We start from the raw sequence: 115,343 nt of genomic DNA, 5'->3' as shown, positions 1-115,343 counted from the left end.
CGGGACAATTTACGTCCCGATTAATCTCTGGTACAATTTATCGCTGAGAAGATGGATTATCAGGATGCGGGGTTTGTGCGTATATTGTGGAGGGACACCAATGGATAAGAAAACAGTGCGCGATATTGATGTACGCGGCAAACGAGTCTATGTCAGAGTCGATTTTAACGTGCCGCTTGAAGATGGAAAAATAACGAATGACACAAGAATCATTTCCTCTCTTCCAACGATCCGGTACCTGATTGACCAGGGGGCAAGAGTAATATTGGCCAGTCATCTGGGGCGTCCAAAAGGGGAATATAACCCGAAATACAGTTTGGATCCGGTGGCGGAACGTCTGTCGGAACTGTTGCATCGAAATGTGGAAAAAGCGGGTGATTCGGTAGGACCGCAGGTGAAAGAACGGATTTCACTGATGCAGGACGGTGATGTGCTGCTGCTGGAAAACGTGCGTTTCCATAAAGGAGAAGAAAAAAACGACCCGGAGCACATTAAACAGATAGCTGAACTGGCTGACGTCTACGTGAATGACGCGTTCGGGGCAGCCCATCGGGCGCATGCGTCGACAGCCGGGATTGCGCAATATTTGCCTGCCGTTGCCGGTTTTTTGATGGAAAAAGAGCTGACAATTATGGGAAAAGCGCTTTCTCATCCGGAACGCCCGTTTACTGCGATTATCGGAGGCGCAAAAGTCAGCGACAAAATGGAAGTGATTGAAAACCTCTTGAACAAGGTCGACTGTCTGATTATTGGCGGCGGCATGGCGAACACGTTCCTGGCCGGTCTTGGCAACGACATGGGGAAATCACTGATTGAACCTGACAAGTTGCAGGAGGCCAAATCGTTGGTCGATCATGCGGCACAAAAAGGAGTCAGACTCTTGTTGCCGGTCGATTTGGTTGTGGCGGATCGGTTCGCTGCCGATGCGGCGCACTCCGTGGTGGACGTGGGGGATGTTGCAAAAGACAGGATGGCGCTTGATATTGGTCCGAAAACAATCGCCCTCTGTCAGAAGGCAATCCTCGATTCCAAGATGGTCATTTGGAACGGACCGATGGGTGTGTTTGAATTTGACGCGTTTGCCAAAGGAACCAATGCCATTGCGGCGGTAGTCGCTGAGGTAAAGGGAACTACAATCGTTGGCGGCGGCGATTCCGTAGCAGCCGTTGAAAAAAGCGGACTGGCCAACCGGATGACTCATATCTCGACAGGCGGCGGCGCATCGCTCGAATTTTTGGAAGGCAAAATTTTACCCGGCGTCGCAGCGTTGAATGACAAATAAGGAGGAGTTGCTATGCCTTCCTTGCGTACTCCAATTATTGCCGCAAATTGGAAAATGCATAAGACAACAGCGGAAAGCAAACAGTTTGTAACAGAGGTAAGAGACCCGATTGGAAATATGGAAAACGTTACGATTGTTATCTGTCCGCCATTTACGGCGATTGAATCGCTATCCGGATGTTTGTCTGGCACGAATTTGTTGCTCGGCGCGCAAAATGTTCATTTTGCGGAAGAAGGTCCGTATACGGGTGAAATTTCCCCGGCTATGTTGACCGAATTGGGGGTACGGTTTGTAATTGTGGGTCACTCGGAGCGGCGGGCCTATTTTAACGAAACAGACGCAACCGTAAACCGCAAGGTGCAAGCTGCGCTGCATCACCGTCTCGTGCCGATTGTGTGTGTCGGCGAAGACTTGGCTGAACGAGAGGCGGGTCAGACGTTTTCCATTGTGGAAAGCCAAATCCGACTGGCGTTGGGCGGCTTGGACGCATCTGCGGCGGAACAAGCGGTGGTCGCTTATGAGCCGATTTGGGCAATTGGAACCGGGCGATCCGCCAGTGCGGCCAATGCAAACGAGGTCTGCCGCCATATTCGGCAGACGATCGCCTCTCTGTTTGGTGACACGACGGCAAATAAAATTCGCATACAATATGGCGGCTCTGTGAAACCGGAGACGATTCAAGACTACTTGCAGCAGCCCGATATCGACGGGGCGCTTGTTGGCGGAGCCAGTCTGGATCCGCAATCGTTTGTCGGGTTGATTCGGGCGGCCATACAGAAATAGGTACCCACCCCCAACGGGGGCAAGTCGTGTCTTGGCAGCAAGCTGCCGGATCGCGCTATGAAGGGCACAAGTACCCAAAGGGCACAAGTCGCGTCAGGTATCAAAGATACCGGATCGCGCTATGCACCCAAAGGGCACAAGTCGCGTCAGGTATCAAAGATACCGGATCGCGCTATGTCTCGCCTTGGCGGCACAGCCGCCAGGTCTCGCTAAGGAGGAAATCGGAGTGGCTAGACCAAAACCGGTAGCGTTAATTATTTTGGATGGATTCGGGTTGCGGGAAGAAACGGAAGGCAACGCGGTGGCGCTTGCCAGGAAGCCAAATTTTGACCGCTATTGGTCTACATTTCCGCATACGCAGTTGACTGCCTGCGGAGAGGCAGTGGGGCTGCCCGAAGGCCAGATGGGGAATTCGGAAGTCGGCCATTTGAACATCGGGGCAGGCCGCATCGTCTATCAGGATTTGACGAGAATCAGCAAGTCGATTCGTGAAGGGGAATTTTTCGATAATCCCACCTTTCTGGAAACGATGAAATATGTGAAGCAAAATGGAAAGAAGCTTCATTTGTACGGTCTGGTTTCGGATGGCGGGGTACACAGCCATATTCAGCATTTGTTCGCGCTGCTGGAATTGGCCAAAAAGGAAGAGGTGCCGCATGTTTATGTGCATGCGTTTCTCGATGGACGCGATGTAATGCCGCATACAGCGATAAACTACATACGGGATTTGCAGCATAAAATGGAACAGTTGGGCGTTGGTCAATTGGCTACCGTTCAGGGGCGCTATTATGCGATGGATCGGGACAAGCGCTGGGAGCGTACGGAAAAAGCATATCGCGCTATGGTGTACGGAGAAGGACCCAAATATCAGGACCCGCTCCTTGCTTTAAAAGAAAGCTATGACAAGTCGGTCACGGACGAGTTTGTCATGCCGACAGTCATCACAGATGCAAATGGACAGCCTGTCGGTCTGATTGAAGACCAGGATGCGGTCATTATGTTCAATTTCCGCCCGGATCGCGCCGTTCAGATTTCACAGGCGTTCACAAATGAAGATTTTCGCGGGTTTGACCGCGGCCCGAAATGCCCGAAAAATCTTCACTATGTTTGTCTGACGTTCTTTTCTGAGTCGGTAGATGGCTTTGTCGCCTATAAACCAACCACCCTCGACAACACGATGGGGGAAGTGGTGACACAGAACGGATTGCGGCAGCTGCGGATTGCTGAAACAGAAAAGTATCCGCATGTGACCTCGTTTTTCTCGGGGGGACGGGAAGAGAAGTTTGCTGGCGAAGAACGGATTTTGATTCCTTCTCCGAAAGTGGCGACATACGACCTGAAACCGGAAATGAGCGCGTATGAAGTGACCGATGCCGTTTTGAAAGAAATTGAGGCTGAGAAGTTTGATTTCATAGTGCTAAACTTTGCCAATCCGGATATGGTCGGTCATACGGGTGTGTTGGAAGCGGCCATTAAGGCGGTCGAGGCGGTCGATGAATGTTTGGGGAAAGTGGTCGATAAGGTGTTGGAAAAACAGGGGGCAGCTATGATTATCGCCGATCACGGCAATGCGGACATCATGATCGATGAGGCAACAGGAAAGCCGTGGACCGCCCACACTACCCAACCGGTTCCCTGCATCGTGACAAAATCGGGAATTAAGTTGCGTGACGGCGGCATTCTCGCCGACGTGTCACCGACCTTGCTGCAGTTGCTTGAACTTCAGCAGCCAAAAGAGATGACGGGGAAAAGCTTGATCGTTTGAGCGGGAAAATTGGTTGAGCCCCTATAGATACTGTATTCCTACGCTTTGAACCGATGGGGAACACCTAAGGTATGATGCACTGGGGCGGTGTTCCAAAATCGGTTCTAAAGCGCAGGAACACAGTATCTGGGACTTACGGGCGGCGTTGTGATGCGCACGAACGATCGATTGGTAAAGCTTCTGGCATCGTTCATACTAGGTTAAAGATTGAGGGAAATCGTTCGTAAGTAACAGACTACATAAAAAGGATGATGAAACGATGAGCATTATTTATGACGTTCGAGCAAGAGAAGTGTTGGATTCACGCGGGAATCCCACTGTGGAAGTGGAAGTCGAACTGGAAAGCGGCTCGGTAGGCCGGGCAATTGTACCGTCCGGTGCTTCAACAGGCGCTTATGAAGCGGTGGAACTGCGGGATGGCGACAAAACCCGTTATCTGGGTAAGGGAGTCCTGCAGGCCGTTGACAATGTAAATGATGTAATTGGCCCCGAAATTATTGGCATGGATGCGCTTGATCAAGTTGGCGTTGACCAGTGGATGATCCAACTGGATGGCACACCGAACAAAGGTAAGTTGGGTGCCAATGCGATTTTAGGCGTATCGATGGCGGTTGCTCATGCGGCAGCCGATTTTCTGGGATTGCCTTTGTATGTGTATCTCGGCGGATTTAATGCGCGTACGTTGCCTGTGCCGATGATGAACATTTTAAATGGCGGAGCGCATGCGGATAACAACGTCGATATTCAGGAGTTTATGGTGATGCCGGTGGGCGCGGAAAGTTTCCGGGAAGCGTTGCGGATGGGAGCGGAAATTTTCCATAACCTTAAGTCGGTATTGAAGGAAATGGGTTTACAGACCGCTGTGGGTGATGAAGGTGGATTTGCGCCGAATCTGAAGTCAAACGAGGAAGCGATTAAAGCGATCCTCCATGCGATTGAAAGAGCCGGTTACAAGCCAGGGGAACAGGTTTTCCTCGCGCTGGATGTCGCATCGACCGAAATGTTCAAAGATGGCAAATACCACTTGGAAGGGGAAGGCGTCACCAAAACGTCGGAGGAAATGATTGCTTGGTATGAAGAATTGATCAGCAAATATCCGATCATTTCAATCGAAGATGGCCTTTCGGAAGACGATTGGGACGGCTGGAGGAAAATGACCGCACAAATCGGTTCGAAAGTGCAGCTGGTAGGGGATGACCTGTTTGTCACCAACACGGAACGGCTTGCGAAAGGAATCGAATCGGCAGTCGGCAATTCGATCTTAGTGAAAGTGAACCAAATCGGTACGTTGACAGAAACATTTGAAGCAATTGAAATGGCAAAACGGGCCGGGTATACGGCAGTCATTTCACATCGTTCGGGGGAATCGGAAGATGTGACGATTGCAGATATTGCAGTCGCGACAAACGCCGGGCAAATCAAGACGGGTGCACCTTCCCGTACCGATCGGGTCGCCAAGTACAACCAGTTGCTGCGGATTGAAGACATGCTCGATTACACAAGCAAGTACGGTGGGCGCAATTCCTTCTATAATCTGAAAAAATAGCTTTCTGTCTTAAGTTGTCACCTGTGGATGGCCTATGCTATAATAATTCGGTATTATAGACGTCGGCGCTTTCATCCGGGAGGTGATCCTATTGCTTACATTCGCAAAAATTTTGCTGGTCATCTTCAGTGTGCTGCTGATTATTACCGTTCTGTTGCAATCCGGCCGGAATGCCGGTCTGTCAGGCGCCATTACAGGTGGTGCGGAACAGATGATGGGACGAAAGGCGCGCGGGTTGGACGCCGTACTGGCGAAAGTGACAGCTGGACTGGCTTTCGGTTTTATCGTTTTGGCGGTTTGGGTGGCATGGTTGGTGGCTCATTCATAAAAAATAGAAGTACCGCGATGTTGGCGGTACTTTTTCTTCTTTATGCAGCTGTTTGCAGGTTTCTGCAGCGGGGCGAATTTTTTCGTCGATAGGAATTTATAAATGTTATCCTATCGATATAAGGGCAAGAGGGTCCACCAATGTGCTTGCCACTTTGGTGGGTGGAACTTTGCTTCCGCCTGCGCCAAAGGCTTGGCGAAGCCGCTTTTTCTTGAATATGCTTCGGTAGAAGCCTTCTTTAATGAGTGAAACGGGGGAACAGGATGAATCTGAAAAGACCGCAAGCGTTCGAATTGGATGGTGGAAAAACGGGCGTCCTGCTGATTCACGGGTTTACCGGCACTCCATCCGAAATGCGTCCGTTGGGTGAATTTTTGGCGGAAAACGGTTTTTCGGTAAAAGCTCCTCTCTTGGCAGGACATGGCACATCGCCGGAAGATATGATAAAGACAGGCATGAAAGATTGGATTCAGTCGGCGGGGGATGCCTATTTCGAGTTCTCCCGTACATGTGAAACCGTCTATGTGGCAGGTCTTTCGATGGGAGGCCTGCTGGCGCTTCATCTTGCCGCAAGGGTACCTGTCAAAGGGGTGGTCTCGATGTGTGCGCCCATTTTCATATTTGACCGGCGTGCCAAATTGGCCCGATGGATCGCCCCTTTTAAAAAATTCAGTGCAGACAGCGCTTACCCGGATCATATTGAACCGTACATGGCCGGTTATACGAGAACCCCGATCCGCTGTGTACCGGAACTGCTTGGCTTGATTCGGAAGGTAAAGGGTGAGCTGCATGAAGTGCAGGCCTCTGCCCTTATTCTGCAGTCGGAGCAGGACAAAACGGTGAAGCCGGAGAGTGCAAAATATATTTATGAACATATTCGGTCGAAACAAAAAGAAATCCGGTGGTATCCAAACTCCGGCCACATCTTGCCGGTGGATCATGATAAAGAGCAGGTCTTTGCTGATATTTTGGCTTTTTTACAAAAATGATACAGACATACAGCGGTTAACTTATGAGAATGCGTAAATACTACTAGGAACAGGAGGTGGACGGGAATGGAACAAAAAATTGTCGATTTCATGAAAGAAAAATTATATAAACCGATGACCATAGGGGAGTTGAAAACAGCTCTTGCTGTAGCAGACGGGGAAGAATGGAACACATTTGTCGAAATCCTCAAACGGATGGAACAGGAAGGACAGATCGTGGAAACAAGAACCCACCGCTATGGACTTCCCGGTAAAATGAACTTAGTGGTCGGCCGTTTGCAAGGCAAGGCAAAAGGATTCGGCTTCGTGATCCCGACCGATCCGGAGGAACTGCCATACGGTGATATATATGTGGACGCAGGTGATATGAACGGAGCGATGCACGGTGATAAAGTGATCGTTCGGGTACATAAACGGAGGGGGTACAACGGACGGCGGGAAGGACAAATTATTCGTATTTTGGACCGAGTGAACAAGACGGTCGTCGGCACGTTAATCAGTCATCAACACTATGCGTTTGTAACGCCGGACGATCAGCGGTTGGGCATGGACGTTTTTATACCGGAAACCGATTTTAACGGGGCGGCCGACGGCATGAAAGTGGTTGTTGAGATTACGCATTATCCGGAAGGAATGAATTCGATTCAAGGGAAAGTGATTGAGGTGCTCGGCTATCCGCATGAACCGGGAGTCGATATTTTGGCCATCATTCGCAAACATGGTCTGCCTGAATCATTTCCCGATAAGGTGCTGGCAGAAGCGGAAGCGGTGCCGGAAGCAATATCCGAGAAGGATTTGCAGGGGCGCCGTGATTTGCGTGATCTCCGGATGGTGACAATTGATGGCGAGGATGCGAAAGATCTGGACGATGCCGTTTCGGTAGAACGCCTGCCGAACGGAAATATCCGATTAGGCGTTCATATAGCGGATGTCAGCTACTATGTGCGGGAACACACCGCTTTGGATCAGGAAGCATACAATCGGGGCACATCCGTATATTTGGTTGACCGCGTAATTCCGATGTTACCGCACCGTCTGTCGAACGGAATTTGTTCACTCAATCCGAAGGTGGATCGGCTTACGCTGACGTGTGATATGGAATGGTCACCGGAGCTCGAATTGGTGAGCCACTCGATTTATCCGAGCGTAATCAAAACGAACGAACGGATGACGTATACGAATGTCCGCAAGATTTTAACGGATAAAGATCCGGAGTTGAGAGAGCGGTACAAGGAACTTGTCGCCGATTTTGAATTGATGGAAGAGTTGGCAATGAATTTGCGGGCGCGACGGATGCGTCGGGGCGCGATCGATTTTGATTTTGTGGAAACAAAAGTAATTGTCGACCGGGAAGGAAAACCGGTTGAAATTAAAAAACGGGAACGTTCGGTAGCGGAGCAGATTATTGAGGAGTTCATGTTGGCAGCCAATGAAACGGTTTCTCAACATTTTCACTGGCTGAACATTCCTTTCGTGTATCGGATTCATGAAGAGCCGGATAGTGACCGAATAGCTGATTTTAACGATTTCATCTATAATTTTGGTCTGTCTTTGAAAGGCGTCGGCAATAAGGTCCATCCGAAAGCGATGCAGATGCTTTTGGAGGAGATTAAAGGTCAGCCGGAAGAACGCATTATTTCGACCGTTATGCTGCGCTCTATGAAGCAGGCCAAATATTCGCCGGAACCGCTTGGTCATTTCGGGCTGTCGGCCAAATTTTACAGTCACTTTACGTCCCCCATACGCCGTTATCCGGATCTGCTGATTCACCGGATCATCCGCGAAACGTTCGAAAATGGGGGTACGCTGCCGCAAGAACGAATTGATTATTATAACGCCCGGCTGGCGGAAATGACGCAGCATGCATCGGAACGGGAACGGTTGGCGGTGGATGCGGAACGGGAGACCGATCTTGTCAAGAAAGTGGAGTTTATGGAGGACAAAGTCGGGGAAGAGTTTGAGGGATATATCTCGGGCGTTACCGCTTTCGGAATGTTTGTTGAATTGGACAACTCGGTGGAGGGCCTCGTTCATGTATCGTATCTGGACGATGATTATTACTATTACAACGAGAAACAGTACGCGCTGGTGGGCGAACGCACCGGTCGCACGTTCCGTATCGGCGATAAGGTGAAAGTGCTCGTGGAGACGGTGAACAAAGAAGCGAGAACGATTGATTTTAAAATTCTGGAAGGCGGCGAATATCGAAGCATACGCGGCGGCAGAAGAGACAATCAGGCTGAAAAGGGCGGGCGAAGAAACGTTTCTTTTGCAGGACGGGACAGGAAATCGCAAGATCAAAAACCGAAACGCAGCCGACGTAAAACAGGTGTTTCTTCTGCTGCTAAAAAGAAGCAGGACGGGTTAAAATATGTGGCTAAAAAAGCAGCAAAATCAAAGAAAAATAAGTTGGTGAAACTATAATCATTTTTCGTTGATAAGGGCAGCTTGCCCTTTTTGCTTTTTGTCGCCAAAAAATTGTAAAAACCCCGTCCTTATGATAGTTTACTGGTAGGGAGATTTAGCTACAGGGGGTTTCAGCGAATGATGGCGCTTGGTGACAAGGTCCAGCGGCTGCGAGTCTGGCGAGGAATTACACAGACGGAGCTGGCAGACGGTTTGGTAACGCCCAGCATGATATCCCAAATTGAAGGGAACAAAGCGAATCCATCTACGGAGCTGCTTTTAAATATCATTCAACGGCTTGGTGTATCGGTGGAAACGTTTCTGAAAGATGTAGAGCTTGAGCTGGAAGGACGGGCTTTATACAGGTTTGCATTAGAGTTGGTGGAATACAGGCAGTATGGAGTCGCCTTAAAATTGTTCCGTGAGTTGGAGAACACGCCGGATTTTCCAAAAACGATCGAATTCTCTTATGAAATGGCAATTTGCTTGCAAAATACCGGGAAAACGCAGGAAGCGATCGATTTGCTGGACCGTGTTTTAACGCAAGCACAGGTATCTGCAGATAAGCCGTTTTTGGCAAAAGTCCTTTACCAAATGGCGGAAGCATATTTTCAACTAGATAATATCAATCTGGCCCGTTTTTATGCGGAAAAAGCGGATGCGGCCGTGTCAGGCGTTCCGGACTATAACGAGCTGCAGGCAAAAGTGAAAGGCATTCTGGGAAAAGCGGCTTCCGCAGCTAGTCTGCATGAACAGGCCCTTTCGTTTCACGAGACTGCTTATCGGTTGCTGATACCTGATTCTCCGGTGGAGGCGGCCGATTCGTTATTGCATACGGCGATTGAGCATACACATTTAGGGCAATACCAACATGCGGGGCAAACGTTTGACATGTTGTTTGATCTGTATAAAAAGCTGCCGTCCAATTCGGATCAATTACGGGCAAAGTTTCATTACGCCCGGTTGTTGCGTCTTATCCATCGGGAGGCAGAGGCCCATGAGTTGTTTCGGGAGTGTTTGAACGAATTTCAGTCTCCGACATTACGAAAATGGGTACCTTTGATTTACGGCGAAATGTCTCAATTGGAGATTGAGAGAGGACAATGGGAAGAATCGAAATTTTTTCAGCGGAAGGCGCTTGACAGTGCGGGCCACAGCGGTTCGATGCTGGCGAATTTGCATCAAATGTTTGGCGAATCGTACTACCAAAAAGGCCGCTGCGAAGATGCCATTGAGCATTTTGAAAAGAGTATTTCTTTATACGAAACAGACGGATTTTATGAGCAAGTTATTCAAATTCTTCCCAAACTGAGCAATTGTTACGATCAGATGGGGAATATCGAGCAGGCGCTCTCGACATTGGAACGGACAAAGGGCTATATGGAAACCATTTTGTAAGCTCGCTCAGTTGACTGCTGCCTGGCCTGGTTGGTATAGTAGAGGTCCATCGTGTTGCAAGAGGAGGTGCAGGAATGGCGAAACAGGCGGAAGGTCCAAAACCGTTGGCACAAAACAGGAAAGCATCGCATGATTACTTTATCGAGGATACGTATGAAGCGGGTATTGTGTTGACGGGGACCGAAATCAAATCGATTCGTCAGGGCAAAGCGAACCTGCAGGACAGTTTTGCACGCATCTCAAACGGTGAAGCGTGGTTGGTGAATATGCACATTTCCCCTTTCGAACAGGGGAATCGGTTTAACGTGGATCCGACGCGAAGCCGTAAACTGTTGCTGCACCGATCGGAAATTATGAAACTGCTGGGACAGACGAAAGAAAAAGGGTATTCGCTGATTCCGCTTCGTCTGTATATAAAAAACGGCTACTGCAAAGTGTTGATTGGCCTGGCGCGCGGCAAGAAAAATTTTGACAAACGGGAAGCAATTGCCAAACGGGACGCAGAGCGCGATATGCAGCGCGCATTGCGGGATCGCCAGAAGTATTAAAGGAAAGCTGTATATACAACCTTCCAGTTTGTACCGTCGCTATTTGAATCTTTTTATGGTAAACTAATGAGTGCTGCTGATTTGCGGATGCTTCGCCAATCGGGTATCGCAGATTTTGATATCACAGTTGGACTTGAGGGGCTTCCGCAATCACTTTTCTATATGGGGGCGTTTTTGGATTCGACGGGGATTGTTCGAGCATGAGCAGCGGGTCGTGGGGCTGCGGACACGTTAAAAACGCGGACTTAAAATTAAACGCAAACAAACAACCTAAACTCGCTCTCGCTGCTTAATTGCAGCTAGGCCGCCCTGTTCGCTATCTCCGGTGTAGGGGATAGGGCGTCATCGCAGCCGGATAGCCTGAATGCATCGGTCTGTGTGCTTCAGGCGAAACTTAGCCGACTAGCCAACCGTTAGCCTGTCCCTCGGCGAACGCGCGGCGAAACCCAAATAGAGCGGACTGCACCCGGAGAAACTTATGTAGCGAGGTCTTCGGACAGGGGTTCGATTCCCCTCGCCTCCACCAACCAAATCCACGAATAAGAAGCTAACTTCCAAAAAAAGGGAGTTGGCTTCTTTAGGTATTGCCACTAGCAACCCTAAAGGGAAGAGAGCATCTTTTGGATTGTATTGTAAAGGCTATGTTATCTTAAAATCGGCCATTTTCAGCACAACGGGGCAGTGATCGCTCCCCAATACGTTGGAATCAATTTGTGCGTCGACGATGAAGGGACGCAGTCTCGATGAAACGAGAAAATAATCGATTCGCCACCCGACGTTCCGCTCTCTCACCTTCGGCATATTCGACCACCAGGAGTAGGCATCGGTTCGTTCGGGATAAAGATATCTGAAGGAGTCCGTAAAACCGGAGTTCAGGAGCAGAGTCATCTTCTCCCGTTCTTCCTCAGTAAAGCCGGAATTACCGCGATTCCCCTTCGCATTCTTGAGGTCGATCTCCTGGTGGGCAACATTCAAATCACCGCAAATGATAACGGGCTTCTGATCGTCAAGCTGCAGAAGATAGCTTCGAAATCGATCTTCCCATTCCAATCTATATGCAAGTCTTGACAGATCACGCTTAGCGTTGGGGGTGTATACATTCACAAGGTAAAACGATTCAAACTCAAGAGTAATGATTCGCCCTTCGGGCTCTGTTTCCTCCTCCAGGCCATAACGTACCGAAAGCGGCTTAATCTTCGTAAATACGGCAGTTCCGGAATATCCCTTCTTCAGGGCGTAATTCCAGTACTGCCTATATTCCTCTCTAAGCTCCAGGCTAATTTGCCCTTCCTGCAGTTTCGTCTCTTGAAGGCAGAATATATCCGCCTTGATATGATTGAAATACTCGTGAAATCCTTTATTTACGCAGGATCTCAAACCGTTAACATTCCAAGATACCAGAATCATCGTCACGATCTCCTTATAGATCACAATATGTTGTATCCCAGTTTAGCATAAATTGCCATGACTCGACCGTACACTTCGCTCACAATAAACCCGGTGTCATCACCGAGGTTGCTTTGTACATATAAAGGCGCTGAAAAAGCAGATGGAGGGGGGGGGAATTGTTGACCAACAACAAATTTTTCGTGAGCCGAAGAATAAATTCGGTGTCCCTGAACTTTTTTAATATTACTGTTATCGGGTATAATCCCGCTTTAGACAAGTGAATCCCTTCTTTCAATGTAGTTATATGCGAGCTTCTTTTGCTGGCCACATGCTTTCATAATTATGATGGATAACCAAATGGCGATGTGCAAAATGCATTTCATGACATTCTGGTTCAACAAACGTGGATCATAAACGCAAGAAGCGTTGTGTTGCGAAAGGGCAGGGATCGCTTCACGGCGTTCCTGTGACAGTGAAAGAGAGCATTCATGTAGCGGGAACCCCGTCTACTTGGGGGATAGAAGGTAAAGATGATTTGCTCGAAGAAGACGACTTTCTGTGGAAAGATTAAAAAATGCGGGTGCTATCATTCTCGCTAAGACCAATGCCATGCAATTATTAATGGAGTGTGAAACCTTTAATCCCGTTTACGGGAGAACAAATAATCCATGGAATCTTCAGAGAACGTCGGGAGGAAGTTCTGGGGGAGAGGGAGCGGCTGTCGCTTCGATGTTTTCACCGCTCGGAATAGGTACGGACATTGGGGGAAGCATTCGTACGCCAGCTCATTTTTGCGGAGTTCACGGGTTAAAACCTACTTCCGGAGTTGTGCCGCAACATCCGCCGAAACAGATCACCCATGTGAGAAGAGAAGCAGGGGTGATGTCTTCAATCGGACCCTTAGCCAAAACGGTAGACGATTTAAAATTGGCATTTGAGGTTTTATCTGGCAAAGAAATGAGCCTTCAAACGATTGAGGGTTTGAAAATCGGTGTTTGGGTGACTGATCAAATTCTCCACCCCTCACCTTCCATCACAAGAGCGATAGAAGAAGCTGCTGAAGTATTGTCAGAGCGCGGAGCAAAATGGGTCCCGTATGAATTTCCGCTAATTAAAGAAAGCATGCAAAATTTTTACGGGATTATGTGTGCAGACGGAGGTAAGGGCGTCAAGGAAACGATCGGAGCATCCAAACTGGAATATCCGATCCAAAAATTGCTTAGTGCCAAAAGAATGGGAAAGGTTAAGAGAAAACTGGCGGTCTCCGTCCTAAAATTGTTAGGGCAACAAACGGTCGGCTCGGTGGTCCTTCCCTTCAGGCGCTTTTTCGTACAGTTTTGTTAAAAGTGGGAAGAAGTTCTTGAACGAGAACAAAAATGACATCGTTCAAAAAGCGGCGATGGATGCGGAAAAAGGTTCGTTAGGTCTTCCCATTGCGGTGCAAATCGTCTCGATACCTCATAAAGAAAACATTGTTTTGTCCATTATGGCTCAATTAGAAGAAAGCTCAAGAGAAAGGAGCGACTACCCTCCACAAAAGTGCGCTCTTGTGTGGGAATGAAATAAAAGACGCCTTTTTCTTATTAAATTAACGTGGTTCGTTAAATAACCGAATTTTTGACTCGTCTTGGGAAACCGAAGAATGGGCATCCAACGGTACTGTTATTATAACATTCCAGTTTACATAATGTTATGATTAAATTTTTCCAAAATAACGCGCTTACTACCAACCCAACCATCCCGGTAACGTTCGTGGATGATTCCGTCGATCTCGAAAAATATGTTCTTGTTGTTGAAAATTAGCCGATACGGCTTGGACACCACCGACATAATCTGTTAGTAATTCTAAGACGAGGGGGTGGGAACATGACTCGAACGCAAGTGAAAACACACCGATTCCGTATCGGCAAAAAAACATTCATAATCGTGAAAATTACCCAAATGGCAACGGCAAAAGTGAAGCGAGGAAACGCGTTGGCGAGCAACGCCGCTAATGTTCAAATTGTAAAGAAACGGAAACGGCACTAATATTTTCGCAATACCTCTCGTATTTACCCTTGCATTCTATTTTGAAAGGGGTGATATCTATGCGTAGACGTGTAAGAAGACGCAGCGTAACAGTTACGCAAAGAGCCACAGCACGAGCACCACAGGGAAATGCCATTGCAGTGGATGTTGCCAATGTATTTGGCAGAAAACGGAGACGCCGTTCCTGGTAAACAGACAGTCAACTCTCAAGAGACGACCGGAATGTTCTCGGTTGTCTCTTGCTTTTGTCACACATCGTGGATTGGTTAAACGAACGTATATAGATGAAAACCGCCAATCCAAAGGGAGCTTGGCGGTTTCAAGAAACACAACGTTTCGTATTCGATTAACAATGATTAAGGGATTAGCTGCAAACTTGAACTCTCCCGGGTTAAGCCCGTTTCCCCGTATAGTTCGTTTGAATGGCCAGAAGCCATGCCTGCGACAGGGGTAATATCTCGTTGAATCCCTCGGTTTCGATTGTTCATCTCATTGGACAAAAACCTAGACAACAGTTGCTCATACGCAGCTAATTGGTCGGATCTTAGGAAATTAATTTGGTCTTTTAGTTCTTGTATGAACTCCCTTTCAACTTCTTGGTGTCTTGTTTCTTCTGACCTTGTTTGTGATCTCCACTCCGTAATTTGACCACGGAATTCATCCCATTCCTTGACTAACTGGTCCATTCTTTGTTTCAAGTTATCTACTTCTTGAACATACGGGGAATAGAAATTTGGATACTCCGTATAAAACGGTGTTGTTCTATAAGGCCATTGCAACCAATAATACATAAAAACACACCCTTTCACATTGTTTAAATTCACTGACTAATGTATTGGGGTGGAGGATTTTTGGTTTATTGTCCCGACAAAAATGGGTAAAAGCGGATTTGGAGAGCCACGGGCAGATAAGGCGAATGTATCTTACAAACTACTTTCCGCCATCATATGCTAGTTAGACTGAACTATTAATAAAGGGGTCATTAAAATGCCACTGCCAAGAATTATAGGGAAATTACCGAAGCGAGATGCAATGCGAAAGCATCCAGTTCTCCGACGCCATCTGCCCGAAACCCATCGGTTGAAAAAGAGCGTTCTTGCACGAATGATGAAACGTTATCCCACCTTGTTTATCAAGCCGGACAAAGGAAGCCTGGGGAAAGGGATCGTAAGGTTGAAGCGTTACAAAAACCGGAAAATTAAAATTTCGTGGGACTTACGACACCGGAAAGTTAAGAAGAGTTCCGTCTGGAAGGAATTGCAAAAGATACTCAAGCCGAAAAGAACTTATTTGATTCAGCAGGGGCTCAAACTGGCCAAATACAAAAATCGGCCTGTCGATATCCGTGTGTACATGCAGAAACCGAAATCCAAATGGCATATTTCGGGTAAAGTGGTCCGAGTAGCGGCGGCAGGCAAGTTCGTTACCAATTACTCGCAAGGAGGACGACCGAAATCTCTTAAGACCGTTCTGCGTTCTATTTATAAAAATCGGCCCCGCAAAGTGAAGCGCACTATTCGTTCGATAGACAAAATTTCCACCACCGCAGCTAAGGTGCTAAATCGGAAATTTCCAAGAATCCGTCAATTGGGCATCGATATTGCGGTGGATACTGAGGGGCGCATATGGATTATCGAAGCTAATAAAAATCCTGGTTTCATGTTGTTTAAAAAACTGAAGGACAAAACCATGTATCGCCGGATCGTAAAAAGACGCAGGTACATCTATTCGAGATATCGGTAAGGAAGTAAATAAATAAGAGGCCTTTCGGCCTCATTTCTACATATCGCTCGGTTATGGCAGGCTTTATTCCTTGACATTGGCTCAACAGCAATACGGTCCACGATAGCCAGGGTCGACAACGATATTTCTTGTTGTCTGGCTGTAAATGTGACGGGGAACGTACACAATGTTTTGACGGTTGATGTTCACGATTGGATGAATATGCGGTACTATGCGGGGAGTGTAATAATCACGGACGACATACCGCGGTGGACAAATAATCGGACCACATTGTGGATAGTGCATCATAAACTCACCTCCGTTGATGTTTGCTACAGTTCATGCACGGGAGAACACTTTGGGAACAGGTGAATAACACGAGACTGTAAAATACAGGCTTGTTGAGTATGCTATCGTCTGCCTCAAATTCATCACCATTCTGCCGCGCTTACGACTCCATGCCGGATATATGGCAAGCAAGGAAGGCTCTAGTAATCATCATTCTGTGTTAAACCGGTCAGTTGGAGTGACTCTTCGTCTGATATTACGCGGTTATGTTCGGTGTGTATCCAGTTTCTCTCTTTGTGACGGGCTATTCCGATGATTGCAAGCGGAATCCAAGTCAGACTGAAAAAAGGAAGATATAAGACACTGCAAATCCGGTAAAAACCAATCCGTTCGATTAGAAGTGCCAAGAGGGGTATGCTCGTTTCCACAATCACGAACAGGTCACGAATTATTTTTGGAAAACTGCCCCAGATTGACCAGTAAAAGGGATGCATGTTTTGCAAAACAGATACGACAATTAATATCCCGGATGCTACAATCACAAACGGTTGTATCAAATACATACAAAGATCGATCATTGATTTATTCCGTGTTATTATACCTTGTTTGACCAGAGTGACGACATACCGAAAGAAACAGTCCGCATGGCCTTGCATCCACCGGAGGCGTTGACGCATTGAGGGCAGTAGGGAAATTGGTTTTTCGTCATAGATCTTTGCATCATGCACCCATATAGCACGTATGTTCTTTGAAAGCAGGCATTGCAGGGTAAATTCAAGATCTTCCGTCAGACTTGTGGCATTCCACCCAATCTCTTTCAGCAATCCGCTCTCTACACAAATACCTGTTCCCCCGAGAACACAACTCCATCCAAGATTATATCTGGCCAGTTGGAAAATTCGATTTGTTGTCCAATAGGAGAGGGCATAGCATCTTGTAATCCAAGAATCATCCGGGTTTTTTACATCCAGGCATGCCTGCAGCAACCGGTGACCGTTTTGTAAATAGGTGTTCATCATTTGAAGAAAATTTGATGAGACCAAATTGTCAGCATCTAAAATCACAAACGCATCCCAACGATGCGGTTCAGAAACCAGCAACCGATTGAACATCCAAGAAAGGGCGTATCCTTTGCCTTTTTTATGTGGATCTCGCCGTTGAACTGCATGTGCCCCTGCTTTGTTAGCAATAAAAGCGGTTTGATCCGTACAGTTATCGCAGATGACGAAAATGTCATATAGCTGTTTTGGATAATTCATTTTTTGGAGATTGTTTATCAGTTGCCCGATAACCCGTTCCTCGTTGTGGGCGGGAATAATAATCGCAAATCGCTTTCCAGGTTCACACGGAGAGGGGACATGGTAACGGCGAAATCCAAAAAGTCCCAGAGACAAATGGTACAAGACGACTATCAACAGCAAAATTTGAATCAAGTTGATCAAAAGACTGATGAGTGTCATAAAGCACCCTCCCGTTTAATTAACACCAAGACTACTTTTCCCAACTCTGAAGGTAGAAATGCCCATCCGTTAGAAGTTTTACAATTGATTTTTGAAATATACCGTTCTTCAAGTGTTTGATGATTTTTTGGGGCAAAAGGAAGGGACGTTAAACAGAAAGCGCGATACATAAAAAGGTTCAAGCCGTTTGTTGAACGGTTTGAACCTTTCTCAAGGTATGGATAAAGGGAAGCGCATCTTTGATGAAATAATTCACATCTACTCGACCAGCTTGGTTTTGCAAACAAACCCTTAATGTAGTTGGGCAAACCGGACATCCATTCTTGTACTTGACTCATAATGACAGACTGTTTCCGTTTCGGTTGAATATCAATCAATTCGACAAAGAACGTAATCAGTTGTTGCAATGCCATTTTCAGATCCATGTCACGGACTTCATCTGAAAAAAGGTAGAACAAGCCGCCAAGAGAGCGCTGGTCTTTTTTCCTGACTACGTTCCCATTCCATCAGCAAGTAACGTGTAAAAACAATGGTGGTATGGCTGATGAGCATGTCAAAGGAACGACCTTGAAACTCAGTACCCAGCTTTAAAAAGGATTTAGTGAACTTGAAGAATGTCTCGATGCTCCAGCGCATCCCGTAAATACGGACGATTTCATGATCGTTTAATTCCAAGTCAGTGCTAAGAATAACCAACCATTCCCGGCGTTTGTTGCGATTTTGAACAAATACGAGTTTTATGGGCAAACCACAAGCGGTTTTGACCATTAGCGATCCCAAGATTTTTGCTTTCTTGTTTCTGGGCAATTTCGTGTATAGCTCCTGCAGTGTCATGCGGTTGTCACCCATTATATATCGTTGCTTCATGTCTTTGACCATACCAATGACATGCAAACCCTTGGACATCAATTCCCGGAGTAACGGGGCTTGCGTAAACCAACTGTCCATCAAGACAAAGTCGGCCGAGAAACCGGGAGCCAGAGCATGCTCTAGTAGAGCTATAACAGCGTCGGGTTTACGAGTCAGGGCTTCCATCCGCCGCTTATAACCGTGCGAACTCTTAAAGAAACCTTCCATGATCTCACAAAAGCGGTTTGCCAGCTTGGGGGAACTAAGCATCACAAAATCGATGGGAGCAAAGCTGAAGCCATCCGACCAGCCTGGAGTCCGCATGTTATATCCCCGCACGAAGCGGCCTGTCGTATGATCATGGACTCGTGCCAGCAGTTCAGCTTTCTTACTTCGGTTACGGCTAATTACCGAATCGTCGATGATGAACGCTTTAATACGGGAAGCTGAAGTGAGCGATTCAAAGAACTGTATAATTTTCAGGCTAAGTGAATGCAGAAACCTCCGCCAATTAAAGCGGGAATGATTCAAGAAGCGATAGACGACATCTTTACCTGGTAATGAAGAGCCGCGTTCTCCTTCAAGAAGGCGAAACCAGTTTCGGCCCTGAAATACCCATGAAAAGATGAGTTGAAAGACAGCTAGACCAGACATGCCAAAGGATTTTTGGATTCCCGCCTTACGAAGTAGATGACCAATGGCAAGAGTGGAAAACAAACTGGAAGATACGTTCTTTATCCTTTTCAGACAGAGGATTGTGGTGTAACATGGAGATACAACACCTTTCTTTGTTTGGAATGGTTGCGGGGTACTTAAAGAGATCGGAGTGTGTAGTCGTAACCAAAGACATTCCTTTCCTCATATAGTATAAAAAACTATATTATAGGAAAAATCATGTTCTACCCAATTTTCTTTTATCTGCGGACAGTGCCAACGGTTTATCCAGTACCTACTTACACGTTCTATCCGAACTCCATACAATACCACCGGCATTCATGAAATCCAACAGGAGGACTGGATGAGACAGGTAGCACCTTTCAAACATGGACCCGAACGAATCGAAGAACGACATCCACATGTTAAACATATAGATTGGGCTTCCATGTTTCCAACTGAAGTGATTTTACATGGTCCTCCTCGTAAGGAAGTAGCCCTGACTTTTGACGATGGACCGGATGATGTCTGGACGCCTCGAATTCTGGATGTCTTGGCCCTACATGATGTAATTCGTGAAATCATGTCACTTGATTATAAGATTATCTTTTGGAACGTTGATAGTCTGGATGGGGCAGGTCTCACTGCTCCACAAGTAACAGCCAATATATTGGCCCACGCTGGGCCCGGATCAATCGTGTTGCTGCACAGTGCCGGTGGTCGTGGGGAAAGCCTGGAGGACACAGTGGAGGCATTGCCTTATGTCATTCGTACTCTTCGCGAAGAAGGGTATAAGTTAGTCACTGTTTCAGATTTACTCAATATACCGTCTTATAAATCAGGACAAATTGAAATGAGGCAATCACAAAGCCAACTTTCGATGAGGGAGTTGGCTTTGCTCTTTTAACATTGTAATAAAAAAATTAAAATTGTCACAGTTTTCGTTTTATTGTGAAATCGTATCAGGGAATGACAGGCCATCTAAGAGAGGAAAATCCTTTTCAAAACCATGACGAAATGTTTCATGCCTTTATTGAATCCATTCAGCCTCTGTGTAGGGCGGGAAAGCTTACAGCTGTACTTTTTCAATATCCGCCGTGGTTTGACTGTACGAAGAGAAATGTGAATATTCTGCGGTACACGAGGCACAAAATGAAGGACATACCGGTTGCCCTTGAATTTCGAAACCAGAGTTGGTTTACTCCTACCATGCAGGAAAAAACGTTAACCTTTATGGAAAAAGAAGGTTGGATACACTGTATTTGCGATGAACCTCAGGCTGGAAGGTTCTGTACCGACTGTCTTGCGGTCTACCAATCAGAAACTTGTATTGGTTCGATTTCATGGCCGCAATGCAAGCGTATGGAACAATCACGGAAATCCCGATTGGCGGGATGTTAGATATTTGTATCGTTATAGCAAGGAAGAGCTGATAGAGTGGAAAGAGAAGCTTGAATATCTTCAAGATATGGCAGAAGACGTTTGTGTGTTGTTCAATAACAATTCAGGCGGGGATGCTGCCGCTAATGCAAAAGAAATGCTGCAACTGCTGGGAATTGAATACGACGGATTGGCTCCTCGGCAATTGGATTTGTTTTAAAGCAGAATGACCATCAACCCCATTACTTGGAGATTCGTAAAGGGGCGGGCAATAGTATTGAAAAAAGCAGACAACGATTCTATGAAAATTATTGAATCTATTGAGCGGGCTGATCAAAACGTCGTACGAGCCTTAAATGAACTTCTAGAAAAAATATGATTCTGTAACATGTGCCATTTCAGATAGTATGGAGAGATTTAATGCAATGACATCTTTTTGGGGTGAAAACATGACAATGTCTGCCATGAATAAAGGTGTTCTTGGAGCGGTAATAGACGGCGCTTGTAGAGGAGATTCGAAAGCTAAAATTCCCCGTATTTTCCAAGGGGATTGTACCGAATGTTGGCTCTATATCAGACTATGGCCATGTCACAGTTGCCATTCAGTGTGCCGGTGTCCCTGTTCACCCGGGTGACATAATTGTAATCGATGGGAATGGAATCGTGGTAGTACCAAGACAAGACGCGTCAAACGTCTTGGAAAAAACGAAACATCTGCTGAAAACGGAGCATGTTCTGCAAGAGAAAATAAGAGCAGGAGCAACAATTGGCCAGTTAATCAACATCGATGAAGTTTTTTAAATCATGTCGATTTATCCAATCGCATCTCCCTATATCACAAACTCTGGGGTGAGAGGATCGCTTCAGAGGGGGGGTCAGGCAATATTATTCAAGAAATGTTCAATCAAACAAAAAAGAATAAATCGTACAATTATGAAGTAATCAATATTTCAAATTTTTTAAGGGGTGAGTAAATGAGTACCTATGTTTTGGTGCATGGATCGTTTACCGGAGAATGGTGTTGGGAGAAAATAGTCCCTTTGTTACAGGATTCCGGACACCGCGTAGTAACCTTCGATCTGCCCGGGCACGGTAAGGATCAGGCCTCACCTTCTAAAGTCACATTGAAAGATTACACGGGTCGTGTGTGTAGTGTTCTGGATAACGAACCTGAAAAGGTGATTTTGGTAGGGCATAGCTTTGGGGGAATTGTCATCACGCAAGCAGCAGAATATCGTTCTGAAAAGATTCAGTTGCTAGTCTATTTAACTGCGAGCATGCCAGAAAATGGACAAAATTTAATTCAATTAGGCGAAAAATACAAACTTTCCCCTTTACCGCTCATCATGAGTGAAGATAAGACCTATGCACAGCTTGATAGTTCTGCGGCTAAGGATCTGTTTTACGGTGAATGTTCTGAAAAAGATGCATCAGAATCTATAGAAAAACTTTGCCCCGAACCGTTATTCCCCTATATCACACCGGTTCACATAACGAATGATAATTTTGGGAGAATTCCTCGTGTTTATATTGCAACTCTTAAAGATAAGGCGCTCCCTATTGAGGCGCAAAGAGCAATGTACACGAACACCCCTTGTCGTCGAGTTATTACTATGGATACAGATCATTCCCCATTTTTTTCGCAACCCGAAGTATTGGTATCACATTTGAAAAACTTGGCTATGTGAACGGAAAAATTGATGAAGTGAAAGCACCAGGAGAGCGAAGGATCTGCAATCCGGGCGCTCTTTTGTTGTGTAACAAAAGCTTACATATAATATTTTGTTTTTCGTTTTTTTGATTAAAATACATTTATAGTAAAAATTACGTTAAGTAAGTTCACGTTACTTATTGGTCTTTTACGAAAGAGGACACACTGTACAGTTTCCGTATGACGATTTTGGGGAGCAAAATTTGTATTTCAGATATAACAAAAAACACTCCATTCTTTATTTTCCGATAGAACGGTTGATTTCGAACAGTCGTAGTTTTAAAAAAATTTTAAAACATCAGAAGGAATTTTTGTGTCAAATGTGGAATACCAGATACCAAATTCCAAATACCAATTGGATGAGAGGAGGGGATACCGTGCAATTCACAAAAATTGAACAACCCCAGTTATTTAAGCAGCATGCTTATGAAGAAATTAAGAACGCCATTATTAACCATGTGATTCCGCAAGGGGAAATCCTCTCGGAACGCAACCTGTCTGAAAGTTTGGGAATTAGCCGTACTCCATTAAGGGAAGCGATCCACATGCTGGAACTGGAAGGATGGGTGAAGTCTATACCAAGGAAAGGGGTGTTTGTGTCTCATATCTCGCAAAAAGATGTGGAAGAAGTGTTGCAACTACGCAGCGCCAATGAGTCTCTCGTAATGGAACTATTAATTCCGAAAATTACGGACAAAGAAGATCAAACGCTAGAAGAAATTTTCATGCATCAATTAAATCATCAGCATGATAATAAGTCTTTTATCTCGATTGACAAAGATTTTCATATGTATCTTGCGGAATTATCAGGAAATGATCGCTTGATTCAGCTGATGCATAATTTAAGTGATTTAATGCGGTGGTTTGGAATTAGGGCGATTCATACAACAGACCGAATCCAGGAGACCCTGCAAGAACATAGGGCGATCATCGCAGGAGTAAAGAAAAGAGACGTTAATCTTGCCAAAATCGCAGTTGCCAAACATATTGAACAAACGCGAGCCGCCGTGTTGACCGCATTGCAAGCCAGTCAGGAGTGACATTTATGAAAATGTATTCAATTTCAATCCAGGAAGCAAATGGAGGAACCACACCCAAAAACATTTCCATCGAAAAAGTGCTGGTTGTTGGATATGGAGGGCGAAACGTTGAAAAAGTTCACGAACATATTCATGAACTGTCTTTAATTGGTGTAGATCCGCCTTCCACTATCCCCGCGTTATACCCACAGCCATTGAGTGGGCTGACCACAGAATCGACCATTATAGTACAAGGAACGGAGACGTCCGGAGAGGTGGAGTACGTTCTTTTCCATGACGGAGAGGAATGGTTGGTGACGGTCGGAAGTGATCACACGGATCGCCATCTGGAAACGGAAGACATTCAAAAGTCAAAGGAGGCATGTCCGAAACCGTTTGTTACACAATTTTGGAGGTTAGTGGATGTACAAGATCATTGGGATCAATTGATTTTGCGTTCATGGATGACCGATAAAAACGGGACGCGCTTGTATCAAGAACATAATTTGACCGCTTTACTGCCTGTATCTGACCTATTAGGGAAATTGAAAGAATTTGGATATGAGGATTTAAAAAACACGATTATTTTTTCAGGCACTGTACCCACTTTAGGAGGGTTTGTGTATGGAAACCAATTTATCTATGAAATGAGAGACCCCGTTCTCAATCGCACGTTAAATGGCGAATATTCAGTAGTAGTTGGAGGGTAATCCATGAAACTGGCACTTGTTCAAATGGATGTTCAAATTGGGGAACCGGAAAAGAATTATCAAAAGGCCCAACATTTCTTGAAAGAAGCAATGGCACAAAATCCCGACATGATTATCTTTCCGGAAATGTGGAATACAGGCTACGCGTTGGAACAAGCGGATGAAGTTGCGGACATTGATGGAAAGCGAACCAGAGAATTGTTTTCTGAATTTGCGAAACAGCATCATGTAACGATCGTGGGCGGAAGTGTGTTGTATAAAGATTCCCAATCCGGCGATGTTACCAATACCATGCTGGTTTTTGATGAAAAAGGAAATGAAGTCATCCGGTATGACAAACTTCATCTGTTTCGTCTGATGGATGAGCATCTGTACTTGAAAGCTGGAAATGCTTTCGGGTTGTTCGATTACAAAGGAACCACCGTAGGAACGATGATTTGTTATGATTTGCGGTTCCCGTTCCTTTTCCGAAAATTGGTGGGTTCCGGTGCAAAATTGTTAATTAATACCGCTCAATGGCCCTCGGCCCGTGTTGATCATTGGAGAACGCTTGTAATTTCACGAGCGATTGAAAACCAGTCCTATATGATCGCCGTAAACCGTTGTGGAACAAGCCGAGACACCGCATTCCCCGGAAATTCGATGGTGGTGGATCCGTGGGGCGAAGTGTTGCTGGAAGGGGACAGCAACGAACAAATTTACTTCGTTGACATTGACCTGGCTAAAGTCGATGCGATTCGGAAACGGATTCCAGTTTTTGATGATCAACGGTTTGACCTTTATTAATTAAAAATATAAATAGGAGATGAAAACATGATGAAAAAGTCAATGGCAAGTTTTGCTCTCAGCAGTGTACTAGTTGCGGGTTTGGTTGCTGGATGTTCCTCTGGCCAAAAAGCGGAACCTGCAGCAAATAGCGGGGATTCTTCTAAAAAAATCAGCATAAAATTAGCGCACACCGGGTCGGAAACTCACCAATATAACATTGGAGCCGAAGCGTTTAAAAAAGCACTGGAAGAAAAAAGCAAAGGAACTATGGAAGTGAAAATTTACGCGAATGCCAAGCTGGGTTCAGAAAAGGATGCGGTTGAAGGTATTCAGAATGGCACGGTTGATATGACGGTAGTTTCGGCTGACAGCTCAATGGCAAATGTGGTGCCTGAAATGAACGTATTTGGGATTCCGTTCCTCTTTAAGAATAAAGAACACGTTTACAGTGTGTTGGATGGCGAAATTGGGAAGTCGTTGTTGAAAAAAGCTGATGAAAAGAACATGAAAGGACTGGGTTTTTGGGAAGTTGGTTTCCGTCATATGACGACCAAGAATAAAGAAATTTTGAAACCGGAAGATGTAAAAGGGCTGAAAATGCGTGTGCAGCCAGCCCCGGTTTGGCAGGAATTTATGAAATCACTTGGTGCAAATCCCACCCCTGTAAACTTTAATGAGTTGTACAGCGCATTGGAACAAGGCGTGGTAGACGGGCAGGAAAATCCGATTGCAACTATCATGTCAATGAAATTCTATGAAGTTCAAAAGCAACTCGCATTAACCAGTCACACTTATTCACCTGCTGTGGTTCTTGCAAGTAACAAGTTCTATAAATCGTTAACAGATCAACAGAAAAAATGGCTCGATGAAGCAGTGCAAGAAGCAACCGTATCTCAGCGTAAAACGCTTGCAGACGCCGAAACCAAATCGCTTGACGAACTGAAAAGTAAAGGGGTCAATATCACCCAACCTGACAGAGAGGCATTTGCGGCAGCAACCAAAGATGTAGCAAAATCTGTAGCTGATAAAGTTCCGCAAGACTTACTGGACAAAATCAAAGCGGCTGCAAAATAAATGAAAATAGGGCTACCCAGGTAGCCCTTATTTTAAAGAAGGGAGTGGGATCACTGCTATGAAACTACTTCGTTATTGGTTGGAAGTGATCATTGGCAGTTGTTTGGCAGTTGTTGTAATTGCAACGTTTTTGCAGGTCCTTTTCCGGTTTGTACTTAAGGTTCCTGCTCCATGGACCGAAGAAATTACACGTTTCGCGTTTGCCTATATGGTGTTTTTCGGAACTGCGCTGGGGGTAAAACATCATCGTCACTTGAGTGTGGATATCATTGATCACCTATCGAAAAAAATACGCTCCGTGGTCGTCACGATCGGTTATTTGATCAGTATTCTGTTCGTTGCGGTTTTTACCTACTACAGTTGGGTGCACACGACGAATTCTACAATGCAAACGACACCTACCTTAGAAGTCTCCTTGATGTATATGTATATCGTAATGCCAATTTCAGGTGTGCTCATGCTGTTCTACTTAATCAAAGGAATGCTCGATGAACTAAAAGGAAAACAGGAAGGAGGAACACAGGTATGATATGGCTGGTTGTTTTGCTGTTTGTCTTGTTCTTCCTTCGCATACCTATTGCTTTTGCACTAGGTATTACGTCATTGGTAGGGTTACTGTTAAGCGATACAGATTTGGTTGTGATTGCACAAAAATCCTTTTCAGGTATTGACTCGTTTACTCTGGTTGCAATTCCGCTTTTTGTGCTCGCCGGAGAAATTATGACGGTAGGTGGAATTTCAAAACGTTTGGTGAACTTTGCTGAATTGTTGGTTGGGCACTTGCCCGCTGGACTTGCATTAGTGGCAGTATTGGCTTGTACATTTTTCTCTGCGATTTCCGGCTCCGCCATTGCTGACGCTGCTGCGATAGGAGGAATCCTGATACCGGCAATGATTGCGCAAGGGTATGACCGGCGTTTCGCTTCCACGCTTGTGGCATCAGCTTCGACGATTGGTCCTGTAATTCCCCCGTCGATTCCGATGATCTTGTATGGAGTGATGGCTAGCGTTTCAATAGGTGACCTGTTTTTAGCAGGTGTGACACCAGGGATTTTGATGGCAGTTGGACTGATGGCGTATGTGTATTATGTTGGCAAGAAACAAAACATTCGCGGCCGTGAGAAGATGGCGTCTCGAAAAGAAATCATGGTGGGATTAAAAGACGCCTTTCTCGCCCTTCTACTGCCTGTCATTATCATTGGCGGTTTTCGTTCTGGGATCTTTACGGCAACCGAATCGGGTGTGATAGCTGTTGTTTATGCTCTTATAATCGGTGTATTCGTGTATAAGGAGTTAACGATCAAGATGTTGCCAAAGGTATTGCTCGAATCAGCAGTAAGCTCCGCAACCATCCTGTTCGTAATCGCAAATGCAACGTTATTTACATGGTTACTCTCATATCATGATATTCCTGATCAACTGGGGGATTTAGTTACCAGTATCTCTAGTGCGCCCTGGGTCACACTGTTGCTTATAAACGTTGTGCTTCTGATTGCGGGAACTTTCATTGATACGATTTCAGCATTGACCATTTTTACACCATTATTTTTGCCGGTTGCAACTACTGCCGGGGTTGATCCGGTGCATTTGGGGATTATCATCACCGTAAACTTAACAATCGGTATGATTACGCCGCCGCTTGGAGTATGTCTCTTCGTTACTTCAGCTATCGCCAAAGTGAATTTGGCGCAGATGGTTCGTCCTCTGCTTCCACAGTTGCTAATATTATTGGTGATTCTGGTTCTCGTGACGTATTGGCCGAATCTGTCACTGTTTTTACCACACTTGGTTGGTGGAAAATAAGACTCTCAAAGCCTCACTGTGTGGGGGCTTTATCTTAAAGGGGGAAAAATTGTGAAACACTTATCCGCCCAAGAAATCCGACAAAAAATTCGGGATGGAGAATGGACAAAACCGACGGCAGGATTGGCCCAAAATAACGCCCAAGCAAATCTGGTAATTCTGCCAAAAGAATTAGCGTACGATTTTCTGTTGTTTTGCCAACGTAATCCAAAGCCGTGTCCCTTGTTGGAAGTCACAGACGTGGGATCGCCAATCCCATATCTGACCGCACCGGATGCAGATCTCAGAACGGATCTTCCCAAGTATCGAATCTATGAATATGGGGAACTGATTGCGGAAGTAACCGATATTACCCAATATTGGCGGGATGACTTGGTTTCATTTTTGATCGGTTGCAGCTTTACATTTGAACAGGCGCTTCTCACGAACAATCTACCGGTACGTCACATTCAGGAAGGCAAAAATGTACCGATGTACAAAACGAATATTTCGTGCCAAAACGCTGGCGTTTTTCACGGTAATCTAGTTGTCAGCATGCGTCCGTTTCAACCCCGGGACGCGATTCGGGCCGCTCAAATCACATCCCGTTTTCCTTCTGTTCACGGAGCGCCTGTTCATATGGGGAACCCTAAGCTAATCGGCATTGATAACCTTGATGAAGTAGATTTTGGTGAAGCAGTGACCCTAAAAGAAAATGAAATCCCGGTGTTTTGGGCATGTGGAGTAACGCCGCAAGCAGTGGCAATGCAAAGCAAACCACCGTTTATGATTACACACGCACCTGGACATATGTTCATTACTGATCAAAAAGACGAGTCATACTCCATTCTTTAGATGATTGTTGGTAAATGGGGGGCGTACCGTAAAGCGTTTGCACTTCTTCGTAAAAATGGTTCCTGTGTTCTGACGGGAGCCTTTTCTTTTGGCTTGATTGTCCGTCAGGACATCACCACTCTGTAAGCGGGCGTATATTTGAAATTCACCCGGAGAAAATACGGGAAACTCGGTAACTGGAGGAATATCAGGTGACAACAAAAGACATTCTGATCGTTGGTTCGTTCGAACAGTTTGTTCAAAATCCGCTGGCACTGCTCGTGAACGCAAGAGAGCGTGGAGACGTCGTCAAACTAATTTCTCCCGACATGGAATTTCCCTATTTACTTTCCAATCCGGATCACATCCGTGAAGTACTGATTGAGAAAAAAGAAAGTTTTATTAAGTCAAAAAATCTGCAAGTTTTGAAAGTAATCGTCGGTGAAGGAATTCTTACAAGCGAAGGAGAACGCCATCGACAAGATCGGCAAATCATGCAGCCGTATTTCAATATCCCGGCATATTAGCATGTATGCACCGACGATGGTGAAAATGGCTGAAACAAGATCCGATACCTGGCAGGATGGGGAAACACGCAATATCACCACCGAGATGATGGAAGTCACGTGGACATCATTACCGATACGATATTTGGCATGACGGTGCACGATGCGGAAGGAGAAGCTGACCTCCGTAACTTGCTGGATTCCCTGCCCCGGATGATTACAGAGAAAGCACGGATGGAAGGGCATGAACCGACAGAGGTTACCGATACGCGTGACCGGGCGGTGAAAGATTCTATCGAAAAGCTCGATCAATTGATGTATAGCATCATTGAAAACCGTCGCCAGAACCCACAGGAGAACAAGCAGGATGTGCTGTCCATCCTGTTGCGTCGGTATGCCGGACAAGCATCTGCGCGACCAAGTGATGACGATTTTCCTGGCCGGTCATGAAACGACAGCCAATACGTTGGCTTGGACGTGGTACCTGCTGTCTCAACATCCGGAAGTTGAAAGGAAATTTCATGAAGAGTTAGAAAGTGTGCTGCACGGTGCCGATCCGACGCCCGATTCGCTGAATGATTTGAAATATACGTATTGCATCGTGCAGGAAGCGATGCGCCTTTACCCAGCGGCCTGGTCAATTGGACGGATTGCGATTGAAGATGTAGAAATCGGAGGGCATACGTTCAAAAAGGCGAGTCCATCATGATGAGCCAGTATGGTCACCTTGTATCCGAAAATCTGATGATGCAAATTCAAAAACGTTAAACCTTAGGTGTCCGCCCTTTTTGCTTATGGGACAAACGCCCAGTGTAAATAGAAGCATACAATAGGGAAAAGTCACAAGGGAGGATGGGATTCCGCTGCTCGTGCTTGACGTGTGGGAACATGCTTATTATGTAAAGTATGCGAACGACAGAAAATCATATATAGATGCCTGGTGGAACGTCGTGAACTGGGATGATGTACGGCAGCGATACGAAAAAGCCCATACGATTGCTTGGGCTGCTTTTTAGTGAAAGGGTGGAGAAGCTCGCAAAAACGATTGATTGGCCAAAAAATGAGGAGGTAGAGCGGGAAAAAAAGCCGCTCTTATTTTTTTGCCTGTTTTCCGACGATTTAGTATCTACCATAACGTTTGACTGTACGGTTTTAAAAATCATAAAATGATAATAACTTCGACCAAGAAAGGATGTACCCCGATGGGAAGTTGTATCGCATAGGCGAGTTGGCAAACGTTGCAAATGTCTCGAAACGAACAATCGATTATTACACGCAACTGGGGTTGCTCACGTATGAAAGGACCGAATCGAATTATCGATTCTACTCGGAGGAAGCGCTGCAGCGATTAAAACTGATCGAGCTGTACAAAAAAGAAAAGCTGTCGTTGGAAGAAATTCGCGCGAGATTGCAGGTGTTTGACGAGCAAAAGGTTTCGGCAACAGACGTGTCCCACAAAATGCACGAGATTTTCGAACAGCTGCATTTGGTCGAGGATCGTCTGCTGGAATTAAAACCGCTGTTGTCAAAATTAAATGAACAGCAGCTAAAGGTTCTCACCAAAACGATGTCGCTCCAATGCGCTACTCTGATTCACACATTAAGTATTCTTTTGGGAGATAACCCATTCAAATAAATTGGGAGGTGGAGTCCCCCATTCAGGGACGACTTATTGGATAATCCGGGTGAAACAGCATTTAACTTACTGGCAGTGCTTTTCCTTGTTTTTCTAAACGGTTTTTTCGTGGCGGCGGAATTTGCGATGGTCAAAATCCGTTCCAGCAGATTGGCTCAATTGGTCGAGGAAGGCAATAAAAAGGCGAAAGTGGCGCAGACCATTACCAACAATCTGGACGCCTATCTTTCTGCCACACAATTTGGCATTACGCTCGCTTCGCTGGGCCTCGGCTGGATTGGAGAATCCGCAATCGCCCACTTGATTGAAAAACCGCTTGCCACTTTGGGAGTTCCCGCATTTGCGGTTCATACAATCGCTTTTGTCATCGCATTCGCGACCATTACGATTCTTCATATTGTTCTGGGTGAGCTCGCCCCGAAATCATTGGCGATTCAAAGGGCGGAAGGAACCGTGTTACACGTTGCAAGACCGATGATTCTTTTTTATAAGGTGATGTATCCGTTTATATGGATCTTAAACGGAACGGCAAACCGGGTCCTCAAGTGGGTCGGGATCCAACCCGCAAAAGAAGGGGAACTTGCCCATACGGAAGAAGAAATCCGAATTCTGATGAACCAAAGTCACCAAAGCGGGTTGATCGACAACACGGAAATGGCCCTGTTCGACAACGTATTTGAATTTTCCGACCGAATCGCAAGAGAAATCATGGTTCCCCGCGTGGATATGATCACAATTGACATCGACGATTCGCACGAAGAGATTATTCAAAAAATCGATCGGGAGCGTCACACCCGTTATCCGGTTTCGCAAGGGGACAAAGACCACATTATCGGATACGTTCACGTGAAGGATCTGTATTTGCAAATGAACCGTCATCATCAGTTCACGATCCAAAGCATTTTGCGACGTGTGATCATGGTGTCGGAAGCGGCTGAGATTAGCGCGGTGTTGAAACAGATGCAGAAAAACGGAACCCAAATCGCTGTAGTCATGGACGAATATGGCGGAACGGCCGGTTTGATTACCACAGAAGACATTATGGAAGAGCTTGTCGGAGAAATCCGGGACGAATTTGACGGCGAGGAGCTACCTGCCGTGCAGAAAACGAAAGACGGTTATTCGGTTGAAGGCCGCGTGCTGCTTGAAGAAATTAACGATTTGCTCGGTACCGATATTGATGACGTGGATGTGGACACGATCGGAGGATGGATGTACTCCATGGTTGCCAAACAACCCGAAAAAGGAGACTCCGCCCGGAAAAGCGGATTCCTCTTCACCATCGAAAAAATGGACGACACGCGGATCGAGCGAATCAGTATTCAACGATTGCCGGAATTGGGACTTGAATCGGTTCCCAACCTTGAGAGAGTTCATTAAAGTCGTGATTTAAACAAATGTTTGGAGGAGGCTGCACGATGTTTTTCCATCCGATGGATTTTCTGATTTTGATTGCGTTTGGACTTTCGATTTGGGCGCAGTTCAAGGTAAAAGGGAATTTTAGCAAATGGTCGGAAGTGCGGGCATCGTCCGGCATGACGGGCGCTCAAGCCGCTCGTACCCTGCTTGACCGTCAAGGTTTGTACGACGTGCCGGTGGAAGTGGTGCCGGGGGCGTTGTCTGACCACTATGATCCGATTTCCCGTACGGTGCGCTTGTCAGAAGACGTGTATTACGGATCGTCGATTGCCTCCTTATCCGTGGCTTGCCACGAAATCGGACACGCGATCCAGCACAAAGTGCATTACCCGATGCTTGTGCTTCGACACAGAATGTTCCCGGTTGTCAACTTTGCGTCCGGAATTGCACCGTTTCTTTTGATGGGCGGATTCTTGCTGCACGCGCTGAATTTAATCGGTCTCGGAATTATTCTGTTCTCGGCAGCGGTTGCGTTCCAAGTGGTGACGCTTCCGGTCGAATTCAACGCAAGTGCTCGTGCGAAAGCGTTGATGATTTCAGAAGGGTTCATCCGCAACGAGGAAGAGCGGGGAGTGAATCAAGTGCTTGGTGCCGCGGCGCTTACTTACGTGGCAGCAGCGTTGATCTCTGTGCTGGAATTGCTGAAATACGTGCTGATTTTCTTCAATCAGTCGAGAACGGAAGAAGACTAACAGGTTTTCCGAATCACACCCGACGGCCAACGTCGGGTTCTCTTCTTAATTGGTCTTGTTGCCGATCCAGTCAAACATCCGCTTCACTGCCGTTTCATGAATCGAGGGTGGGAAAAGATGTCCGTAACCCTGATAGCTATGCAGTTCCACATTGCTCCCAAGTTTTTTCAACTTATTGTACATGTGCAGCCCATGACTGAAATCGACTTGCCGATCTTCTGTCCCATGCATGATCAGGACGGGGCATTGAATTCGTTCTGCCATCAGCAGCGGGGAACGAATCTGGTAAACGCCAGGCATTTTAGCAGGGGAGCCTCCAATTACACGTTTCAACATTCTCCGCAAATCAATCCGCTCTTCATAAGTTTGCGCCAAATCCGATACTCCGCTCCAGAGGATTAATCGGTGTACTTCAGGAATCTCCACGGCAGTAAGCGTAGCGTTGATAGCTCCGCGCGAAAAGCCCATCACCGAAATTCGTTCCGGATTGACGAAGGGAAGACTTTGCAGGAGCCGATAAGCGGCAAGAACATCTTCCTTATCGTCCCCGCCAAATTCATCGCGTCCTTTCCCCCCTTCATTTCCCCGGTAGGAGGGAGCAAAGATAACATGTCCAAAATTGGCGAATTGTTGTATCCAATGAATCTTAACACTTCCGAACTTTCCAATGCCTCCCCGACAGTAAATGAGAGCAGGCAGCTTGAACGATCGAATATCTTTTTTTTCTCGATTGATGGAAGTCGCGATTTCCGTTATAGGAAGATCCGGGTAACCATAAAACTGCCCGATCCAATTTTTTAATACTGAGGCAGGGAGCTCAAACCCATTCGGCAGACTTAGGTACCCTTTCACCTTCAATCCGTTGGACAGGTATGTCACATGATAAATCATACAATCCTTCTTCCGGCTAAGAAGTTTTAAGAAAAAGATAACACAGCATCACGATAGGTCAAAATCCCGGATTCAGTTGTATTGACTAAACTGAAATTTCTGGTTATTATGAGTATACTTAAGTTGAATATTAGGAAACTTTAGTTGAAAAACCTGTCTAGGAGAGTTGAGCATAGGTATGGATGAGAAAAAAATATCGGAAAGAATCAGGCTATTAAGAACTCACTTGAAACTTACCCAACAAGATTTAGCGGATAAATGCGGATATACAAAAGGTATGATATCAAAGATTGAAAACGGACGTATCTCGCTGCCAATCGCAACGTTGTCAAAAATCGCCAACGCTTTAAATGTTAAATTGTCCTGGTTTTTTGAGGAAGAAGGCGAAGATTCGGAACTCATTATAACCAAAAAAGAAGAACGAACTCCTATCGTGTCGAACGTAACCGAGTTTGGTTACTTTTATTATGGATTAGCCAATCGTAAATCATTGGCTAAAATAGAAACGTTTATGGTTATCGTTCCAGAAGTAACGGAGGGAAAGCAACCCTTCTCTCACCAGGAAGAAGAATTCGCCTTTGTGGTAGAGGGAGCCATTGATTTGTATTATGACGGGAAACTGTATCCCTTGGAAGAAGGGGACAGCGCCTATTATTTTGGTGATAAACCTCATATGTTTCTATCTAGAAATAATCAGGAATCAAAAGTTCTGGTTATTATTGTTTCCAATTAAATTGGGCACTTTTGAACCAAATGTCAAATTTACTCCTCAGTGATAGTTTCGCAGAAAGCACATCCAGTAACTCCTTCGAAACCCTTCTTAGAGTCATAAAACGCTTACCTTGTTAACTTCGATTCTATCGTATTTTTTATCTTTGAAATTCAAGAAAATTAAGTATGCATAACAAACAAGATGTCTGAATTATCAAAAAGGAGATGAGATTTACAAGTGAAAAAGGTAAGAATTGGGGCGGGATCAGGATATGCGGGGGACCGTTGGGAACCGGCAATTGAGTTGGTGGAAAAAGGAGATATACAATACTTGGTTTTTGAAGCGCTAGCAGAAAGGACCATCGCGAGAGAGCATCTCGACCGGTTAAGCAATCCTGACAAAGGGTACAATCCTTGGTTGGAAGCACGAATGCGTTCAGTTTTACCGATTGCGAAGCAAAAGGGTGTAAAAATCATCACGAATATGGGAGCCGCGAACCCGGAATCTGCAGCGAAAGTAGTTGCGGAAATCGCTGAAGAATTGAACATAAACAACTTACGAATAGCAGTCGTGATTGGGGACAATGTATCCGATATCGTAAGCGATTTTGAAGATGCCGATATTATCGAAACCGGTCAAAAGCTCTCTACTATCCAAGATAAGATTATATCCGCTAACGCGTACCTGGGTGCAGAGGTAATATCCAATGCCTTGTCCACGGGGGCTGATGTGGTGATTACGGGTAGAACAGCAGACCCTTCATTGTTTCTAGGGGCGATGATTCATGCTTTGGACTGGAATTATAATGATTACCAATTAATCGGTCAAGGATCTGTAATTGGTCATTTAATGGAATGTGCGGGACAAATTACCGGTGGCTATTTTGCTGATCCCGGATATAAGGATGTACCGAATTTGGAGAAATTGGGATTCCCTATCTGTGAAGTGTTTGAAGACGGCTCCGCATTTATCACAAAGGTAGCAGGATCAGGTGGATGTATTACCCCGGCAACTTGTAAAGAACAAATGTTATACGAGATTCACGACCCCTCGAGTTATATAACACCGGATTGTATCGTCGATTTTACGGATGTTGAGTTTATCGAAGTCGAAAAAGATCGTATTCAAGTCATTGGTGGTAAAGGCAAACCCAGGACTTCTACCTACAAGGTAAGCGTAGGTTACAAGAATGGTTATATAGGCGAAGGACAGATGAGCTATGCGGGACCAGGTGCGCTTGAACGGGCAAAGTTAGCGGCACAGGTGGTTGTAGATAGGCTTAAAATCAGGAACGTTGCTTATAAGGATCTCCGGGTAGACTTTATTGGTGTACAGTCTTTGCATGGTGAGTCAAGTAATCCGTTTATAGAGCCTTATGAGGTGCGCCTGCGAGTAGCCGGTCTAACGGATAGCGTTGAAGATGCGAAACTGATTGGCGCCGAAGTCGAAACATTACTTACGAATGGTCCGTACGGGGGAGCCGGAGATTTTAAAAACGTTCGGGAAATTATAGGGGTTCTATCTATCCTTTTGCCACGTGAGCTAGTTAAAACGAGTATTGTTGTGAAGGAGATGATCACAGCATGAAAGTCCGGGAAATCGCTCACTGTCGTGCAGGGGACAAAGGAAATATATCCAATGTGTCGGTGATAGCTTACAAAGAGGAAGACTACGACTTTCTTAAAGAGCATTTAGACGTGGATGTGGTAAGGAAGGCATACGGTGACATTATCCAGGGGAAGGTGGAACGCTATGAGTTACCCAAAATATCCGCACTCAATTTTGTTCTGTTTGACGCGCTTGGGGGAGGTGTTACTACTGCGTTAAACCTGGATATCCACGGAAAAAGCTTAAGTTCCATAATGCTTAACATTGATTTGGTCGATCGATGAAGACAGGCGGATATTGCGGGGACTTTTTGCTTAGGGGGGATTTCATTGTCAAAAACAATTCGTATTGGATCCGGTTCGGCATGGTGGGGGGATCGAATCGAACCGGCGGTTTGGAACGTGGAGAGGGGGAATATCAACTATTTAGTATTTGAGACGATGGCGGAGGCAACCGTTTCCGCCGCCCAAGTAAGACTTCGACGGGACCCTTCTTATTTGGGATACGATACAAACTTGGATGCCCGGTTCAGGGCGGTCTTGCCAACTTGTAAAGAGAAAGGAATCAAAATCATAAGCAACCAGGGGTGGGTAAATCCGGTTGCCGCTTGCCAACGGGTAATCCAATTGGCAAAAGAAATGGGATTATCCAATCTGAAAGTTGCTGCAATTGAAGGCGGAATTGTGACAGATCGGATTCTGGATATTGGAAATACGATTTTGGAGAGCGGAAAGCCTGTAAGTTCGATTTCCGATCCAATTGTTTCAGCCGAAGCTTATCTGGGCGCCGAACCGATTGTAAAAGCATTGCAGTCCGGAGCGGATATAGTGATTACATCGCGGGTAGCCGACCCATCTTTATTTCTGGCGCCCATGATATATGAATTTAATTGGAAGTATGACGATTGGGCGACACTGGGAATGGGGACAGGGATTGGACATCTGATGGAATGTGGCGCTCAAGTAACTGGAGGGTATTTTGCGGACCCAGGTTACAAAGATGTTGAGGAGATTTGGAATCTAGCCTTCCCGATTGTCGAAATCAGCGAAGATGGTACAGCCATCCTGTCCAAAGTGGATGGGACCGGCGGAGAAGTGAGCTTGAGGACATGCAAAGAACAACTTCTGTATGAGGTACATGATCCCGAAAACTATATCACTCCCGATGTCGTGGTTGATTTTACAACAGTTTCATTGCAAGAGATTAAAAAAGATCACGTTATGATTACGAATATTTCCGGTAAGCCCCGAACTCCGTTTTATAAAGTATCAATCGGTTGTGCAGAAGGGTTTATTGGTGAGGATATGTTCTTCTTTGCAGGTCCCGGGTGTTTGAATAAGGCCAAACTGGCAAAGGAAATCTTATTGCGAAGATTTGAAAGAGTGCAGCTTAAGGCGGAAGAGCTACGGATCGATTTTTTGGGAGTGAATGCCATTCATGGGCCTTTATCTCCTGAACCCGAGCATGAACCATACGAGGTTGCGGTTCGCGTTGCAGCCAGAACAAAAACCAAAGAAGAAGCGCTCAAAGTAGGACTGGAAGTTGATAGTATGGCCGTATGCGGTTTGGCGTCAACAGGGAAACGAGTGCCGCACCACGATCGGGTTCGTGAAGTAATAGGAATCTGGTCGACATTAATACCCAGAACGGAAATCCAACCTGTTATTCACATCCGGGAGGTGTAAAAATTGCAGGTACCTCTTCGAAAATTGGCACATTCCCGTACAGGCGATAAGGGGAATGTGGCAAATATTTCAGTTATCGCTTATAAGCCGGAGTATTACCCCGTAATTAAAGAACAAGTCACCGCATCAGTGGTCAAACAAAAATATGAAAAGATTTTAACTGGAGAAGTCATTCGATATGAAATAGATAACTCAACTTTCGCAGCTTAAAAAACTCGATTCACCCTTTACGTTACAGGGATCTCCAACTTAATATTTGCCTGCTTGACAGCAAAAAAACACCCTTCCCGTTTGGTACAATGGAAGTGTCCAGCTTACCATTCCAAACAGAAAGGTGTGTAACTTTATGGTACACCACAACTCTCTGTCCGAAAAGCATGAAGAACGTTTTTCGGCGATTTTCGTAACTTTACAAATCGGCCATTTACTTCGTAAGGCCGGTATTCGTAAATCTTTCGGAATGTCAGCTTTAGACGTATTTCAACTCATTTTCACTCTCGTATTCCAGGGGCGTAATTGGTTTCGTTTACTCGACAGCGATCACCGTTCCTCCTTGCCGGGCAAGGATGTTGTCTATCGCTTTTTGAATCATTCTCGCTTTGCATGGCGGAAGTTTTTACAAAGCCTAAGTCTGAAAATTGTCCAACACTTCGAATCGCTTATTTCTGCCTCTCGGGTTCGTGTATTCATCATTGACGACTCCATCCTACGCCGTGACCGCAGCAAGAAAGCAGAACTGCTGGCACGGGTTCATGACCATACGACGGGACGCTTTGTGCGTGGTTACAACATGCTGACACTCGGGTGGTCTGATGGGTTTAGCTTTGCACCCATCGATTTCACAATGCTTAGCTCCGCCAAATTGACCAACCGTTTCTGTGAAATGAAAGATCGTTTGATCAAGCGTTCGCATGGCTATAAGCGACGTTTGGAAGCGTTCTCCCGGAAACCAGATGCTGTAGTGGACTTGTTGAGGCGGGCTTTAAAAGCTGGATTCACAGCCGATTTTGTCCTTATGGACAGTTGGTTTACCCAAGCCCCGTTGCTCCGTGAACTCATGTCCAAAGGATTGCATGTTATTGGGATGATTAAGGACATGAAGCAAAGATACGTGCTGGACGGCAAACAATTGACATTAAAGGAATTGTATGCCACCCTGGCTAAATCCAAAAAATCGGAAATTCTCGGCTCGGTGATTGTTCAAACGGCTTGCGGTCTGCCGATCAAGTTGGTGTTTGTGCAAAACCGGAACCGACGTCGGGAGTGGCTCGTAATTCTCAGTACGGACTTGGAGTTGGACGAATCCGAGATTGTTCGCATTTATGGAATGCGCTGAAGTATTGAAACTTTCTTCAAATTTACCAAGTCGCATCTGAAGCTGGGAACAGAGTTCCAGGGCCGTTCGTTTGAGATGCTGATTAGCCATACAACCATCGTATTTACACGCTATTTGGTCTTGGAATGGGAGCGTCGCCAACAAAACGATGCACGTTCCTTAGGCGGTCTGTTTTTTCTCTATTCCGATGAAATCCGAAAGCTGGATCTCAAGACGGCTTTACAACAATTGATTGCCTTCTTTCTTGATCTCATAGGGGCTAAACGGAAACGGGAACAGTCTACCGTTTTGAGTCAAGTACAGCAATGGATTTCAGGTTTGCCCAATTATATCAAGGGTTTATTCGCAAAACTTAGCTGCGAAAGTTGAGTATTTAACATCTTACAATGAAAAAGGATTAAAAACTTTCCCCAAAACAGGTTGCACAGTGCTTTTCCGTATCCCGGGAAGCATTGTGCACTTTTTAATCTCCTCGTATAGAATCATCCAGATCAAGTTCATTAGATCATGCAATATGAAATTCGCCCATTTAACCACATGCTAGAGTACACGTTTTGCGGATTGAAGCAAGTCAAGACAGGGTCAATTTTTGCCCCGACCTAAGCTGGTATATAATAAAAGGAAGAAGGTGTAGAAAACCTGTAGAAACTGGGGGGGTTGTGATAAACCACCTTTGGAGGTTGAGGGAAGATGACCGTAAACATTGGACAAGCAGCGCCCGACTTTGAACTGACAGCCAGCGATGGACAGACAGTCAAGTTGTCCCAATTTAAAGGGAAAAACGTAGTGATTTATTTCTATCCGAAAGATATGACACCCGGTTGTACAACAGAAGCGTGTGATTTTCGCGATCATTATAAAAGCTTTGCTGAGGCGGATACGGTTGTGCTCGGGATAAGCCCTGATCCTGTCACTCGCCATCAAAAGTTTATCGAAAAATATGAGCTGCCATTTATCCTGCTGTCGGACGAGAATCATACGGTTGCAGAAATATATGGGGTATGGAAGCTTAAGAAGAACTATGGGAAAGAGTATATGGGAATTGAAAGATCAACGTTTGTGATTGACAGGAAAGGAAATCTGGTTCGTGAGTGGCGGAACGTTCGGGTGAAGAACCATGTGGATGAAGTATTGGATTATGTCAATGAGCATCTGGGCGACTGATGGTGGAATCAGTCGTCGGTGGGAATGCTTCACCTAATGTTGAGCGGAAAGCGGACAGAGTTCTCCCGATTTTGTACAATAGGGGTACGTTGCCAGACATTAACCGGGAGGAGAAACGACCGATGAATGTTTGTCTGATTGCACAACATTACATAACGGTGTGAAAATGCCCTGGCTGGGACTTGGTGTGTGGATGGCCGAGGATGGTGAGGAAGTGGAGAACGCGGTTCGTACAGCGATTGAAGTAGGGTATCGCAGCATTGATACGGCTACTGTCTACAAACTCTATTTGATCCACTGGGCCGTGCCGGACAAGTACAAAGAGACATGGCGAGCATTGGAGAAGCTCTAGCGGGATGGGTATGTACGGGCAATCGGGGTGAGTAACTTTCAAGTGCATCATTTGCAGGATATCCTGGATCATTTTGAAATAAAGCCAATGGTCAACCAGGTGTAGCGGCATCCCCTGTTAACGCAAAAGGAAATTCTTGATTTTTGCAAGCAGCAGGACATTCAAATGGAAGCGTGGTCACCGCTGATGCGCAAGGGAGAACTGCTTGGCAATCCGGTCTTAGTGGAACTGGGCCAGAAATACGGTAAAACGCCGGCGCAGATTGCGATTCGCTGGAATTTGCAGCATGGGGTCGTAACCATTCCCAAATCGGTGCGTGCAGCCCGTATCCGGGAGAATGCGGACGTTTTCGATTTTTCGCTGACCCAGGAAGAGATGCAACAGATCGATGCGCGGAACCAAAACAAGAGAAGTTTTGAATACGATCCTGACAACGTAAATTTCCAAACTATCGCTTGGGTCCGGAAGCCAACTTTTCAATGAGGGAAGTTGGTTTCTTTCGTCAAACATTCAGCAGGAAATTGAGGAATGGAAATGGAAGGGTGCACATAGTACTTTTCTGAAGGGGGTTGTTGAATTTGGAATATCGTCGGCTGGGGAATAGCGGTTTGCAAGTGTCGATTCTGGGACTGGGTACAAACGCGTTTGGATCGCGCGCAGATAAGGAAACCTCGATTCGCATTATCCATCAGGCGCTGGATCAGGGAGTTAACTTTATCGATACAGCGAACATTTACAGTGGATCTGAGTCTGAACGAATTATTGGAGAGGCCTTGACAGGTCGGAGGCATGAGGTCGTGCTTGCGACAAAAGCGGGGTTGGTTCAGAACGATGGCCCCAACGGGAAGGGGTCTTCCCGTTATCACATCATGCAGGAAATTGAAGGAAGTCTGAAACGGTTGAAAACCGATTATATCGACTTGTACCAAATTCATTCCTTTGATCCGAATACCCTGTTGGAAGAGACGTTGCGGACACTGGATGATCTTGTTCGGTCGGGAAAGGTTCGCTATATCGGCGCGTCCAATTACGCAGCATGGGAGTTGATGAAGGCGCTCGCGACGAGCGATCGGTTGAACCTGTCCCGCTATGTTTCAATCCAGCCCTGTTACTCGCTGGCTGATCGAACGATCGAACAGGAATTGGTTCCTTTGTGTCTTGACCAGGGGATCGGCGTGATTCCTTATTTTCCGCTTGCGGGAGGCATCCTGACCGGGAAGTACGCAGCTGGCAGCGCTTCACCAGCCGGTTCGCGCGCCGACAAAGATCCCAATTTTGCAAAACGGCTTGATGCGGAGCGAATCCAATTGGGAGAGCAGGTTTCAAAAATCGCCCGGGAGCTTGATGTATCTCCTTCCGCTCTTTCGCTCGCCTGGCTGATGGAGCAGCCCGTCGTATCCACCATCATCGTAGGCGCAACCCGTGTGGAGCAGTTAGAAGATAACCTGCGCAGCACCTCTGTAAAACTTGCCGATCAAACCATACAGGAGCTGGATCGCATCAGTATGCCGTTCCGTTATGGAGAACCGTTTGCCGTGTATAGGTTGTCGTGATAGATTGTCGCAATATCTCTGGAAGGCGTCCGAAAGGGTGCCTTTTTCTTTTTAGCCCCATATTTTCCTTGATCATCCGCCGTAGGAAAAATTGTTTCACTTCTACGACGGTGTAGCTTTTTTGCGACAGTTTGCGACAGGACATCCCTCCTTTAGCGTTTCTTCATAAGGTTATGAACTGAAAATTATACTAGAAATGCATGTTGGCACGAGTTTTGCTTATAAAAAAGGGCAGCGACAGCTGAATTTAAGAAAGGGGGACTTCTGAATGAGAGCGGTTACATAACGGTTGTTCAATTCTTGAACTTGGATTGAAATTGGGTTATTTGATCCTATTCTTCAAAAAATGAAAAACAATAGGAGGAATGGGCATGTTCAAAACAGCCGACGGAGAAGAGATTTTCGTAATAGACGGTCATATTGCGCTATGGGACGGAAGCCCGGAAAATCAGTTGAACATCCATGGCGCCCAATTTATCAATTGTTTCTATGACTATCATAAGAACCTTAGTCCAGCTGAAAATCTGTGGCCAAAGGATAAGTTTGAAAAATACGATGCGGATACTCTAGTAAATGACCTATTCGTGAAGGGCTATGTAGACATGGCGATTTTTCAGCCTGTCTTCCTGACAGATTTTTATAAAAATGGTTTCGGTGATATTGAAAAGAACGCCGAACTTGCGAAAAAATACCCGGGAAGATTTATTGGCAACGGGACTTTTGATCCGCGTGACGGGGAGCGGGGGCTTGAGTATCTTGAATATTTGGCAGTAAACCACGGTGTTAAGGGGGTGAAATTATATACAGCCGAATGGAGGGGTTCTTCGAAAGGCTATAAACTCACGGATCCTTGGGCGCAGCGGTACCTTGAAAAGTGCGAACAACTGGGAATTGTTAATATTCATGTGCATAAGGGTCCCACCATTACTCCGCTGAATCGGGATGCTTTTGATGTTGCTGATATTGATGATGCGGCCAGCAGCTTCCCGGGTCTGAATTTTATCGTGGAACATTGCGGTCTGCCCCGGTTAGAGGATTTCTGTTGGATCGCCACGCAAGAATCCAATGTGTATGCTGGCTTGGCCGTAGCAATCCCATTCATTCATACCCGTCCTCGTTATTTCGCAGAAATCATCAGTGAACTGTTGTACTGGGTTGGTGAGGACCGAATCTTGTTCGGGAGTGACTATGCACTTTGGGAACCGAAATGGCTGATTGAGAAATTTATGGCATTTGAACTGCCGGAAGATATCCAACAAGAAACAGGGGCTAATTTAACCCTTTCTGTAAAAAGGAAAATTTTGGGCGAGAATGCCGCCCGTTTATATGGTATCGATATTGAAGCCCAGAAGGCCAAAATACGGAGTGACAAGGTCGCAATACGTGGATAATCGGGTTGATGGGAGGGTCGGAGATGCAACAACGGGAAGAAGTATTTGCAAAATTAGCCGAAGTTTATGATCCAGAACTGGATCAATCGCTTACAGAGTTGGGTTTTATTAACCAAGTGGCAATTAACGGTTCGGACGTCACGGTGTCATTTCGTCTTCCCACATATTGGTGTTCTCCAAACTTTGCTTTCATCATGGCAGAGGATATTCGTGATCGAATATCGGAACTTCCATGGGTCAAAAAGGTGGCGGTTTGTCTGGAAGATCATTGTGCTTCGGCCGAAATCAATGAGGGGGTTTCCAACGGCAAAACGTTCGTTGAAACATTCCCTGATATGTCATCCGGGCAACTGGATGAGCTGCGAAAAACATTTCGTGTCAAGGCATTCGTATCCCGTCAAGAAAGGTTATTGCGACATCTTATCCGCTTAGGATTCACTCATTCGTCAATCCTGGATTTGACTATTCGAGATTTGTTGGAGCTTCCAAATCTCGAATCGGAGGGAATCATGCTGACAAAGCAATACTTATCCATTCGCCAAGCACTGGGGTATGACAACGAACCAAAGAAGATTGCTTTTATTCAGTCTGATGGCAAAAAGCTGGATCTGGAAAGTTTTCCTGGGTACTTGGCAAATATTCGGCGAACCCGTTTAAGTATGGAATTTAATGGGCATTATTGCCGAGGGTTGTTTGAAACGCGGTATAGCATGGAACCACTATCCGAATTGGAGGTATGTAAATAATGAAGGCCGCACGTTTGCATAAATATAATGAACCTTTACGCATTGAACAAGTTCCGGATCCTGTTATTACCGACTCAAGCGATGTTATTGTAAAAATTGGGGGGGCTGGAGTTTGTCATACCGACCTGCATCTGATCGAAGGGGTTTGGGCGGAAACCCTTGGTACAGAACTTCCCTACATCATCGGTCACGAAAACGCCGGTTGGGTCCATGCAGTAGGTTCTGCCGTCACTAATTTTAAGGTGGGCGACCCTGTCATTGTGCACCCTGTGATGAGTTGTGGAAAATGTTTGAACTGTCGTGCCGGAGAGGATATGCACTGCCCGAATCTTAAATTTCCCGGTCTGACCGTTGATGGCGGATATGCCGAGTATTTAAAGACCTCTGAACGAGCTTTGATTCCATTGCCAAATGATGTGAATCCCGCTGATGTGGCACCATTTGCCGACGCTGGAATCACTGCGTACAGAGCTGTACGGAGAGCTGCCCCTTTAGCCAAGCCGGGCACCAAAGTTCTCATGATTGGGATGGGGGGGCTTGGGCATATTGGCGTTCAGGTCATGCGAGAACTGGGGAATTCGGATATTATTGCCTTTGACAGGAATAAGGATCGCCTAAATATGGCATTGGATCTTGGGGCAGTTCATGCAGTGGAAGCGAACGATAGGGCTGTTTCGCAAGTACTGAGTCTTACAGCTGAGCAGGGAGCGGATATTATCATTGACTTCGTGGGTACTGACCAGACTCATGCGGAGAGTCTGCAAATGTTGCGAAAAGGGGGGACCTATTTCGTGGTTGGTTATGGGGGGACCGTGAAAGTTCCTTCACTTAACCTTATTAACAATGAAATAAGCATTGTCGGCAGTTTAGTTGGAAACTACAATGATCTGTATCAGTTAATGGAACTCCATGCTCGCGGCAAGGTAATACTCCACTCAGCCAAGTATGCACTGGACGAGGCAAATGATATACTGAAGTTGCTTCATGATGGGAAGATCAACGGAAGGGCAGTTTTGGTTCCCTGAAATATACCTGCAGGAAGAGCGCCGGGGGATATCTCGGCGCTTCTTTTTCGTATATAAAGAGTGCAATATTATTGATATTGATTTTAAGATAAAAAATATTATATAATCGGAATACGTATAATTTTCTGTTATTTTTGCCTGCCGAAAAATCATTTATTCGGAAGAAACTTTAAAAATAAAAGCTGATTGTGGGTTGGCCGCATCTTGAAACGATTCATGTGTTAGCAAACCGAAGTCTAAAAAGTATTTACGGGGTAATTTCCGGGAGGTGGCTCTGTAAAATATGAAGAATCCGTTTCTTGCTTTAGATGCATGGTCTTCTCCTCATTCTGTAAGATCGAAATTGGAGTCAGCCTGGGAAAGTTTTATAATCAGACAGCGTCTGGACCTTGATGTCCGACCTTTGGTGGTTGAATCATGGCAACGTTGTCATTCACTGGGGATTCATCCTCTCCAGTCAAAGCCGCCAATTCTTTTCTCCGAAGAATATATTCAAGACTATTTGTCAGATAACCGGCTGTTCTTTGATCTGAATCCTATAGTACGCGAACTGAAAGACCTGGCAAATGATTCCGGTCATTTGGTGGTATTAACCGATGAAAACGGCACTATTTTAACAATTGACGGAGATATTTCCTTAAGAAGAAAAGCAGAGAATATGGATTTCGTTATTGGAGCATCCTGGGCTGAGAGTAATGCGGGTACCAACGGTATAGGTATTTCACTTGTAAACCGTTCGCCCGTGCAGGTTTTTGCAGCCGAGCACTTTTGCCAAGAGGTCCATAGTTGGACCTGTTCGGCATCTCCGATTCGAGACCCGGCCACTCAGCAAATTTTAGGGGTTCTCGATCTTACGGGACCGTGGCAGACCGCCCATCCACACACTCTCTCCGTGGTCGTGTCGGCTGTGAGGGCGATAGAAGAACGGCTTCGCCACACATTAGAGGTCGAACGGACAAAAGTTCTGGAATATTATTTGAGTGGAATTTCTCGCAGTCCAAATACACTTATGGTTGCACTGGATCGTGGGGGTACAGTGATCAAAGCGGTTCCTAAAATGTATGAATATGGCTGGATCGATTCAAACAATCGCCTGGTAGGCTGTCCTGGTGTTTCATCAACAATGGCAGAAATGAATTGGGAAGTCGAAGGAAAGAACGGAAAGTGGGACTTTGTACTCCGTACCTGTTTCCATGAAGATCATCCTATTGGCGCTATTGTCCAAGCCGTTCCGCCCAATAGCGGCAGTCGGTCTTACGCAGAGCTCTCAACCAAGTATTCATTTGGCAATATGATCGGCCGTTCATCGAAATTTTTGGCCGCACTGTCGGAAGCACGATCGGCTGCCAGAAGTGAGTTGCCGGTTTTGATTGAGGGAGAGAGTGGAACGGGAAAAGAATTATTGGCTCAGTCAATTCACGCTGCAAGTTGCCGGGAGACAGGACCTTTTGTGGCAGTAAATTGTGGTGCTATACCAAAGGAACTTGCTGCCAGTGAATTTTTTGGTTATGAGGGTGGCACGTTTACGGGAGCAAGAAAAGATGGAAGAGAAGGCAAATTCGAACTGGCTGACGGAGGAACTATATTCCTCGATGAAATAGGTGAATTGCCGCTTGATTTACAGACTCTTATGCTGCGGGTTCTTGAGGAGAAGGAAGTTGTCCGCTTGGGCGGGAAAAAGCCAATCCGGGTAAACGTACGAATTATTGCCGCCACGAATCGGGACCTTTTCGCTGATATTGAAAATGGTAAGTTTCGCCGGGACCTGTACTACCGATTAAATATACTATCGCTGCGGGTTCCCCCTCTACGGGAAAGACAGGGAGATATTCCTCTTCTGTTGAAACATTTCTTGCAAAAAGTATGCCATGAGATGGGGCGATCACCGATTCAGGTGGATGAGGAAGCATTGAGGGTTTTGGAAGATTACCCGTGGCCGGGCAACGTTCGGGAACTGCGGAATATTGCCTATCGAATAGCCGCCAAATTGACAGGAAATCTCGTGCGTGCGGTCGATTTGCCGGAAGAAATACATGGGGGCAGGAGGAATCGGATTGAAGTGAGACAGAATTTCTTGACCACAAGGACTGCATTCAGGAACCAGGAAACACAACTCATCCTTGCGGTGCTCAATGAATTAAATGGAAACGTATCAGAGACGGCACGTAAGTTGGGTATTCATCGGAGCACGATTTATCGAAAACTCGGTCGTAATCTCCAATCTTAAAATTTATTAAGGAGAAAGGCTATGATTCCGAAAAAAGTCAAATGGGGTGTACTGCGTACGGACAATAGCGTCAGTGAAGAACAACTATCCTTTTTTGGTTGTTCACCCAATGCGGAATTGTACGCTATCGCTGGAAGTAAGGAAAAAATACAAAGTGTTTCAAACCGGTTGCACGTTCAAAGGTATTATGAAGGGTAAAAGGTTCTGTTAGGACGAGAGTTGAAACCGAGATAAAAGCGTACGATGAATGGGATGCCGGATGCTGTGTAGCGGCAATTTTGGGAAGAAGAGTAGACACAAAGAATTCCCCTTCTTGGTGAAACTTAAATCACCAAGAAGGGGAATTTATTGCGTCTTCATGTTGTATCCTGTTCGGGTTGTATACATCTTGATATAATAGAAGAATGACACGAACATCTACATTATCGCGACCCGTTCTTTTGCTGTTTATAGGATATGCTGTCAATTATTTTGGTACCGGCATGACGATGCCGTTTCTGATTGTGTACCTGCATGAGATTCGGAATCTCTCGCTTGCTGCGGCCGGCAGTATGCTGAGTATTTCCAGTGCTGTCGGCCTTCTTGCAGCACCATTGGCAGGTTGGGCGGTAGACCGGCTCGGCTCGTTTCGTATATTGTTGTTCTCGCTCGGTATAGTCACGGTTGGGACAATTTCCTATATGCTTGTCTATAATTTTTGGTCGGCGCTAGTCTCCGCGATTCTTTCCGGCATCGGCGGGTCATCCATGTGGAATGCGCTGTCAGCGCAGTTGGGAACTATTACGGGTAAAATGAATCGCTCCCGATTTTTTGGCATCGCCTATGCGGTGCAAAATCTTGGTCTGGGGATCGGATCGGGTCTTGCCGGGTTGATTGTACATACGGATGATCCTTCATCGTTCATCCGGTTGTTTCTCATTGATGCGTTGACATATCTAGCGTTTATACCCATTTTATTGATGGCAAGAGGGGCATCAGGCAGAACGGCGAATCAAGAGGCGGGCTCCATTCGTCAGGAAGAGGCGCGTGGATATCGTGAGATCCTTAAGGATCGAGCCCTTCTGGCAGCGACCGCGCTTAACATGCTGCTCGTAATTTTTGGCTTTAGTCAATTGAACTCATCCTTTTCTGCTTGGGTGGCCGATCAATCGGGGGCGGGTGCGGATATCACCGGTTTTGCGTTTCTTGCAAATTGTGTGGGAATCGCGCTCGTTCAGGTGCCCGTCCTTCGTTTGACGGCGAATTGGCGGCGAACCCGGTCAGCCGCTATGGCAGCAATCGGATTTATGATTTGTTGGGGGTTAACGGCAGTGGCCGGACTTCAACAGGGTCCGTGGTCGGCGGTTTTATTTATCACAGCCCTTACAGTTTTTGGAATTGGAGAGACATTTCTGTCTCCCAGCCTGGCGCCGATGGTAAACGATCTTGCGCCGGAATCTTTGCGCGGTCGTTACAACGCGACGTTTAACCTGTCGTGGCAAGTAGGGATGATTGCAGGCCCCGCCTTGGCGGGCCTCTCTCTCCAATATGGTTCCGGCAGTCGGTTGTTTCTTCTGTTGGCAATGATTTGCGGTCTGTGCGCGATTGTTGCCATCGGCATGGAGCGCATTGTGCCGCAGGCGGCGAATCGCGGTGACATCGAGTAGGAGAGAAGGTCATTGTCAATATGGCATTTGGAATCAACAGACAGGAACTGAACGAATGGAAACGGAGAGTGAAGCAGGGAGAAATTGCTTTTCTGACGCATTATTGGCTTGATCCCCGTTTCCCCAATTGCAAAACGATTACCAAAGCAGGGTGCTTGGATGTGGAGCGGTTGGTGGAATGGGGTACTCAATACGGACTTAAGCGGGAGTGGATCGATAACCGATCGGGGTACCCGCACTTTGATCTGTTGGGGGAGAGGCAGCTTATGATTTTGAAGAAAGAGAATTTGTGGGAGCAGATTGTACGGTTCCAATTGTTGGATTCATGAGATGAGGGCAGGACGTCCCGTTGTCAAAGTTCGACATCTTTCGGCGTAATTTGCTAACGTCGTAAGATTTTGGTAGTATTTAGTTAAATGATTATAAAATCTTTAAACTTAACGATTTTGTTGGTAGTAGGATTGTGAAGGAGGCGTCCTGATGGGGAAGAAGATTCTCATCGTGGATGATGAACCTTATAACCTGAAGATTTTGAATATGTTTCTCTCCTCACTATCCTTTGAGATATTTGAAGCGGTTTCGGGAAAGGAAGCGCTGCGGATCGTTCAATCCCATACCCCTGATTTAATTTTGATCGATGTGATGATGCCTGGGATCTCAGGTATTGAACTGTGTCAAATGTTGAGTAACCGCCCCGGTTTCACTGCACCTATCATTTTCTTGTCAGCCAGAGTCCAACAGGAAGATATTCAAATTGGGCTAAAGGCCGGCGCCGTTGAGTACCTCACTAAACCCATCGATTTAGATCTTCTTCATAAGACAATCAATTTTTATCTCAAAAAAATTTAGTTAAAAGGTGATCGAAAATATGCGGAATCAAACCGTCCATAGCCAAAGAAGCATCAAAAGAGTGTTTACCATGACACGCATTATCAATTCTGTATTTGATCTGAATGAAATTCTGCAGGTGCTGGTGGATGCGATAGCCAGTGAGATTGCGGGCGCTGATCTGGTGGGCTTTTTCAAGAAAGAAGAAGATGGGGTATTCTATGGTACGATTGGAAATTCGGCAAAAGTTAACATACAAGAACTGTACATAGATCCTGAAAAGGATGAGTTTGTTCGGGATATAATCAGGGAGCAGAGGCTCAGCTATATTCCGGATACCACCGTGGACCGTCGGCCGGATCAAAGAAAAATCGAAATTATGCAGATTAAGTCTATCCTGGGGTTGCCTGTGATTGTAGATGATAAAGTTTATGGTCTGGTGTTCGTTCATGATTTCGGAAAGAAAATGAATTTAACACAGGAACAGATTGATATCGTAGAAGCGTTTGTTAACATGTCCAGTGTTGCGATTCGCAATATTTTGATGTTTGAAAGAACCCAATCCCTTCTGAGCAAACAGCAGCTTCTGCTGGAAGCGTCAAATGCGATGTCAAAGTCGCTTTCGATCAATGATGTGCTGCATGCGTGTACCCGTTATGTTGGACAGGCTCTTCGCTCCAACGATATTGCGATCCATCTGTTCAACGAGAAAAACGGCACGTTTAAACCTTACCACATAGCGAAAAACGGAAATGTTACGGAAGATGAATGGAGAGAAAAGCACCGGACCAGTGTCAGTATTCACGTGGATGATGATCTTTTGTTTCGGGAAATCGCCATTACAAAAAAAGCAATCTCGATTGATGATGTTTTCTCCGACCCCCGACCGAATCATCAAGCGTGTGAATTGTTTGGGATCAAAAGTTTACTGATTATTCCGTTAGTAGCAAAGGGGAAAGTGTTTGGTGCGATCGCGGCGCCCTCTTTTCACAAACGTTCCTATCAGGAAGACGAGATTGAACTGTGTCAATCCCTTTGTGACATGACGGGAACGGCGCTGTCTAACGCGATGTATGCAGAAGGGTTGGACCAATTAGTTAAGGAACAAACGGCAGAATTGCAGCAGGCCAACCTGAAGTTGGAAGAGTATGTAAAGGAGCTGCAGCATCTTGACCGCTTAAAAAGCGACTTTATTTCGTCTTTGTCACATGAACTGCGTACACCATTTACGGCGATAAAAGGGGCTATTGATATTCTCAATCGGGGAATTTTTGGCGAGTTAAATGAACAGCAAATGGAATTGACGGAAATGGCCGACAAAGCACTGGAAAGATTGCTTGGACAAGTTACTGAACTGCTGGACTTCTCCAAGATAGAAAATGGCACTTTTGAACTGGGTTTGGAAAAAGCCAATTTTATCGAAATTATAAACGATTCTGTACAACTGATTGAACCGTTGACGAAGAAAAAAAATCAAAAGCTTTTCACGCAATTCGATTCTGATATCGAAGTGTGCGTGGATAAACAACGGATGCAGCAAGTGCTGATTAACTTGCTGTCAAATGCAAGCAAATTTACGCCGCCTGACGGAGAAATCTTGATCAAAAGCTACATCGAACGAGATCAATTGTTTATCGAGATCAAGGATACAGGCATCGGGATACCCAAAGACAAACAGAAACATATATTTACCAAGTTTTATCAGGTGAATAATGTCGTGCCGGGCACGGGTCTCGGGTTGTCAATCACAAAACAACTGGTGGAACTGCACGGGGGAACCATTCGATTTGAAAGCGAGCCAGGAAAAGGAACAGTGTTTATCATTCAAATACCAACCGACGGAGGACTGGAAAATGAGATCGATTGAAGCAGGATTGCGATTTCTGGCACAAAACGGTTTGCGGTATGTGTTTGGAATTCCGGCGGGTTCCATTAATGCACTTTATGATGCGTTGATCGATATACCGGAAATGGAGCCGATTATCGCAAAACATGAAACAGGGGCCGGGTATATGGCATGCGCTTATACGCGAGTTACCGGAGCACCTTCGGTCTGTGTGGGATCAAGTGGTCCCGGTGCCACCAATCTCGTAACGGCAGCCGCCAATGCCTGGAAGGAAAAGCTGCCTGTGTTGTTTATAACCGGTTCCGTGCCGACTAAAAAAATCGGTAAAGGTGCCGGGCAGGAACTGGTTGCCGAGCCGATTTTCGCTTCGATTACGAAAATGAGCACGATCGTATTCGATCCCCAAAAATTACCGGATATACTGGCACAAGCTTATGAGACAGCGATTAGCGGGGTGCCAGGACCGGTCCATCTGGCAATTCCGATCGATGTACAAATGACGGATATCGGGGAACCGATTTTGCCAACCGTTACGAAGCCTGTGCGGATAAAGCCAGAGCCGGAGGCAATGGAACAACTGCTGCAGATCGTTACAGAAACGGGAAGCCAAGGCGCCTTGTTGTTGGGGCATGGCGCAAAATCTGCGAGTAGTCTGATTGTCCGTTTGGCTGAAACGACTGGCTGGAAGGTTGCCACAACGCCGCGCGGAAAGGGGGCTTTCCCGGAAAATCACCCTCTGTCGCTTGGTGTTTACGGGATGTCGGGAAATGCGGAGGCGATTGAATTCTTAAATGACACGAAACATGATCTGCTGATGGTGATCGGTTCGAGTTTGGGGGAATCAGAGACTGCCAATTGGGAACCCAAACTGGTTGCAGGTAAAAGGCTGGTTCATGTGGATATTGATAAAAAAGAATTTGGCAAAAACTTTGAACCTGATTTGGCTGTTCATGGAGACGCCGAAATCGTAATCGAACAACTGTTGCGTGAAATTGAAAACGAAACAGGGTCAAAAGAAAATCAATCCATGATGTATGGTCTGCCGGAGAATCTTCGCTATGAAAAACCGTTTGACGAAGATCACGCAGGTTGGAATACGGAACTTGCGATTCGCCAGCTCAGTGCCTGCGCCCCCGGCGATACCAGGTTTTATGTGGATATTGGCGAGATGATGACATACTCCATCCAGTACTTAAAGATCGTGGACGATCAACAATTTGATTTGGATATTAGTCTTGGCGGAATGGGCTCAGGAATTTCCGGCGTAATAGGAGCAAAGTTGGCCGATCCTGCCCGTCCGACCGTTTGCATCAGCGGTGACGGCTGTTTCTTTATGCATGGCATGGAAATCATGACAGCAAAAGAATACAAACTGCCGATCGTATTTGTGATTATTAACAATGCTCGCTTGGGCATGGTGTACCACGGTCACAACCTGCAGTACAAACGCTGTCCAGACCGTTTTTCGCAAGAGCGCGTCTCGATTGCCGATGCAATGGAAGCGCTTGGTGTACGAACAGTGAAGGTCCATTCACTGGCTGATTTGCAACCGCAACATCTGGAAGAATGGCTAGCGGCGGAAGGGCCGGTAGTAGTGGAAGTGATAGTAGAAGGAAATGAAATCCCGCCAATGGGAGAACGGGTGAAATTTTTGCAGGGGGCTACTTATTGATCGACTGATCTGTTCTAAAACAGAGAAAACCGCCGAAGTGGGCGGTTTTTTTCGTCGATAGGAATCTATATATCTTGATCTGCTTACTTGTTTTGCATCTGCAGTATCGGTTTTTGCTGAGTTGGTTCGAGAGATGCCGCGAAATATTCGACTGCGCCGGTGTCACTGAAACGTTCCAGTTCGTTGTACGCCGGAATGCCATGTGCAATCACATCGAGTCCTTCTTCTTCCTGCGAGGCGGTGACACGGATGCCGATCGACTTCTTGATGAGGATGCCCAATCCGTAAGCGGTCACGAATCCCCAGACGCAGGCGACCAAAACCCCTGCTATTTGAACCATGAGAAGTTTGCTGCTGCCTGTAAAAAACAAGCCTTGCTGCGTATCGAACAGCCCAACCGCAATCGTTCCGAAGGCGCCGTTGAAACCGTGTACTGCGACCGCGCCAACCGGATCGTCCACTTTCATTTTATCAACCCAGCCAGTTGCCAGAATCACCAGTACACCTGCGATGAAACCGATTAAAATGGCTGATTTTGGACCGACATAGGCGCAACCGGCAGTAATCGCAACCAGACCAGCCAACGAACCGTTGATGGCCATGCTCGGATCTGCCACTTTAAAGCGAGCCATCGTGTATAATACGGCAGACGCACCACCTGATGCCGCTGCCAAAAATGTGTTCAGCGCAATGTGGGACAGATTGCTGTCCAGCGCGTTTAATGTACTTCCTGCATTAAATCCGAACCAGCCGAACCAGAGGATGAAAGCGCCAGCCGATGCAAGCGGAATGTTGCTGGGGGCAAACACGTTTACGCTGCCATCTTTGTTAAAACGGTTCTTGCGCGGACCGAGTACCATGGCCAGCGCGAAAGCGGCGAATCCTCCCATCGCGTGAATCGCTGCCGAACCTGCAAAATCTTTCATGCCAAGCTGCTGCAGCCAACCGCCGCCCCAGATCCAGTGGCCGGAGATCGGATAGAGAATTCCGCAGACCACCATAACGGTTACAATATAGGCGGAAAATTTCATCCGCTCTGCTACGGCACCCGATATGATGGAAGCAACCGCCATAGCGAATGCAATTTGGAACAGAACGAAAGCGGAGATGGGAAGCTGGTTGGGGGTGACTCCCGTGCTGGTGGCGCTGAAATCAATTCCCAGCACACCAGACCAATCTCCGCCGAACATGAACGCAAACCCGACCAGATAAAAAGCTAATGCGCCAAATGTCAGATCGACGAAAATTTTCATTGTTACGTTGACGGCGTTTTTGGTGCGAACAAGTCCGGCTTCTAAAAGACTGAAGCCACCTTCCATAAACACGATCATCGCGGCAGCCAATACAACCCATACCGTATTTAAACCAATGACGACGTTGTCCATTGATGTTCCACCCCTATTGTTGATTTCCCTCTCTTCCGTTAAGTATACTGGTTGCGTCACTATTGTCAACCTTTTATGTTAGAAAACATTACATATAAAGTTGACAAAATTACGGACAATGTCTCCCGAAGGGCAGTGTCCGTAATCGAATCGGTCAGCGATTTAATTCGTCAATCGTTTCGTCCATGCTTCCGGTCCGAATATTGTAGGCTTCTTCAACGGGATAGACGAAAATTTTACCGTCTCCCATTTCGCCTGTCTGGGCTGCTTTGATAATAGCTTCGACCGCCGGTTTGACGTTTTCGTTTGAAACCACCATTTCCATCTTTAGTTTCGGGTGGAGAGTGATCGAATAGGCGTGACCGCGGTAGACGCCGCTGGTGTTTTTTTGCTGACCCCGTCCCTGTGCTTGCAAAACGGTAAATGCGGTGATGCCGACTTCGCGCAGTCCCGCAATGACCTCTTGCAATTTTTCAGGACGAATGATGGCTTCGATTTTTTTCATGGGCGATTCCTCCGGTTTCAAGCAACAAATGTAAGGATGCTGCTCCTATTTAACTTCAAAGTAGGGGCTTACCTGTTCGGATGTCAACCGGCTGCCCACCAGGAATTCACCGAATTCACCGTAACGGGCGCTGACTTCATCAAAGCGCATCTCATAAACGATTCGTTTAAATTGAATCGGGTCGTCGGAGAACAACGTAACTCCCCATTCCCAATCATCCAGACCTGTCGAACCGGATACGATTTGGGTGACTTTCCCCGCGTATTGGCGACCGGTTAAGCCGTGCGCCCGCATCAACTCGCGGCGCTGTTCAAGCGGCAGTGAATACCAGTTGTCGTTTCCTTCCCGCTTTTTGTTCATGGGATAGAAACAGATGTTGTTCGTTTGGGGAAGTTTGGGGTAAAGTCGGTTCCGAATAGCGGGATCCTGGTACGGATCGAACCCTTCGCGCGGCAGATAGTTGCCAAGCTCCACGACCGACAGGTAGGAATAGCCGGAAAACATGGATTCGGCAATTTTTGTTTTGTTGAGCGCTGTTTCGACTTTTCCAAGATCCTCTAACGCAGGCCGAAGATTGAGAAACAACAGGTCTGCCTTGTGGCCGACGATTGTATAAAGGGCGGTGCTGCCTTCGTTTTGGTCTTCGATTTGCTTCCATTCCGCCAGCAGACTGGACAGTTCATCGAGGGCCGCCTGCCGTTCCTCTTTTGAACGTGCCCGCCAGGAGCTCCAATCAATTGTACGGAAATCGTGCAGCATATACCAACCGTCTAATGCGTGCAATACTTGACTCATATGTATCCACTCCTTGTTCCATATAGAAACAAGTATAGCATACGGAAAACAGGCTTCAAGGAGGACAGGAGGTCATTCACAGGATGTTCATTTGCCTCTGGCAGCTTGCTTAAGGTATAAAGGAAGTAAGTTATAATATGTCTAAAAATGACGAAGTGGTGAACAGAATGGCATTTAATGATACATTTTTACGGGCTTGCCGACGCCAGCCGGTCGATTATACGCCGGTATGGTACATGCGGCAAGCGGGGCGCTATCAACCGGAATACCGCAAAATCCGGGAGAAGTACAGTTTGATGGAGATTTGTGAAATTCCGGAAGTCTGTGCGGAAGTGACGCTTTTGCCGATTCAACAGTTGAACGTGGATGCGGCCATTCTTTTTTCTGACATTATGATCCCTGTCAAAGCGATGGGTGTTGATGTGGATATAAAAGGCGGTTATGGGCCTGTCATTGCCAACCCGATTCAACACACATCAGATGTAGAGAAGCTGCGCGACATTGACCCGGAGGGGGATCTGCCGAAGACGTTGGAAACGATCCGCATCCTTCGCCGTGAGTTGAATGTGCCGTTAATCGGCTTTGCGGGAGCACCTTTCACGCTGGCAAGCTATATGATTGAGGGCGGTCCCTCAAAAAATTACCACAAAACAAAACAGATGATGTATGCGGCGCCTGACGTATGGAACGCACTGATGGACAAGTTGGGGCGGATGATTGTTACATATATGAAAGGACAAGTGGCGGCCGGCGCCCAAGCGATCCAGGTGTTCGACAGCTGGATCGGAAGCTTGTCGCCGATCGATTACAGGCAGTATGTATGGCCGACGATGCGGCGGATTTTTGAGGAACTGCGGGGAATTGGCGCACCGGTTATCTATTTCGGAATCAATACGGGTGAACTGTTGTCCGTATGGAAGGAACTGCCGATTGACGTGATCGGTGTCGACTGGCGGGTGCCGCTTGATGCGGCAAGAAATCGGGTAGGGTTCGATTTTGCCCTGCAGGGAAATCTGGATCCTGCCGTTTTGATGGCTCCGCAGCAGGTAGTGGAACAGAAAGCGAAAGAAGTTCTCGATTTGGGCATGCAGCAGGCGGGCTATATTTTTAATCTGGGGCACGGGGTGTTCCCGGAAGTGAAAGTGGAGACGCTGCAGCGATTGACAGAATTCGTGCACAGTTACAGTTCATCGGTTCGGTAAACATCCGGACCGATTGGTTTGAGGAGGATTGGAAATGAGCAACCAGATTGGAGTCCTTGCCATGGCTTATGGGACTCCTGAAAGTTTGGAGCAGGTGGAAGCCTATTACACCCATATCCGGCGCGGTCATAAGCCTACTCCGGAGCTGCTGAACGACCTGACGGAACGATACAGGCGAATCGGCGGGGTATCGCCGTTGAACGAAATTACAAAAAAGCAAACAGAAGGTTTGGAGCGGCTGCTCAACGAGTCGAGAGACGGTGTCACGTACCGCGTTTATACCGGCATGAAGCACAACAATCCGTTTATTGAAGATACGGTAAAACAAATGGCGGATGACGGAATTCAGAAAGCGGTTGGCATCGTGCTGGCGCCGCATTATTCGTCGATGAGCGTGGGAACTTACATTTCGGCTGCTGAAAAAGGAGCAGCGGAACATGGGACGCCCGCCTTTACGTTTGTCCGGGAATGGCACCTGCATCCGCTGTTCCTGAACGGTTTGGAAAAACGGCTGTTAGCGGCGTTAAAACAGTTTTCCGATGCGGAAAGGGAAAACCTGCATGTTCTGTTTACGGCTCATAGTCTGCCAGAGCGGATTTTACAGCTAAACGATCCGTATCCAAACCAATTGACAGCCACAGCATCTGCGCTGGCGGAGCGGATTGAGCAGAAACGGTGGAGTTTTGCCTGGCAGAGTGCGGGACGGACGGCAGATCCGTGGTTAGGTCCCGATGTGCTCGATGTTTTGCGGGAACTGAAGGAGCAAGGCGTACGCAATGTGATCATTTCGGCAATTGGTTTTGTCGCCGATCACTTGGAGGTTCTGTACGATATTGACATTGAATGTCAAGGGCTTGCCAAAGAGCTGGGGATCAAACTGCTGCGCACGGCGATGTTTAATGCGGATGCGGATTTTCTGCAGACATTGGCATCTGTTGTCAGGGAGCAAGCAAAGAAAGAAGGATTGTTATGACGGAGTCATCCGCTGAAAAATTGGCGATTGTGATTGGCGGAGGGATCACCGGTTTAAGCGCAGCCTACTATTTGAAAAAGGAAGCGTGCGAGAAAAATCTGCCGCTGCGTGTTTTGGTCGTAGAAAGCGAAAGTCAATTGGGAGGCAAGGTACAGACCGATTTGTTTGACGGTTTTGTGATGGAGAAGGGGCCTGATTCCTTCCTGGCCCGCAAACCGGCCGCTTTAAACCTGTGTCTGGAGTTGGGACTGCAGAGCGAGCTGGTTGGCACCAATCCGGCGGCGAGAAAAACGTATATTTTGAAAAACGGCAAATTGCACCGCATTCCGGCCGGATTGAATATCGGAATTCCTACCCAGTTTGTTCCCTTTGCCACAACCGGGTTGTTATCGGTTAGCGCCAAAATCCGTGCTGCCATGGATCTGTTCATGCCTCGTTCGGAGCAGGAGGGCGATCAGTCGCTGGGCGGTTTTTTGGCTCGCCGGTTGGGCAATGAAGTGGTGGATTCAATGGCGGAACCTCTGTTGGCCGGTATTTATGCGGGAGATTCCCGCCAGTTAAGTTTACGGGCGACATTCCCTCAGTTCGAGTCGCTTGAAAAACAACACGGCAGTTTGATCCGAGGCATGTTGGCCCAAGCGAAACAGGCGAAAGCGCAGTCGGCGGCAAGAACGGAGCCTCAACATGCGGCAGGAAACGAACCATCCGACGTAACTGGAGGGGCAACTGCTGGCGGGGCGGTTGCCCGGTCGGAAACGGGAAGCGCTCCTGCTGCCGCAAGCGGACAGGTTACAAGCGCAACCGCTGTGAAAAAGGCGATCCCGAATACGGTTTTTCTTTCCCTCCGGGGTGGTTTATCCCAGTTGATCGAAACCCTGGCGGATGCTGTCGGAAAGGAATCGATTCTGACAAACGCGGCGGTACGATCTGTGGCGCCGTTGGTGGGGCAAGAAGGGGACGCGGAGTCGCCGCGGTATCAGGTCGTGATGCAGGATGGCGCCGTTTATGAAGCGCATACAGTGATTGTGACGACTCCCGCATATACGAGTGCAAAATTGCTGTCTGCTTCTTTTTCGGCAGCAAAAATCCTTGAAAAAATCCCTTACTCCACAGTTGCAACCGTGGTCCTGACTTATCACAAGGAGCAGATTTCATTTCCGTTGGACGGCACCGGTTTTGTTGTTCCGAAAAAGGAAGGACGGGATATTACGGCCTGCACTTGGGTTTCTTCGAAGTGGCTGCATACGGCACCGGCAGATAAAGTGTTGATTCGCTGCTACGTGGGTCGTGCCGGAGAAGAAGCGATTGTGGAGGAACCGGATGAGTTGATCGTGCAAAAAGTCCGGAAAGATTTGCGGGACACGATGGGGATATCTGCTGAACCTATCTTTACAAGAATCACCCGCTGGCGGAAGTCGATGCCGCAGTATACAGTAGGGCATTTGGAACGGATTGAGGAATTCGAGAAACAGGCGGGCAAACAATTTCCCGGCTTGTTGTTCGCGGGTGCGGGTTTTACGGGGCTGGGCCTGCCTGACTGTATCCAGCAAGGCAAACAGGCGGCGGAGAACGCGAGTCGATTTTTGCAGGATTGATAAAGCAGATCCATCACACAGAGTGGAAAACCTCAGAAGATCAACCGGAAGACCTTTCAAACTGAAGGGTCTTTTTGTTTTCAGGGTTTTTTAAATGAGAAATCAGGGTTTTCCCCGACTCATTTTTTGGCTGTTCCTTTGTAGAATAAATGCAACAAACTGTCGCAACAATGATTTTGTAATATATGGAGGCGTCGACGATGGGGAGCCAACAAGGGGATGTGGAGGCAAGTCTTAGTACGATCAGACGTCTGACGGACACTGATTTTGCTGCCCTTGCATGGACGGATGAGAAAAACCAGACAGTTCACTGGCGTCATGCGTCAGGAAACCGAAACGACCGGTTCAAGCGGATCGTGATGCGCCCAAATAAAGGGGTCGCCGGCAGCGTCATTCGCTCCGGTCGGCCGCTGATACTGAAATCCTTTACTCCAAAAAGCGGCGACGATCCGCAAGACTATTCCATTTTGCTGGCAGAAAATTTAAAATCGGCCATCATCGTTCCGCTCACCATCAATGAACGTGTAAAAGGGGTATTGCTGGTGGGGTGCAGGCATTTGCGCACGTTTGATGAACAATCAATAGAACTGGTCATAGATTTTGCGGAACAGATGGGGGCGATGATTCAGTACAGTATCGATCATGCACCAACATAATGAATGGCAACGGTTGATGCAGGGAGGCAGGCAGGATGAACACAGAATATCAGTCGCCAAAATTCAGTTTGGTCAAAAAAATTGTGCTTGGTATTGTTGCGTTGGCTTTTGTGACATATGTTACTTCCGCTTTTTTTATTTTTGTCTTGAAAGATTGGATTGCGCCAAGCGTCCCGGATTGGTTGTACGTATCAGGCACGCTCTTGCTTGGTATTATTTGGTCGGGAATTTTAGGGTATTTTGCTGCGAAATGGATTACCAAACCGTTAATTTCTTTGGAGGGCGCCGCGCGCCTGGCTGCCAGAGGGGATCTTCGGCATACGATACAGGTTTCCTCCTCTGATGATGAACTGCGTTCTTTGGGGATCGCATTTAATTCGATGCTGGACAGTTTGCGGAAGATGGTCTCTAACGTAGATCTGAATTTTAAACAGACGCATGATTATGTGAACGAATTGTCAGGAGCGTCGGAACATGCCGCAAAAAACGTGGAAATGATTGCCCTGACAATGGAGGAGATTGCGACCGGTGCCGAAAAACAGTTCGAGTTGACAGACAAAACGGCAGAATTGACGCAACAGGCCGGCCGTTTGTCGGAGCAGGTGAGCGATCAAGTCCGGCAATCGAAAGTTCTCTGTGCGGATTTGGAAAACACATTGAATCAAGGCGCGCAGATTATTGGCGATCTGGTAAAGGGTCTGCAAAACGTGGCGCAATTTAACCGGGAATCGACCGAATTGGTCGTTCGTTTGGAGAACAATGCGAAGGAAATCGGAAACATCATTGGCGTGGTAGGAGATATTTCCGTGCAAACCAACTTATTGGCCTTGAATGCGTCGATTGAGGCGGCCCGGGCAGGCGAACATGGACGGGGATTTACTGTTGTCGCAGAGGAAGTGCGCAAGTTGTCAGATCAAACGGGAGAGGCAGTCGAACAGATTGGACTGCTGATTCGCTCGATGCAAAATGAGGTTCAGGAAGTGGTGGCCCGGATTTCGCAACAAAATCACCTGGTTGCTGACGAAGCGGCCAAAGGGGAAGAAACGACCGGAGCGATCCGGGAGATGACGAATTCCGTGCATCAGGTCGTTGATTCGGTAGATCAAATTGACAGATTGATGAACCAACAGGTCCGTGCACTGCAATCGGTCATGGAGGAAGCAAAGCACGTTTCATCGATCGCTCGCAAAACCGCAACGGGCTCGCAATCGGTATTGGCTTCCGTTCAGGAACAGACCGCTTTTTTAGAGGAGACCGCCTCGTCAGCCAACGTATTGCGGCAATCGGCATCGGATCTGGAAAGAATTCTTACCTCTTTTGAAATCTAATTTCAGGGAATTCTCTTTCCATGTTAAGGGAACTCCCTGATACCCGGGTAAAATCTAGAAATCTATACTTTGTGGTAGAAGGTTTTATAAGACAGCGGAAGGGAGGCGAATCGATTGGCAAATCCAAATCCGCACGTAACGGATTCAGAAACCGTTGCCCACAAAAAGAAAGAAGAGGAACCGGTACTGACGGGAACATTAGTTTTGGTGTTAATCCTGGGGTTCTTGATTGTGGCCAGTTGGGTAGGGGTTTTTGGACTGTACGTAAGCAGACTTTGATAGGAGTCAGCAGAAAGGAGGTATAGCAGTACATGCATATTCATCGTTTTGAAAAGATTTGGTTAATAATTGGCGGAGCAATAGTAGTGATATTTATTGTATCATTGTTCATCAGCACGTTTGCCATGGGGATGCAACCTCCCAGCATTAGGGAAACGATCGATCCGAAGGTGGTGGATCAAACTCCGCCTTTTGATAAACCGGGTCTGAAACAGATTGGCGATAAACGGTACGAAGCGGATATGACCGCCTTTGTTTTCGGTTATGGACCTGCACAGATGGAAGTTCCGGCCGGTTCGACGGTTACTTTCCGCGTTACGAGCAAAGATGTGGTGCATGGTTTTGAAATCCCCGGAACTGACGTTAACTTGATGGCCGTTCCCGGACTTGTCAACGAGGCAACCCAAACATTCAACAAACCGGGAGAATATCTGATTTTGTGCAATGAATACTGCGGCGCGGGACATCAATTGATGTCTGCCAAGCTGATTGTAAAATAGGCGGGAGGGACGCGTTACATGGCAACTGAAACAAGAGTGGACCGCAAGACATCCAAACTGAGTCTCGCGTACATCCTGGTCGCCTTTACGGCTTTTGGTTTGGCGGCGATTTGCGGCGTGTTGCAGGGGATGGATCGCGGTGGAGCGGTTACAATGCCGACGTGGCTAGGCTATTATCAAATTTTGACGGCACACGGTGTTTTGATGGGCTTGGTTTTTACTACTTTCTTTATTGTCGGTTTTCTATTTGCCGGAATTGCAAGAACAACTGGCGGTTCCTTGACTCCAGCCGGAGCCCGCATGGGGTGGATTGGATACTGGTTGATGGTGATAGGAACGGCAATGGATGTCGTTACCATTTTGACCAACAACGCAACGGTCTTGTATACGTTTTACGCGCCGATGAAAGCGTCACCATATTTTTATATCGGGGCCACCTTGCTCATTGTCGGCAGTTGGGTAGCCGGCTGGGGAATGTTCCATTGTTTTCAGACATGGCGTAAAAATAATCCGGGTCAGCGCACCCCGCTGATTGCCTTCACGGCGGTCGCTACGATGGTGCTTTGGCAATTGGCTACACTCGGTGTAGCGGCTGAAGCTTTGCTGCAGTTGATTCCCTGGTCGTTCGGTTGGGTGGATAAAATAAATGTCGTGCTCAGTCGTACCCTGTTCTGGTTCTTTGGCCATCCGCTCGTGTACTTCTGGTTGTTACCTGCGTATATATGCTGGTACACCATTATGCCGAAGATTGTCGGCGGCAAAGTATTCAGTGACGCGATCACCCGTATGGTATTTGTCTTGTTTGTTTTGATCTCTACGCCGATCGGTTTTCACCATCAATTGATGGAACCGGGTATTTCGGAAAAGTGGAAATTTCTCCATGTGGGGCTCACCATGGCAATTGCACTCCCATCGATGATCACCGCCTTCATGCTGTTCGCTACGTTTGAAAGTGTCGGGCGGGCGAAAGGGGCAAGCGGACTGTTCGGCTGGTTCAAAAAGTTGCCTTGGGGAGACGCGCGTTTCTTCTCGCTGTTTCTGGCGATGCTGTGGTTTATTCCGGCCGGAATAGGGGGCATCATCAATGCAAGCAACCAGTTGAACGCCGTTGTGCATAACACCGTTTGGGTAACCGGACACTTTCACTTAACGGTGGGAACGGCAGTAGCGATGACGTTTTTTGCAATCAGTTATTGGCTGATTCCCCATCTGACGGGACGCAAGCTGACGAAAACAGCCAATGATATTGGTAAACTGCAAGGAGTTTTATGGTCGATCGGAATGATATTCATGTCCGGTTCGATGCATATACTAGGGCTTTTGGGCGGACCGCGCCGGACAGCAGGCACCACTTACGGGGACGATCCCACAGCGTTAAGTTGGATGCCGCTGCATAAGCTGACAATGATTGGTGGAATTATCCTGTTCATTGCAGCGGTGATTCAAGTATCTCTCGTGTTCTACCTGGCATTTAAGGCGCCGAAAGGGGAAGAAGAGTTCCCTGTCGGTGAAGTGGCGGAAGAAGCACAGGAAACGCCGCGAATCCTGGAACGTTGGAAGATATGGGTAACACTGGCGGTTGTCCTGATTCTAATCGGTTATGGAATTCCGATTACGGACATGATTCAAAATCCGCCGCCCGGAGTGGAAGGCATCCGTACCTGGTAACGCTTGACGCATCTGCCATTTTCACAAAAGATTTGATAAAGAGCCGACTCGAATTACTGAGCGGCTCTTTTTTTGTGATACAATGGTTGGCAAGCTTGATGGAAAAAAGGAACGTTCTGAAATGTAGGCGTAGCGGGAAAGCGGAGGGATTTGTCAGTGAATACAGGAATTTTGATGGTTGGCGATATTTTGCTCATATTGCTGTTTGCGCTGCTTGGCCAGGGAGAACATCGAACTTTTTCGGGTGTGGCGGGTGTTTTTATTACCGCATGGCCGTTTTTGGCTGGTTGGTTGGCCGTTGGAGTGGCAGCGGGGCTGTATCAAGCAAAGCATTACCGAAGTTACTCGGCCATGTTGAAGCGTACCTTAATTGTTTGGGTGCTCGGAATTCCGTTTGGCATGCTGCTGCGGATTCTTTTCCAACATACTGAATTTAAACCGCCGTTTTTGGTCGTCGCCATGATTGTGAATTTTATCTTTCTGTTCGGTTGGCGTTTCCTGTTCGTTTCGATAAACAAACGGAGAAATGTCTAGGGCAGGCGATTCCTGCCAAAATCACAAATCACAACACAAAATCACAAATTGCTTGACAGTTAAGCCGGTTTCATGCAAACTGGACTAAAGTTATTAAAATAACATATTGCTTCTATCCAGAGTGGTGGAGGGATCTGGCCCGGCGAAACCACAGCAACCGGTGTTTCAACACACGGTGCTAAATCCAGCAGGACAAGTTTCTGGAAGATAGGAGAGCGGAAACTAAACGGTAAGCCCTCTCGTTATGAGCGGGCTTTTTTCACACTGTCGGGAAGTATAACCTGGAGAGTGCGACAGTATAAGGGCAACTACGGCTTCCGCTCAAGCCTTTGGCTTGGTGAAAGCCAAGTTTTCTTTACTTTAGGGGGATCAGCATGAGCGCAAACTTTTCGGCAACGGATGCAGGCGGGCATTTGAGCGGCCTTCCGATTTTTGATCAACTGCAAAAGAAGATTCTAATACTTGATGGCGCGATGGGAACGATGATTCAACAGGCCGATTTAACGGCCGAAGACTTTGGCGGCGAAGAATACGAGGGCTGCAACGAATATTTGAACTTGACGCGGCCGGATGTGATTCAATCGATCCATGAGCAGTATTTGCAGGCAGGATCGGATATTATCGAAACGAATACGTTTGGTTCCACGCCACTGGTGCTTGCTGAATACAATTTGCAGCATCTGGCGGACGAAATCAACCACGCGGCTGTCAAGTTGGCGAAGGAAGCGGCAAAAAAATATTCGACTCCCGAATGGCCCCGTTTTGTGGCGGGGGCAATGGGGCCGACGACGAAAACGCTGTCTGTCACAGGCGGTACGACATTCGACGAGTTGGTCGAAAATTATTACCGGCAGTCAAAAGCGTTGATTGAGGCAGGCGTTGATCTGCTGCTACTGGAGACGATCCAGGATACGTTGAATGTAAAAGCGGCCAGTATTGGCGTTAAAAAAGTGTTTGCCGAACTTGGCAAACAACTGCCGATCATGTTGTCCGGCACGATTGAGCCGATGGGCACCACGTTAGCGGGTCAGAATATCGAATCGTTTTATATTTCGTTGGAACATCTGAAGCCGATTACGATTGGCTTGAACTGCGCAACAGGCCCGGAATTTATGCGCGATCATCTGCGAACGCTGTCCGAATTGGCGCTATGCGGGGTCAGTTGTTATCCGAATGCGGGACTGCCGGACGAAAACGGCCACTATCACGAATCACCGCAAGGGTTGGCCCAAAAAATGGCCGGTTTCGCGGAGCAGGGCTGGTTAAACGTAGCAGGCGGATGCTGCGGTACGACCCCGGAGCATATCCGAGCCCTGGCCGAAGCGTTGAAGGACATCAAGCCGCGGCAGTCAGCCAAACGGCATTTGCCGGCTGTATCGGGAATCGAGACGGTTTATTTGGAAGCGGACAATCGTCCGCTGATGGTCGGAGAGCGAACAAACGTGATCGGATCCAAGAAATTTCGCACCTTGATTTCCGACGGGTTATATGAAGACGCCTCCGAGGTGGCGCGAGCGCAGGTAAAGGGAGGCGCACATATAATCGACATCTGTCTGGCCGATCCGGATCGCGATGAATACGGTGACATGGAGAAATTTCTTCATTTTGTTACTAAAAAGGTTAAAGTTCCGTTGATGATCGACTCGACCGATGCAAAGGTGATTGAGCTCGGCCTGAAATATTCACAAGGAAAAGCAATCATTAACTCGATCAATTTGGAGGATGGGGAAAAGCGGTTTGCGGAAGTCGCCCCGCTGATCACTCAATATGGGGCTGCCGTGGTGGTAGGCACAATTGACGAAACCGGCATGGCGGTCACCCGACAGCGGAAACTGGAAGTGGCGAAACGATCTTACGATTTGCTCGTCAATCAGTATGGTGTGAATCCGCAAGATATTATTTTTGATCCGCTGGTCTTCCCGGTAGGAACAGGCGATGAGCAGTATATCGGATCGGCGCTTGAAACCGTAGAGGGGATTCGCCTGATTAAAGAGGCGCTGCCACAGTGTGCCACGATTCTCGGTATTTCCAATGTGTCATTCGGGTTGCCGCCGGCGGGCCGGGAAGTATTAAATGCGGTATTTCTCTACCACTGCACAAAAGCAGGCCTTGACTACGCAATCGTAAATACGGAGAAACTGGAGCGGTTCGCCTCGATTCCAGAAACGGAGCGGCGCATGGCGGAAGAGCTGCTGTTTCAGACGAACGATCAGACGCTGGCCGATTTTACCGCATTTTATCGGGAAAAGAAGACGACAAAGGTGAAGCAGACGTCCAATCTGACCTTGGAAGAACGGCTGGCGAACTATGTGGTGGAGGGCAGCAAAGAAGGTCTGATTCCAGATCTGGAACAGGCGCTGGCAAAATACCCGCCGCTCGATATTATTAATGGTCCGCTGATGAACGGAATGGAAGAAGTTGGCCGCCTGTTTAATGACAACGAACTGATCGTGGCCGAGGTGCTGCAGAGCGCTGAAGTCATGAAAGCGGCCGTCGCTTATTTGGAACCGTTTATGGAAAAAACGGAGTCAGCCGTCAAAGGCAAGATTCTGCTGGCCACGGTTAAAGGGGACGTGCACGACATCGGTAAAAATCTGGTCGAAATCATCATGTCCAACAACGGGTATCAGGTCGTGAATCTGGGCATTAAAGTTCCACCGGAACAGTTGATTACTGCCTGCCGTGAACAAAAACCGGATATGATTGGGTTGTCCGGTCTTTTGGTAAAATCGGCGCAGCAGATGGTAGTGACCGCTCAGGACTTGCGCGCGTCCGGGATTGATGTGCCCATGTTGGTGGGAGGTGCCGCTTTGACCCGTAAATTTACCCATACGCGGATTGCACCGGAATATGAGGGGCCAGTCGTCTACGCGAAAGATGCCATGGACGGGCTTGATCTGGCAAACCGGTTGAGTGACGAACGACTGCGGCCAAAGCTTATGGAGGAATTGACTCTAATCAGAGAGTCGTATGCGGCGGAGCAGGGTGCTGCGACGGGAACGACCGTCCAGCCGGAAGTATCGGCAGAAGCGGGTCGTTCGACTGTGGATCGCAATGCTCCCGTCTTTCTGCCGCCCGATTTGGAACGGCATGTGCTGCGGGAGTATCCGGTTTCCTTCCTGCAGCCGTACCTGAATCTGCGGATGTTGTTGGGAAAACACCTGGGTGTGAAAGGGAATGTAGAGAAACTGTTGGCGGAGTCCGATCCGAAAACGACCGAATTGATGGCGGTCATAGAGCAGCTTTTGAAGGAAGCGAAAGAATCAGGAATCATCCAGACGAACGGAATGTACCGGTTTTTCCCGGCGCAGTCGTCAGGCAACGACGTCCTGATTTACGATCCGCAGGACCATTCGAAAATTATCGAGACATTCGCGTTTCCTCGCCAGCAGCAGGCGCCCTACCTGTGCCTGGCCGATTTTCTGAGGCCGGTGGAAAGCGGTGTAATGGATTATGTAGGGTTCCTGGTGGTGACTGCCGGTCGTGGTGTGCGTGAAATTGCAAATAAGTGGAAAGAAGCGGGGGATTATTTGCGGTCGCATGCGATTCAGGCACTGGCGCTTGAACTCGCGGAGGCGTTTGCCGAACGGATTCACCACATCATGCGGGATGTTTGGGGATTCCCCGATCCGGCCGAAATGACGATGCAGGAACGATTTGGTGCGAGGTATCAAGGTATCCGTGTATCGTTTGGGTATCCTGCTTGCCCCAATCTGGATGACCAGGCGCAATTGTTCCGTTTGATGAAACCGGAGGATATTGGAGTACAATTAACGGACGGGTTCATGATGGACCCGGAAGCCTCAGTGTCAGCCATGGTATTTGCCCATCCGGAAGCCCGTTATTTTAACGTCTAGGAAAGCAAATTGTGGTACGTTTCGAAACCGGACCGTCAAGGTCTGGTTTTTTTTGTTTGTTTTGGTACAATAGAGCCATGTCATACCGTCCGGATTGATTTCCGAATATTTGCATATGACGGACAGTTTCCGCGCTGGGGGAGTGAAACAAATGACTCAGAAACCATTTAAAGATACGATTGCAGTGCGTCCGGGGGAAGAATTGAATATAGCGGCGGTAGAACCCTTTTTGCGTGAGCGGATTCCCGAGATGCCGGAAGGTCCGATTACAGTCGAACAGTTTCCGTCCGGTCACTCGAATTTGACTTATCTGATCAAATGCGGCGATTGGGAAGCGGTGCTGCGCCGTCCGCCGTTTGGACCGGTGGCTCCAAAAGCGCATGACATGGAGCGGGAAAGCCGCATTTTATCAATGGTTCACCCTGTGTTTCCGTTGGCTCCGAAACCGTACGTGTTCACAGACGATACGTCAATACTGGGAGCGCCGTTTTTTGTAATGGAGCGGAGAAAAGGGCTTGTGTTGGACCGCGAATGGCCGGCAGGGGTTGAACATACACCGGAGTTGTGCCGACAGATTTCGGAATCGGTCGTCGATACGCTAGTCGATTTGCATGCGATTGATTATAATGAGGCAGGACTTGAATCGCTTGGACATCCGGAAGGATTTATGGAGCGGCAGGTTCGCGGCTGGATCGGACGTTACGAACGGGCGAAAACGGATGAAATTGCGGTGGTGGAATCAACAGCGAAATGGATGTTGGATCATATACCCGTGTCTCCGGCTGCCACCATTGTCCATAACGATTTTAAAATGAACAATATGATATTTGCTGCGGACGATCCCGCCAAAGTGGTGGCGGTGCTGGACTGGGAGATGACCACTATCGGCGATCCTTTGTCCGATGTGGCGATTACAGTCAGTTATTGGGACCAAGCGGAAGATTCGGAGAACCTGCGCAGCGGGTTTGCATCGGTGACCGCATTGCCCGGCTTTATTTCCCGTGAAGAGTTTGTTGAAATGTATGCCAGAAAAAGCGGACGTGACCTTAGCCGGATCGATTTTTATCTGACGTATGCGTACTTTAAGGTGGCGGTCATCTGCCAACAGATTTATTTCCGCTGGAAGAACGGCCAGACGAAAGACCAGCGTTTTGAGCGGCTCGGCCGGACAGCGACGAATCTGATGCATCACGCTTATGAAATTGCGACAAAAGGTTTCTAGGCAGGAGATATGCGGAAGATCCATGTAGTGCTTCGAAAAGAAGAAATCGATGAACAAAAAATCAGCCGCTGCACAGCGGTCGCGATTCGAAAATCGGCCGGGGCGCGCGCGGTTTATACAGCGTCGCTGTTAAACGGCAAAGCGGTGGCGGATCGTCTGTTGAGGCAGCCGGGAGAAGAAACGTTTGTGTTGGGAAACCATCCGGCCCAGGCATCGGACGTTCTGCGTGCCACTCGGGTCGGCCATTTCATCGCCAGAGAGGGAATGGGGGAGTCGACTGTGTTTGCGTCGCAAAAAGGGATTTTGCCAGTAATTCCTCAGTTGGTGAACGGGCAGTGGGTTCATCGATAAACACAGTGAAACGCCAGAGGATGCAAGGTCAGAAGATGAAACGTCCGAAGTAAATTGAAGGGGAACGGTTCTATACCGCTCCCCTGCTCCTGTTTTCTTTACCCGATCAATGTGACGCCCAACACGACGGCAATCAGCACCAGGTTATATTCGAAACCGTTACTTGTGGCCCACAGACCGTTTTGACCATGCACTTTCACAATGGCCACCAGCATGGGTACGATCAGCAGAACAGCGGCAATTGGCAACCAGTAGCCTGCGGCAAACAAGAGACCGCCGATCAGTTCTCCTAATCCGGCCAAGACAACCATCGGCACACCTGGTTTAATGCCGATCGATTCCATCCAGCCGGCAGTTCCTTTAATGCCATATCCGCCAAACCACCCAAACAGTTTTTGCGTTCCGTGCGCTGCGAACAACAGACCTACCACCAAACGAATAATCAAGAGACCTGCTTGCATATGGAGCCTCCTCTTTTTAATAAAAAATGAATAAGATTAATGATTTTAATATACTATATGAAGCAGAGAGCCTTCTGTATTCCGGCTTACATACCAGAAACCAAAAAAACAATTTCTCTCGTGAACGAAAACAGGTATGATGAAAAAAACAATTTGTTGGAGTGGAGAACAGATGAAGTACACAACCGTATTGTTCGATGTAGATGGTGTAATGTTGGGAGAGGATACGTATTTTAACGCGACATCGCAAACTGTTCATGAATTGATTGTAACGGAGCGCTTTCTTGGACAATCCCCGAGCGAGCCAAATCCGGACAAGCAAAGAGTGGCTGAAATCCGCCGCCACGTGTTGGGGGATCGGGATGAAGTGCTCGATTTTCTGAAAGGCCGGGGCGTGAACAGCAACTGGGATATGGTCTATTTGTTGACAGTACACACCCTGCTGAGAAACTTAAAAGAGGCGACAGATAAAGAATGGGCGCGGGAGTTGTGCAGACGTGGGGTTACGCTGGCTGATTTTGCCGAGATTAAACGAAACGTTGCGATTACGCCTTCGTTTGAATATTTTACGGCAGACTTTCCGGCGGGCTTGGAAAAACACCAGTTTCTGCAATATTTGAACCAGTTTGCAAAAGAATGGGTGGGTGCGGACACCCAATATTTTGGCAGAAGCAGTCAATTGTGGGAGGAAACCCGGCAGATTTTTCAGGAGTTTTATTTGGGGGATGGCAAACAGAAACCGGGCTACCTGGATCGGGAGGAACCGATCGTGCCAGGGGAAGAATTGCAGGCTCTGCTGAAATGGTTAGCGGAAAAAGGGGTTGTGCTCGGCATCGGAACGGGGCGGCCGACCACCGAAACATTGATCCCTTTGGGCGCGCTTGGCGTATTGAACTACATATCGAAGGAACGGATTGCGACCGCTTCCACCGTCCTGGAGGCGGAGGAGGAGGTACCTGCTGCCGCGCCGCTGGCTAAACCGCATCCGTTCTCGTATTTGCGTGCATTGCGCGGTGCAGGTCCTTCGCATGCGGAACTGTTGCAAGAGAAGCTGCCTTTAGAACGGCCGGATGTGCTGGTGGTAGGGGATTCGTTGGCCGATCTGTTGGCCGCCCGTGCGCTAGGTGTTTCCTTTGCGGCTACGTTGACCGGACATGAAGGGGAGCGGGCAAGAAGTATGTTTGAGGCGCACGGCGCGGATCATATTTTGAAAGATGTACGGGAAGTAGCTTCTTTATTCGAGTAATGATGGGGAGGGGGGCGCCATGAGGCTTGCATTTCTGTCTGACATTCATGGCAACGCGGTGGCTCTCGATGCCGTGCTGCAGGATATACAAGCGAAACAGGCGGATCGGGTTGCGGTACTTGGCGATATTGCGTACCGGGGACCGGAGCCGAAACGGTCGATTGAATTGGTGCGTGGTTTGAACGCGGATGTCATTAAAGGAAATGCGGATGAATGGACGGTTCGCGGGATTCAGGCGGGAGAAGTGCCGGAACGTATGCGGGAGATGATGAACCGGGAGCGTGACTGGATTGTCTCCCGGCTGGACCGGGAAGATTTGGAGTATTTGAGTGGGTTGCCGCAGGAATTGGTTTTTAATCTGACCGATTCCGTTCGTGTGCATGCGTTTCATGCAACTCCTGACAGTTTGTTCGACGTGGTGCGGCCGGACGAACCGACACATGTACTGCAGGAAAAACTGATGCGGCTGCCAGAGACCGATTTGTATGTCTACGCGCACATCCACCTGCCATATGTTCGCTACATCGGCGGCAAATGTCTCGTAAACATTGGCAGTGTAGGTCTGCCGTTTGACGGGCTGCCGTGCGCCTCTTACGCAATTGTCGAGGCGGACAAAGACCGGTTTTCGGTGACGATTGAACGGGTTGCCTACGATACCGGGCAGGTGGTGGAACAGTATCGGAAAGGCGATTATCCGAACCTGACTACAATGGAAAAGGTGATTCGGCAGGCGATCAGTCCGTTTGCCGGATGAAAATACCCCCGTCCCGCAGACGCCGAAATAGGACAGCCTCAGGAACGGGGGTCATTATGGCGACAAGACTGTGAAAAGCTGCTCTTGTTAGGGAGAGGCGATGCCGTCAGACGCTTCTGTCTGGCGGAATGGCGGGAGCGGGCCCAAATATTGATAGAGATGACACTCGATGCGGCCATTGTACAATTTTCGTTTCTTATCCGCCCTTTTTTCAAAAAAGCGTTCAAAACCCGGATAAGAAGTCAGGATAAAAAACGACCATGTCTCATGCAAACTGGCAACATATCCCAGATCCCCGTACAAATCCTCGACTTCCCGCCTATTGCCGATTCGCTCCCCATAGGGTGGGTTGGTTACCAGACATCCGTAAGGCTGATCAATTTGAAATTGCTCGGCGGGCTTTTTCTCAAAGCGGATGGCGTCGCGCAATCCTGCTTCCCCAGCATGAAAACGCGCGGCGGAAACCGCATTTTGGTCGATGTCGGATCCATATATCTCTAACGGTTCCTGCCAGCGGGCAAGGTCGTTTGCTTCCGCCCTTGCTTCCTGCCAGATGGATGCCGGGATCACAGGCCATTTTTCAGCGGCAAAAGAGCGGCGAAGCCCCGGCGCAATATTTCGCCCGATCATGGCGGCTTCAATCGGGATCGTGCCGGAACCGCAACAGGGATCTGCCAAAACGCGGCCCGACCGCCAACGGCTTAACTGAATGATGCCGGCAGCCAAAGTCTCTTTAATAGGAGCTTCGACGGAGAGTGTCCGGTAGCCGCGTTTATGCAACCCCTCACCGCTCGTATCGATTGTTAGAGTGGCCCGATCATTTCGCAGCGCGACCTCAATCGGGTAGACAGGGCCTGTTTCGGGAAACTGCTCAATGCCGTATGTTTGCTTCATCCGTTCCACGATTGCTTTCTTGACTATCGACTGGCAGGCCGGAACACTTGACAGTTTTGATTTGACGGAACGTCCTTCCACCGGGAACGCCGCATCTTTTGGAAGCCAATCGGACCACGGCAGCGCTTTTGTGCCTTCAAACAGTTCATCAAAGGTGGCAGCCGGAAATTCGCCCATTTGAATCAATACGCGATCGGCGGAGCGCAACCATAAATTCGCTCTGGCAATCGAGGGAAGGTCTCCTTCAAATGAGATTTTTCCGTTTTCAACCGTAATTTGTTCGCAGCCCAACGATTTGACCTCCCGGGAAACTACGGATTCCAGTCCCATTGGGGTGGTTGCGGTCAGTTTGAATGGTTTCATTTGTTCATCCTCTTCTACGGATTTTATACCGACTATTGTAACCAAAACGACAAAAACCCACAAATTGTTAGGAATTTATGACTGCGCCACCTGAAAATGTGACGAAACGGTGAAAACTGGTACAAACTGGTTGCCATAATTTCTACAATTAGTGATGAAAAACTACTTTTGTTGTCGTAGAATAAAGGTAGTCTGACAAAATCATGGAGGGGAGAGAAAGTTTTACAAGGAAGGGTCAAATCTGCAATGTGAGTAAAAAATCAATTTCCAAACAGGAGGGAGATTCGTGCCTACGAACTGGATGCCGGAGTCCATTACCCAATTAGCAAAACAAACGGACTCTCTTTTCTTAGTAATGCTCGCCACGACAGTTGTTGCATTTGTTCTGGTGGAGTTTTTGCTAATCTTTTTCTTGCTGAAGTACAGAAGAACGAAAAAGAACCAGCAAGGTCTGGCTGTACACGGCAATACTCGGTTGGAGATTATCTGGACATTGGTTCCTGCGATAATCTTGGTGGGATTTGGGATTTATAGTACCCAATTGACTTATAACATCCAAACGGCATCTGCGAACGATGCATATGAAATTCAAGTCACTGGACGCAAATGGTCTTGGGAGTTTACATATCCGAACGGTGCTTCCACGATCAATGAACTGCATGTGCCGCAAGGTAAAAACGTTGTCCTGAAAATCACATCTGCCGATGTCATCCATAGTTTCTGGCTTCCAGATGCGCGTATTAAGCAGGATGCGGTGCCGGGACGTTTGACCGAAATCCATTTAACGAATACACAGCTCGAACCGGGCAAAACGTATCGTGTGATCTGCGCGGAATATTGCGGAGCGGACCATACCAACATGTTGGCCAAGTTGCAAAGCGATACGCCTGCCGATTTTGAAAAGTTCCTGGCGGATGCGAAGAAAGCGTCTGAAGAAGGACCGCAAGCGGGGCAGAAGTTGGCCACACAGTTTGGCTGTTTGGGATGTCACGCAATCGACGGTTCGACCAAAGTGGGTCCGTCTTGGAAAGGGTTATACGGCAAAGACCAAAAACTTACGAACGGTTCTACTGTAAAAGTGGATGATAAGTTTATTGAACAGGTTATTAACAATCCGTCTTCAGCCGTTCCTGAAGGATTCCAGCCGACCATGCCGCCTTTCGCAGGCAAACTGGATGATAAACAGATGAAATCGATCATTGAGTACATGAAAACCCTGAAATAATTATTCGCTTGAGAGGAGTGAGAAAGCTCATGTCTACTGCTGCAGTTGAAACACCGCGGCGCCGGTCTTTTTACCGTGATTGGATCTTGACAGTCGACCATAAAAAAATTGGCATCATGTATGCGGTTACCGGTTTGTTCTTCTTGATTTTCGGCGGACTGGCCGCTCTCGCGATTCGTACTCAATTGGCAATGCCAAACGATGCGATATTGAAACCTGATTCGTTCAACCAATTCTTCACCATGCATGGCACGATCATGATCTTCCTGTTTGTCATCCCGGTATTAACGGGGGCGTTCGGTAACTATTTGGTGCCGATCATGATCGGTGCGGCCGATATGGCCTTCCCGCGCATGAACGCACTGAGCTACTGGCTCTATCTGTTGGGCGGCCTTGTATTGATGGTCAGCCCGCTGTTGGGAAACATGCCGGATGTGGGCTGGACCGCCTATCCTCCTTATAGTATCGAGACGAAAGGGGCCGGGCTGGATCTTTGGGTCTCAGCTGTGCATATTTTAGGAATCTCATCGATTCTGGCTGCTATCAACTTTATTGTTACGATTTTTAACATGCGGGCTCCCGGTATGACATTTAACCGTATGCCGTTGTTCGTATGGGCGTCTTTGGCTACTTCGTTCATTCAGTTGTTTGGTACGCCCGCGCTGGCAGGCGCAGTGACGACGTTGCTGTTTGACCGTCACATGGGAACCATATTTTACAACGTGGCTGCCGGTGGCGACCCGATGCTTTACCAGCACTTGTTCTGGTTCTATTCGCACCCTGCCGTTTATGTAATGATCATCCCGGCAATGGGGATCGTTTCGGAGATCATCCCGGTGTTTTCTCGCAAACCGGTGTTCGGATATCATGCAATTGCTTATTCTTCGCTGGCAATTGGACTGTTGGGATTCCTTGTGTGGGCTCACCATATGTTTGCTGCCGGAATGCAGGTATCTGAAGGGGTTCCGTTCATGGTTACATCGCTTATTATTGCAGTTCCAACGGCGATTAAAATCTTTAACTGGGTTTCTACCATGTGGCGGGGTTCGATCGAGTTCACTACCCCTATGCTGTTTGTATCGCTTGGATTCATTTTCCTGTTTACGATCGGCGGTATGACCGGTTTGATTCTGGCGTTGGTGCCGATTGACCTGCATTTGCATGACACGTACTGGGTTGTTGGACACTTCCACTACGTTCTGTTCGGCGGATCGATGATGGCTATTATTGCCGGTTTGTTCTATTGGTACCCGAAAGCAACAGGTCGCATGTACAATGAAAAATTGGGCAAATGGACGTTCTGGCTGTACTTTATCGGAACGAACCTGACGTTCTTCCCCATGCACATTGTCGGATACCTCGGTATGCAGCGCCGTGTGTACGCATACAACCACACGCCCAGTCTGCTGGGATTGAACCAGTTGGAAACATTGGGGTCCTTTATGGTTGGTTTTGCCACAATTCTTGTTTTCTACAACTTGGCCGTGTCTCTTTGGAAAGGAGCAAAAGCACCTGCCAATCCATGGGGAGCTCAAACTCTGGAGTGGACCGTTTCGTCTCCGCCGCCGGAACATAACTTCCTTGAATTGCCGGTGGTAACATCGATTCCTTACGAGTTCGGCGTATCGAAAAAAGAGTGGAAAGCAATGAATGATGAGAACGCTGTAAACGTATAAAGTGACGTCATGCTTACCTTAGTACCTTATCCCGCAGGACCGGACGGTTCTGACAAATAAAACAGGAGGGAAAGCGAATGGAACAACAAATGTATATCGCTCCGTCGACCAATCATGCCATGGAACCAGGACCTTTCTCCGAAGTGAACCGAACCGGTACCTGGCGTGATTATGTGACAGTTACCAAGCTCGGCATTACAATGGGGAATATGATTGCCGTTGTTGGCGGATTTTGGTTGGGCTGGAGAGCCTTTCTGCATGCAAATCCAGATGAAACGTTTCAGGTTTTGAAGATGGTTATGACCTTGATCGGAACGGCTCTGGTGATTATGGCGGGAACCAGCTTGAACAATTACATTGACCGCGATCTTGACCAGCAGATGGAACGGACGCGGCAGCGTCCAACTGCAACGGGTATCCTTACGCCTAAAAAAGTTCTTGTGTTTGGGTTCTTCTTAGCCATTATCGGAACCGCAATCCTTGTCGCTTTCGCCAATGTACTGAGTGCCTTGCTGGGCTTGATTGGGCTCTTTGTGTATGTAGTCGTGTACACGATGTGGTTAAAGCGTACTTCATCCCTCAGTACGGTAATTGGGGGCATCTCCGGCGCTATTCCGCCGCTTATGGGATATGCGGCTGCTTCGAACGGTTTGGACGCAACCGCCTGGGTGATTTTCTTCTTTATGTTTCTGTGGCAGCCGCCTCACTTCTTGGCATTGGCAATTCGCCGAGTCGAAGATTATCGGGCTGGCGGCATCCCGTTGCTGCCCGTACTGTACGGTTTCGAGGTAACCAAGCGCCATTCGCTTCGCTATGTGGCGGCGATGGTACCTGTCTCCCTGCTGCTTTACGGATTGGGAGCAGTAGGTCTCAGCTATCTGATTGTTGCCATGATTCTCGGAGTTGGTTACTTGTTTATTTCGGTTCAAGGGTTCTTTGCCAAAGATGACATTAAATGGGCAAGGCAAAGCTTTGTATATTCGTTGATTTATCTGACAACTCTGTTTGTCATGATGATTGTGAGCGCAAACTGACAGTGATCCATTTGAAAGGAGTGACATGCATTGGCAACTCATCATCATCCCATTCCGCTTCCGGAACCGGGACCTGGTGCGAAAGATAACGGACAGCTCGCAGCGTGGTTAGGACTAACTTCTTTTACGTTCATGATGGGTACGTTTGTTGCAGCGAACGTATATCTCCGTGGATGGAACCCGCAGGTGTTCGGGGTACAACTTCCCGATGAAATCAAAAATTTGTCATACATCAGCACATTGGTGTTGATTGTCACTACCGTAGTATTAATGATTGCCGGAATTTTGTTCCGAAACAGCAGCTATAAAAAGTTTTTAGGAACCATGGGGTTTGGTGCCCTTCTCTATACGGCATACCTGATTTTGCAGATTGAACTGTGTGTGAAATACTTTCAAGCAGGTGCGGCAATCACAACTATAAATGCGACGATTACGATTTTCCAGATCATTACGGCACTTGTCAGTCTGGGATTTATTGCGGCGGTAGGTTGGTACGGTGATTCGCAGAATGGAAAAGCACTTCGCCGATTGGTTCCAGGCGCTATGGCTGTTTGGACGTATGCGGTTATTACAGGCATCGTTGTTTTGATTATTACCGATGTGGTATCGGTTGGTCAGTTTGCAGATTGGTGCGGAACCCGTCTGCAGCAGCTGGTCAAGTAACAGGAGGGATAATCGATGTATTTGATCCTGTTTGCGTTAGGAATGTTTGCATTCACCGGTTTGTTGTTTTTGGCTTTCTGGTTCTCGGCTCGAATGACAACCAAAAAGTAATATCCCCAAAAAATCGGGCCTGTTTCTCGCGGCATGCGAGGAAGGGCGCCGATTTTTTAATTCCACTTTAAACTACTTTTAACGAAATTGGCGTTTTCGCAAATAGACAAAAGCGGCGATTGTAATGGCAAGAAAGTAGGCACCATAGATAATAAATGACATCCATTTGTTGTGGCCGAAACTGCTTCCCGCAAGGTTAAAGACCAGGTTGGAAGGAAGCTTGCCTAAAAGGGAAGCGGCAAAAAATGTCCACCAGGAAACCAGGCTGACGCCGGAAAGGATGTTGACCGCTTGGGTGGGGATAACCGGAACTAAACGGACAAACAGGATGCTGGCGAATGCATTGTTTTCAAAGTATTGCTCATACTCTTTGATCTTGGGGTATTTTGCAAGAGAATTTTGCGCCCATTGGCGAAATCCATAACGGGCCATTGTAAACATGACGAGGGAACCGAGCATCGCTCCTGTTAACGTGATAAACGTGCCGGCCCAGGCACCGAATACGTCTCCTACTACACTCGCGATGACGATAAACGGAACCACCGGAAAAAAAACGGTGATTGCAACAAGCAATATGGCAACTAATACCGCAATTGCCCCGCCAGCGCGAATCATTGACATAAGTAAATCTTTCTGCCAGTAGCCCACGGCTATAATGGCTATGCATAGCAAAACGGTTATCCATTTTCGATTCAAGGTCAAAACCCCTTTTTCATGCCTAGTGTGGTATGCTGCTTTTATTGTAAAATAAAGGTTCCCATTAGAGGGGAACCTTCGTTCGTCGATAGGATTATATGATTTTGTCCTATCGACATAAGGGCAACTAGGCTTCCGCCTACACCAAGGGATTGGCGAAAGCCAAGTTTTCTTTAAATCTTTAATGGCTTCTGCAGCTGCCGCATTTCCCGCTGCAGCCAGCACCTGACGGTCCTGCTTCATAAATTTCGGTAGAAACGTCGGATGACAATGTATTGATAATCGTGCGCGCTACGCCTTGCATAAGATCGTTCAGATCCGCCTGACTGTTTTGATATTCTCCAATCAAAGGAATCTGTTCGATCTTTTGCAGCACCTCGTCATACTCCTGTTTTGCTTTGATCGATGCCGGGTGATCGTAACCGAGGCGAAGCGATGTCTGGGAATACGCGTTGCGCTTGGCTCTGGCAACAAACAGAAGAGCCTGCGCATCGGCATGGCGATTTATTTTAGTTTCCGCCTGTTGATAGCGGTTGAAAGTTTCGGTAGATTGAATAAGAGCCGCAAGCTGTTCTGCTTTTTGCAAAATTAGAGTGCGGTGGTCGACAGGACTGGCGAGTGAAATATCCTTCACAACAGGCACCTCCTTTATGAAAAAATCCTGCCATTTTGAACAGGATATAGAATCATTATAACCGAAAAACAGCCATAAAGATATTTGGTTTGTCAGGTTGTTTTGGAAAAAATGCACACATGAGAGGAAGAGTTCGATGGTCGATGTGATTCAGGCAGTCGGTTGGGTGGGAGTTCGCGGTTTTCATGCCACCTATGAATTTGTAAGACCTTTTGAACAGTTGGAAAAACTGGCTTTGCAAGATCCGTTTTACGGTGGTGTACAGGCGATCCCCATCTGGGACAAAGGGCAGAGCATGACAGCCTGTTTGGATTTGAAATTGGCGGTTGATATTCAAGCCCCCTCCGAATACGAATTCTTTGTGCAGACCGCGCTGTTGGCCGATCAGATGGAAGGCATTTATGTTCAGCTTGGCATGCCGCAGTGGAGAAACAAGTTGACAGGTGAGACCTGGTATTTGCCGTACACCGATCTGAATGCCGCAATGGAGACATTCCGCGATTGGTTTGTAGTGAACATTTTGCAGACCACTACCTGGTTCGGACACACCAGTCCAGCGCCGAAAACGCAGCAAGAAGCGGACATGCTGGCGCAAGCGGCGATCCGGTACATGACAGAATACCGGAAAGGCAAAGCGCAAACGATCCAGTATTGATTTTTTTGTGGATATGATAAAATAATAACGTTTTGAAAAGGGGGCGGTAGCGTGGCAAAAGACCTGCAGACAGTCGTCCAACAATTCCGCAGTTATACAAGGCGAATGAAAGATTATTCGGAAGCGATCGCAGTGCTAGGCTGGGATTTGCGAACGGGAGCACCCAAAAAGGGACAGGGGCAGCGGTCGGAAGTGATTGGCAGCTTGTCAACTGAGTTGTTTAAAATGGGCGTATCGGCCGAAATGAAAGAATTTATCGACAGCTTGTCAGAAACAGGCGCCTATGAGCAACTGGATGAGGTGACGCGCGCTCTGGTCAGGGAGTGTAAAAAAGAATACGAACGGAGCCATTCGATTCCGTCCGACCTGTATCAGGAATATGTAGTGCTCACTTCAAAATCGGAAACGGCTTGGGAAGAGGCCCGTCATAACAACGATTTTGCCAATTTTCAAACGTATCTCGAAAAGATTGTCGATTACACCAAGCGATTCATTGAAATCTGGGGATATCAGGAGCACCCCTACAACACCCTGCTTGATCAATATGAACCGGGTATTACAGTCGCCATCCTGGACCCTTTATTTGCCGATCTGCGTGCACAGTCGGTGGCGCTTTTGCAGGCGATTCAGGAGAGAGGGAGGAAGACGGACACTTCGTTTTTCGGGCAACGGTTCCCGATCGACGACCAGCGGCGGTTCAGCGAACACGTACTGAAAAAAATCGGCTATGATTTTGAAGCGGGCCGGTTGGACGTAAGCGCACATCCGTTTGCCACGGGACTCAATCCGGGAGATGTGCGAATTACGACCCGTTTTCAGGAAGACGACTTCCGATTTGCCATTTTTAGTACGATTCATGAGGGCGGACACGCCATTTATGAACAGAACATCGGAAAGGAACTGGTCGGGACGATTCTGTCGGAAGGGGCTTCGATGGGCATTCATGAATCGCAATCCCGTTTCATGGAAAATATGATTGGGCGCAGTTTCGGATTCTGGACCTATTTTTATGACGATTTGCGCAACATGTTCCCGGCGCAGTTTGCAGATGTTTCGATTGATCAATTCTACCGTGCCGTCAATCAGGTAGAGCCTTCTCTGATCCGGACGGAGGCGGATGAACTGACTTACAATCTGCATATTATGGTCCGCTATGAATTGGAAAAAGCGCTAATCGGAGGCGATTTGCAGGTTGCCGATCTGCCTGGCGCCTGGAACGATAAAATGAAAGAGTATTTGGGAGTCGTTCCGCAAACAGATTCGGACGGAGTGCTGCAAGATGTGCATTGGTCGTTTGGCGCATTCGGCTACTTCCCGTCGTATTCGCTTGGAAACATATATGCTGCCCAGTTTGAAGCCGCATTGCGGAGGGATATGCCCGATTACAAAGAGGCGATTCAACGGGGCGAGTTTTCCGCTGTAAAATCGTGGTTGAACGATAAAATTCATAAGTACGGCAGGCTGCTCGAACCGAAGGATATTTTGGCGTCCGTCACCGGGGAATCAATTGACGCACGGTATCTGGTCAACTATTTACAGTCGAAATACACAGAGGTATACGATTTGTAACAACAGAGGATGGGGAGAAATCATGCAGGTCATCAATGTACAAAACTTATCATGGGTAAGAGAAGACAAGCAAATTTTGCAGGATATTAACTGGCAGGTGCGTGCGGGCGAGCATTGGGCCATCATTGGACTGAACGGTTCCGGGAAAACATCGCTGCTTAAAATGATCACCGGGTACGAATGGCCGACCAAAGGGCAAATCGAAGTGATCGGCAACAAGTACGGGGAATGCGAACTGCGCGAAGTGCGCAAACAGATTGGCTGGCTGAGCGCGGCGCTGCGCGACGAGATGCATCGGACAGAAACGGCGGTGAACGTGGTAGTCAGCGGCAAGTACGCTTCAATAGGATTATGGGAAAAAGTCGACCCGGCTGTCCGAGACAAAGCATACGGTTTGCTTTCGCAGCTCGGCTGTGACTATTTGGCGGAAAAACGCTTCGGGACTCTTTCGCAAGGGGAAAAACAGAAGGTGCTCTACGCGAGGGCGCTGCTGTCCGAACCGAAGCTGCTGATTTTGGACGAACCCTGCTACGGGTTGGATATCAAAGCGAGAGAGCAAATGCTTGGCGAGATTCAAAAAATGGGCAGCCTGTCATCCGCTCCGACGATGCTGTATGTAACGCATCATATCGAAGAAATCCAGCCCGTTTTCACGCATGCGCTGTTGTTAAAAGACGGTCAGATTGTCGCGGCAGGACCCAAACAAGACATTCTGACAGGAGAAAACGTAGGCCGTACGTTTGATCTCTCGGTCTCTGTCAACTGGGAAGAGGAGCGTCCATGGATTCGGATTTCCAGATAGTTGGCGCGAAGTCAGCTTTTAAAGGATAACCGACACAAGAACGTGTCAGTTTTTTCTTTGTTTCCATAAGGCAACTAGGGAAAAAACCGGCTGCCTTTACTTACTTCTGTCTTTCAATTTTGCAGTCAAAATTTTGATTGTTGATAGTACAAGAAAGATCCCGCTTTGAACCAAAAGGAAAAGCAGAGGGACAATCATAGATAGAGTGGAGGCGGTTGCTGGCTTAAAACAATAATAGGTTTCAGGACCCAAATAGTTTAAGGCTAATAAATAGGAAACCAATATTGCAAGAACATTTGCCGCTAATAGCGGAGGCAGGTAGCTTAGAAGCAGCGGCGGAGTTATCAATACAAAGATATACAAGTATGCCCATTGGAAGTGGTAGTCCATATATTCACATACGAAAACAGATGGCGAATACAAAACGATCACAATAAAATCCAAAACGTTTCGTAGTTTGGAATACGTATCTCTCCTCTCAGACACTCTTCTGTAGAATATTTTATCGGAATCTGGAGGGAGGTAATGATTAAGCGAGACATAATAGGGACAGAACATTTAAAGGGCAGATTAGTCTAACAAAACTTGACTTTAGCCAACAACCTGCAATAGTACAGACCACCAAACATTAGCACAATTATCCAAGGAGACATACCGTCATATGAAAAATTTTTTAATAGCGCGTGGTAAGAATCATGGACTTATTCTTATACTTGGGGGAGTTGGATTCAATTGAGTCCTTTTTATTTCAGTAAAAATTTCAATTCCCAGCAAAAGGATTCACGGATCATTTGGAATGACATTTCTGATTGTTTTGGACCGGATCGAAACGTGACGCTGAATCTTTATTAAATTGGCTAATCCCGACACCGTTCTTTTTATTGCTCACCGAATACAACAAGATGGAAGCTTGTCTCCTCTCAATGATCAGCCGCTTATTGAGGCCGCTTTAACGAATCGTGTGGTACCTATGATGTCGATTACGAATTTTTCGCCAACCGATCCTGGTTCGCATCTTGCACATGCCATTCTTGCCGGTCCGGAATTGCAAGATAGGCTGTTGACCAATATTATCAATACGATGAGAAGCAAAGGGTATCGTGGTTTAAATGTCGATTTCGAAAATGTGTTCCCGGCAGATCGTGAGCTGTACAATCAATTCCTTCGACGGGCTGTAGCGCGGTTGCATGAAAACGGATTTTTTGTATCGTCTGCATTGGCTCCCCAAACAAGCGCGGAACAAAGGGGATTGCTCTATGAGGCGCACGATTGTGCGGCACATGGACAGATTGTTAATTTTTTGTGGTTCTCATGACATATGAATGGGGCTACCGGTTAGGGCCTCCTCAGGCGATATCGCCGCTTAACCAAATCAGGAGGGGCCTTGATTATGCAGTGACCGTCATTCTCCCGCAACAAAATACTTATGGGCTTCCAGTTATACGCAAGAGATTTGGCTGCTTCCGTACGTTCGGGGCCAGGAGGCGGAGACATTCAGTATGCAGGAAGCGATCCGACGGGCTGTTCAATATAATGTGGAGATCCAGTATGACCCAGTTGTTCAGTCCCCGTTTTTTCGGTACACGGATCGACAGGGCCGCAGGCACGAGGTGTGGAGTTGTTTGGATTGACAGCGGACTCAGGTATATAGTCTTAGACGATTCCCCTTGAATAAGAACGGGTGATATTTACCCATCCTTGAATTTATGATTTCATAGACAACAAAATAACTTCTACGCAACTCCCACGCTCCTCGCTTACGCTTCCTGTCAAATGAAGTGCTTTTTCGTTCCCGGACAAACCTGTTTTTCAAAATAGATAATGTTCGTAATTGATATTTGAATCAATTTTTGATAGATTGTTACAGGGACTCTGAACCCCCGAAATCCGAACTATGAACGTTTAGGTTCAATCGGAGACAATCGACATCAAAGGGGAATGTGCATGAAATACGATGTAATCATTGTCGGCGCCGGTCCCAGCGGTATTTTTGCCGCGTATGAACTTACCTTGCTGAATCCGCAGCTGAAAGTGATCCTGATTGACAAGGGACATAACATTTTCAATCGGAACTGTCCGATTTTGGAAGGAAAATTAACGAAGTGCCCGCCGCCCACCAAGATGAAAGAGTATGCCGGGTGCTTGCCCGCCTGTTCGATTACTGCCGGGTGGGGTGGGGCAGGCGCATACAGTGACGGAAAATTTAATCTGACGACCGAGTTTGGCGGCTGGATGCAGGACTATCTGGCCCCTTCCAAGGTGCTGGAACTGATCGAGTATGTGGATCGGATCAACCTCGAACATGGTGCAACGACGATTATTACCGATCCGACAACGCCAGCGGTGGCTTCCATTGAACGGCGCGCAGCGGCAGCCGGCTTGAAACTGTTGAAAGCGCGTGTCCGCCATTTGGGAACGGAAGAAAATTTGAAAATCCTGCAGAATATATTTGGCACGCTGGAAAATAAAATTGAAACGCGTTTTAAAACGTTTGTGGACGATATCTTGACGGAAGAATTGCCGGGCAGTACAACAAAACATAAATCATACCGTGTCACGGGCGTTCGTTTAAAAAACGGCGAAGAGCTCCATGCCGATCAGGTGATCATCGGACCGGGCCGGGACGGTTCGGAATGGCTTGCATCGTTATTGAAGAAGCGTGGCGTAACGATGACGAATAACCAGGTCGATATCGGCGTGCGTGTCGAAACATCAAACGTGATCATGCAAGAATTAAACGAGCATCTGTATGAAGCAAAGTTTATTTTCAACACATCGGTGGGAACGCGTGTACGCACATTTTGCGCGAATCCGAGCGGTCATGTGGTGGTCGAGAACCATTCGGGCGTGATGACAGCCAACGGCCATTCTTACAAAGATCCGGCGCTCGGCAGTCCGAACACGAATTTTGCGCTGCTGGTTTCCCATACATTTACGGAACCGTTCGACAAGCCGATCGAATATGCAAAAGAAATCAGCCGCCGCGCCAATGATCTGTCGAGCGGTTCGGTGATCGTTCAAAAGTATGGCGACATTTTAAAAGGCAGGCGGTCAACGGAAAACCGGATTCGGGAAGGATTTATCGAACCGACACTAAAAGAAGCGGTACCCGGCGATCTGGGGCTGGTACTGCCGTATAATTCGATGAAATCGCTGATCGAAATGATGGAAGCGTTGGACCGGGTAACGCCCGGCATCGCGTCGGAGCATACGTTGTTCTACGGGGTGGAAGCCAAATTTTACAGCGCCCGTCCCCGCATGAACGACAAGTTTGAAACGGATATCAAAGGACTGTTCACGGTCGGTGACGGCGCCGGAATTACGCGTGGACTGGCGCAGGCATCAGCGGCCGGTGTACATGTGGCCCGTTATATTACTGGCATACGTTAGCGAGTGATCGCATAACGAATAAAATAGGGAGTGGAGAGAATCCGCTTGTCGGAAATACCTGATCGGTATGGAAGACAAAAGGATTCTCTTTTATTTTGTAGAAAGTGTATATACACAACTGTGGGAGCGATTATTTGGACGATGGGAAAGGGGGGAACAAAATGAAGTTGAAAGATAAAATTTGCCTGATCACCAACTGCGGAGATTATATGGGCCCCGCGATTACGGCCGAGTTTCAGAAAGAAGGGGCGACCGTGATTCTGCAGTCCAGGCAGTTTGCGGCGGCGAAAGAACAGCTTGCCAGTCATGGGGCGCAGCTGGAGGGTGTGCAGGTGATAGAGGCCGATTTTGGAGCAAGGGGAGTTGCCGCGACGCATATCGCAAAACTTGTGGAAGAACGGGGACGGCTGGATGTGCTGGTCAACGTAAACGTTCACAATCCCGGGTCTGGGACAATGCTTTGTGAAACATCGGATGAAGAATGGGATTCGATGATTCACGCGCTGATGACGGAACTGTTTTATACAACAAAAGCAGCGTTGCCATATATGATAGACAAACAGAAGGGGAAAATCGTCAATGTCACTTCCGCCGCCGGAATTGTCGGTCTTCCCAAGTATACGCCCTATTCGGCTGCCAGGGCGGGCGCAAATGGATTTACGAAAGCGCTTGGCAAGGAAGTAGCCCGCTACAATATTCAGGTCAACGCGATTGCACAAAACTATGTGGAAAATCCGGCCTATTTTCCGAATGAATTGATTGGCAATCCGGACATACTGAAAAAAATCACGAAAAACATACCCCTCGGCCGCTTGGCGAGGGGGGAAGAATCAGCGAAACTGGCCGTATTTCTGGCGTCCGACGATTCTGATTTCTTCTGCGGAGAAGTGATCAAATTTGCCGGTGGCTGGGGTTAAAAAACCATACACAATTGGGCTTCCCTTCCCGGGCAGGAAAGGGTATACTATACAAGTATGCAAAACGGCCATCTATTTACCATCTTAAGGAGTGTTTAAATGTCAACAACATCGGTTGAAGTAGGCAGCATTATTGAGGGGAAAGTCACCTCAATCAAACCGTTCGGCGCTTTCGTGGCAATCAACGAATCCCAACAGGGTCTTGTTCATATTTCGCAGATTGCTCACAGCTTTGTAAAAGAAGTGAGCGACCATTTATCGGTCGGTGATACGGTACAGGTGAAAGTGATGTCGATCGATCCGGAAACGGGCAAGGTCTCTCTTTCTATTAAAGAAGCCATGCCAAAGCCGGAAACAACCACAGAACGTCGCCAACCGCGAGAAAATCGCCGCCGTGAAGGGGGCAATTTTGGTGGGGGCCGCAATGAACGGTCGAACGTCAATCGCAACGATTCGCGCGAACGTTTCAATACGTTTGAGGATCAATTGAAAAAATGGCTTAAGCATAGCGAAGAAAATTTGGCTACTTTGAACAAAAAAAATAATCGCTAATCCTTCTAAAGAAAACTTGGCTTTCGCCAAGCCTTTGGTGCACTAAAAAAAGCTGTTCCTCTCAGCAATTTATCTGCTGGGGGAACAGCTTTTTACGTTCTTCCCCAATGTCTGTCTTTTACTTCTGCCAATTGGCAATCGTGTCCCGAAACGGGGCGTCTTCCAGTCCGAGCCGCCAGATGCCGATGCCTCGAATGTCGTAACGGGCAACAAGATCCAGTTTGTAATACAGACTTTGATGATCTTCCATCCAGACCGTGTGGGATATGTTTTGTGAATCGGTATACGTGTATGTGGTTTCCTTTGCTGCAGCATAGTTTTTATTGCGCAGCTCCGCTTGCTAATTTTGGATCAGTTCTCTTGCGCCGTTTGGTTGGATAATAGATTGCCGGCCAGCGTGGAATTGTACTGGTTGTTAATCGACAGTTCAGGCATGATTTTTTGCTGCAGGGACTCTTGGAGGGTGGAATCCTGGTTGCCTTGTTGAATCAGATTGCCTGATGCGTCATACGTGTAGCCGAATATGGCAGTTTGCGCCAAATTCGAACCGTACGTTTGCACCGAGTGGTAGGAAAGCGTATCAGAGGGAGAAAAATTCACCGTATAGCCCATTACCGTTTTCGGCATGTGGTGGAGAATGCGATTGATCACAACGGCAGCTTGTGCGCGGGAGACCGCTTCATCGGGGCGACAGGTGTCGTTATCAAATTGCCTGCTACGAGCAGGCCGCCGAAAACTGCTGCAGTACGTTTCATCGTTATCACCCGGAGTAGATTTTGGTAATAAGATCGTACTCACTTTCCAGCTTTGCCACAATGCAAAAATGTTTCCAGTTGACAACGGAATAGACATAATAAGCGAAACCAGGAGGCTTTTTCCTCCGGCAGACGAATAGAATGCAATAAAACCCGTAATATGAGGTGAGCGCATGATTCGACGGTCTGCACGGAGACGCAACGAACCGTCGCCCGATTTTGTCGATCTCAGTTCATTTGTGGTCAATACGGAAGAGGACGGGCGGCTTTCCAGGACGGGAATTTTCCAAAGCTCAGAAGCGCAGTTGAAACAGATTGTACGCTCGATACTCGCTTATTTTCGCAGTACACCGGGCCCCAATCGGCTGCTGTTTTATTGTCATGGCGCTTTGGTGACCGAAAACGAGGCGGGGGAGCTGACGAGAACTCACCATAAAATGTTTTTGGCAAATGGAATTTATCCGGTTTTTTTCATTTGGCAGTCTTCGCTGCAAGAGATAATCGGTGAACATTTGACGCTGATGAAGAACAACCGACTGGAGTTGATTTCCGACGGGGAACCGTTGATCGATGAAATATTGGAAGAGGTCGCCCGTTTGTTTCCTGAACCGTGGGAGATGATGAAACGGCGCGCCGAAAAGGTATTTGCTGATGGCGGCGGTTGGCGGTTTTTTACGTTGCTGACGCAGGCGCTTCGCAAGATGAACGTGCAGGCGGAACTGCACTTGGTAGGGCACAGCGCCGGTTCCATTGTACTGGCTTCGTTTTTGAAACAATTGTTGGAGAAAAAGATAAACCTCTACCTCCATCTGAAAATCGGAACCTGCAGTTTATACGCGCCCGCCTGCACGGTTAAGCTGTTTGAGGAATCCTACGCGCGGGCGATCGAACGCCACCTGTTGAGACGATTTTTCCTGTATACTTTAAGTGATGAACTGGAACGGGAAGATCCGACAGTTCCTTACTACCGCAAATCGATTTTGTATTTGGTCAGTTCGGGATTTGAAGCGCAAAGCGGGGATTGCCCGATTCTCGGCATGCAAAAACACGCGAAAACGAGCACCGTTTTGCAAAATTTACTGTCTGCTGGCAAAGCCGTCTGGATCCTGGCGGAGAAGAATCCGCAAACGCAGCGTTTTCCATATGGAGGGAAGCATATCGAACTGGTGAGTCATGCGGTGAACCACAGTTCCTTTACGCGTGACCCGGCCACACTAAACTCTACGCTGCGGATCATTTTGCGGAGCAATCAGGTACCGGCTGAATTTTCATAAAGGAGTACAGATATGCACGTAGTAACCTCACAAGAGATGCGGCAACTGGATCATCATACGATTGACAAAATCGGCATCCCGGCGCTTGTCCTGATGGAAAATGCGGGGCGGGAAACGGCCCGGGTGGCAGCCGACTATTTTGCCAAACGGGCGGGAGCGGATCGGAAAGGGCGTTGGCTGATTCTGGCCGGCAAGGGAAACAATGGAGCGGACGCAGTGGTGGCCGCCAGACATCTGGCTGAGTGGGGGCATCATGCCGAAGTTGTCTATGCGGAGCCGCCCGAAACATTGCGGGGAGATGCGGCGGTACAGCGGGATATCGCTGTCAGATTGGGGATTTCCTGCCAGTTGTATCAACCGGATACGATCGAATGGCAGCGTTTTGATGCGGTGCTGGATGGCTTGCTTGGGACTGGCAGCAAAGGAGCCCCGCGCGGGCCGTATGCCGCTTTGATTCGGGAGGCGAACAAGAGCGGTCTGCCGATTTTGGCAGTCGATATTCCAAGCGGACTGGACGCGGACAATGGATCGCTGAACGCTCCCTGTATACGGGCCGAACATACGATCACGTTTGCATTTCCAAAAAGGGGTCTGGTGCAGCAACCGGGAATCGGGGCGGCCGGACAATTGACCGTGGTTCCGATCGGAATTCCCGCCGGATTGGCGGATCAACTCGGTGTCAAAACGTTTTTGTTATATGAACACACGCTGCGGGAACGATTGGGTGTCGATCCCGCAAGACCGCGCCAACCAAATACGCATAAAGGAACGTATGGACATGTGCTGGTGGCGGCAGGATCGCGGCGCATGAGCGGAGCCGGCATCTTATGTACAAAAGCGGCACTTCGCTCCGGCTGCGGGCTGGTCACTTGGGCTGTGCCAGACCATCTGCTGGAATCGTTGATCGGGCATGTACCGGAAGCCATGCTGGCGGGGGTTGCCGATGAGAAAAGAGGCGATTGGTCGGCTGTGTCCCCGCATGAGCTTCTGGCACTGATGGAAGGCAAACAGGCGGTGGTGATCGGGCCTGGCATTGGCCGATTTTCAGAAGACTTTGACTGGATGAAGGCGCTCTGGGAGGGGGCTGCCTGTCCGTTGGTGATTGATGCGGATGGGTTGAACATGCTCGCCGATCATCTGCAAAAGTGGCCGCGCCGTCAGGCGGCGACCGTCCTGACTCCGCATCCGGGAGAAATGAGCCGACTTATGAATCTGTCCGTGCGGGAAATCCAAGCAGACCGGATTGGGACCGCCACACAATATGCAGTGGAATTCGGTGTGACGTTAGTGCTGAAAGGGGCGCAAACAGTCATTGCCACTCCGGACGGAACCGCTTTTGTGAATACTACAGGCAATCCTGGAATGGCCACAGGCGGTATGGGCGATGTATTGGCCGGTCTGATCGCGGGGTTACTTGCACAAGGACATGAAGCAAAGCAGGCTGCCTGCTTGGGTGTCTGGCTGCATGGCCGGGCAGGTGATCAGGCGGCAGAAAAAATCGGGCAAAACGCCCTTTTGGCAGGGGATCTGATCCATTTTCTCACATAAAAAACCGGGTGCGCCGTTTCGTAAGCGGTACCCGGTCTGAATGCTAACCGACTTGCTCTTCTATGTTAAATTTCGGTGCTGGCATGGGTTCTTTCGCTTTAATAGGCGTCTCAAACACCATATAATGGAGTACCTGCGATACGTACCGCTGACCGGGGATACCGGATGCATAGCGGATTTGGCCGGTGCGGGACCAGTCGAACGTGTGCATTTTCCAAACCAGCCGTTTAATTTCCCCTTCGTCAAACCAGCCCTGTTCCGAATTCCAAGCGGCTTCCAGAATATTGCGGCCGACAGCGGCGCAGCTTAACAATCCCATTACACTGCGCAGTTTAAACGCCGTTTTGGAATGCCAGGCTTCTTCAAAAACGCGGCTGATTTCCCGAAAATAAATGGTGATTGCAAGCCGCTTCTGTTCGATGCTCAGCTGTTCAAACGGACTGGCTGTCAGAATCATTTCGCAAGCGCGTTTTAAATGATCGAGCGTAAACGGTCGGTCGGTCGTTTTCTTGGTGACCACGACAACCAGATTGTAAAATGGGGAATCGCTGCGTTCCGCAAGGTCGATTGCGATCCGTGCATATTCTTCGCGGTCTCTTTTCAAGTAAACAAGTAAAGATTTCGTCAGACCTACTTGATTCGTATTAATGGTATCAAAAATCGACATTTCTTCTTCCGGATACAGTACATGAAACGCGAGAAACGGAACGGGTAAAGAGGTTTCGTGCAGCAGTTGACGGTGAAACTTGTCAATTCCCCCTAACCGATGCTGGCCGTCAATTACTCGTGCTGGTCCTTGACAGACCAACCGTCCGAAATTGGTCGAACCCTCGTAAGGTTCGAATGTCCATTTTCCGTCCGCATTCAAGATAATGGGTGTTAAGCAGGCATTGGGTTGTTCCAGGTAATGGGCGTACGCCAACGCGCGGTTGCTGTCAAACGGTCTTTGGTACCCGGTTCCGTCCGGGTGGTTATACAAAGGGATCGTCGAGAGGGCGTCTGCATGCTGGGACATCAAATTTCCCTGGTAGATGATCCGCCCCTTCTGCTCCGAGCGGATCACGTTTTCAATTGTGATCATACGGTTTTCTCCTTTCTGGTTGTCAAATGGAAGTGTGTATCTTTACTATATGACGATTAACTGCATTTATCATATTGTCCAAAAACTAGCATGCTAAAACCTTTTATCCATTCGGAGATGAAAGTACATAGACGCGCACATTTTTCTTGACCCCGAATCGGAGGGCTTGTCCGAGATCCTCCATATATACGTCAATTCGGTTGCCGTTGATTGCACCGCCCGTATCTTCTGCTGTGCGGATGCCAACGCCCTCAATATAGACCTTTGTGCCATACGGAATGACATGTGGGTCAACGGCAATGGTGCGTCCTTCTGTAGCTCGTGTGCCTGTTGATGTAATGCCGTATCCCGGATGGCCCGGATATTTGCCGGTAGACTCCGGTCCCGCTGTGTAAGCAGTCAAATTGAAATTCATAATTTTATCAGTACTCATCACAGCCGGAATTTGCTGTTGTTTTAACGATTTGGGGATTGTCAGCGTTTGACCGATTTGTAAAGCGCGAGGATCTGTAACACTGTTCATGGCGATCAGGGTTGCGATATCTGTGCCATAAAGTTGGGCCAAGCCGGATAGGGTATCCCCAGCCTTGATTTGATGCGAAACAAAAGGCTCCTTGTTTTGCCAAGTTGAAAAACCGGAACGGGATGCAAGAGCGGACTGCAGCGATTGTTTATGGCAATCGCACACATCTTTTGCCTGTGTCAATGTTATCGACGAGGGCAGAAACAGACTGGCCATCAACACAAGCAAGGCAAGTAAATACGTTTTTTTCGTTTTCATGGTTTCTCCTCCCACATTGGTATTACATTCACTAGAGTTAACCGATTTGGAAGAATATAAACCTTGCAACGAAAAAAAAGAAAAATGCTAGACCGAAGTCCAGCATTTTGTGCACAGTCAGGATAGGGTGAACCCCTTTGCCGGCCGGGGCAGGTTGAGCTAGGGTTGGAACAAGGGGTTGATCCGTTGCAGAGAAGCAATCACATCCTGTGCTTCCTGCATCAGATTCTTCACGACGTCTGTCGCGCTTTCAATGGAGTTGATCATGCCAACACCTTGTCCGCAGTTCATCCAGCCTTCCTCGACCCGCCCTTCAATGGCCGCCACACGGTTGTTTGTGCCTCGAATATAAGGGAGCAGCTCTTCAACGGTCGGATTCGATTTTTCAAATTCAACGATTTTTTCAGCAAACGGATTTTTCAATACGCGCAAGACACGTCCCATACTTCGCTCCAGCACGACTGTCGCGTCATCTTTGGCAGCAAGCAGCATTTGTTTGTAATTGTCATGCGCCTGGCATTCTTTTGTCGCGACGAATCGGGTGCCCAGTTGGACACCTTCTGCCCCCAATGCAAAAGCGGCGGCGACGCCCTGTCCGTTTGAAATGGCTCCGGCAGCTACAACCGGCACCGTTACAGCCCGTGTGACTTGCGGCAGAATCGTGAATAAGGTCATTTCCAGCGGACTGTTATGTCCACCTGCCTCAAATCCCTCGCAAACAATCAGGTCAGCTCCCAACTCTTGCGCTTTCAACGAATGCTTTATGGAAGCGGTCATGATCATGACTTTCAGGCCTGCTTGTTTAAAAAGCGGAACCAGTGGCTTCGGGTTGCCGGCTGAAATGCTGACCGCCTTGATGGAATCCTTTACTTCCAAGATGGCTTCTACGTAACGCGTGATGTCAGAGTGCTCACTCAGCGGCAGATTGACCCCGAACGGTTTGTCGGTTGATTCGGCCGCAATATGTACCTCTTCTTTAAAATTGTCGACGGAGCGACCGGCCACGCCGACCTGTCCGAAGCCGCCCCCGTTGGATACGGCTGCTGCAAGAGCTCCGTTTCCCACATAAGCGAGACCGCCTTCAATTACCGGGTAACGAATGTTTAACAGTTCACAAACACGGTTCTGCATTCTTCCGTTCTCCTCCTCAATCCGGATAGTTCGATCATAACACAAACTTTTCTGAAAAAACGGGGAGGAGTTCAAAAAACATGATCGAATATTCAGGAACATAAAATAAATGAGCATTTATTCATTTTTTACAGATGATCAGAACGCAGTGGAAGCGCGGGCGGGAGGGAGACGATGAGCAATTTGACAGGAGACAATAGGGCCGCCAGTTGGTGGTTCGTGATTGTTGGGATACTGCTGAATGTGGCTGCATTAGGTTTTGCGCGGTTTGCTTACGGGGTCATCATGCCGTTTATGATGAACGATATGCGGCTTTCCTACGGACAGGCGGGGTTGTTAGGAACTGCCACAGCGTCAGGTTATCTCAGCATGGTAATGTTTGCTGGCGCAATGACGGCAAAATGGGGGGCGAAGCGGGTCGTTTTATGGGGCAGTACTTTGGTCAGTCTCAGTTTGTTGGGGCTTGGTCTGCTGTCCTTCTATGCATGGAGCTTCACGATGATGCTTCTGGCAGGTGTCGGTACGGCGATGATCTTTACTCCTCTCGTGGCGCTGTTGGTGGGGTGGTTTCCCAATAAAAGAGGTGTCGTGATCGGATTTATAGGCAGCGGAGCGGGGATTGGAAGTCTGTTGAATGGCTACCTGATTCCATTTTTGATCGATTCGTTCCCACGGTGGGGATGGCGAGTGCCATGGATCTTGTTCGGTCTGATTGCCTGCTGCATCACTCTGCTGGCGGCAGTGATTCTCCGCAACCCGCCAGAGCTGCAGAAAAGGGTAGGAGTGACCAGGCAGGATGCTTTTCGTGAAGTATACAAGAAAAAGGAAGTATTGCTCGTTGCAGTGATTTACTTTTTTAACGGGCTGCCCTATATGGTTTGCATGACATTTTTGTTCGGATTTATGGTTGAACGGCAAATCGACCCGGCAGCAGCAGGGCAAATCGTCGCGTTGGGAGGGTTGATTTCGATTACCAGCGGGCCAGTATGGGGATATGTTTCTGATAAAATTGGCAGGAGGCTGGCGTTGGTAGTTGGTTTGGCAATCACGACGGTCGGGATGTTAATCCCTGTTCTGGCTCCCGGTTTTTTAGGATTCTTGACGTCTCAAATTATTATCGGATTTACTGTTGGCGGTATGCTTTCCCTGATACAGGCATCCTCAACCGATCAGGTGCGTCCCGTTTTTATGGGAGCGTCACTTGGATATGTGACCGTGTTTTTCGCGGTAGGACAGCTGTTGGGACCCGGAATCGCCGGTTATTTGATTGATCGGGTGGGCGGTTTCCCCAGTGCGTTTTTGTTTGCCGCACTGATGTTTCTGATCGCCGTGCCATTCGCGATGAGATTGCGTCCGCCGGCTCACTCTCCCATCCCTGTAGGTAGAACAGAATATCAGAGAGAAGTATAAGTGAAGAAAAAAGAACTGCCGACGAGGCGCTGTATGGGCACGCTGCGGGCAGTTCTTTTCGTTTTGCGGTCGAGGCTAGGCCGAAAGCCAGGTTTTTAGGATTTTGTCAGATAGTCGACGTATTGGTCGCGCAGCGTCCGTTTCAGAAACTTGCCGACAGACGATTTGGGGATTTCCTCGATGAACACGACATCGTCCGGTACCCACCATTTTGCGAACCGTTCTTGCAGGTAGCTGAAAAATTCCTCTTTTTCCACTTTTCCTTTGTATGCTTCTTTCAAGACCACAAATGCCAGCGGGCGTTCATCCCATTTCGGATGCGGTACGCCGATGACGCTTGCTTCAAAGACAGCTGGATGAGCCATCAAAGCGTTCTCCAAATCAACGGAAGAAATCCATTCGCCGCCGCTTTTCACCAGGTCTTTTGTACGGTCGACCAATTTTATTGTGCCTTCCGAATCGATGACCGCCACATCGCCAGAATGATACCAACCATCAACAAATGTTTCTTTGCTTCGCTCGTCTTTATAGTACTCATCGGCAATCCAGGGGCCGCGCAGCCACAGTTCTCCCATTTCTTGGCCGTCCCATTTCACATCGCCGTTTTGGCCGTACACGCGAGCTTCCAAACCGGGCACCAGAAGGCCTTGTTTTGCCCGAATATCCAGTTTTTGCTCGTAGGGAAGATCCTGCTGATAGCTTTTCAGGCGGGACACGGTTACGACGGGACTCGATTCGGTCATGCCGTACGCATGCAGGAACGGAATTCCGTATTTTTCCTCATATGTTTGGATAATTCCGCGCGGAGCGGCAGAACCGCCACAAACAACGGCCCGCAGGCTGGAAACGTTACGTGTACGATCCCCTTTTTCAAGCAGTTGCAAAACACCCAGCCAAACCGTTGGGACGCCTGCTGTAATGGTAACTTTTTCCTGCTCAATCAAATCAAGCAAAACGTCAGGTGTGGGGGCCTGACCGGGCAGTACCTGTTTGGAGCCAAACCAGACGGAAGCAAACGGCATACCCCATGCATTGACATGGAACATGGGAACAATCGGCATGACTGTATCCGATTCGGAAAGCGCCATGGTATCGGCCAAGCCAAGTGTCATACTGTGCATGTAAGTACTGCGGTGGGTGTAGACAACCCCTTTCGGATTACCGGTCGTGGCAGATGTATAACACATGCCCATTGGTGTTTGTTCATCCAGATCGGGGTATTGATAACCATCGTCGCTTTGTGCCAACAACTGTTCATAAGAATAGACGGGTGACAGGCTGGTCGCGGGCAGTTCCGGTTTGTCCGTCATAATCACGTATGCGGTAACCGTTTTCAATTGATCCTTGATTTTTTCAATGATCGGCACCAAATCCTCATCGATCAGAAGTACTTTATCTTCCGCGTGGTTTGCAATATATGCGATATGCTCACTGGACAATCGGATATTGATGGTATGCAAAACGGCGCCCATACAAGGAATAGCAAAATAGGCTTCCAGGTGGCGGTGATTGTTCCAAGCAAATGTGCCGACTCTGTCTCCTTTTTTAATCCCAAGCGATTCCAAAGCGCTGGACAAACGGCGGGTGCGGCTGGCGTAGTCCGCATATGTGTAACGAAAGATTCCGCTTAACGTTCTTGATACGATTTCCTTTGCAGGGAAAATTTTCTCTGCCCGTTCCAACATCGTACGAAGCGTCAACTGATGATTCATCATGACGTTTCCCCTCCATATTTAAAGCAATATTATCAGTTTTCTAAATTCATATTGAGGTAGATTCGAAGAATTTGCAATAGAAATCTTTGTTATGCGATACTACTATTTACAGGGAGGAGCTATAATGGGGATACGAATCACAGATACGATCGAGCTAATTGTGGGCACCAATCCGCAGTTTCCAGGTTTAAAATGCTGTAACACCTTGTATATCAATGACGACATCCAAACGTTGATCGATACGGGAGCCGGACAACAATTGCAGGAAAGAATTCAAACCGGTGAATTGGCGAATATCGATAGGATTGTCCATACCCATTTGCACCCGGATCATACGAACTATGACCACCTGTTTCCTGATGCGGAGTTATGGGTGCCGGAAGCGGAAGCTTATGTAATGGAGGACTGGGAAAACTTTTTCCGTTTTAACGATACGATCCGGTTTGGATATGAAGAGGCGAAAAAATTTGCAACGCGTTTAGGCTACCGTCCCCGCAAAGTGGATGGGACCGTGGCGGACGGCGACAAGATTTCATTTGGAAAAACGGTGCTGCAAGCGATCTATGCGCCAGGCCATTCGGTTGGCCATACCTTGTTTTGGCACGAGGAAAGCGGCATGCTGCTGGGAGCTGACATAGATCTGTCGCGGTTCGGACCCTGGTATGGCAATCCGGGGTCGGACATTGACGAGACGATTCGCTCGATCGAAAAAGTTATGGAAATCAAACCCAAAATCTATATCTCCTGTCACTTGCAAGAGGTGGTGACAGAGGGATTGAATGAACGTCTGATTGCTTACATGGATATGATCAACCAGCGTGATGAACTGCTCATCGAACAAATTGGCAGCGGTATCCGACTGGATGATTTGGTGGATCAGAAACCGTTTTACCGGCGTCATCCGGAACCGGTTGCGATCAGCCGGATGTTTGAACAGATCATGATTGAAAAACACCTGGAACGACTGCAAAAATCGGGGCGGATCGACCGGCAGGAAGATATCTACTTTACAACCTGATAGAAACGCAATATGATAACAGTAACGAAATTCGGAACTGTTGCATCTGTCAGACTTCTCCGCCGAGAAGCAAAACACGGATGTCGAGCCAGTTCGACCGCAGTCGTTTGCTTGCGGTTGGCTGGCTTTTTGTTTTGTAAGCAGCCAGCCTGCACGATTCGCACAATTCAATCACCGCATGAGTTGCATGAGTCGGTGTAAGATAGTTGGAGGTGAGATATGAGAGCGCTGGAAGGTTTGATAGTGATTGATCTGACTCGTGTGCTGGCCGGTCCTTACTGCACGATGCTGCTGGGCGATTTGGGCGCGGATGTGATTAAGATTGAAGGGCCGGGCGGCAGCGATGAAACGCGCACCTGGGGCCCGCCGTTTAAGGGCGACCAGAGCGCCTATTATCTGACGGCGAATCGCAATAAGCGAGCGCTGACCTTGAACCTGAAAGATCCGGAAGCGCGTGACATTCTCCGTGAAATGGTGCGTACCGCCGATGTCCTGATTCAGAATTTTAAAACAGGCAGTATGGAGAAGTGGGGGCTCAGTTATGAGGATCTGAGCCAGTTAAACCCCGGACTGGTCTATTGTTCGATCAGCGGGTTTGGCCAGTACGGCCCGTATTCGGAACTGCCAGGCTATGATTACATTGTACAGGCGATGGGCGGCATGATGAGCATCACCGGCAGCGAACAGTCGGGACCGATGAAAGTCGGTGTGGCGATTGCCGACTTGGCGACCGGCATGTACTGTACAATTGCCATTTTGGCAGCATTGCGGGAACGGGAATCATCGGGAAAAGGACAGCACCTCGATATTTCCCTGTTGGATTCCCAAATCTCGCTGCTCGCAAATGTGGCCAGCAATTATCTGGTGTCGGGCCAGATTCCAAAACGATACGGCAACGAGCATCCCAATATTGTTCCTTATCAAACATTTGCCACCCGCGACGGGGAAATGGTGGTCACGGTCGGAAACGACCGGCAGTTTCAGAAATTGTGCCAGTTGATAGGTCTTCCGCAGTTGGCAGAAAACCCTGATTTTCAAACAAATTCCGCCCGGGTTGCCAATCGCGAGCGGTTGATTGAAATTCTGCAGGCAGAATTCAATCGCCAAACGTCGCAAGAATGGCTCAAACAGTTGACGTCAGCCGGGATTCCAGCCGGTCCCATCAACAACATGCAGGACCTGTTTAATGATCCGCATGTGACAGCCCGAGACATGAAGGTAGAAATTCCTCATCCGACGGTCGGCAGCGTGACTTTGGTCGGCAGTCCGTTAAAATTATCCCGCACACCGGTAGAGATTCGCCGTCATCCGCCGCTGCCGGGCGAACATGCAGATGAAATTTTGCGGGAATACGGATTTACGGAAGAGCAGATTCGTGATTGGAGAGCCAGGGGGATTATTTAAGTGTTATAAGCAATTGTTCCAAATTCCCGCTTTGCAAGGCATTTATGAACTTGCTGCCCAGCAAGCATAGTGATCGCTTGGAAACGCTCGTTGTACCCAAAGGGCACAAGTTACGCTTAGGCACCATAGGTGCCAAGTCGTGCTATGTTTGAGCGAAGCGAGTTTAGAGCGTTTCTTGCGAATCGCATGCGCAGCGGACAGTAGCTGCCTCTTGACAAGTTCATATGTCCAAAAAGCGGGAATTTGGGACGATTGAGTTTATCTAAACTAAACAACGAAAGGTGGATTTTACCAATGATGAATTTTGCGCTGAGTGAAGAGCAAGAAGCGGTCCGCAAACTGGTTCGTTCATTTGTTGACAAAGAAATTATGCCTTACATCCAGGAATGGGATGCCAATCATCATTTTGAACCGAGCGTATTGAAGCGTTTGGCCGAGTTGGAACTGATGGGGGTTTGTATACCGGAGAAATATGGCGGCAGCGGCATGGACTACAATACGCTGGCAATTGTCTGCGACGAACTGGAGCGCGGCGACACTGCATTCCGGACGGCTGTATCCGTGCATACCGGCTTGAACAGCATGACTGTTCTGCAGTGGGGCAACGAATTTCAGAAACAGAAATACCTCACCCCGCAAGCGAAAGGGGAAAAATTGGCCGCTTTCGGCTTGACCGAACCGGGTGCCGGTTCCGACGTGGCGGCGATGGTGACGACGGCTCGCAAAGACGGCGATTCCTATATTCTGAATGGTTCCAAACTGTGGATTTCGTTGGCCGATTATGCGGACAATTTCCTGATTTTTGCTTACACCGACAAATCCAAAAAACATAACGGCATCAGCTGTTTTATCGTGGAACGTACGTTCCCTGGCGTAACGACACGTGCCATCAAAGGGAAACTGGGAATCCGTGCCGGCAACACAGGCGAAGTGATTCTGGAAGATGTGCGGGTGCCGGCTGAAAACTTGCTTGGCGAAGAAGGGGAAGGGTTTAAGATCGCCATGTCGGCGCTTGACAACGGCCGTTTCACGGTAGCTGCCGGTGCTTGCGGAACGATTCAAGCCTGCCTGGAAGCGAGCCTCAAATATTGCCACGAACGGGAAACGTTCGGCAAAAAAATCGGCCAGCACCAATTGGTGCAGCAGATGATCGCCAAAATGGTAGCCGGTTTGGAAACTTCTCGTCTACTTGTTTACCGTGCAGGCTGGCTGAAAAATCAGGGAGTCCGCAATACGCGGGAAACGTCGCTGGCCAAGTGGATTGCCTGTGACGCTGCCTGGGAAGCGGCATCCGATGCGGTCCAAATTCACGGCGCATACGGCTATTCCAACGAATATCCAGTCGAGCGTTACCTGCGGAACGCGAAAGCTCCCGTTATTTATGAAGGAACCCGTGAAATCCACACGATTATGCAGGCCGAATATGCGCTGGGTTACCGGAAGGACAAACCGCTTAACAAAATGCTGCCGAAATGGCCGTTTGAAGACGTCCGGGACATCCTGGAATAGACCATATTGACTTTTTGCCCTGCCGCTGTACGATTAAAATACATGAAAAGGCGGTGGGGATATGTATAACGGAAAATCGATTTTTATTGCCGGACATGCCAAACTGCCGCAGGGGATGGCGGCCAAAAGCGTGTTTGAAACGCTGACCATTACAGCGGAAGTAGATCACAAGTACGGTGTGATTTTGCAAGCTTCCTGCACGCTTGCCACGGAACACGGCCGTGATTTTATCGGAATGCTGATCCGTGGCTGCAGTTTACGGGATGGAATCGAGGAGCCGATTCAACTGGTGCAGAAACATTACCGCGGCAAAGCGCAGCATGCGCTGGTTGCCGCCTTGCGGGATTTGCAGACACAGTATGAAGGTTTGGATGAATGAGAGAGAAACACCTGACATCAGAGAGATGCTGCTGTTAGGTGTTTGTTTTTTGTCAAGATCGAAAGGTTCCATTCAGTCTTAAGTCATATATGCATTAAACAATTCAAAATTGACTCAATTAGTTGACTTATAGCAATCTTTTCTTGTGCATCGGTTTCTTGTGAAGTACGGAAAACTCTTTAGGTTACAGGGGATTGGGAGTGTTGGCACGGATTTTGCGTGAGAATATCGATTGCAGAGGAAGGAAAGCTTGTTTAGTCGATAGGAATTTATAAATTTTATCCTGTCGACATAAGGGCAAGAGGGTCCCACCAAAGTGCTTGCCACTTTGGTGGGTGGAACTTTGCTTCCGCTTGCGCCAAAGGCTTGGCGAAAGCCAAGTTTTCTTTAAGTTGATTCGGAAAACATGGTGGAGGGTGATCCTATTGCAGATTCAAAAAATTACAGTAATCGGAACAGGCGTGATGGGACGGGGAATCGCTTATGCAGCTGCCGTTGGAGGGTTTCAGGTAACCGTTCATGACGTGAAGCAGGAGGCGATGGACCGGGCTCTGGAAACCATTCGGGCTGATCTTGACTCCGGCGTCACTCGCGGAAAACTGACGCAGGAAGCGGCAGACGCTGCCCTGCAGCGAATCAAAACGTCCGGCGATCTGCGGGATGCTGCCAAAGATGCGGATCTGGTGATTGAAGCAGTCCTCGAAATTATGGATTTAAAAATGGGAATTTTTCGGCAACTGGATGAAATTTGCCCGCCTCATACGATACTGGCGACTAACACGTCGACGATGAGTCCGACCGAAATCGCTTCCGCCACAAAGCGGGCGGATCGTTGCGTGGCGATGCATTTTTTCAATCCGGTGCCGAAAATGAAACTGTGTGAAATTATTCGCGGCATGGACACATCGGACGAAACGGTGAAGATCGCAAGAACGGTCGCTGAGCAAATGGGAAAAGAAGCGGTTGAAGTGAATGAGTTTCCGGGATTTGTTCCGGGACGGATCAACGCGTTGGTCGGAAATGAAGCGATGTATATGATGATGGAAGGAGTCGCCAGTGCGGAAGACATTGATAAAGCGATCAAACTGGGGCTTGGCTACCCGATGGGGCCTCTTGAGCTGGCCGATTTGGTGGGGTTGGATACCCGCCTTCGGAATCTCGAATACCTGCATCAGACACTTGGTGAAAAATACCGTCCCTGCCCCCTGCTCAGCAAATATGTAAAAGCGGGGCGACTCGGCAAAAAGTCGGGACGGGGCATTTTTGAATATGACGAAAAAGGCAACAAGCTGCCGAAGAAGGGATGAGTCAAATGGATTTTAAATTGCCGGAAGAGATTGTCTCACTGTGTCAGACGGTAAGGGACTTTGTTGCAAATGAAGTGGAACCGGTTGCCCATTTGATCGAAGAAAACGATCAAATCCCGGAAAAAATCGAACGAATGGCGAAAGAAATGGGCCTGTTTGGACTCAGTATCCCTGAGGAATACGGCGGTCTTGGACTTGATATGGTCGGAAAATGCGCCGTTTTTGAAGAGTTGGGCAAAACGCACAACGGTTTCACGACATTTGTCGGCACCCATAACGGAATCGGCTCTGTCGGAATTGTGGAGCTCGGAAATGAAGAACAAAAAGGCCGCTACCTGCCAAAAATGGCTACCGGCGAATGGATGGGGGCATTTGCGTTGACCGAACCCAGCGCCGGTTCGAACGCCGCCAACATCAAAACCGCTGCCGTCCGCAAAGGGGACCGCTATATTATCAACGGCTCGAAGCATTACATTACGAATGCGAAAGAGGCCCACGTGTTTACCGTTATGGCGGTGACCGATCCGTCGAAAGGACCGAAAGGAATCACCTCTTTTATCGTAGAGAAAGACTTCCCCGGCTTTGTTGTCGGCAAAGTAGAGAAGAAGATGGGACTGCACGGCTCCCACTCCTGCGAACTGTTTTTTGAAGATTTGGAAGTGCCTGTAGAGAACCGGCTGGGTGAGGAAGGACAAGGGTATGTGAACGCGCTGAAGATTTTGACAAACGGCCGTGCCGGATTGGCTGCCCGAAACCTTGGTTCCTGCCAGTATTTGCTCGATAAATCGGTGCAGTTTGCAATGGAGCGGGTGCAATTTGACAAACCGATCATTGAACAGCAGGCGGTGCTTCATATGCTGTCCGAAATGGCGCTGGAAATTGAGGCGCTGCGTTCGATGGTATACCGTGTGGCCTGGATGACTGATCAAGGAATGAATGTGATCAAAGAGGCGGCGATGGTGAAACTGTTTGGTTCCGAAGTGTATAACCGGGTAGCCGACAAGGCGGTGCAGGTGCACGGAGGAATCGGGTACATCGCCGAATATCCGATTGAGCGTTTTTATCGGGATGCCCGTATTACACGGATTTATGAGGGTACCTCGGAAATCCAGAAAAATATTATTGGAGCCCAATTGATCAAGGAATATCAGAAAAAACATACGGGGGTTTAAGGGGGACTCATCATGCAAATTCCGCTGCAACCGGTGTTCCAATTTTTGCTCGACACCGCTGGAAAGTACCCGGACCGGGTGGCGGTACGTTACTATGATCAATCGATGACCTATCAGCAGTTGCTTGACCGTGTAGACCGCTTGGCAACCGCGTTGGCCGCCACAGGTTTGCAAAAAGGGGATCGGGCAGCCGTGATGTTTCCCAACCGGCCGGAGTATATCATCTCCTATTACGCCGTATTGCGGGCTGGCGGCATTGTCGTACAGGTCAATCCGTTTTATACGGAGCATGAACTGCTCCATATCATGGAAGATTCAGGCGCCAGCTGGATTTTGGCGGCGGCTGACCAGGCGGACAAACTGCAAAGCGTCACCGCACAGCATCCGGTGAAAGAGGTATTGTTGTTCGACGATTCGAATGGCAAGGGATTCGGTGTCGATACGGAACGGGTATTCGCCGATACAAGTCCCAATCCTCCGCAGTTGCAGATCGATCCGCAGGAAGATGTGGCGGTGCTGCAGTACACAGGCGGCACCACCGGGCGATCAAAAGGTGTGATGCTGACACACTACAACCTGGTAGCCAATGCCCGCCAAAGCTATCAGTTTTCGTCTTCGGTAATTGAGATCCCGGGCGAAGTGCTGCTGGGGTTGGCCCCGTTATACCATGTGTACGGAATGACAGCCGTTATGAACCTGGGCGTGTTGATTGGCGGAACCATTGTGCTGCGTCCGAAGTTTGATGCGGGTGAAGTGCTTGAAATTATCAAAACCTATCGGCCTACCCTGTTTTCCGGCGTACCCACTATGTATATCGCGATGCTGAACCATCCAAAAAGTGCCGAAGTCGATATGACATCGTTTAAATCGACCATCTGCGGTTCGGCGCCGCTTCCAGTCGAAATTATCCGGCAGTTTGAAGCAAGAACAGGCGCGAAAATTACGGAAGGGTATGGGTTGTCGGAAGCGGGTCCCGTTACCCACCGTAATCCGATGAATGGCGTTCGAAAGCCGGGCAGCATCGGAATCCCATTCCCGTTGACGGAGGCGCGTGTTGTTGATCTGGAAACGGGTACGAAGATCATGCCGCCGGGCGAACCGGGTGAACTGGTGGTCAAAGGTCCGCAAGTGATGAAAGGGTACTGGAATAACCCGGAGGAAACGGCCAAAACGATTCGCGACGGCTGGCTCCATACGGGGGACATCGCAACCATTGACGACGACGGCTATTTTTATATCGTCGGCCGCAAGAAAGAAATGATCATTACAGGCGGTTTCAACGTGTACCCGAAAGAAGTCGAAGAGGTGCTTTATCAACATTCGAAAGTGCAGGAAGCGGCTGTGGTGGGCATCCCGGACCCGTATCGGGGGGAAGCGGTCAAATCGTTTGTCGTTCCCAAACAGGGCGAAACGGTTACGGAAGAAGAGTTGATCTCATTTTGCAGGGAACGTCTAACGGCATACAAAGTGCCGCGCAGCATCGAGTTTCGAGACGCACTGCCGAAGACGACGGTCGGCAAGATTTTGAAACGCACGCTGGTCGAACAAGAGTTGGAGAGAATGAAGTCTGCGAATCGTTGAATTCTAACGTGAAAACCATTTCAATATGAAATAGAAGAGGAGACATCAAGATGCAATTTTCGGAAGAGTTGAAACAGATTGCGCGCACCGTACAGGAGTTTATCGACAATGAAGTGGAACCGTTCGCTAACCAGATCGAAGAAGAAGACCATGTACCGGAACATTTGCTGCAGACGGCCAAGGAATTGGGGCTTTATGGCATGGGGATCCCCGAAGAATACGGCGGTTTGGGGCTTGGCGTCGTTGGCAAATGTCTCGTTCTTGAAAAAATGGGCCGGACGCATAACGGATTTGTGTCCATTATCAGTGCCCATACCGGGATCGGCAGTACCGGTATCGTTCGGCTGGGCAGCGAGTATCTGAAAAACAAATATCTGCCCGCCTTGGCGGAAGGAAAACTGTTGGCTGCCTTCGCGCTGTCCGAACCGGAAGCGGGTTCCGACGCCACCAACCTGAAAACACGCGCGGAGAAAAAAGGAGACCGATGGATCGTCAACGGCATGAAACATTTCATTACCAACGGTCCTTATGCCGATTTATTCACCGTGATCGCAGTCACTGACCCGACAAAAGGTGTCAAGGGCGGTTTTACCGCCTTCGCCGTCGAGAAAAACTTCCCCGGATTCAAAGTGGGGGCTGTTGATAAAAAAATGGGATTGCGCGGCTCTCACACCGCCCAGTTGTTTTTTGAGGACCTGGAAGTGCCGGAAGAAAATGTGATCGGTGAAGTCGGCATGGGCTATGCCAACGCGTTGAAAATTTTGACGGAAGGGCGATGCACCTTGGCGGCAAGGGCATACGGCTCCTGCCAGAAGCTGATCGAATTGGCGACTGATTATATGCAGCAGCGCGTACAGTTTGGCAAACCCATTGCGACAAATCAAGGGCTGCGTTGGATATTGGCAGACATGGCAACGGAAACGGAAGTCGGCCGCGCGTTCAATTATTCGGTGGCCGAACGTTTGGAAAACGGTGAAAAAGCGTTGAAGGAAGCGGCGATGACCAAGCTGTTTGCAACCGATACGTTTAACAAGGTGGCAGACCGTGCGCTGCAGATTTTTGGCGGACTTGGCTACATGAAGGAATATGCGGTGGAACGGTTCTATCGGGATGCCCGCATTACGAAAATCTACGAAGGTACCAACGAGATTCAGAGAAATATTATCGCGGCCAATATTTTGGGGAAGTAAAAGTTGCTGATCGTTGTGTGGCGGTGTATCGCGTTTCTGTTCGCCCACAACATACGAACACATGACTGGATGAAGATTGTGAACCGCTCAGCTTGCCGAATGAAAGATCTGTCCTAAACTCGCTTCGCTCAAACATAGCGCGATCTGGCAGTTTACTGCCTTGACGCGACTTGTGCCCTATGGGTACAACGGACAAGATCTAATCATTCGTCTACGCTTCGCTAGTACGTGTTCGTGAATGTTGTCTTGCAACAGAAATGCGCCCCGCCGGAAAGTGAGCGGATTGCACAGCAATTGAACTTCGCTCATGAAGCAGCGTGTTCGAAGCCGTTGTTCATTGCGGCGCAATCGTTCCTTTGGGCGTATCGGCACCCTAGCCTAACAAATCTTGCCTGCAAAAAGAAGCGAGTTAGAACGTGCCTTCCATTTGAGGAGTGCAGCGGTCTTGTTTTTATCGTCAAAGAAAAGGGATATTGTACCGGTATCCAAAACGACAAGGAGGAATCCCGATGTCTATCGATCAAATCAAACATATTCTGGTTGTCGGTTCTGGCGCGATGGGGTCGCAGATTGCGATGGTCTGCGCGTTGGCCGGGTATCGCGTAACCGTTCAGGATGTAGCGGAAGAAAGTTTGCAAAAAGCGCAGGAATCCCTGCAAGGGCACATGAAAAACAGAGTGGCAAAAGGACGTCTTACACAGCAGCAGGTGGACGATGCATTTGCCCGTTTGTCGTTTACGACCGAATTGGAAAAAGCGGCCGTCGATGCTGATTTTGCCATTGAGGCGATTATTGAAAAACTGGATGCCAAGCGCGACCTGTTTGCCAAATTGGACAAAATGGCGCCGTCCCACGCCATTTTGGCGACCAACAGCTCGACGATTGTCAGTTCCAAAATCGCCGACGCAACCAGTCGTCCCGATCGTGTCTGCAATATGCACTTTTTTAATCCGGCACTTGTGATGCAACTGGTGGAAGTGGTTCGCAACCCGCAGACTTCGCAGGAAACGGTGGATACCACAGTCGAACTGGCAAAGCGCATCGGCAAACTTCCGATTACGCTCAACAAAGAGATTTCCGGCTTTGTGGCCAACCGTATTTTAGGCGCTCTGATGGACGAAGCAGTGAACCTGTATGAACAGGGCATCGCATCATTTGAAGATATAGACTTGGCTTGCACAAAAGCATTGAACCATCCGATTGGACCGTTTGCCTTGATGGATTTGACGGGGATTGACGTGAACTATTATGTGCGCATGCAACGCATGCAGGAAACGGGCAACCCGAACGACGGCCCCAAACCGTCTGTCAAACAAAAGTTTGAAAAAGGGGAACTGGGCCGCAAAACAGGCAAAGGATGGTACGACTACTCGAAAAAATAGGGGAAGGAATCGTTAATTTTCCCAAAAAGCGAGGGATGACCATGCCGGCAAAGTTTATGACGGCAAAAGAGGCAATTGCATTAATTCCAAACGGCGCCTCCATGATGGTCGGCGGTTTTGGCCTGTCCGGCCAACCGATGACGCTGATTGACGCGCTCTTGGAAAGCGATGTTTGCGATCTGACTGTTATCAGCAACAATGTGGGACAGCAGGGGCAGGGGCTTGGCAAACTGCTGTTGAAAGACCGGCTCCGGAAAGCAATTGGCACATATTTTACAAGCAATCCGGACGTACTTCGTTATCAGCGGGAAGGAAAGCTGGAGGTCCAACTGTTGCCGCAGGGGACGTTTTCGGAAGCGATCCGCTTGGGCGGCAGCGGAATAGCCGCTTTTTATACGCCTACTGGCGCCGGGACCCTGCTGGCAGAGGGAAAAGAGACGAAACTGTTTGATGGTCGGGAATATGTGCTGGAAAGAAGTTTGCGTGCGGATATCGCGCTGATCAAGGCGTATAAAGCAGATCGTTACGGCAATCTGATCTATTACAAGACGGCCCGCAATTTCAATCCGCTGATGGCGATGGCTGCCGATCTGACAATTGCGGAAGTGGATGAAGTGGTGGAAATCGGAGAATTGGATCCGGAAAAGATTGTCACACCGCATTTGTTCGTTGATGTGGTCGTCTGTCGGGAGGTGTCCGTATGATCAATGTGCGTCACTATATCGCTTGGCGGGCGGCACAGGAACTGCAGGAAGGCGATATCGTCAATCTGGGGATCGGGATTCCGGTACTTGTCGCGGACTATATTCCAGCGGATCGAAAGTTGTTCCTGCAATCCGAAAACGGCATTTTGGGAGTCGGGCCGACGCCGCCCGCTGACCAAGTCGATATGGACTTAATCAATGCCAGCAAACTGCCGGTCTCAGAACTGCCGGGCGCTTCCTTTTTTGACTCGGCCATGGCGTTTGCGATGATGCGGGGCGGGCATGTCGACAAGACAGTGATTGGCGGTCTGCAGGTCAGCCAGACGGGGGATATAGCCAACTGGGCGATTCCCGGCAAAGATGTGCTGGGAGTCGGCGGTGCGATGGATTTAATTGTTGGTGCACGAACGGTTATCGTCGCCACGACCCACTTGGATCCGCAAGGTCAGCCAAAAGTAGTGAAAGAATGCACCTATCCGCTGACGGCAAAAGGAGAAGTGGATATTTTGGTAACCGAATATGCGGTGTTTACATTTACCAATGGGCAGATGATTTTGCGGGAAGCGGTCGATGAACTCACGTTGGAACAGCTGAAGGAGATTACGCCGGCTGAGTATCGGCTGGCGCCCGATTTTAAATTTGTCAGTCGTCCTGTTTCCCTGGAGCAAAGAGGTGCTTGAAAAAGTGGGCACCGCCCATCAAGCAAACGAGGAGGAAGCGATATGAACGGAGTTGTAATTGTAGATGTGGTCCGAACGGCGATTGGCCGGATCGGCGGTACCCTGAAAGATGTAGAAGCCGATTTTCTGGCGGCGAAAGTGATCGAAGAAGTATTGAAAAGAACCGGCATTGCAGGAACCGAAGTGGATGAGGTAATTCTTGGCCAGACCAAACAGAGCGCCGATGCGGCAAACGTGGCGCGTGTGGCGATGCTGAGGGCAGGATTGCCAATTGAGGTGCCCGCCTACACGGTGCAGCGGCAGTGCGGTTCCGGTCTGCAAGCGATTAACAATGCCTGGCAGCAAATCCAGTGCGGCTTTGCGGACATCATTCTGGCAGGCGGTACGGAAAGCATGAGCAATGCGCCGTTCTATCTGAAAGGGGCCCGTTTTGGACTGGGTACCGGCAATGTCACGCTGTATGATTCGAATACGGAAAGCCAGCCCGGTTCACAGCCGCCGGAAGTGTACGGCAAAGATTTGACGATGGGATTGACGGCTGAAAACCTGGCCGAAAAATACCAGATCAGCAGACAGGAGCAGGACGAATTTGCGTATCTCAGCCAAAGTCGGGCTGCCCTGGCGATTTCATCCGGCAAGTTCAAAGACGAAATCGTTCCTTACGAAATCAAGTCGAAAAAAGAAACGATCGTGTTTGATACGGACGAACATCCGCGATTGACATCGGTCGAAAAACTGCTGGCGCTTCCCCCCGTTTTCAAAAAAGGTGGCACCGTGACAGCGGGCAATGCAAGTGGCCGGAATGACGGGGCGTCTGTGGCGGTTGTCATGTCGGAAAAAACAGCGGCAGACCGTGGCCTGAAGCCGCGCGCCCGCATGATTGCACAGGCCGTATCTGGCGTATCGCCGGAAATCATGGGTATTGGACCGGTTCCTTCAACCCGCAAAGCATTGAAGATGGCAGGTCTCACGCTGGACGACATCGATCTGATCGAGCTGAACGAAGCGTTCGCTGCACAATCTTTGGCTGTCATTAAGGAACTGGGCATCGGTCTGGAAAAGGTCAACGTCAACGGGGGAGCTATCGCCTTGGGACATCCGTTGGGGGCAACCGGTGCCATTCTGATGGCCAAACTGCTGTATGAGATGGAACGCCGCGGTTCCCGCTATGGAATGGTGACTCTCTGTATTGGCGGCGGCCAGGGAATTTCGACGATTGTGGAAAATCTCAGACGATAAAGGATTCTCTTCCGTTTTTAGAGAAATCTAACAGATAGGATTTCTCAGGCGGAGGGAACCGTCATGGAACAAGATCACATTTCATATGAAATCGGGCTGGCCTGCCTGACTGGCGGGGGTACGGTGCGGTTCGTGAACGGAACGCTGCGGCAATGGATTGAGCAGCCGTTGCACGGACTGGAGTCCGATTTAAAACAGTTGATTAAGCGAAAGCAAATACAGGACATCATGCAGGCGGGAAAACCGAAACATTGGAAAGTGTCGCTGCCGGGCCTGGAACTCGCCATTGACGCCTACCCTGTTTTGGATTCTGCCGATCGGCACTTGGTTCTGCTGACCGCCTGCAATCTATTGCCGCTTCGCCGCATGCAGGAGCGACTGATCGAGGCGCAGGCGGATGCGGACGAATTGAATACGATTTTTGAAAACTCGTTTGACGGGATCTATATTACTGACAAGAATGGGATTACGCTCAAGACGAACGATGCAATTGAACGGCTGACCGGAATTCCGAAAGAGTATTATATCGGAAAAGACCTCCGTTATCTTGAGAAACGAGGGGTTGTTCAAAAGTCGGTTACGTTCGAAGTCATGAAAAACAAAAAACCATATACGTCGATTCAGGAAAACGCGTTAGGGAAAGTGATCCTGATGACGGGCAGTCCGGTGTTCAATGAACGGGGAGAGGTCATCCGGGTTGTCACAAACTTGCGCGACATATCGGAGTTAAACCGTTTGCGGGAAGAATTGTCTCAATTGCGTAAATTTCATGCGGGTGAAGAACCGATTGTGGTGGCCAGTCAATCGATGGAACGGGTGATGGAACTGGCCCGCCGCGTCGCTCATACGGACACAACGATTTTGCTGCTTGGCGAGTCGGGTGTTGGCAAAGAGGTGGTCGCCCGCATGATCCACCGCAACAGCAGCCGTTATGAAAAAGGGGCGTTTATCAAAGTGAACTGCGGCGCCATTCCGCAGGAACTGCTTGAATCGGAAATGTTTGGCTATGAAGCGGGCGCGTTTACCGGCGCCAACCGGAACGGCAAACCGGGTATGTTCGAACTGGCGGATGAAGGCACGCTGTTCCTCGACGAGATTGGCGAACTGCCGCTCCATTTGCAGGTCAAGTTGCTGCGCGTCCTGCAGGAACAGGAATTTCACCGCGTCGGCGGCGTGAAACCGATCAAAGTGAATGTGCGAATTGTTGCGGCGACCAACCGCGATTTGAAAAACATGGTGGCGCAAGGAACGTTCCGGGAGGATTTATACTATCGGTTGTATGTGGTGCCGATTGAGATACCGCCTCTTCGCAAAAGGAAAGAGGAAATCATTCCGCTGATCCGATTTTATCTGGACAAGTTTAACCGCAAGTACCAAACGTCGAAAAAATTCACAAAAGAGACGCTGCAAATACTGGAACGGTACAATTGGCCGGGAAATATTCGGGAACTGGCCAATTTTATCGAACGGTTGCTGGTTGTAAGTCCCGACCATGTGATCACTCCGGAACATTTGGCCGAACTGCCGGGGGTAGGGGATCCGGCCGCTGCCGCCAATCAAATGCCGGACGAGGAAGCGGGTAGCCAGCCAGTGGCCGAGCAGGTCGGTTTACAGGAAGTATTGGAGCGGTATGAGCAGGAAATTTTGCAGGCAGCGTTTGATCAGCATGGCAGTTCGTACGAGGTGGCGAAAGCGTTAAAAATCAGCCAGTCGACCGCCATACGAAAAGCCTACAAATATGGCATACGCCAGAAGGGGGAGGAAGGACCGAATGGAACTTAAAAATATTATCGCTGAAGTGAAGGAATCGATCGGCATCATTACGATCAATCGCCCGGAAGTGCGGAATGCATTGAATATGGAAACGGTCAACGAAATGAAGTCCGTATTGGAGCAATGGCGGACTGATTCGTCCGTACAGGTGGTCGTATTCACCGGAGCAGGAGAAAAATCGTTTGCGGCTGGCGCCGACATTGCGCAGTTGCGGGAACGAACATTGTTTGATGCGCTCGAATCCAATATGCAGTCGTTCTATCGGGAACTGGAACAGTATGAGAAACCGACCATTGCGGCTGTCAACGGGTTCGCTTTGGGCGGCGGCTGCGAACTGGCCATGTCCTGCGATATCCGGATTGCCAGTGAAAACGCCAAATTTGGCTTGCCGGAACTGAATTTGGCCATAATTCCAGGGGCTGGCGGCACACAGCGGCTGGCTCGTTTGGTGGGAAAAGGCAAAGCGGTGGAAATGATTTTGACGGGTGCGATGATTGATGCGGCGGAAGCCAAGCAGATGGGTCTTGTCACACAGGTGGCATCCCCTGATGAACTGATGTCTGCCGTCCGCAAAACGGCAGATGCGATTCTGGCGAAAGGTCCGCTTGCCGTACGTCTTGCCAAATTGGCGGTGCAGACCGGTTTGGAAACCGATTTGGATACGGGCATGGTGATTGAGCGTTTGGCGCAGGCCATTTTATTTACATCCGAAGATAAACGGGAAGGAACGACCGCCTTCTTGGAAAAGAGAAAGCCGAATTTTCAAGGGAAATAAGACTTGCCGGTACTGTGCCGGACGGGTGAGACAACTGGGGGTGTTACAGTGGAGAACGACAAGTATTTGCAGGAGTTGCGGGATTTCTTTATGAGAGTTCCGTTCTGGCAGCATACCGGATGCGTAGTGGAACATTTGGAGCCTGGACATTCGGTCATTTCCGTTAAGATCGAAAAACATCATTTGAATGGGAACGATACGGTGCATGGAGGGTTGTACGCCACATTGCTGGATAACGCGATGGGGTTGGCGTCGCGCGCCAAGTGCGGACCTCATCAGGCAACTACCAATATGAACATCCAGTACTTGGCGCCGGTCAGCGAAGGAACGATTTATGGGCGCGGGCGGGTCGTACATCACACGAAGCGTACCGTGACAACGGAGGCCAGAGCGGAAGCGGCTGACGGCACATTGCTGGCGGTGGCGACCGCATCCTTCCGCGTATTTTCAGAAAAATAATTTTCGTTAGGAACAGCCTGCTCAATTTGAGCGGGCTGTTTTTTGTTTCTGCTGCTGGCTTGGCCGTGTTGTCTGTTTCTTCTGTTGCTGCTGATGTCTCTCTTTTTGTAACCAGGGCGGATCGGCCTGCTTGTGCAAGATTTGCATCAGCCAACTGAAAAAGAGAGGCAGCACGAAACTTAATGCTGCAGCCACCCAAACAGACAGAGGCGGCAACTGTTCCGATAGCGACTGCCACATAGCGAATTTCCTCTTCCCTTCCAAGATTGCATTCAGTTTCTGCGTTTCTTGTATTTTCCATGCATATTGGGGAAAACTTTGCGAAACGGGAGGTGTATGGGACTGCGTCGCATACCGATTGAGACATTGTGGAGGAAGGCGAACGGCAAATCCAAAAATCGACTGCCCAATCAAACGAAAACGGATAAGCAGCAACCGGATATTGATATGAAGCAACCTAATTTTGATGTACAGAAAGACAAACAATCTCAAAATTCGCTGCCGAAAGCAAATCAATCCGAATTTCCGCTCGAATTGACTCCTCAACTGGAGCAAAATTTGCAGACGATCAAACAGGCCATCGGTCAAAATCCGGATGTCATCATCCGTCAAATGGAGATCGGTTCCAATCGAATCAAATCGTCCATTGTGTATGTGGACAATCTGGTTGATAAACAGACCATTCAATCGGATATTCTTCGTGTCTTGCTGCTGGAATGGCCGGAACTTCAGAAGACAGATCTGAATTCGGATCTTCCCGAACTTGCTACGTATATCGAACAGCATGCGGTCAGTGCCAGTGAAACCAAGATCGGAAACACGCTCGATACATTATGTTTGTCCGTTTTATCGGGGGACACGGTGCTGTTGCTTGACGGATCAAAGGAATTCCTGGTTATCGGATCTCGCAAGTACCCTGCCCGAAGTATAGAAGAA

Annotated in this window: 108 protein-coding genes, 1 other RNA gene, 7 pseudogenes and 1 riboswitch (1 of these 117 cut by a window edge); of the genes and pseudogenes, 97 read left to right on the top strand and 19 right to left on the bottom strand. The window is 48.2% G+C overall.

Translation table 11 applies throughout. The annotated features are described in order from the left end of the window. Positions 1–100 precede the first annotated feature (100 nt). The 10 genes from skT53_RS09940 (at position 101) to ssrA (ending at position 11,571) form a co-directional block, all read left to right on the top strand. Positions 101–1,282, top strand: coding sequence for a phosphoglycerate kinase (locus skT53_RS09940; RefSeq protein ID WP_200756461.1), 1,182 nt, complete (start codon positions 101–103; stop codon positions 1,280–1,282). A 21-nt stretch (positions 1,283–1,303) separates the two neighbouring features. After that, positions 1,304–2,065 carry a triose-phosphate isomerase gene (tpiA, locus tag skT53_RS09935; RefSeq protein ID WP_200760944.1) on the top strand — a complete coding sequence of 254 codons (762 nt, stop codon included), beginning with the start codon at positions 1,304–1,306 and terminating at the stop codon, positions 2,063–2,065. A gap of 226 nt (positions 2,066–2,291) precedes the next feature. Further along, positions 2,292–3,830: a 2,3-bisphosphoglycerate-independent phosphoglycerate mutase gene (gpmI, locus tag skT53_RS09930; RefSeq protein ID WP_226375172.1), complete on the top strand. Its 1,539-nt coding sequence runs from the start codon at positions 2,292–2,294 to the stop codon at positions 3,828–3,830. 259 nt (positions 3,831–4,089) lie between these two features. Then, on the top strand, positions 4,090–5,376 hold the full coding sequence (gene eno / locus skT53_RS09925) for a phosphopyruvate hydratase (protein WP_200756457.1): 1,287 nt from the start codon (positions 4,090–4,092) through the stop codon (positions 5,374–5,376). 91 nt (positions 5,377–5,467) lie between these two features. Beyond that, positions 5,468–5,704, top strand: a complete 237-nt coding sequence (gene secG, locus skT53_RS09920; RefSeq protein ID WP_200756455.1) for a preprotein translocase subunit SecG — start codon at positions 5,468–5,470, stop codon at positions 5,702–5,704. Between the two features lie 263 nt (positions 5,705–5,967). Further along, the gene (locus tag skT53_RS09915) at positions 5,968–6,693 is read left to right on the top strand and encodes an alpha/beta hydrolase (RefSeq protein WP_200756453.1); all 726 of its coding nucleotides are present in this window, start codon (positions 5,968–5,970) and stop codon (positions 6,691–6,693) included. Positions 6,694–6,759: 66 nt separating this feature from the next. Then, positions 6,760–9,117 carry a ribonuclease R gene (rnr, locus tag skT53_RS09910; RefSeq protein ID WP_200756451.1) on the top strand — a complete coding sequence of 786 codons (2,358 nt, stop codon included), beginning with the start codon at positions 6,760–6,762 and terminating at the stop codon, positions 9,115–9,117. 120 nt (positions 9,118–9,237) lie between these two features. Continuing rightward, complete coding sequence (locus skT53_RS09905) at positions 9,238–10,497, top strand: helix-turn-helix transcriptional regulator (protein ID WP_200756449.1); 1,260 nt, start codon at positions 9,238–9,240, stop codon at positions 10,495–10,497. A 74-nt stretch (positions 10,498–10,571) separates the two neighbouring features. Then, positions 10,572–11,045 (top strand): SsrA-binding protein SmpB, encoded by a 474-nt coding sequence (gene smpB, locus skT53_RS09900; RefSeq protein ID WP_200756447.1) that lies wholly within the window; start codon positions 10,572–10,574, stop codon positions 11,043–11,045. 164 nt (positions 11,046–11,209) lie between these two features. Further along, positions 11,210–11,571: a transfer-messenger RNA gene (ssrA, locus tag skT53_RS09895) on the top strand. Positions 11,572–11,684: 113 nt separating this feature from the next. On the opposite strand, the gene skT53_RS09890 is transcribed toward ssrA, so the two are convergent. After that, positions 11,685–12,452 (bottom strand): exodeoxyribonuclease III, encoded by a 768-nt coding sequence (locus skT53_RS09890; RefSeq protein WP_200756441.1) that lies wholly within the window; start codon positions 12,450–12,452, stop codon positions 11,685–11,687. 385 nt (positions 12,453–12,837) lie between these two features. On the opposite strand from skT53_RS09890, the gene skT53_RS18860 reads away from it, so the two are divergent. The 4 genes from skT53_RS18860 to skT53_RS09870 all read left to right on the top strand — a co-directional run bounded on the left by skT53_RS18860 (position 12,838) and on the right by skT53_RS09870 (position 14,462). Beyond that, positions 12,838–13,005 (top strand): amidase family protein, encoded by a 168-nt coding sequence (locus skT53_RS18860; RefSeq protein ID WP_200756439.1) that lies wholly within the window; start codon positions 12,838–12,840, stop codon positions 13,003–13,005. Beyond that, a complete protein-coding gene (locus skT53_RS09880; RefSeq protein WP_200756438.1) occupies positions 12,993–13,778 on the top strand; it encodes an amidase family protein in 786 nt (261 codons plus the stop codon). Before skT53_RS18860 ends, skT53_RS09880 begins: the two co-directional genes overlap by 13 nt. Before the next feature lie 16 nt (positions 13,779–13,794). Then, on the top strand, positions 13,795–13,995 hold the full coding sequence (locus skT53_RS09875; RefSeq protein ID WP_200756436.1) for a hypothetical protein: 201 nt from the start codon (positions 13,795–13,797) through the stop codon (positions 13,993–13,995). Between the two features lie 305 nt (positions 13,996–14,300). Then, positions 14,301–14,462: a hypothetical protein gene (locus tag skT53_RS09870; protein WP_200756434.1), complete on the top strand. Its 162-nt coding sequence runs from the start codon at positions 14,301–14,303 to the stop codon at positions 14,460–14,462. A gap of 356 nt (positions 14,463–14,818) precedes the next feature. Here skT53_RS09870 and skT53_RS09865 read toward each other — a convergent pair whose 3' ends face one another. Further along, positions 14,819–15,253, bottom strand: coding sequence for a hypothetical protein (locus skT53_RS09865; protein WP_200756432.1), 435 nt, complete (start codon positions 15,251–15,253; stop codon positions 14,819–14,821). A gap of 196 nt (positions 15,254–15,449) precedes the next feature. On the opposite strand from skT53_RS09865, the gene skT53_RS09860 reads away from it, so the two are divergent. Beyond that, entirely contained in the window at positions 15,450–16,205 is a 756-nt protein-coding gene (locus skT53_RS09860) for a YheC/YheD family protein (protein ID WP_200756430.1), read from the top strand. A gap of 467 nt (positions 16,206–16,672) precedes the next feature. Here the strand turns inward: skT53_RS09860 and skT53_RS09855 are convergent, their stop codons facing one another. Together skT53_RS09855 and skT53_RS09850 are read right to left on the bottom strand one after the other, a co-directional pair. Beyond that, positions 16,673–17,932 carry a glycosyltransferase family 2 protein gene (locus skT53_RS09855; protein WP_200756428.1) on the bottom strand — a complete coding sequence of 420 codons (1,260 nt, stop codon included), beginning with the start codon at positions 17,930–17,932 and terminating at the stop codon, positions 16,673–16,675. Positions 17,933–18,213: 281 nt separating this feature from the next. Continuing rightward, positions 18,214–19,550 (bottom strand): annotated as a pseudogene (locus skT53_RS09850) (IS4 family transposase); the annotation flags it as partial. Between the two features lie 249 nt (positions 19,551–19,799). On the opposite strand from skT53_RS09850, the gene skT53_RS09845 reads away from it, so the two are divergent. The 19 genes and pseudogenes from skT53_RS09845 to skT53_RS09755 all read left to right on the top strand — a co-directional run bounded on the left by skT53_RS09845 (position 19,800) and on the right by skT53_RS09755 (position 32,966). After that, positions 19,800–20,342 (top strand): polysaccharide deacetylase family protein, encoded by a 543-nt coding sequence (locus tag skT53_RS09845; RefSeq protein WP_226375171.1) that lies wholly within the window; start codon positions 19,800–19,802, stop codon positions 20,340–20,342. Between the two features lie 29 nt (positions 20,343–20,371). After that, positions 20,372–21,035: pseudogene (locus skT53_RS09840) on the top strand (DUF72 domain-containing protein); the annotation flags it as partial. Positions 21,036–21,222: 187 nt separating this feature from the next. Beyond that, a pseudogene (locus skT53_RS19170) lies at positions 21,223–21,424 on the top strand (RraA family protein); the annotation flags it as partial. A gap of 54 nt (positions 21,425–21,478) precedes the next feature. Further along, the gene (locus skT53_RS18855; RefSeq protein ID WP_200756423.1) at positions 21,479–21,616 is read left to right on the top strand and encodes a hypothetical protein; all 138 of its coding nucleotides are present in this window, start codon (positions 21,479–21,481) and stop codon (positions 21,614–21,616) included. A gap of 173 nt (positions 21,617–21,789) precedes the next feature. Continuing rightward, complete coding sequence (locus skT53_RS09825) at positions 21,790–22,503, top strand: alpha/beta fold hydrolase (RefSeq protein WP_200756421.1); 714 nt, start codon at positions 21,790–21,792, stop codon at positions 22,501–22,503. 400 nt (positions 22,504–22,903) lie between these two features. After that, complete coding sequence (locus skT53_RS09820) at positions 22,904–23,566, top strand: GntR family transcriptional regulator (RefSeq protein WP_200756419.1); 663 nt, start codon at positions 22,904–22,906, stop codon at positions 23,564–23,566. A gap of 5 nt (positions 23,567–23,571) precedes the next feature. After that, complete coding sequence (locus tag skT53_RS09815; RefSeq protein ID WP_200756417.1) at positions 23,572–24,255, top strand: DUF2848 family protein; 684 nt, start codon at positions 23,572–23,574, stop codon at positions 24,253–24,255. Positions 24,256–24,258: 3 nt separating this feature from the next. Then, complete coding sequence (locus skT53_RS09810) at positions 24,259–25,041, top strand: carbon-nitrogen family hydrolase (protein WP_200756415.1); 783 nt, start codon at positions 24,259–24,261, stop codon at positions 25,039–25,041. A gap of 27 nt (positions 25,042–25,068) precedes the next feature. After that, on the top strand, positions 25,069–26,097 hold the full coding sequence (locus skT53_RS09805) for a TRAP transporter substrate-binding protein (protein ID WP_200756412.1): 1,029 nt from the start codon (positions 25,069–25,071) through the stop codon (positions 26,095–26,097). Between the two features lie 58 nt (positions 26,098–26,155). After that, positions 26,156–26,626, top strand: a complete 471-nt coding sequence (locus skT53_RS09800) for a TRAP transporter small permease (protein WP_200756410.1) — start codon at positions 26,156–26,158, stop codon at positions 26,624–26,626. Next, the gene (locus skT53_RS09795) at positions 26,623–27,900 is read left to right on the top strand and encodes a TRAP transporter large permease (RefSeq protein ID WP_200756408.1); all 1,278 of its coding nucleotides are present in this window, start codon (positions 26,623–26,625) and stop codon (positions 27,898–27,900) included. Before skT53_RS09800 ends, skT53_RS09795 begins: the two co-directional genes overlap by 4 nt. A 51-nt stretch (positions 27,901–27,951) precedes the next feature. Continuing rightward, complete coding sequence (locus skT53_RS09790; RefSeq protein ID WP_200756406.1) at positions 27,952–28,734, top strand: putative hydro-lyase; 783 nt, start codon at positions 27,952–27,954, stop codon at positions 28,732–28,734. A 191-nt stretch (positions 28,735–28,925) separates the two neighbouring features. Further along, entirely contained in the window at positions 28,926–29,240 is a 315-nt protein-coding gene (locus tag skT53_RS09785) for a cytochrome P450 (RefSeq protein WP_200756404.1), read from the top strand. Between the two features lie 99 nt (positions 29,241–29,339). Beyond that, the gene (locus skT53_RS09780) at positions 29,340–29,669 is read left to right on the top strand and encodes a cytochrome P450 family protein (RefSeq protein WP_200756400.1); all 330 of its coding nucleotides are present in this window, start codon (positions 29,340–29,342) and stop codon (positions 29,667–29,669) included. Further along, positions 29,644–29,928 (top strand): cytochrome P450, encoded by a 285-nt coding sequence (locus skT53_RS09775; RefSeq protein ID WP_200756399.1) that lies wholly within the window; start codon positions 29,644–29,646, stop codon positions 29,926–29,928. Before skT53_RS09780 ends, skT53_RS09775 begins: the two co-directional genes overlap by 26 nt. Positions 29,929–30,076: 148 nt before the next feature. Then, positions 30,077–30,235 (top strand): Fe-Mn family superoxide dismutase, encoded by a 159-nt coding sequence (locus tag skT53_RS09770; RefSeq protein ID WP_200760943.1) that lies wholly within the window; start codon positions 30,077–30,079, stop codon positions 30,233–30,235. A gap of 194 nt (positions 30,236–30,429) precedes the next feature. After that, complete coding sequence (locus skT53_RS09765; RefSeq protein ID WP_226375170.1) at positions 30,430–30,855, top strand: MerR family transcriptional regulator; 426 nt, start codon at positions 30,430–30,432, stop codon at positions 30,853–30,855. Between the two features lie 36 nt (positions 30,856–30,891). Further along, on the top strand, positions 30,892–32,235 hold the full coding sequence (locus tag skT53_RS09760; RefSeq protein ID WP_200756392.1) for a hemolysin family protein: 1,344 nt from the start codon (positions 30,892–30,894) through the stop codon (positions 32,233–32,235). Between the two features lie 38 nt (positions 32,236–32,273). Next, positions 32,274–32,966, top strand: coding sequence for a zinc metallopeptidase (locus tag skT53_RS09755; protein ID WP_200756390.1), 693 nt, complete (start codon positions 32,274–32,276; stop codon positions 32,964–32,966). Positions 32,967–33,011: 45 nt separating this feature from the next. On the opposite strand, the gene skT53_RS09750 is transcribed toward skT53_RS09755, so the two are convergent. Further along, positions 33,012–33,857 carry an alpha/beta hydrolase family protein gene (locus skT53_RS09750; RefSeq protein ID WP_200756388.1) on the bottom strand — a complete coding sequence of 282 codons (846 nt, stop codon included), beginning with the start codon at positions 33,855–33,857 and terminating at the stop codon, positions 33,012–33,014. Positions 33,858–34,035: 178 nt separating this feature from the next. On the opposite strand from skT53_RS09750, the gene skT53_RS09745 reads away from it, so the two are divergent. The 19 genes and pseudogenes from skT53_RS09745 to skT53_RS09655 all read left to right on the top strand — a co-directional run bounded on the left by skT53_RS09745 (position 34,036) and on the right by skT53_RS09655 (position 53,648). Beyond that, positions 34,036–34,590, top strand: a complete 555-nt coding sequence (locus skT53_RS09745) for a helix-turn-helix domain-containing protein (RefSeq protein WP_200756386.1) — start codon at positions 34,036–34,038, stop codon at positions 34,588–34,590. Positions 34,591–34,806: 216 nt separating this feature from the next. Beyond that, on the top strand, positions 34,807–36,156 hold the full coding sequence (locus skT53_RS09740; RefSeq protein ID WP_200756384.1) for an acyclic terpene utilization AtuA family protein: 1,350 nt from the start codon (positions 34,807–34,809) through the stop codon (positions 36,154–36,156). Continuing rightward, on the top strand, positions 36,153–36,461 hold the full coding sequence (locus skT53_RS09735) for an AtuA-related protein (protein WP_200756382.1): 309 nt from the start codon (positions 36,153–36,155) through the stop codon (positions 36,459–36,461). The genes skT53_RS09740 and skT53_RS09735 overlap by 4 nt, the downstream gene beginning before the upstream one ends. 45 nt (positions 36,462–36,506) lie before the next feature. Continuing rightward, positions 36,507–37,862: an acyclic terpene utilization AtuA family protein gene (locus skT53_RS09730; protein ID WP_226375169.1), complete on the top strand. Its 1,356-nt coding sequence runs from the start codon at positions 36,507–36,509 to the stop codon at positions 37,860–37,862. A 3-nt stretch (positions 37,863–37,865) separates the two neighbouring features. Beyond that, a complete protein-coding gene (locus skT53_RS09725; protein WP_200756380.1) occupies positions 37,866–38,072 on the top strand; it encodes an AtuA-related protein in 207 nt (68 codons plus the stop codon). Positions 38,073–38,208: 136 nt separating this feature from the next. Beyond that, a pseudogene (locus skT53_RS09720) lies at positions 38,209–39,567 on the top strand (IS4 family transposase). A gap of 321 nt (positions 39,568–39,888) precedes the next feature. After that, positions 39,889–40,362 (top strand): thioredoxin-dependent thiol peroxidase, encoded by a 474-nt coding sequence (bcp, locus tag skT53_RS09715; protein ID WP_200756379.1) that lies wholly within the window; start codon positions 39,889–39,891, stop codon positions 40,360–40,362. Between the two features lie 166 nt (positions 40,363–40,528). After that, positions 40,529–41,197, top strand: a pseudogene (locus tag skT53_RS09710) (aldo/keto reductase). Between the two features lie 95 nt (positions 41,198–41,292). Next, positions 41,293–42,267, top strand: coding sequence for an aldo/keto reductase (locus tag skT53_RS09705; RefSeq protein ID WP_200756377.1), 975 nt, complete (start codon positions 41,293–41,295; stop codon positions 42,265–42,267). Between the two features lie 371 nt (positions 42,268–42,638). Next, positions 42,639–43,658: an amidohydrolase family protein gene (locus skT53_RS09700; RefSeq protein WP_200756375.1), complete on the top strand. Its 1,020-nt coding sequence runs from the start codon at positions 42,639–42,641 to the stop codon at positions 43,656–43,658. 23 nt (positions 43,659–43,681) lie between these two features. Further along, complete coding sequence (locus skT53_RS09695) at positions 43,682–44,404, top strand: iron-sulfur cluster assembly protein (protein WP_200756373.1); 723 nt, start codon at positions 43,682–43,684, stop codon at positions 44,402–44,404. Continuing rightward, a complete protein-coding gene (locus skT53_RS09690) occupies positions 44,404–45,429 on the top strand; it encodes an NAD(P)-dependent alcohol dehydrogenase (protein WP_200756371.1) in 1,026 nt (341 codons plus the stop codon). Before skT53_RS09695 ends, skT53_RS09690 begins: the two co-directional genes overlap by 1 nt. Positions 45,430–45,712: 283 nt before the next feature. Beyond that, positions 45,713–47,656 (top strand): sigma-54-dependent Fis family transcriptional regulator, encoded by a 1,944-nt coding sequence (locus skT53_RS09685; protein ID WP_200756369.1) that lies wholly within the window; start codon positions 45,713–45,715, stop codon positions 47,654–47,656. A 21-nt stretch (positions 47,657–47,677) separates the two neighbouring features. Beyond that, a complete protein-coding gene (locus skT53_RS09680; RefSeq protein WP_200756367.1) occupies positions 47,678–47,854 on the top strand; it encodes a hypothetical protein in 177 nt (58 codons plus the stop codon). Between the two features lie 206 nt (positions 47,855–48,060). Continuing rightward, the gene (locus skT53_RS09675) at positions 48,061–49,302 is read left to right on the top strand and encodes an MFS transporter (RefSeq protein ID WP_200756365.1); all 1,242 of its coding nucleotides are present in this window, start codon (positions 48,061–48,063) and stop codon (positions 49,300–49,302) included. 20 nt (positions 49,303–49,322) lie between these two features. Next, positions 49,323–49,631, top strand: a complete 309-nt coding sequence (locus skT53_RS09670; RefSeq protein ID WP_200756363.1) for a hypothetical protein — start codon at positions 49,323–49,325, stop codon at positions 49,629–49,631. A 151-nt stretch (positions 49,632–49,782) separates the two neighbouring features. Continuing rightward, complete coding sequence (locus tag skT53_RS09665) at positions 49,783–50,151, top strand: response regulator (protein ID WP_200756361.1); 369 nt, start codon at positions 49,783–49,785, stop codon at positions 50,149–50,151. A 19-nt stretch (positions 50,152–50,170) separates the two neighbouring features. Then, positions 50,171–51,997: a GAF domain-containing sensor histidine kinase gene (locus tag skT53_RS09660; protein ID WP_200756359.1), complete on the top strand. Its 1,827-nt coding sequence runs from the start codon at positions 50,171–50,173 to the stop codon at positions 51,995–51,997. After that, entirely contained in the window at positions 51,984–53,648 is a 1,665-nt protein-coding gene (locus skT53_RS09655) for a thiamine pyrophosphate-binding protein (protein ID WP_200756357.1), read from the top strand. The genes skT53_RS09660 and skT53_RS09655 overlap by 14 nt, the downstream gene beginning before the upstream one ends. 83 nt (positions 53,649–53,731) lie before the next feature. Here the strand turns inward: skT53_RS09655 and skT53_RS09650 are convergent, their stop codons facing one another. The 3 genes from skT53_RS09650 to hemQ form a co-directional block, all read right to left on the bottom strand. Next, positions 53,732–55,033 carry an ammonium transporter gene (locus skT53_RS09650; RefSeq protein ID WP_200756355.1) on the bottom strand — a complete coding sequence of 434 codons (1,302 nt, stop codon included), beginning with the start codon at positions 55,031–55,033 and terminating at the stop codon, positions 53,732–53,734. Positions 55,034–55,187: 154 nt separating this feature from the next. After that, positions 55,188–55,538 (bottom strand): P-II family nitrogen regulator, encoded by a 351-nt coding sequence (locus tag skT53_RS09645; protein WP_200756353.1) that lies wholly within the window; start codon positions 55,536–55,538, stop codon positions 55,188–55,190. 45 nt (positions 55,539–55,583) lie between these two features. Then, on the bottom strand, positions 55,584–56,333 hold the full coding sequence (gene hemQ / locus skT53_RS09640; RefSeq protein WP_200756351.1) for a hydrogen peroxide-dependent heme synthase: 750 nt from the start codon (positions 56,331–56,333) through the stop codon (positions 55,584–55,586). A gap of 137 nt (positions 56,334–56,470) precedes the next feature. Here hemQ and hemE point away from each other — a divergent pair, with 137 nt between their 5' ends. The 12 genes and pseudogenes from hemE to skT53_RS09580 all read left to right on the top strand — a co-directional run bounded on the left by hemE (position 56,471) and on the right by skT53_RS09580 (position 70,498). Further along, the gene (gene hemE, locus skT53_RS09635) at positions 56,471–57,535 is read left to right on the top strand and encodes a uroporphyrinogen decarboxylase (RefSeq protein ID WP_226375168.1); all 1,065 of its coding nucleotides are present in this window, start codon (positions 56,471–56,473) and stop codon (positions 57,533–57,535) included. Positions 57,536–57,569: 34 nt separating this feature from the next. Next, entirely contained in the window at positions 57,570–58,508 is a 939-nt protein-coding gene (gene hemH, locus skT53_RS09630; RefSeq protein WP_200756349.1) for a ferrochelatase, read from the top strand. Continuing rightward, positions 58,505–60,103 carry a protoporphyrinogen oxidase gene (hemG, locus tag skT53_RS09625; protein WP_200756347.1) on the top strand — a complete coding sequence of 533 codons (1,599 nt, stop codon included), beginning with the start codon at positions 58,505–58,507 and terminating at the stop codon, positions 60,101–60,103. Before hemH ends, hemG begins: the two co-directional genes overlap by 4 nt. A 200-nt stretch (positions 60,104–60,303) precedes the next feature. Next, complete coding sequence (locus skT53_RS09620; protein WP_200756345.1) at positions 60,304–60,759, top strand: GAF domain-containing protein; 456 nt, start codon at positions 60,304–60,306, stop codon at positions 60,757–60,759. A 35-nt stretch (positions 60,760–60,794) separates the two neighbouring features. After that, complete coding sequence (locus tag skT53_RS09615; protein ID WP_200756343.1) at positions 60,795–62,087, top strand: methyl-accepting chemotaxis protein; 1,293 nt, start codon at positions 60,795–60,797, stop codon at positions 62,085–62,087. A 114-nt stretch (positions 62,088–62,201) separates the two neighbouring features. Next, entirely contained in the window at positions 62,202–62,366 is a 165-nt protein-coding gene (locus skT53_RS09610) for a cytochrome c oxidase subunit 2A (RefSeq protein ID WP_200756341.1), read from the top strand. A gap of 32 nt (positions 62,367–62,398) precedes the next feature. Continuing rightward, the gene (locus tag skT53_RS09605; protein ID WP_200756340.1) at positions 62,399–62,866 is read left to right on the top strand and encodes a cytochrome c oxidase subunit II; all 468 of its coding nucleotides are present in this window, start codon (positions 62,399–62,401) and stop codon (positions 62,864–62,866) included. A gap of 18 nt (positions 62,867–62,884) precedes the next feature. Further along, positions 62,885–64,534, top strand: a complete 1,650-nt coding sequence (locus skT53_RS09600; RefSeq protein WP_200756339.1) for a b(o/a)3-type cytochrome-c oxidase subunit 1 — start codon at positions 62,885–62,887, stop codon at positions 64,532–64,534. Positions 64,535–64,708: 174 nt separating this feature from the next. Beyond that, positions 64,709–64,978: pseudogene (locus skT53_RS09595) on the top strand (DUF3054 domain-containing protein); the annotation flags it as partial. 199 nt (positions 64,979–65,177) lie between these two features. Continuing rightward, positions 65,178–65,282, top strand: a riboswitch (SAM riboswitch). A 160-nt stretch (positions 65,283–65,442) separates the two neighbouring features. Further along, the gene (gene metH, locus skT53_RS09590; RefSeq protein ID WP_200756336.1) at positions 65,443–68,925 is read left to right on the top strand and encodes a methionine synthase; all 3,483 of its coding nucleotides are present in this window, start codon (positions 65,443–65,445) and stop codon (positions 68,923–68,925) included. 151 nt (positions 68,926–69,076) lie between these two features. Continuing rightward, positions 69,077–70,147 carry a phosphotransferase family protein gene (locus tag skT53_RS09585; protein ID WP_200756334.1) on the top strand — a complete coding sequence of 357 codons (1,071 nt, stop codon included), beginning with the start codon at positions 69,077–69,079 and terminating at the stop codon, positions 70,145–70,147. 9 nt (positions 70,148–70,156) lie between these two features. After that, the gene (locus skT53_RS09580) at positions 70,157–70,498 is read left to right on the top strand and encodes a hypothetical protein (RefSeq protein WP_200756332.1); all 342 of its coding nucleotides are present in this window, start codon (positions 70,157–70,159) and stop codon (positions 70,496–70,498) included. A gap of 98 nt (positions 70,499–70,596) precedes the next feature. Here the strand turns inward: skT53_RS09580 and skT53_RS09575 are convergent, their stop codons facing one another. After that, complete coding sequence (locus skT53_RS09575) at positions 70,597–70,959, bottom strand: DoxX family protein (protein ID WP_200756330.1); 363 nt, start codon at positions 70,957–70,959, stop codon at positions 70,597–70,599. Between the two features lie 172 nt (positions 70,960–71,131). Between skT53_RS09575 and skT53_RS09570 the strand changes: the two genes are divergently transcribed. Together skT53_RS09570 and skT53_RS09565 are read left to right on the top strand one after the other, a co-directional pair. Beyond that, positions 71,132–72,205 (top strand): HAD family hydrolase, encoded by a 1,074-nt coding sequence (locus skT53_RS09570; RefSeq protein ID WP_200756328.1) that lies wholly within the window; start codon positions 71,132–71,134, stop codon positions 72,203–72,205. A gap of 19 nt (positions 72,206–72,224) precedes the next feature. Next, positions 72,225–72,959: a metallophosphoesterase family protein gene (locus skT53_RS09565; protein ID WP_200756326.1), complete on the top strand. Its 735-nt coding sequence runs from the start codon at positions 72,225–72,227 to the stop codon at positions 72,957–72,959. Between the two features lie 87 nt (positions 72,960–73,046). Here the strand turns inward: skT53_RS09565 and skT53_RS09560 are convergent, their stop codons facing one another. Next, positions 73,047–74,216, bottom strand: a complete 1,170-nt coding sequence (locus tag skT53_RS09560; RefSeq protein WP_200756324.1) for a THUMP domain-containing class I SAM-dependent RNA methyltransferase — start codon at positions 74,214–74,216, stop codon at positions 73,047–73,049. A 286-nt stretch (positions 74,217–74,502) separates the two neighbouring features. On the opposite strand from skT53_RS09560, the gene coxB reads away from it, so the two are divergent. The 4 genes from coxB (at position 74,503) to skT53_RS09540 (ending at position 78,814) form a co-directional block, all read left to right on the top strand. Then, entirely contained in the window at positions 74,503–75,441 is a 939-nt protein-coding gene (gene coxB, locus skT53_RS09555) for a cytochrome c oxidase subunit II (protein ID WP_200756322.1), read from the top strand. A gap of 29 nt (positions 75,442–75,470) precedes the next feature. Next, positions 75,471–77,117, top strand: coding sequence for a cytochrome c oxidase subunit I (ctaD, locus tag skT53_RS09550; protein WP_200756320.1), 1,647 nt, complete (start codon positions 75,471–75,473; stop codon positions 77,115–77,117). Positions 77,118–77,194: 77 nt separating this feature from the next. Continuing rightward, positions 77,195–78,151 carry a heme o synthase gene (cyoE, locus tag skT53_RS09545; protein WP_200756318.1) on the top strand — a complete coding sequence of 319 codons (957 nt, stop codon included), beginning with the start codon at positions 77,195–77,197 and terminating at the stop codon, positions 78,149–78,151. 30 nt (positions 78,152–78,181) lie between these two features. Beyond that, positions 78,182–78,814, top strand: coding sequence for a hypothetical protein (locus skT53_RS09540; RefSeq protein ID WP_200756316.1), 633 nt, complete (start codon positions 78,182–78,184; stop codon positions 78,812–78,814). 189 nt (positions 78,815–79,003) lie between these two features. Here skT53_RS09540 and skT53_RS09535 read toward each other — a convergent pair whose 3' ends face one another. Beyond that, positions 79,004–79,621: a TVP38/TMEM64 family protein gene (locus skT53_RS09535; RefSeq protein ID WP_200756314.1), complete on the bottom strand. Its 618-nt coding sequence runs from the start codon at positions 79,619–79,621 to the stop codon at positions 79,004–79,006. 181 nt (positions 79,622–79,802) lie between these two features. Further along, a complete protein-coding gene (locus tag skT53_RS09530) occupies positions 79,803–80,255 on the bottom strand; it encodes a YlbF/YmcA family competence regulator (protein ID WP_200756312.1) in 453 nt (150 codons plus the stop codon). A 136-nt stretch (positions 80,256–80,391) separates the two neighbouring features. Here skT53_RS09530 and skT53_RS09525 point away from each other — a divergent pair, with 136 nt between their 5' ends. The 7 genes and pseudogenes from skT53_RS09525 to skT53_RS09495 all read left to right on the top strand — a co-directional run bounded on the left by skT53_RS09525 (position 80,392) and on the right by skT53_RS09495 (position 88,140). Further along, positions 80,392–80,910, top strand: a complete 519-nt coding sequence (locus skT53_RS09525; RefSeq protein ID WP_200756310.1) for a hypothetical protein — start codon at positions 80,392–80,394, stop codon at positions 80,908–80,910. A gap of 51 nt (positions 80,911–80,961) precedes the next feature. Further along, entirely contained in the window at positions 80,962–82,479 is a 1,518-nt protein-coding gene (locus tag skT53_RS09520) for a carboxypeptidase M32 (RefSeq protein ID WP_200756307.1), read from the top strand. Between the two features lie 22 nt (positions 82,480–82,501). Next, a complete protein-coding gene (locus skT53_RS09515) occupies positions 82,502–83,281 on the top strand; it encodes an ABC transporter ATP-binding protein (protein ID WP_200756305.1) in 780 nt (259 codons plus the stop codon). An 883-nt stretch (positions 83,282–84,164) separates the two neighbouring features. Further along, positions 84,165–84,897: pseudogene (locus tag skT53_RS09510) on the top strand (glycosyl hydrolase family 18 protein); the annotation flags it as partial. A 328-nt stretch (positions 84,898–85,225) separates the two neighbouring features. Next, the gene (locus tag skT53_RS09505) at positions 85,226–86,671 is read left to right on the top strand and encodes an NAD(P)/FAD-dependent oxidoreductase (RefSeq protein WP_200756302.1); all 1,446 of its coding nucleotides are present in this window, start codon (positions 85,226–85,228) and stop codon (positions 86,669–86,671) included. Positions 86,672–86,832: 161 nt separating this feature from the next. Continuing rightward, positions 86,833–87,588 carry an SDR family NAD(P)-dependent oxidoreductase gene (locus tag skT53_RS09500; RefSeq protein WP_200756300.1) on the top strand — a complete coding sequence of 252 codons (756 nt, stop codon included), beginning with the start codon at positions 86,833–86,835 and terminating at the stop codon, positions 87,586–87,588. Between the two features lie 99 nt (positions 87,589–87,687). Continuing rightward, on the top strand, positions 87,688–88,140 hold the full coding sequence (locus skT53_RS09495) for a CvfD/Ygs/GSP13 family RNA-binding post-transcriptional regulator (protein ID WP_200756298.1): 453 nt from the start codon (positions 87,688–87,690) through the stop codon (positions 88,138–88,140). Between the two features lie 118 nt (positions 88,141–88,258). Here skT53_RS09495 and skT53_RS09490 read toward each other — a convergent pair whose 3' ends face one another. Both skT53_RS09490 and skT53_RS09485 read right to left on the bottom strand, forming a co-directional pair. Then, positions 88,259–88,390, bottom strand: coding sequence for a glycoside hydrolase (locus tag skT53_RS09490; protein ID WP_200756296.1), 132 nt, complete (start codon positions 88,388–88,390; stop codon positions 88,259–88,261). A 101-nt stretch (positions 88,391–88,491) separates the two neighbouring features. Continuing rightward, a complete protein-coding gene (locus skT53_RS09485) occupies positions 88,492–88,992 on the bottom strand; it encodes a glycoside hydrolase family 18 protein (RefSeq protein ID WP_200756294.1) in 501 nt (166 codons plus the stop codon). Between the two features lie 76 nt (positions 88,993–89,068). Here skT53_RS09485 and skT53_RS09480 point away from each other — a divergent pair, with 76 nt between their 5' ends. Further along, the gene (locus tag skT53_RS09480; RefSeq protein WP_200756292.1) at positions 89,069–90,169 is read left to right on the top strand and encodes an alpha/beta hydrolase; all 1,101 of its coding nucleotides are present in this window, start codon (positions 89,069–89,071) and stop codon (positions 90,167–90,169) included. A gap of 12 nt (positions 90,170–90,181) precedes the next feature. Next, entirely contained in the window at positions 90,182–91,717 is a 1,536-nt protein-coding gene (locus tag skT53_RS09475; protein ID WP_200756290.1) for an NAD(P)H-hydrate dehydratase, read from the top strand. A gap of 43 nt (positions 91,718–91,760) precedes the next feature. On the opposite strand, the gene skT53_RS09470 is transcribed toward skT53_RS09475, so the two are convergent. From skT53_RS09470 to skT53_RS09460, 3 genes are all read right to left on the bottom strand, one after another. Then, positions 91,761–92,798 (bottom strand): DGQHR domain-containing protein, encoded by a 1,038-nt coding sequence (locus skT53_RS09470; RefSeq protein WP_200756288.1) that lies wholly within the window; start codon positions 92,796–92,798, stop codon positions 91,761–91,763. A gap of 103 nt (positions 92,799–92,901) precedes the next feature. Further along, positions 92,902–93,579: a 3D domain-containing protein gene (locus skT53_RS09465; protein ID WP_200756286.1), complete on the bottom strand. Its 678-nt coding sequence runs from the start codon at positions 93,577–93,579 to the stop codon at positions 92,902–92,904. 159 nt (positions 93,580–93,738) lie between these two features. Continuing rightward, positions 93,739–94,710, bottom strand: a complete 972-nt coding sequence (locus skT53_RS09460) for an NAD(P)H-dependent flavin oxidoreductase (RefSeq protein ID WP_200756280.1) — start codon at positions 94,708–94,710, stop codon at positions 93,739–93,741. A 174-nt stretch (positions 94,711–94,884) separates the two neighbouring features. On the opposite strand from skT53_RS09460, the gene skT53_RS09455 reads away from it, so the two are divergent. Then, positions 94,885–96,120: an MFS transporter gene (locus skT53_RS09455; protein WP_200756270.1), complete on the top strand. Its 1,236-nt coding sequence runs from the start codon at positions 94,885–94,887 to the stop codon at positions 96,118–96,120. A 95-nt stretch (positions 96,121–96,215) separates the two neighbouring features. Here the strand turns inward: skT53_RS09455 and skT53_RS09450 are convergent, their stop codons facing one another. Continuing rightward, positions 96,216–97,835, bottom strand: coding sequence for a long-chain fatty acid--CoA ligase (locus skT53_RS09450; protein WP_200756268.1), 1,620 nt, complete (start codon positions 97,833–97,835; stop codon positions 96,216–96,218). 124 nt (positions 97,836–97,959) lie between these two features. Here skT53_RS09450 and skT53_RS09445 point away from each other — a divergent pair, with 124 nt between their 5' ends. The 15 genes from skT53_RS09445 (at position 97,960) to skT53_RS09375 (ending at position 114,407) form a co-directional block, all read left to right on the top strand. Next, positions 97,960–98,853 carry an MBL fold metallo-hydrolase gene (locus skT53_RS09445; RefSeq protein ID WP_200756266.1) on the top strand — a complete coding sequence of 298 codons (894 nt, stop codon included), beginning with the start codon at positions 97,960–97,962 and terminating at the stop codon, positions 98,851–98,853. A 219-nt stretch (positions 98,854–99,072) separates the two neighbouring features. Next, positions 99,073–100,257 carry a CaiB/BaiF CoA transferase family protein gene (locus skT53_RS09440; RefSeq protein WP_200756264.1) on the top strand — a complete coding sequence of 395 codons (1,185 nt, stop codon included), beginning with the start codon at positions 99,073–99,075 and terminating at the stop codon, positions 100,255–100,257. A 297-nt stretch (positions 100,258–100,554) separates the two neighbouring features. Next, positions 100,555–101,766 (top strand): acyl-CoA dehydrogenase family protein, encoded by a 1,212-nt coding sequence (locus skT53_RS09435; protein WP_200760940.1) that lies wholly within the window; start codon positions 100,555–100,557, stop codon positions 101,764–101,766. A gap of 61 nt (positions 101,767–101,827) precedes the next feature. After that, positions 101,828–102,145 carry a DUF3870 domain-containing protein gene (locus skT53_RS09430; RefSeq protein WP_200756262.1) on the top strand — a complete coding sequence of 106 codons (318 nt, stop codon included), beginning with the start codon at positions 101,828–101,830 and terminating at the stop codon, positions 102,143–102,145. A 431-nt stretch (positions 102,146–102,576) separates the two neighbouring features. Next, on the top strand, positions 102,577–103,452 hold the full coding sequence (locus skT53_RS09425) for a 3-hydroxyacyl-CoA dehydrogenase (protein WP_404828962.1): 876 nt from the start codon (positions 102,577–102,579) through the stop codon (positions 103,450–103,452). Between the two features lie 5 nt (positions 103,453–103,457). Beyond that, positions 103,458–104,624, top strand: a complete 1,167-nt coding sequence (locus skT53_RS09420; protein WP_200756258.1) for an acyl-CoA dehydrogenase family protein — start codon at positions 103,458–103,460, stop codon at positions 104,622–104,624. Positions 104,625–104,636: 12 nt separating this feature from the next. Then, the gene (locus tag skT53_RS09415; protein ID WP_200756256.1) at positions 104,637–106,205 is read left to right on the top strand and encodes a long-chain-fatty-acid--CoA ligase; all 1,569 of its coding nucleotides are present in this window, start codon (positions 104,637–104,639) and stop codon (positions 106,203–106,205) included. A gap of 44 nt (positions 106,206–106,249) precedes the next feature. Further along, complete coding sequence (locus skT53_RS09410; protein ID WP_200760939.1) at positions 106,250–107,395, top strand: acyl-CoA dehydrogenase family protein; 1,146 nt, start codon at positions 106,250–106,252, stop codon at positions 107,393–107,395. A gap of 509 nt (positions 107,396–107,904) precedes the next feature. After that, a complete protein-coding gene (locus tag skT53_RS09405; protein WP_200760800.1) occupies positions 107,905–108,777 on the top strand; it encodes a 3-hydroxyacyl-CoA dehydrogenase family protein in 873 nt (290 codons plus the stop codon). Positions 108,778–108,818: 41 nt separating this feature from the next. Further along, positions 108,819–109,481 carry a CoA transferase subunit A gene (locus tag skT53_RS09400; protein WP_200760799.1) on the top strand — a complete coding sequence of 221 codons (663 nt, stop codon included), beginning with the start codon at positions 108,819–108,821 and terminating at the stop codon, positions 109,479–109,481. Next, on the top strand, positions 109,478–110,161 hold the full coding sequence (locus skT53_RS09395) for a 3-oxoacid CoA-transferase subunit B (protein WP_200760798.1): 684 nt from the start codon (positions 109,478–109,480) through the stop codon (positions 110,159–110,161). The genes skT53_RS09400 and skT53_RS09395 overlap by 4 nt, the downstream gene beginning before the upstream one ends. Before the next feature lie 42 nt (positions 110,162–110,203). Beyond that, positions 110,204–111,400 carry a thiolase family protein gene (locus skT53_RS09390; protein WP_200760797.1) on the top strand — a complete coding sequence of 399 codons (1,197 nt, stop codon included), beginning with the start codon at positions 110,204–110,206 and terminating at the stop codon, positions 111,398–111,400. Positions 111,401–111,463: 63 nt separating this feature from the next. Continuing rightward, positions 111,464–113,182, top strand: a complete 1,719-nt coding sequence (locus skT53_RS09385) for a sigma-54 interaction domain-containing protein (protein WP_200760796.1) — start codon at positions 111,464–111,466, stop codon at positions 113,180–113,182. After that, positions 113,172–113,948 (top strand): enoyl-CoA hydratase/isomerase family protein, encoded by a 777-nt coding sequence (locus skT53_RS09380; protein ID WP_200760795.1) that lies wholly within the window; start codon positions 113,172–113,174, stop codon positions 113,946–113,948. Before skT53_RS09385 ends, skT53_RS09380 begins: the two co-directional genes overlap by 11 nt. Before the next feature lie 48 nt (positions 113,949–113,996). Continuing rightward, the gene (locus skT53_RS09375; protein WP_200760794.1) at positions 113,997–114,407 is read left to right on the top strand and encodes a PaaI family thioesterase; all 411 of its coding nucleotides are present in this window, start codon (positions 113,997–113,999) and stop codon (positions 114,405–114,407) included. A 21-nt stretch (positions 114,408–114,428) separates the two neighbouring features. On the opposite strand, the gene skT53_RS09370 is transcribed toward skT53_RS09375, so the two are convergent. Further along, entirely contained in the window at positions 114,429–114,647 is a 219-nt protein-coding gene (locus skT53_RS09370) for a hypothetical protein (RefSeq protein ID WP_200760793.1), read from the bottom strand. 207 nt (positions 114,648–114,854) lie between these two features. Between skT53_RS09370 and skT53_RS09365 the strand changes: the two genes are divergently transcribed. Further along, a protein-coding gene (locus skT53_RS09365) for a spore germination protein (RefSeq protein ID WP_200760938.1) crosses the window boundary here: on the top strand, positions 114,855–115,343 show its 5' end (the start). Its footprint extends 1,071 nt past the window's final position; 489 of the gene's 1,560 nt are visible here — the first part of the coding sequence; the start codon lies at positions 114,855–114,857; its stop codon lies beyond the right edge, outside the window.

Origin of the sequence: Effusibacillus dendaii, assembly GCF_015097055.1 — a bacterium.
Classification (GTDB): Bacteria; Bacillota; Bacilli; order Tumebacillales; family Effusibacillaceae; genus Effusibacillus; species Effusibacillus dendaii.
This window is presented reverse-complemented; position numbering and strand designations above follow the sequence as displayed.

What these genes read in the sequence shown, in the direction of transcription:
- skT53_RS09470 (WP_200756288.1), bottom strand. Translation starts at nt 92,798, where the DNA reads ATGATCACAATTGAAAACGTGATCCGCTCGGAGCAGAAGGGGCGGATC.
- skT53_RS09690 (WP_200756371.1), top strand. Translation starts at nt 44,404, where the DNA reads ATGAAGGCCGCACGTTTGCATAAATATAATGAACCTTTACGCATTGAA.
- skT53_RS09515 (WP_200756305.1), top strand. Translation starts at nt 82,502, where the DNA reads ATGCAGGTCATCAATGTACAAAACTTATCATGGGTAAGAGAAGACAAG.
- metH (WP_200756336.1), top strand. Translation starts at nt 65,443, where the DNA reads ATGAGCGCAAACTTTTCGGCAACGGATGCAGGCGGGCATTTGAGCGGC.
- skT53_RS09430 (WP_200756262.1), top strand. Translation starts at nt 101,828, where the DNA reads ATGTATAACGGAAAATCGATTTTTATTGCCGGACATGCCAAACTGCCG.
- skT53_RS09700 (WP_200756375.1), top strand. Translation starts at nt 42,639, where the DNA reads ATGTTCAAAACAGCCGACGGAGAAGAGATTTTCGTAATAGACGGTCAT.
- skT53_RS09810 (WP_200756415.1), top strand. Translation starts at nt 24,259, where the DNA reads ATGAAACTGGCACTTGTTCAAATGGATGTTCAAATTGGGGAACCGGAA.
- skT53_RS09495 (WP_200756298.1), top strand. Translation starts at nt 87,688, where the DNA reads ATGTCAACAACATCGGTTGAAGTAGGCAGCATTATTGAGGGGAAAGTC.
- skT53_RS09400 (WP_200760799.1), top strand. Translation starts at nt 108,819, where the DNA reads ATGCCGGCAAAGTTTATGACGGCAAAAGAGGCAATTGCATTAATTCCA.
- skT53_RS09490 (WP_200756296.1), bottom strand. Translation starts at nt 88,390, where the DNA reads ATGGAAGATCATCAAAGTCTGTATTACAAACTGGATCTTGTTGCCCGT.
- skT53_RS09440 (WP_200756264.1), top strand. Translation starts at nt 99,073, where the DNA reads ATGAGAGCGCTGGAAGGTTTGATAGTGATTGATCTGACTCGTGTGCTG.
- skT53_RS09815 (WP_200756417.1), top strand. Translation starts at nt 23,572, where the DNA reads ATGAAAATGTATTCAATTTCAATCCAGGAAGCAAATGGAGGAACCACA.
- skT53_RS09575 (WP_200756330.1), bottom strand. Translation starts at nt 70,959, where the DNA reads ATGCAAGCAGGTCTCTTGATTATTCGTTTGGTGGTAGGTCTGTTGTTC.
- skT53_RS09655 (WP_200756357.1), top strand. Translation starts at nt 51,984, where the DNA reads ATGAGATCGATTGAAGCAGGATTGCGATTTCTGGCACAAAACGGTTTG.
- skT53_RS09570 (WP_200756328.1), top strand. Translation starts at nt 71,132, where the DNA reads ATGAAGTACACAACCGTATTGTTCGATGTAGATGGTGTAATGTTGGGA.
- skT53_RS09390 (WP_200760797.1), top strand. Translation starts at nt 110,204, where the DNA reads ATGAACGGAGTTGTAATTGTAGATGTGGTCCGAACGGCGATTGGCCGG.
- skT53_RS09405 (WP_200760800.1), top strand. Translation starts at nt 107,905, where the DNA reads ATGTCTATCGATCAAATCAAACATATTCTGGTTGTCGGTTCTGGCGCG.
- skT53_RS09860 (WP_200756430.1), top strand. Translation starts at nt 15,450, where the DNA reads ATGCCACTGCCAAGAATTATAGGGAAATTACCGAAGCGAGATGCAATG.
- skT53_RS09565 (WP_200756326.1), top strand. Translation starts at nt 72,225, where the DNA reads ATGAGGCTTGCATTTCTGTCTGACATTCATGGCAACGCGGTGGCTCTC.
- skT53_RS09775 (WP_200756399.1), top strand. Translation starts at nt 29,644, where the DNA reads ATGACGATTTTCCTGGCCGGTCATGAAACGACAGCCAATACGTTGGCT.
- skT53_RS09665 (WP_200756361.1), top strand. Translation starts at nt 49,783, where the DNA reads ATGGGGAAGAAGATTCTCATCGTGGATGATGAACCTTATAACCTGAAG.
- skT53_RS09560 (WP_200756324.1), bottom strand. Translation starts at nt 74,216, where the DNA reads ATGAAACCATTCAAACTGACCGCAACCACCCCAATGGGACTGGAATCC.
- hemG (WP_200756347.1), top strand. Translation starts at nt 58,505, where the DNA reads ATGACGGAGTCATCCGCTGAAAAATTGGCGATTGTGATTGGCGGAGGG.
- skT53_RS09600 (WP_200756339.1), top strand. Translation starts at nt 62,885, where the DNA reads ATGGCAACTGAAACAAGAGTGGACCGCAAGACATCCAAACTGAGTCTC.
- skT53_RS09870 (WP_200756434.1), top strand. Translation starts at nt 14,301, where the DNA reads ATGACTCGAACGCAAGTGAAAACACACCGATTCCGTATCGGCAAAAAA.
- smpB (WP_200756447.1), top strand. Translation starts at nt 10,572, where the DNA reads ATGGCGAAACAGGCGGAAGGTCCAAAACCGTTGGCACAAAACAGGAAA.
- skT53_RS09735 (WP_200756382.1), top strand. Translation starts at nt 36,153, where the DNA reads ATGAAAGTCCGGGAAATCGCTCACTGTCGTGCAGGGGACAAAGGAAAT.
- skT53_RS09475 (WP_200756290.1), top strand. Translation starts at nt 90,182, where the DNA reads ATGCACGTAGTAACCTCACAAGAGATGCGGCAACTGGATCATCATACG.
- skT53_RS09680 (WP_200756367.1), top strand. Translation starts at nt 47,678, where the DNA reads ATGATTCCGAAAAAAGTCAAATGGGGTGTACTGCGTACGGACAATAGC.
- skT53_RS09685 (WP_200756369.1), top strand. Translation starts at nt 45,713, where the DNA reads ATGAAGAATCCGTTTCTTGCTTTAGATGCATGGTCTTCTCCTCATTCT.
- skT53_RS09745 (WP_200756386.1), top strand. Translation starts at nt 34,036, where the DNA reads ATGGATGAGAAAAAAATATCGGAAAGAATCAGGCTATTAAGAACTCAC.
- skT53_RS09800 (WP_200756410.1), top strand. Translation starts at nt 26,156, where the DNA reads ATGAAACTACTTCGTTATTGGTTGGAAGTGATCATTGGCAGTTGTTTG.
- skT53_RS09480 (WP_200756292.1), top strand. Translation starts at nt 89,069, where the DNA reads ATGATTCGACGGTCTGCACGGAGACGCAACGAACCGTCGCCCGATTTT.
- skT53_RS09695 (WP_200756373.1), top strand. Translation starts at nt 43,682, where the DNA reads ATGCAACAACGGGAAGAAGTATTTGCAAAATTAGCCGAAGTTTATGAT.
- skT53_RS09500 (WP_200756300.1), top strand. Translation starts at nt 86,833, where the DNA reads ATGAAGTTGAAAGATAAAATTTGCCTGATCACCAACTGCGGAGATTAT.
- hemH (WP_200756349.1), top strand. Translation starts at nt 57,570, where the DNA reads ATGAGCAACCAGATTGGAGTCCTTGCCATGGCTTATGGGACTCCTGAA.
- skT53_RS09795 (WP_200756408.1), top strand. Translation starts at nt 26,623, where the DNA reads ATGATATGGCTGGTTGTTTTGCTGTTTGTCTTGTTCTTCCTTCGCATA.
- skT53_RS09450 (WP_200756268.1), bottom strand. Translation starts at nt 97,835, where the DNA reads ATGATGAATCATCAGTTGACGCTTCGTACGATGTTGGAACGGGCAGAG.
- hemQ (WP_200756351.1), bottom strand. Translation starts at nt 56,333, where the DNA reads ATGAGTCAAGTATTGCACGCATTAGACGGTTGGTATATGCTGCACGAT.
- skT53_RS09940 (WP_200756461.1), top strand. Translation starts at nt 101, where the DNA reads ATGGATAAGAAAACAGTGCGCGATATTGATGTACGCGGCAAACGAGTC.
- skT53_RS09370 (WP_200760793.1), bottom strand. Translation starts at nt 114,647, where the DNA reads ATGTGGCAGTCGCTATCGGAACAGTTGCCGCCTCTGTCTGTTTGGGTG.
- eno (WP_200756457.1), top strand. Translation starts at nt 4,090, where the DNA reads ATGAGCATTATTTATGACGTTCGAGCAAGAGAAGTGTTGGATTCACGC.
- skT53_RS09585 (WP_200756334.1), top strand. Translation starts at nt 69,077, where the DNA reads ATGACTCAGAAACCATTTAAAGATACGATTGCAGTGCGTCCGGGGGAA.
- bcp (WP_200756379.1), top strand. Translation starts at nt 39,889, where the DNA reads ATGACCGTAAACATTGGACAAGCAGCGCCCGACTTTGAACTGACAGCC.
- skT53_RS09670 (WP_200756363.1), top strand. Translation starts at nt 49,323, where the DNA reads ATGGCATTTGGAATCAACAGACAGGAACTGAACGAATGGAAACGGAGA.
- skT53_RS09750 (WP_200756388.1), bottom strand. Translation starts at nt 33,857, where the DNA reads ATGATTTATCATGTGACATACCTGTCCAACGGATTGAAGGTGAAAGGG.
- skT53_RS09485 (WP_200756294.1), bottom strand. Translation starts at nt 88,992, where the DNA reads ATGTCTATTCCGTTGTCAACTGGAAACATTTTTGCATTGTGGCAAAGC.
- skT53_RS09525 (WP_200756310.1), top strand. Translation starts at nt 80,392, where the DNA reads ATGGTCGATGTGATTCAGGCAGTCGGTTGGGTGGGAGTTCGCGGTTTT.
- skT53_RS09615 (WP_200756343.1), top strand. Translation starts at nt 60,795, where the DNA reads ATGAACACAGAATATCAGTCGCCAAAATTCAGTTTGGTCAAAAAAATT.
- skT53_RS09395 (WP_200760798.1), top strand. Translation starts at nt 109,478, where the DNA reads ATGATCAATGTGCGTCACTATATCGCTTGGCGGGCGGCACAGGAACTG.
- skT53_RS09915 (WP_200756453.1), top strand. Translation starts at nt 5,968, where the DNA reads ATGAATCTGAAAAGACCGCAAGCGTTCGAATTGGATGGTGGAAAAACG.
- skT53_RS09855 (WP_200756428.1), bottom strand. Translation starts at nt 17,932, where the DNA reads ATGACACTCATCAGTCTTTTGATCAACTTGATTCAAATTTTGCTGTTG.
- skT53_RS09380 (WP_200760795.1), top strand. Translation starts at nt 113,172, where the DNA reads ATGGAACTTAAAAATATTATCGCTGAAGTGAAGGAATCGATCGGCATC.
- skT53_RS09460 (WP_200756280.1), bottom strand. Translation starts at nt 94,710, where the DNA reads ATGCAGAACCGTGTTTGTGAACTGTTAAACATTCGTTACCCGGTAATT.
- skT53_RS09825 (WP_200756421.1), top strand. Translation starts at nt 21,790, where the DNA reads ATGAGTACCTATGTTTTGGTGCATGGATCGTTTACCGGAGAATGGTGT.
- skT53_RS09505 (WP_200756302.1), top strand. Translation starts at nt 85,226, where the DNA reads ATGAAATACGATGTAATCATTGTCGGCGCCGGTCCCAGCGGTATTTTT.
- skT53_RS09620 (WP_200756345.1), top strand. Translation starts at nt 60,304, where the DNA reads ATGGGGAGCCAACAAGGGGATGTGGAGGCAAGTCTTAGTACGATCAGA.
- ctaD (WP_200756320.1), top strand. Translation starts at nt 75,471, where the DNA reads ATGTCTACTGCTGCAGTTGAAACACCGCGGCGCCGGTCTTTTTACCGT.
- skT53_RS09650 (WP_200756355.1), bottom strand. Translation starts at nt 55,033, where the DNA reads ATGGACAACGTCGTCATTGGTTTAAATACGGTATGGGTTGTATTGGCT.
- skT53_RS09755 (WP_200756390.1), top strand. Translation starts at nt 32,274, where the DNA reads ATGTTTTTCCATCCGATGGATTTTCTGATTTTGATTGCGTTTGGACTT.
- cyoE (WP_200756318.1), top strand. Translation starts at nt 77,195, where the DNA reads ATGGAACAACAAATGTATATCGCTCCGTCGACCAATCATGCCATGGAA.
- skT53_RS09605 (WP_200756340.1), top strand. Translation starts at nt 62,399, where the DNA reads ATGCATATTCATCGTTTTGAAAAGATTTGGTTAATAATTGGCGGAGCA.
- skT53_RS09415 (WP_200756256.1), top strand. Translation starts at nt 104,637, where the DNA reads ATGCAAATTCCGCTGCAACCGGTGTTCCAATTTTTGCTCGACACCGCT.
- rnr (WP_200756451.1), top strand. Translation starts at nt 6,760, where the DNA reads ATGGAACAAAAAATTGTCGATTTCATGAAAGAAAAATTATATAAACCG.
- skT53_RS09445 (WP_200756266.1), top strand. Translation starts at nt 97,960, where the DNA reads ATGGGGATACGAATCACAGATACGATCGAGCTAATTGTGGGCACCAAT.
- skT53_RS09420 (WP_200756258.1), top strand. Translation starts at nt 103,458, where the DNA reads ATGGATTTTAAATTGCCGGAAGAGATTGTCTCACTGTGTCAGACGGTA.
- skT53_RS09675 (WP_200756365.1), top strand. Translation starts at nt 48,061, where the DNA reads ATGACACGAACATCTACATTATCGCGACCCGTTCTTTTGCTGTTTATA.
- skT53_RS09865 (WP_200756432.1), bottom strand. Translation starts at nt 15,253, where the DNA reads ATGTATTATTGGTTGCAATGGCCTTATAGAACAACACCGTTTTATACG.
- skT53_RS09465 (WP_200756286.1), bottom strand. Translation starts at nt 93,579, where the DNA reads ATGAAAACGAAAAAAACGTATTTACTTGCCTTGCTTGTGTTGATGGCC.
- skT53_RS09660 (WP_200756359.1), top strand. Translation starts at nt 50,171, where the DNA reads ATGCGGAATCAAACCGTCCATAGCCAAAGAAGCATCAAAAGAGTGTTT.
- skT53_RS09455 (WP_200756270.1), top strand. Translation starts at nt 94,885, where the DNA reads ATGAGCAATTTGACAGGAGACAATAGGGCCGCCAGTTGGTGGTTCGTG.
- skT53_RS09435 (WP_200760940.1), top strand. Translation starts at nt 100,555, where the DNA reads ATGAATTTTGCGCTGAGTGAAGAGCAAGAAGCGGTCCGCAAACTGGTT.
- skT53_RS09580 (WP_200756332.1), top strand. Translation starts at nt 70,157, where the DNA reads ATGCGGAAGATCCATGTAGTGCTTCGAAAAGAAGAAATCGATGAACAA.
- skT53_RS09890 (WP_200756441.1), bottom strand. Translation starts at nt 12,452, where the DNA reads ATGATTCTGGTATCTTGGAATGTTAACGGTTTGAGATCCTGCGTAAAT.
- skT53_RS09385 (WP_200760796.1), top strand. Translation starts at nt 111,464, where the DNA reads ATGGAACAAGATCACATTTCATATGAAATCGGGCTGGCCTGCCTGACT.
- skT53_RS09845 (WP_226375171.1), top strand. Translation starts at nt 19,800, where the DNA reads ATGAGACAGGTAGCACCTTTCAAACATGGACCCGAACGAATCGAAGAA.
- skT53_RS09905 (WP_200756449.1), top strand. Translation starts at nt 9,238, where the DNA reads ATGATGGCGCTTGGTGACAAGGTCCAGCGGCTGCGAGTCTGGCGAGGA.
- skT53_RS09645 (WP_200756353.1), bottom strand. Translation starts at nt 55,538, where the DNA reads ATGAAAAAAATCGAAGCCATCATTCGTCCTGAAAAATTGCAAGAGGTC.
- hemE (WP_226375168.1), top strand. Translation starts at nt 56,471, where the DNA reads ATGTCTAAAAATGACGAAGTGGTGAACAGAATGGCATTTAATGATACA.
- skT53_RS09805 (WP_200756412.1), top strand. Translation starts at nt 25,069, where the DNA reads ATGATGAAAAAGTCAATGGCAAGTTTTGCTCTCAGCAGTGTACTAGTT.